70 protein-coding genes, 3 pseudogenes and 1 CRISPR repeat array are annotated in these 101,218 nt (G+C 72.0%); of the genes and pseudogenes, 32 read left to right on the forward strand and 41 right to left on the reverse strand.

The window, feature by feature from the left end; genetic code table 11:
• The first annotated feature begins 129 nt into the window (after positions 1-129).
• On the forward strand, positions 130-663 hold the full coding sequence (locus AB0L33_RS14850) for a DUF6328 family protein (RefSeq protein WP_365681278.1): 534 nt from the start codon (positions 130-132) through the stop codon (positions 661-663).
• A 12-nt stretch (positions 664-675) separates the two neighbouring features.
• Here the strand turns inward: AB0L33_RS14850 and AB0L33_RS14855 are convergent, their stop codons facing one another.
• On the reverse strand, positions 676-1,641 hold the full coding sequence (locus tag AB0L33_RS14855) for an LLM class F420-dependent oxidoreductase (protein WP_365681280.1): 966 nt from the start codon (positions 1,639-1,641) through the stop codon (positions 676-678).
• A 136-nt stretch (positions 1,642-1,777) separates the two neighbouring features.
• Between AB0L33_RS14855 and AB0L33_RS14860 the strand changes: the two genes are divergently transcribed.
• Positions 1,778-2,152, forward strand: coding sequence for a VOC family protein (locus AB0L33_RS14860; RefSeq protein ID WP_365681282.1), 375 nt, complete (start codon positions 1,778-1,780; stop codon positions 2,150-2,152).
• A gap of 3 nt (positions 2,153-2,155) precedes the next feature.
• On the opposite strand, the gene AB0L33_RS14865 is transcribed toward AB0L33_RS14860, so the two are convergent.
• The 6 genes from AB0L33_RS14865 to AB0L33_RS14890 all read right to left on the reverse strand — a co-directional run bounded on the left by AB0L33_RS14865 (position 2,156) and on the right by AB0L33_RS14890 (position 6,617).
• Complete coding sequence (locus AB0L33_RS14865; protein ID WP_365681284.1) at positions 2,156-2,824, reverse strand: HAD family hydrolase; 669 nt, start codon at positions 2,822-2,824, stop codon at positions 2,156-2,158.
• 34 nt (positions 2,825-2,858) lie between these two features.
• Positions 2,859-3,395, reverse strand: coding sequence for an isochorismatase family cysteine hydrolase (locus AB0L33_RS14870; protein ID WP_365681428.1), 537 nt, complete (start codon positions 3,393-3,395; stop codon positions 2,859-2,861).
• A 67-nt stretch (positions 3,396-3,462) separates the two neighbouring features.
• Positions 3,463-4,143, reverse strand: coding sequence for a UdgX family uracil-DNA binding protein (locus AB0L33_RS14875; RefSeq protein ID WP_365681286.1), 681 nt, complete (start codon positions 4,141-4,143; stop codon positions 3,463-3,465).
• The gene (locus tag AB0L33_RS14880; RefSeq protein ID WP_365681288.1) at positions 4,143-5,180 is read right to left on the reverse strand and encodes an NAD-dependent epimerase/dehydratase family protein; all 1,038 of its coding nucleotides are present in this window, start codon (positions 5,178-5,180) and stop codon (positions 4,143-4,145) included. Before AB0L33_RS14880 ends, AB0L33_RS14875 begins: the two co-directional genes overlap by 1 nt.
• 22 nt (positions 5,181-5,202) lie before the next feature.
• The gene (locus tag AB0L33_RS14885; RefSeq protein WP_365681290.1) at positions 5,203-6,393 is read right to left on the reverse strand and encodes an alcohol dehydrogenase catalytic domain-containing protein; all 1,191 of its coding nucleotides are present in this window, start codon (positions 6,391-6,393) and stop codon (positions 5,203-5,205) included.
• Positions 6,394-6,437: 44 nt separating this feature from the next.
• Positions 6,438-6,617: a hypothetical protein gene (locus AB0L33_RS14890; RefSeq protein ID WP_361035927.1), complete on the reverse strand. Its 180-nt coding sequence runs from the start codon at positions 6,615-6,617 to the stop codon at positions 6,438-6,440.
• Between the two features lie 358 nt (positions 6,618-6,975).
• Between AB0L33_RS14890 and AB0L33_RS14895 the strand changes: the two genes are divergently transcribed.
• Genes AB0L33_RS14895 through AB0L33_RS14905 form a run of 3 tightly spaced genes read left to right on the forward strand, consistent with a single transcriptional unit; the run spans position 6,976 to position 10,652 of the window.
• The gene (locus tag AB0L33_RS14895) at positions 6,976-8,205 is read left to right on the forward strand and encodes a cytochrome P450 (protein ID WP_365681293.1); all 1,230 of its coding nucleotides are present in this window, start codon (positions 6,976-6,978) and stop codon (positions 8,203-8,205) included.
• Between the two features lie 34 nt (positions 8,206-8,239).
• On the forward strand, positions 8,240-9,121 hold the full coding sequence (locus AB0L33_RS14900; RefSeq protein WP_365681295.1) for an SDR family oxidoreductase: 882 nt from the start codon (positions 8,240-8,242) through the stop codon (positions 9,119-9,121).
• A gap of 49 nt (positions 9,122-9,170) precedes the next feature.
• Entirely contained in the window at positions 9,171-10,652 is a 1,482-nt protein-coding gene (locus AB0L33_RS14905) for an aminotransferase class I/II-fold pyridoxal phosphate-dependent enzyme (protein ID WP_365681297.1), read from the forward strand.
• Between the two features lie 22 nt (positions 10,653-10,674).
• Here the strand turns inward: AB0L33_RS14905 and AB0L33_RS14910 are convergent, their stop codons facing one another.
• Positions 10,675-11,766 carry a glutamate--cysteine ligase gene (locus tag AB0L33_RS14910; protein ID WP_365681430.1) on the reverse strand — a complete coding sequence of 364 codons (1,092 nt, stop codon included), beginning with the start codon at positions 11,764-11,766 and terminating at the stop codon, positions 10,675-10,677.
• A gap of 148 nt (positions 11,767-11,914) precedes the next feature.
• Positions 11,915-13,033: a PAS domain-containing protein gene (locus AB0L33_RS14915; protein ID WP_365681299.1), complete on the reverse strand. Its 1,119-nt coding sequence runs from the start codon at positions 13,031-13,033 to the stop codon at positions 11,915-11,917.
• Between the two features lie 101 nt (positions 13,034-13,134).
• Here AB0L33_RS14915 and AB0L33_RS14920 point away from each other — a divergent pair, with 101 nt between their 5' ends.
• On the forward strand, positions 13,135-13,851 hold the full coding sequence (locus tag AB0L33_RS14920) for a GAF and ANTAR domain-containing protein (RefSeq protein ID WP_365681301.1): 717 nt from the start codon (positions 13,135-13,137) through the stop codon (positions 13,849-13,851).
• 115 nt (positions 13,852-13,966) lie between these two features.
• Here the strand turns inward: AB0L33_RS14920 and AB0L33_RS14925 are convergent, their stop codons facing one another.
• Positions 13,967-14,938: an iron-containing redox enzyme family protein gene (locus AB0L33_RS14925; protein WP_365681304.1), complete on the reverse strand. Its 972-nt coding sequence runs from the start codon at positions 14,936-14,938 to the stop codon at positions 13,967-13,969.
• A gap of 160 nt (positions 14,939-15,098) precedes the next feature.
• On the opposite strand from AB0L33_RS14925, the gene AB0L33_RS14930 reads away from it, so the two are divergent.
• Positions 15,099-15,656, forward strand: coding sequence for a type 1 glutamine amidotransferase domain-containing protein (locus tag AB0L33_RS14930; protein ID WP_365681306.1), 558 nt, complete (start codon positions 15,099-15,101; stop codon positions 15,654-15,656).
• A gap of 46 nt (positions 15,657-15,702) precedes the next feature.
• On the opposite strand, the gene AB0L33_RS14935 is transcribed toward AB0L33_RS14930, so the two are convergent.
• The 3 genes from AB0L33_RS14935 to AB0L33_RS14945 form a co-directional block, all read right to left on the reverse strand.
• On the reverse strand, positions 15,703-16,536 hold the full coding sequence (locus AB0L33_RS14935; RefSeq protein WP_365681308.1) for a class II glutamine amidotransferase: 834 nt from the start codon (positions 16,534-16,536) through the stop codon (positions 15,703-15,705).
• A gap of 177 nt (positions 16,537-16,713) precedes the next feature.
• Positions 16,714-17,076 (reverse strand): YrdB family protein, encoded by a 363-nt coding sequence (locus tag AB0L33_RS14940; RefSeq protein WP_365681432.1) that lies wholly within the window; start codon positions 17,074-17,076, stop codon positions 16,714-16,716.
• Positions 17,077-17,167: 91 nt separating this feature from the next.
• Entirely contained in the window at positions 17,168-18,493 is a 1,326-nt protein-coding gene (locus AB0L33_RS14945; RefSeq protein ID WP_365681310.1) for an APC family permease, read from the reverse strand.
• 212 nt (positions 18,494-18,705) lie between these two features.
• Here AB0L33_RS14945 and AB0L33_RS14950 point away from each other — a divergent pair, with 212 nt between their 5' ends.
• The 8 genes and pseudogenes from AB0L33_RS14950 (at position 18,706) to AB0L33_RS14985 (ending at position 27,847) form a co-directional block, all read left to right on the forward strand.
• Positions 18,706-20,982, forward strand: coding sequence for a catalase (locus tag AB0L33_RS14950; protein ID WP_365681312.1), 2,277 nt, complete (start codon positions 18,706-18,708; stop codon positions 20,980-20,982).
• A gap of 85 nt (positions 20,983-21,067) precedes the next feature.
• Positions 21,068-21,256, forward strand: coding sequence for a hypothetical protein (locus tag AB0L33_RS14955; RefSeq protein ID WP_365681315.1), 189 nt, complete (start codon positions 21,068-21,070; stop codon positions 21,254-21,256).
• A gap of 111 nt (positions 21,257-21,367) precedes the next feature.
• Positions 21,368-21,838 (forward strand): DUF5709 domain-containing protein, encoded by a 471-nt coding sequence (locus AB0L33_RS14960; RefSeq protein WP_365681317.1) that lies wholly within the window; start codon positions 21,368-21,370, stop codon positions 21,836-21,838.
• Between the two features lie 42 nt (positions 21,839-21,880).
• Complete coding sequence (locus AB0L33_RS14965) at positions 21,881-23,053, forward strand: aromatic acid exporter family protein (protein ID WP_365681319.1); 1,173 nt, start codon at positions 21,881-21,883, stop codon at positions 23,051-23,053.
• Positions 23,054-23,062: 9 nt separating this feature from the next.
• Positions 23,063-25,530, forward strand: a pseudogene (locus AB0L33_RS14970) (nitrate reductase).
• Positions 25,527-26,009 carry a hypothetical protein gene (locus AB0L33_RS14975; protein ID WP_365681321.1) on the forward strand — a complete coding sequence of 161 codons (483 nt, stop codon included), beginning with the start codon at positions 25,527-25,529 and terminating at the stop codon, positions 26,007-26,009. The pseudogene AB0L33_RS14970 and the gene AB0L33_RS14975 overlap by 4 nt, the downstream one beginning before the upstream one ends.
• Before the next feature lie 116 nt (positions 26,010-26,125).
• Complete coding sequence (locus tag AB0L33_RS14980) at positions 26,126-26,887, forward strand: VOC family protein (protein ID WP_365681323.1); 762 nt, start codon at positions 26,126-26,128, stop codon at positions 26,885-26,887.
• A 156-nt stretch (positions 26,888-27,043) separates the two neighbouring features.
• Positions 27,044-27,847 carry a SigB/SigF/SigG family RNA polymerase sigma factor gene (locus AB0L33_RS14985; RefSeq protein ID WP_365681325.1) on the forward strand — a complete coding sequence of 268 codons (804 nt, stop codon included), beginning with the start codon at positions 27,044-27,046 and terminating at the stop codon, positions 27,845-27,847.
• Between the two features lie 24 nt (positions 27,848-27,871).
• On the opposite strand, the gene AB0L33_RS14990 is transcribed toward AB0L33_RS14985, so the two are convergent.
• The 10 genes from AB0L33_RS14990 to AB0L33_RS15035 all read right to left on the reverse strand — a co-directional run bounded on the left by AB0L33_RS14990 (position 27,872) and on the right by AB0L33_RS15035 (position 60,217).
• Entirely contained in the window at positions 27,872-29,125 is a 1,254-nt protein-coding gene (locus AB0L33_RS14990; RefSeq protein WP_365681327.1) for a glycosyltransferase, read from the reverse strand.
• Positions 29,126-29,216: 91 nt separating this feature from the next.
• Positions 29,217-29,954 carry an SDR family oxidoreductase gene (locus AB0L33_RS14995; RefSeq protein WP_365681329.1) on the reverse strand — a complete coding sequence of 246 codons (738 nt, stop codon included), beginning with the start codon at positions 29,952-29,954 and terminating at the stop codon, positions 29,217-29,219.
• Between the two features lie 108 nt (positions 29,955-30,062).
• Positions 30,063-30,797, reverse strand: coding sequence for a glycoside hydrolase family 16 protein (locus AB0L33_RS15000; RefSeq protein WP_365681331.1), 735 nt, complete (start codon positions 30,795-30,797; stop codon positions 30,063-30,065).
• A 166-nt stretch (positions 30,798-30,963) separates the two neighbouring features.
• Positions 30,964-31,164 carry a hypothetical protein gene (locus tag AB0L33_RS15005; RefSeq protein WP_365681333.1) on the reverse strand — a complete coding sequence of 67 codons (201 nt, stop codon included), beginning with the start codon at positions 31,162-31,164 and terminating at the stop codon, positions 30,964-30,966.
• A complete protein-coding gene (locus AB0L33_RS15010; RefSeq protein WP_365681335.1) occupies positions 31,164-31,937 on the reverse strand; it encodes an SRPBCC domain-containing protein in 774 nt (257 codons plus the stop codon). The genes AB0L33_RS15005 and AB0L33_RS15010 overlap by 1 nt, the downstream gene beginning before the upstream one ends.
• Before the next feature lie 2 nt (positions 31,938-31,939).
• Positions 31,940-33,187: a cytochrome P450 gene (locus tag AB0L33_RS15015; RefSeq protein ID WP_365681337.1), complete on the reverse strand. Its 1,248-nt coding sequence runs from the start codon at positions 33,185-33,187 to the stop codon at positions 31,940-31,942.
• A 10-nt stretch (positions 33,188-33,197) separates the two neighbouring features.
• Positions 33,198-33,413 carry an MbtH family protein gene (locus AB0L33_RS15020; RefSeq protein ID WP_365681339.1) on the reverse strand — a complete coding sequence of 72 codons (216 nt, stop codon included), beginning with the start codon at positions 33,411-33,413 and terminating at the stop codon, positions 33,198-33,200.
• A 3-nt stretch (positions 33,414-33,416) separates the two neighbouring features.
• Complete coding sequence (locus tag AB0L33_RS15025; RefSeq protein WP_365681341.1) at positions 33,417-57,320, reverse strand: non-ribosomal peptide synthase/polyketide synthase; 23,904 nt, start codon at positions 57,318-57,320, stop codon at positions 33,417-33,419.
• Between the two features lie 93 nt (positions 57,321-57,413).
• Complete coding sequence (locus AB0L33_RS15030; protein ID WP_365681344.1) at positions 57,414-59,693, reverse strand: ATP-binding cassette domain-containing protein; 2,280 nt, start codon at positions 59,691-59,693, stop codon at positions 57,414-57,416.
• A 203-nt stretch (positions 59,694-59,896) separates the two neighbouring features.
• On the reverse strand, positions 59,897-60,217 hold the full coding sequence (locus AB0L33_RS15035; RefSeq protein ID WP_365681346.1) for a DUF5132 domain-containing protein: 321 nt from the start codon (positions 60,215-60,217) through the stop codon (positions 59,897-59,899).
• A gap of 510 nt (positions 60,218-60,727) precedes the next feature.
• Here AB0L33_RS15035 and AB0L33_RS15040 point away from each other — a divergent pair.
• The 6 genes from AB0L33_RS15040 (at position 60,728) to AB0L33_RS15065 (ending at position 68,601) form a co-directional block, all read left to right on the forward strand.
• Positions 60,728-62,311 carry an ABC transporter substrate-binding protein gene (locus AB0L33_RS15040; protein ID WP_365681348.1) on the forward strand — a complete coding sequence of 528 codons (1,584 nt, stop codon included), beginning with the start codon at positions 60,728-60,730 and terminating at the stop codon, positions 62,309-62,311.
• Between the two features lie 13 nt (positions 62,312-62,324).
• Entirely contained in the window at positions 62,325-63,293 is a 969-nt protein-coding gene (locus AB0L33_RS15045; protein WP_365681350.1) for an ABC transporter permease, read from the forward strand.
• A 2-nt stretch (positions 63,294-63,295) separates the two neighbouring features.
• Positions 63,296-65,161: a dipeptide/oligopeptide/nickel ABC transporter permease/ATP-binding protein gene (locus AB0L33_RS15050; RefSeq protein WP_365681352.1), complete on the forward strand. Its 1,866-nt coding sequence runs from the start codon at positions 63,296-63,298 to the stop codon at positions 65,159-65,161.
• On the forward strand, positions 65,158-65,949 hold the full coding sequence (locus AB0L33_RS15055) for an ABC transporter ATP-binding protein (RefSeq protein WP_365681354.1): 792 nt from the start codon (positions 65,158-65,160) through the stop codon (positions 65,947-65,949). The genes AB0L33_RS15050 and AB0L33_RS15055 overlap by 4 nt, the downstream gene beginning before the upstream one ends.
• A 161-nt stretch (positions 65,950-66,110) precedes the next feature.
• Positions 66,111-67,148 carry a beta-ketoacyl-ACP synthase 3 gene (locus AB0L33_RS15060; protein ID WP_365681356.1) on the forward strand — a complete coding sequence of 346 codons (1,038 nt, stop codon included), beginning with the start codon at positions 66,111-66,113 and terminating at the stop codon, positions 67,146-67,148.
• Positions 67,149-67,260: 112 nt separating this feature from the next.
• Complete coding sequence (locus tag AB0L33_RS15065; protein ID WP_365681358.1) at positions 67,261-68,601, forward strand: glutamine synthetase family protein; 1,341 nt, start codon at positions 67,261-67,263, stop codon at positions 68,599-68,601.
• A gap of 7 nt (positions 68,602-68,608) precedes the next feature.
• On the opposite strand, the gene AB0L33_RS15070 is transcribed toward AB0L33_RS15065, so the two are convergent.
• The 3 genes from AB0L33_RS15070 to AB0L33_RS15080 all read right to left on the reverse strand — a co-directional run bounded on the left by AB0L33_RS15070 (position 68,609) and on the right by AB0L33_RS15080 (position 72,867).
• Positions 68,609-69,106, reverse strand: a complete 498-nt coding sequence (locus tag AB0L33_RS15070) for a GNAT family N-acetyltransferase (protein WP_365681360.1) — start codon at positions 69,104-69,106, stop codon at positions 68,609-68,611.
• 8 nt (positions 69,107-69,114) lie between these two features.
• Positions 69,115-70,284 (reverse strand): type III PLP-dependent enzyme, encoded by a 1,170-nt coding sequence (locus AB0L33_RS15075; RefSeq protein WP_365681434.1) that lies wholly within the window; start codon positions 70,282-70,284, stop codon positions 69,115-69,117.
• A gap of 432 nt (positions 70,285-70,716) precedes the next feature.
• Entirely contained in the window at positions 70,717-72,867 is a 2,151-nt protein-coding gene (locus tag AB0L33_RS15080; protein ID WP_365681362.1) for a M4 family metallopeptidase, read from the reverse strand.
• 179 nt (positions 72,868-73,046) lie between these two features.
• Between AB0L33_RS15080 and AB0L33_RS15085 the strand changes: the two genes are divergently transcribed.
• The 3 genes from AB0L33_RS15085 to AB0L33_RS15095 all read left to right on the forward strand — a co-directional run bounded on the left by AB0L33_RS15085 (position 73,047) and on the right by AB0L33_RS15095 (position 77,761).
• Positions 73,047-75,782 carry a LuxR C-terminal-related transcriptional regulator gene (locus AB0L33_RS15085; RefSeq protein ID WP_365681364.1) on the forward strand — a complete coding sequence of 912 codons (2,736 nt, stop codon included), beginning with the start codon at positions 73,047-73,049 and terminating at the stop codon, positions 75,780-75,782.
• A 387-nt stretch (positions 75,783-76,169) separates the two neighbouring features.
• Positions 76,170-77,174 carry a sporulation protein gene (locus AB0L33_RS15090; protein WP_365681366.1) on the forward strand — a complete coding sequence of 335 codons (1,005 nt, stop codon included), beginning with the start codon at positions 76,170-76,172 and terminating at the stop codon, positions 77,172-77,174.
• Positions 77,175-77,305: 131 nt separating this feature from the next.
• Positions 77,306-77,761: a tellurite resistance TerB family protein gene (locus tag AB0L33_RS15095; protein ID WP_365681368.1), complete on the forward strand. Its 456-nt coding sequence runs from the start codon at positions 77,306-77,308 to the stop codon at positions 77,759-77,761.
• A gap of 122 nt (positions 77,762-77,883) precedes the next feature.
• Here AB0L33_RS15095 and AB0L33_RS15100 read toward each other — a convergent pair whose 3' ends face one another.
• Positions 77,884-78,816, reverse strand: a complete 933-nt coding sequence (locus tag AB0L33_RS15100; RefSeq protein WP_365681370.1) for a M56 family metallopeptidase — start codon at positions 78,814-78,816, stop codon at positions 77,884-77,886.
• 6 nt (positions 78,817-78,822) lie between these two features.
• Positions 78,823-79,209, reverse strand: coding sequence for a BlaI/MecI/CopY family transcriptional regulator (locus tag AB0L33_RS15105; protein WP_365681372.1), 387 nt, complete (start codon positions 79,207-79,209; stop codon positions 78,823-78,825).
• Positions 79,210-79,341: 132 nt separating this feature from the next.
• On the opposite strand from AB0L33_RS15105, the gene AB0L33_RS15110 reads away from it, so the two are divergent.
• Together AB0L33_RS15110 and tatA are read left to right on the forward strand one after the other, a co-directional pair.
• On the forward strand, positions 79,342-79,575 hold the full coding sequence (locus AB0L33_RS15110) for a hypothetical protein (protein ID WP_365681374.1): 234 nt from the start codon (positions 79,342-79,344) through the stop codon (positions 79,573-79,575).
• A gap of 153 nt (positions 79,576-79,728) precedes the next feature.
• Complete coding sequence (gene tatA / locus AB0L33_RS15115; protein ID WP_365681376.1) at positions 79,729-80,001, forward strand: Sec-independent protein translocase subunit TatA; 273 nt, start codon at positions 79,729-79,731, stop codon at positions 79,999-80,001.
• On the opposite strand, the gene mgtA is transcribed toward tatA, so the two are convergent.
• The 3 genes and pseudogenes from mgtA to AB0L33_RS15130 form a co-directional block, all read right to left on the reverse strand.
• Positions 79,972-82,545, reverse strand: a complete 2,574-nt coding sequence (mgtA, locus tag AB0L33_RS15120) for a magnesium-translocating P-type ATPase (protein ID WP_365681378.1) — start codon at positions 82,543-82,545, stop codon at positions 79,972-79,974. The two genes, tatA and mgtA, sit on opposite strands and share 30 nt — an antisense overlap.
• A 9-nt stretch (positions 82,546-82,554) precedes the next feature.
• Complete coding sequence (locus AB0L33_RS15125; RefSeq protein ID WP_365681380.1) at positions 82,555-82,926, reverse strand: metalloregulator ArsR/SmtB family transcription factor; 372 nt, start codon at positions 82,924-82,926, stop codon at positions 82,555-82,557.
• A 220-nt stretch (positions 82,927-83,146) separates the two neighbouring features.
• Positions 83,147-83,311 (reverse strand): annotated as a pseudogene (locus AB0L33_RS15130) (pirin); the annotation flags it as partial.
• A 91-nt stretch (positions 83,312-83,402) separates the two neighbouring features.
• Here AB0L33_RS15130 and AB0L33_RS15135 point away from each other — a divergent pair.
• Positions 83,403-84,560: a tyrosine-type recombinase/integrase gene (locus tag AB0L33_RS15135; protein ID WP_365681382.1), complete on the forward strand. Its 1,158-nt coding sequence runs from the start codon at positions 83,403-83,405 to the stop codon at positions 84,558-84,560.
• 70 nt (positions 84,561-84,630) lie between these two features.
• On the opposite strand, the gene AB0L33_RS15140 is transcribed toward AB0L33_RS15135, so the two are convergent.
• The 9 genes from AB0L33_RS15140 to AB0L33_RS15180 all read right to left on the reverse strand — a co-directional run bounded on the left by AB0L33_RS15140 (position 84,631) and on the right by AB0L33_RS15180 (position 94,262).
• Positions 84,631-84,813 carry a helix-turn-helix domain-containing protein gene (locus AB0L33_RS15140; RefSeq protein WP_361021116.1) on the reverse strand — a complete coding sequence of 61 codons (183 nt, stop codon included), beginning with the start codon at positions 84,811-84,813 and terminating at the stop codon, positions 84,631-84,633.
• 255 nt (positions 84,814-85,068) lie between these two features.
• A CRISPR array of direct repeats spans positions 85,069-86,273; the repeat unit is 37 nt; unit sequence GTTGCGATCCTCGGCCGCCCCGGAGGGCGACCGCCAC.
• 132 nt (positions 86,274-86,405) lie between these two features.
• A complete protein-coding gene (gene cas2 / locus AB0L33_RS15145; RefSeq protein ID WP_365681385.1) occupies positions 86,406-86,699 on the reverse strand; it encodes a CRISPR-associated endonuclease Cas2 in 294 nt (97 codons plus the stop codon).
• Positions 86,696-87,730 (reverse strand): type I-C CRISPR-associated endonuclease Cas1c, encoded by a 1,035-nt coding sequence (gene cas1c / locus AB0L33_RS15150; protein WP_365681387.1) that lies wholly within the window; start codon positions 87,728-87,730, stop codon positions 86,696-86,698. Before cas1c ends, cas2 begins: the two co-directional genes overlap by 4 nt.
• On the reverse strand, positions 87,727-88,389 hold the full coding sequence (gene cas4, locus AB0L33_RS15155; RefSeq protein ID WP_365681389.1) for a CRISPR-associated protein Cas4: 663 nt from the start codon (positions 88,387-88,389) through the stop codon (positions 87,727-87,729). Before cas4 ends, cas1c begins: the two co-directional genes overlap by 4 nt.
• A complete protein-coding gene (cas7c, locus tag AB0L33_RS15160; protein ID WP_365681391.1) occupies positions 88,386-89,294 on the reverse strand; it encodes a type I-C CRISPR-associated protein Cas7/Csd2 in 909 nt (302 codons plus the stop codon). Before cas7c ends, cas4 begins: the two co-directional genes overlap by 4 nt.
• A 64-nt stretch (positions 89,295-89,358) precedes the next feature.
• Positions 89,359-91,116 (reverse strand): type I-C CRISPR-associated protein Cas8c/Csd1, encoded by a 1,758-nt coding sequence (gene cas8c / locus AB0L33_RS15165; RefSeq protein ID WP_365681393.1) that lies wholly within the window; start codon positions 91,114-91,116, stop codon positions 89,359-89,361.
• Positions 91,117-91,118: 2 nt separating this feature from the next.
• On the reverse strand, positions 91,119-91,880 hold the full coding sequence (cas5c, locus tag AB0L33_RS15170) for a type I-C CRISPR-associated protein Cas5c (RefSeq protein ID WP_365681436.1): 762 nt from the start codon (positions 91,878-91,880) through the stop codon (positions 91,119-91,121).
• A 164-nt stretch (positions 91,881-92,044) separates the two neighbouring features.
• Positions 92,045-93,808, reverse strand: coding sequence for a CRISPR-associated helicase Cas3' (gene cas3 / locus AB0L33_RS15175; RefSeq protein WP_365681395.1), 1,764 nt, complete (start codon positions 93,806-93,808; stop codon positions 92,045-92,047).
• A gap of 1 nt (position 93,809) precedes the next feature.
• Positions 93,810-94,262 (reverse strand): CRISPR-associated endonuclease Cas3'', encoded by a 453-nt coding sequence (locus AB0L33_RS15180; protein WP_365681397.1) that lies wholly within the window; start codon positions 94,260-94,262, stop codon positions 93,810-93,812.
• Positions 94,263-95,095: 833 nt separating this feature from the next.
• Between AB0L33_RS15180 and AB0L33_RS15185 the strand changes: the two genes are divergently transcribed.
• Positions 95,096-96,025, forward strand: a complete 930-nt coding sequence (locus tag AB0L33_RS15185) for a DUF5655 domain-containing protein (protein WP_365681399.1) — start codon at positions 95,096-95,098, stop codon at positions 96,023-96,025.
• A 94-nt stretch (positions 96,026-96,119) separates the two neighbouring features.
• On the opposite strand, the gene AB0L33_RS15190 is transcribed toward AB0L33_RS15185, so the two are convergent.
• A complete protein-coding gene (locus AB0L33_RS15190) occupies positions 96,120-96,866 on the reverse strand; it encodes a site-specific DNA-methyltransferase (RefSeq protein ID WP_365681401.1) in 747 nt (248 codons plus the stop codon).
• A 575-nt stretch (positions 96,867-97,441) separates the two neighbouring features.
• Here AB0L33_RS15190 and AB0L33_RS15195 point away from each other — a divergent pair.
• The 4 genes and pseudogenes from AB0L33_RS15195 to AB0L33_RS15210 all read left to right on the forward strand — a co-directional run bounded on the left by AB0L33_RS15195 (position 97,442) and on the right by AB0L33_RS15210 (position 101,082).
• Positions 97,442-98,587: a C40 family peptidase gene (locus tag AB0L33_RS15195; protein WP_365681403.1), complete on the forward strand. Its 1,146-nt coding sequence runs from the start codon at positions 97,442-97,444 to the stop codon at positions 98,585-98,587.
• 81 nt (positions 98,588-98,668) lie between these two features.
• Entirely contained in the window at positions 98,669-98,977 is a 309-nt protein-coding gene (locus tag AB0L33_RS15200) for a DUF6112 family protein (protein WP_365681438.1), read from the forward strand.
• Positions 98,977-99,672: a hypothetical protein gene (locus tag AB0L33_RS15205; protein WP_365681405.1), complete on the forward strand. Its 696-nt coding sequence runs from the start codon at positions 98,977-98,979 to the stop codon at positions 99,670-99,672. Before AB0L33_RS15200 ends, AB0L33_RS15205 begins: the two co-directional genes overlap by 1 nt.
• A gap of 28 nt (positions 99,673-99,700) precedes the next feature.
• Positions 99,701-101,082, forward strand: a pseudogene (locus AB0L33_RS15210) (ATP-binding protein).
• Positions 101,083-101,218: the final 136 nt, after the last annotated feature.

A 101,218-nucleotide genomic window follows, 5' to 3' on the forward strand; every position in this document is an offset into this window, starting at 1 on the left:
CCCACTTTCAACCTGGTGCTTTTTGTTTTGGCGGTGGGGCGGTGAGTCCCGGGGGTGGGGCCGTTACTTTGGTGCGGGGGCCCGACGGCCCGCGCACAAAGGTTCCGGCACGAGGGAGGGACACCACACATGGACAACGGACGAGCGGACCGGGACGGCCGCGACGACGCCCACCGGGGGCGGGACGAGACGACCGAGGAGCGGGCGGACCGCCGGTGGACGGAACTGCTCCAGGAACTGCGGGTGGCACAGACCGGGGTGCAGATCCTCTTCGGCTTCCTGCTCGCGGTCGTCTTCCAGCCGCGCTTCACCACCCTCTCGGACACCGACAGGACGATCTACGTCGTCACGGTGCTCCTGGGTTCCGCCACGGCGGCCGCGCTGATCGGGCCGGTCAGCTACCACCGGCTGCTGACCGGTCGCCATCTGAAGCCGGAGACGGTGGTGTGGGCCTCACGGCTCACCCTCCTCGGGCTCGTGCTGCTGTTCTGCACGATGTGTTCGGCGCTGCTGCTCATCATGCGGGTGGCGCTGCACAACACGCTCGCCCTGTGGCTGGTGGGCGGGATGGCGCTGTGGTCCTTCGTCTGCTGGTTCGTCTTCCCGGCCTGGGCGATGGCGCGCTCGCCGAACGGGCGCGACCGCGCCGGGCGCGGGGCGTGATCCGTACGCACGTCACATGGCGCGCAGCGCGGGAAGCAGCTTCTCCTGGGCCCAGTCGATGAACGGCTTCTGGTGGTCTCCGCCGATCTGTACGAGGGCGACCTCGGTGAACCCCGCCTCGGTGAAGGGGCGGACCGCTTCCACGAACTGCCCGACGTCGTCGCCGCAGGGCACCGCCTCGGCGATGTCTTCGGGCCGGACGTACTGCGTGGCCTGGTCGAAGGCGGAGGGGCCCGGCAGTTCCGAGTTGACCTTCCAGCCGCCGACGGACCAGCGGAACTGGTCGTGGGCGCGCTTCACCGCCGCGTCGCGGTCGGGGTCGTAGCAGACGGGCAGCTGGCCGACCCGGGGCTTTCCGCCACCGCCGTGCCGGTCGAAGTCGGTGAGCAGCTCTTCCTTGGGCTCGGTGGCGATCACGAGGTCCGCGAGCCGGCCCGCGATCTCGCACGACCGGTCGCCGGAGACGGCGACGCCGAGGGGCACGGCCACGTCGGGCACGTCCCACAGCTTGGCGTTCTCCACGTCGAAGTGGGGGCCGTGGTGGTTGACGTAGCCTCCGGCGAGGAGCGCCTTGATGATCTCCACGGCCTCCTCGAGCTTGTCGAGCCGCACCCGGGCGTCCGGCCAGCCGCCGCCCACCACGTGTTCGTTCAGGCTCTCGCCGGAGCCGAGCCCGAGCCGGAACCGCCCCTCGGAGAGCAGTTGCAGCGTGGCGGCCTTCTGCGCCACGACGGCCGGGTGGTAGCGGGTGGTCGGGCAGGTCACGTACGTCATCAGCGGGATGCGGGTGGTGGCCTGCGCGGCGGCGCCCAGCACGCTCCAGGCGTACGGGGCGTGGCCCTGGGACTTCAGCCAGGGGAAGTAGTGGTCGGAGGTCACGGAGAAGTCGAAGCCGGCCTGCTCGGCCGCCACCACGTCCGCCACGAGGGCTCGCGGTCCCGACTGCTCGGTCATCATCGTGTATCCGAATTGCACCATATCTCCCGGGTTACCGATCTCCGGCGGTCGAAACGTACCGGCGGCAAGACTTCCGGATCGTGTTTCCCCCGTGCCGGACGCGGAACCCGTAGGAGCGACGCCCGCACATCCGCGTACACCGAGAGCGAGGAACGACATGGCTGTCGCGACCTACTGCCTGGTTGCCGTCGACTGCCCGGACCCGGCGGCGCTCGCCGGTTTCTACCAGAAGGTGCTGGGCGGGGAGGTGACGCACGACAACGACCGCTGGTACGAGCTCCGCGTGCCCGGCGGCGCGCGGCTGGCCTTCCAGCTGGCCCCGGATCACCAGCCGCCGGAGTGGCCGCGCGCGGACCGCAACTCCCAGCAGGAGCACCTGGACTTCGAGGTGGAGGACATGGAGGCCGCCCAGCGCGAGGTGCTCGCCCTGGGGGCCACGCCGCTCGACGTGGACGACGACGGCGGCAAGCGCGACTTCCGGGTCTTCGCGGACCCGGCCGGGCACCCGTTCTGCCTGTGCAACGGCGGGTAGGGCCTACGGGGTCATCCGGCCGATGACGCCGGAGTCGAGGCGGCCCAGGAGCGCGGCCGGGGAGGCGTGGACCTCCACGGCCCCGGCCGCCTCCAGGTCCGCCCGGGGGATGCCGCCCGACAGCAGACCCACGGCGGGAACCGACGCCTTGGTCGCCGCCGCCATGTCCCAGACCGAGTCGCCGATGTACACGGCCTCCTCGCTGGTGGCGCCGGCGATGTCCAGCGCGTGGCGGATCGGGTCCGGTGCGGGCTTCCCCTCGTCCACGTCGTCGGAGCTGGCGGTGCCGGAGATGACGTCGTCGGCGTCGAGCGCCCGCCGCAGAGCCTGCAGCTCGGGCCCGGAGGCGGAGGTGGCGAGGACGATCGTCCAGCCCCGGCCGGCCAGCGCGCGCAGCAGGTCCGCCGCGCCCTCCAGCGGGGGCAGGCGTTCGAAGGAGGTCGCGTACAGCGCGGAGTGCGTCGCGGTGATGCCGTCGTCCTGTCGCCCGTCCCGGTCGGGGCCGAGCAGATGGGCGACGAGGTCGTCGGAGCCGAGGCCGACCGCGCGGTGGATCGCGCGCATCGGCACGGTGTGCCCGGCCTGGTGGAACGCCTCCCACCACGCGGTGACGTGCAGGTAGTTGGTGTCGACCAGGGTGCCGTCCACGTCGAACAGTGCGGCGCGCGTCATGGTGGTCCTTTCGTGGCGGCGTGGCCCGCCGGTGTCACAGGTCGATCTCGCCGGCGGCGCACACCCGGGCGCCCATGTTCCGTTCGGTCATCCGCAGCGCGGCGTCGGCCAGGTCGGCGTGGATGTGGGCCACCCCGTCGCGCGGGATGGTCAGGTCCAGGTGGCGGATGTGCGCGTCGAGCGCGGAGTAGAGGATGCACTGCTCGGTCACCTGACCGGTCAGGACGAGATGGCCGACGTCCAACTGGTGGAGCAGGTACGGCAGGGGCGTCTCGTAGAAGATCGAGTGCCGGGCCTTGACCACGAAGAGCGAGTTCTCGTCGGGCTTCAGCGGTTCCACGAGGTCGGGGCGGGCCCCCGCCATGGCCGCCTCGACGATCTCCCCGTGGTGGGAGCGCCAGTCCCCGAAGTTGTCGTTGGCGTAGATCACGAGGGAACCGCTTCCCCGGGCCGCCTTCAGCAGGTCCGCGATGACGGGCACGGCCCGCTCGGCCGAGGGGAGGAGCTGGTCGGCGTCCTCGTGGTCGTACGGGTTGATCATGTCGATGACGATCAGCGCCTTGCGGGACATGGGTGTCATGGTGGCATCCGTGGGGCCTTGCGGCGAGCCGGAACCGTGGGCCATGTCGCTCGTCCGCTCACCGCAGGAACCGCGCCGCCACGCGCAGGTCGGCGACGAGCCCACGGTACGCCTCCGCCCTGTCCGGCGCTCTCAGCACGGCGGAGGGGTGCACGGTGGCGACCAGTCCCCGCGCGGGGCCGTCCCCGTCCCGCCCGGCCCGGGCGGGCGTGGGGAGTGCGGCGACGGGCAGGTACAGCAGGGTGCCGCGGCTCTCGGTGACCTTGAAGGAGTTGCCCAGGACGGACTTGCCCGCGGTGGCTCCGAGGACGACCACCAGCTCGGGGTCGACCCGCTGCAGTTCCTCGGAGAGCCAGGGGCGGCAGGCCGTCATCTCGCGCAGGCTGGGCGCCTTGTGAATGCGGCGTCTGCCCTCGCCGGCCGTGGTGAACTTGAAGTGCTTGACGGCATTCGTGAAGTACACGTCGCCCTCGGCCATCTCCGCGTCGGCCAGCGCCTTGCGCAGGAGGTGCCCGGCCGGGCCCACGAAGGGCTCGCCCGCCCGGTCCTCCTGGTCGCCGGGCTGCTCGCCGACGACGACCGCACGGGCATGGGCGGGCCCGTCCCCGAAGACGGTCTGCGTCGCGTTCTCGTACAAGGGGCAGCCGCGGCAGTCCACCGCTGCCCGGCGGAGCGCGGCGACGCCGCCCCGCGCCGGCACGAAGGGCTGGGCGCCGCCCGCCGCCCCGTCGGCACCCATCAGCTCCACCGGCTGCCCGCCAGCGGGGCGGTCGCCTCGCCTGTGCCGCGCACGACGCCGCGCAGGAACGCCGTCAGCGCCTCGGACGCCGAGTAGCGGGGCCGCCAGTCCAGCTCCTCGTGGGCCCGGGCGCAGTCCATGACGGGCAGGCGGAGCACCGCGTCGAAGAGGTGGGGCGATGCCGGGACCGCCCGGGCGTGCCAGGCGGTCGCCAGCGCTCCGCGTACGAGCGGTACGGGCGCGCGTACCACCCGGGCGTCGAGGAGGGCGCCCAGGGACCGGGCGTCGGTGACGGTGTCGGCGGCCAGGTTGAAGGGGCCGCGCACGTCGCCGAGCACGGCGAGCCGGTACGCCTCGGCCGCGTCGTCCGTGTGCAGCACCTGGAACCTCAGCCCCTCCAGGTCGGGTACGAAGGGCAGCAGGTCGGGGCGGAGGAGTACGCCGGGAAGGTATTTCCCGCCGAAGATGCGCCGCTGCTCGGGAGCGGCCGTCTCCTTGAAGAGGAACCCGGGCCGCATCCGTACCACCCGGATCTGCGGGTGGCGCAGCTCGAAGGTGTCCAGGACCCGTTCCAGGTACGCCTTCTCCCGGCAGTAAGCCGCGTCCGGCCAGCCGTGGGTCGGCCACTGTTCGTCCACACCGGGCTCGCGCTTGGGCCCGGGCGAGTAGGCGCCCACGGACGAGGCGTGGACCAGTGCCGGGACCCCGGCCGTGCGCACCGCGTCGAAGACGCGCAGGGAGCCCTCGACGTTGCTGCGCCAGGTGACGACGGGGTCGTGGGTGGGCTGGAAGCGCCAGGCCAGATGGACGACGGCGTCCGCGCCCGTCAGCAGGGAGCCGAGTGTCCGGGCGCTGTCCGGGCGGGAGAGGTCCACCCTCCCCCACTCGACGCCGGGCAGGGTGAGGCCGGGCAGCCGCCGGGCCAGGCCGAGGACCGACCCGACGTCCGGGTCCCGCGCCAGGGACCTGACGAGGCTCGTGCCGACGTTGCCGGTGGCGCCCGTGACGACGACGCGCAGCCCTTGCGATGCGTTCACGGTGACTCCTTGCGTCGCGGTGTCAGGGCCGCAGCAGCGTCTTGACCATGCCGTCGGCCTTCGCCTGGAAGGTCTCGTACGCCTTCGGGCCGTCCTCCAGCGGCAGGTGGTGCGTGGCGAAGCCGTCCACGCCCAGCGGGTCCTCGTCCACGAGCAGCGGCAGGATGTCGGGCACCCAGTGCTTGACGTTCGCCTGGCCCATCCGGAGCTGGATCTGCTTGTCGAACATGGTGAGCAGGGGCAGCGGGTCCACGGCGCCGCCGTAGACACCGGAGATGGAGAGGGTGCCGCCCCGGCGCACCACGTCGATGGCGGTGAGGAGGGCGCTGAGCCGGTCGATGCCGGCGCGTTCCATGAGCGGGCGGGCCGCCGCGTCCGGCAGCAGGCCGACCGCCCACTGACCGGCCTTGCCGATCGGTGCCCCGGTGGCGTGGGCCTCCATGCCGACGGCGTCGATGACCGCGTCGGTGCCCCGGCCGCCGGTGAGGTCCCGGACCGCGTCCGGCAGGTCCTTGCCGTAGCGGCTCAGGTCGAGGGTCTGGACGCCCCGCGCGGCCGAGCGGGCGAGGCGTTCGGGGACCAGGTCCACGCCGATGACCAGGCCGGCGCCCCGGTGCAGGGCGATGCGGGCGGCCATGTCGCCGATCGGGCCGAGCCCGAGGACGGTGACGCTGCCGCCGGGCGGGATCGCGGCGTACTCGACGGCCTGCCAGGCGGTGGGCAGCACGTCGGAGAGGTAGACGAACCGGTCGTCCGGCGGGCCCTCGGGGACCTTGATGGGCAGGGTGTTGCCGAAGGGCACCCTCAGCAGCTCGGCCTGCCCGCCGGGCACCTGCCCGTACAGCTTGGTGTACCCGAAGAGCGAGGCGCCGGTGCCGTACTCCCGGACCTGGGTGGTCTCGCACTGCGAGTGCAGGCCCGCGCCGCACATGAAGCAGGTGCCGCAGGAGACGTTGAACGGGACGACGACCCGGTCCCCGCGCGACACGGCGGTCACCTCGGGGCCGGTCACCTCCACGACGCCCATCGGCTCGTGGCCCAGGATGTCGCCGGGATCGAGGTAGGGGCCGAGTACTTCGTACAGATGGAGGTCCGATCCGCAGATGCCCGTCGAGGTGACCCGGATGATGATGTCGGTCGGGTCCTGGATGACCGGGTCGGGCACGGTCTCGACACGGACGTCGCGCTTTCCTTGCCAGGTCAGTGCACGCATGGGTGGTCTCCTCGCTGTCGGGTGACGGCCGCGCCGCCGGTCGGTCAGTGGCGGGCCTCGCGCCGGGCCGCCTTCGCCTCCGCCTGGGCGATCCGTCCGGCGGTCTCCCGTCGGCGCCCCTCCGCCTTCAGGCTTTCGTCGCCCAGCGCGGCGCCGTCCGACTTGAGCTTCGCCGCCTTCGCCCTCATGGCCAGGGCGCGAACGATTTCGGCATGCCTTCCCATAACTCCTCGGTACCTCCCGGGTCGTCCCGCGGGGCGTGCCCGCACGGCCGTTCGGTGCGACGGGTTCCCCCGGAACGCGGGTTCAACCGGAATGCCCGATTCAAACGGGACGCAGGCCGGTCGAGGCATACGAGATCGCCGCCGTCGGTCCCGCATGTCCCCGGACGGTACGGGTACCCGCCTGGCCAGGCTCCCGGCGTACGCGGGAGCAGGCGCTGCCGGTTGGGACCACAGCCGCAGCGCCGTCCAGCGGACTCCGAGTCGCGCGCCGGTCCCGGTGCGCCCAGGATCGACGGCGGGGCACCGACGGACCCCGCCCACCGCCGCCCGCATACCCGTTCCGTTCCACGGAGAGCTCATGGCCGACAGCACCCTGTCCCTCCTGCTCCAGGGTTACGCCTGGCTGCCCGACCGCCGGCGGCGCAGTGGCGGGGCACCGGTCCGCACCCGGCTGCTGGGCAAGCGGGTCGTCGCGCTGCACGGACCGGCAGCGGTCCGCTTCTTCTACGACGAAAAGCACATCCGCCGCCACGGGGCGCTGCCGGAACCGGTCATCGACACGCTGTTCGGCCGGGGCGCGGTCCACACCCTGGACGGTGAGCCGCACCGGGTGCGCAAGGGGATGTTCCTCCACCTGTTGAAGGACCCCGAAGGCGTACGGGCTCTCGCGGACCGGGTCGCCCTGGAGTGGAAGGACACCGTGCCCCGGTGGGCCGGCCGGGGCCCGGTCGTGCTGTTCGACGAGGTGGCCGGGGTGCTCACGCGCGCCGTCCACGCGTGGGCCGGGGTACCGCTGCCGGAGGACGAGGCGGACGGTGTGGCGCGCGACCTGGTCGCCATGGTGGACGGTTTCGCGTCGGCCGGGCCCCGGCAGCTGCGCGCTCGTGCCGCCCGGCGCCGGCAGGAACGGCGTGTGGCGCGCCTGGTGGAGCGGGAACGCGACAGCGGCGACACGGGGGCCGGCGACGGGCTGCGGCCCGCCCCGTTCCGTACCGTGGTCCACCATCGCGATGCCGACGGTTCGCTGCTGGAGCCCCGCACGGCGGCCGTCGAGGTGCTCAACATCCTGCGCCCGACCGTCGCGGTCAGCTGGTTCGCGGCGTTCGCGGCGCACGCCCTGCACCGGTGGCCGGAGCACCGGTCGGCGCTCCGCGAAGGCGATCCGGCCCACGCCCTCGCCTTCGCGCAGGAGGTCCGGCGCTTCTACCCGTTCGCCCCGTTCATCGGCGGGCTGGCGGCGGACCGGCTCGACTGGGAGGGCCAGGCCATCCGCCCCGGGACGATGGTGCTCCTCGACCTGTACGGGCAGAACCACGACGCGGACCTGTGGCCCCGGCCCTACGTCTTCGACCCCGCGCGCTTCCACGGCACTCCGGTCCGGCCCGACGAACTGGTCCCGCAGGGCGGCGGCGACCCGGCCAGGGGACACCGTTGCCCTGGCGAGGACATCACCCTCGCCCTGCTGTCCGCCCTCGCGGTGCTGCTGTCCGGCCTCTCGTACCGGGTGCCGGAGCAGGACCTCGCCATTCCGCTCCACCGGATCCCCACCGCGCCCCGGAGCGGTTTCGTCATCGACGACGTCCGATAACCCCTGTCCCCACGACCGCGAGGAAGACGAACCCATGAGCACACCCGGCCAGGACCCCACCGAGCGCTTCCCCAGGCCCGACTTTCCGCAACAGGGGCAGGAGCACCCCGGCTGGACGGGGCCCATGGACCCGCCGCCCGACCACGGCGAGGACTCCTACCGGGGCCACGGACTCCTGAAGGACCGCAAGGCCGTCGTGACCGGGGGCGACTCCGGCATCGGCCGGGCCGTCGCGCTGGCCTTCGCCCGGGAGGGGGCGGACGTGCTGATCACCCACCTCGACACCGAGGAGGACGAGGCGCGGGAGACCGCCCGGCTGGTCGAGGAGGCGGGGCGCGAGGCGCTCACGGAGGCGTGCGACATCCGGGACGAGAAGCAGTGCCGTGCGCTGATCGGCAGCGCGGTGCAGGAGTTCGGCCGCATCGACGTACTCGTCAACAACGCCGCGTACCAGATGGCACAGCCCGACGGGATCTCCGCGATCTCCACGGAGCAGTTCGACCGGGTGCTGCGCACCAACCTGTACGGGATGTTCTGGCTGTGCAAGATGGCCCTGCCGCACATCCCGGCCGGCGGGTCGATCATCAACACCACGTCGGTGCAGGCCTACAAGCCGAGTCCGCATCTGCTGGACTACGCCATGACCAAGGGCGCCATCGTCACGTTCACCCAGGGCCTCGCGCAGATGCTGGCGTCCGACGGCATCCGCGTCAACGCCGTGGCGCCCGGCCCGGTGTGGACGCCGCTGATCCCGGCGACGCTGCCGGACACCCGGGAGTTCGGGAAGCAGAGCCCGCTGGGGCGGCCCGCGCAGCCCGCCGAGATGGCTCCGGCCTACGTGTTCCTCGCCTCGGGCAACGCGAGTTACATCACCGGGGAGGTCGTCAACGCGACCGGCGGCACCCCGCTCCCCTAGGACCTGCGGCGTACGGATTGACGGGGCGGACCACGGGAAGGCGGCGGACATGCCGAAGAATCATCACGAAGCACCCGTTCTCGATGCCCTGGCCGCGTACCGGCAGCGGGGCGAGCTGGGATTCACGCCTCCCGGCCACAAGCAGGCCCGGGGCGCGGCTCCGGAGGTCAGGGCCGTGCTGGGCGACGCCGTGTTCCTCGGCGACGTGCTGGCCAGCGGCGGTCTCGACGACCGGCGGATGAAGTCCGGGGTGCTGCAGCGCGCGGAGGTCCTGATGGCCGACGCCGTACACGCGGAGCACGCGTTCTTCTCGACGTGCGGCAGCTCCCTGTCGGTCAAGGCGGCGATGCTGAGCGTCGCCGCGCACGGCCAGAAGCTGCTGGTCGGACGGGACGCGCACAAGGCGGTGATCTCCGGGCTCATCCTCTCGGGCATCCGGCCGGTGTGGGTCGAACCGCAGTGGGACACCGAACGCCATCTCGCGCACCCGCCGTCCCCGGAGGCGTACGAGCGGGCCTTCGAGGAGCACCCGGACGCGAAGGGCGCCCTGGTCACCAGCCCCACGCCGTACGGGGTGGCGGCGGATCTGCGGGCCATCGCCGACGTGTGTCACCGGCGCTCCCGGCCGCTCGTCGTGGACGAGGCGTGGGGCGCGCACCTGCCGTTCCATCCGGACCTGCCGACGTGGGCGATGGACGCCGGTGCCGATGTCTGTGTGACCAGCATCCACAAAATGGGCAGCGGTCTGGAGCAAGGGTCGGTGTTCCATTTGCAGGGCGACCTCATCGACCACGACACGCTGGCGTCCCGGGCCGATCTGCTGGGCACGACGAGCCCTTCCGTGCTGCTGTACGCGGGCATGGACGGCTGGCGGCGCCAGATGGTGCTGGAGGGGCACACGCTGATGTCGCGCGCCCTCGGCCTCGCCGCTTCGGTCCGCGAGGAGATCGAGTCGATCGACGGGATGCACGTCAACGACGCCGACGACTTCTGCGGTCCGGGTGCCGGCTCCGAGTTCGACCCGCTGCCGGTGGTCATCGACATCGCGGACCTCGGGGTCTCCGGCTATCTGGCGGCGGACTGGCTCCGCGAACACCACCACATGGACGCGCATCTGATGGACCACCGGCGCGTCAGCGCCCAGCTGACCCACGCCGACGACGCGGAGACGACGGGGCGGTTGCTGACGGCGCTGCGCGACTTCGCCCGGCACGCCCCCTCACTGCCCCGGGGGCCGGAGGTGGCGGTCCCGGCCCCGGCGGAGCTGCGGATGGAGCAGGCGAGGCTGCCGCGCGACGCCTACTTCCACGCGACCGAGGACGTAGCGGTCGAGCAGGCCGTGGGGCGCGTCGCCGCCGAGATGATCACGCCGTATCCCCCGGGCATCCCGGTGGTGCTGCCCGGCGAGCGGCTGACGGAGCCGGTGCTGCGCTACCTCCTGACGGGCCTGGAGGCGGGAATGAACCTGCCGGACCCGGCGGACCCGGGGCTGCGCACCGTACGGGTCTGCGCCGACGACGCGGACGACTGAGCGCGCGGCGGCGGCGCGCGCCTCACCCGCGCGTGCGGGCGACGCATTCCGCGACCGCGTCGCGGAGACTGCCCGTGCGGGCGAGCGCGTCGCGCTGGATACGCGCCCCGGTGCCCCGCTCGAGCACCTGCTCGATTCCCGCCTCCGCCGCCGCCAGGTCCCCGTCGTCCGCCAGTGCGTCGCGCACATGGGTGAGCAGTGCGTGCACCACGGCGGGAGCCGGGGCGGGGCGCATGGTGGCGGGGTGCAGCAGTTCGCCCTCCAGGCCGGAGCGGCCGGCCTGCCAGGCGGCCATGCGCAACAGGCCCACCCCGTACGGCTCCGGCGGGTCGCCCGCCCGCCAGGCCCGGGACGCCGTCTCGACCAGGCCGCGCACGAGCGTGGCGAGCAGCACGGCGTCGGCGGGGTCGAGACAGACGTCGGCGACCCTGACCTCGACGGTGGGATAGCGGTGCGAGAGCCGGGCGTCGAAGTAGATCATGCCCTTGTCGCGCAGGACGCCCGTGCCGACGAGGGCTGCGACCTCGTCGTGGTAACGGCGCGCGGAGCCGAACAGTTCCATCGGTCCGGCCGAGGGCCAGCGGCCCCAGACCCGGCTGCGGTAGCTGCTGTACGCGGTGTCCTGGCCCTGCCAGAAAGGCGAGTTGGTGCTCAGCGCGAGCAGCACCGCGAGCCAGGGGCGCATGCGGTCCAGCACCGCGACGCCCTCCTCGTCCGAATCCACGGAGACGTGCACATGGCACCCGCAGGTCAGCTGCTCCTGTGTGGTCAGCCCGAACTTGTCGGCCAGCCAGCGGTACCGCTCGCCCTCGCCGATGGACGGGCTGACGGGCAGCGGGGAGGTGGCGAGCGCGGCGACCGCTCCCCCGGCCTCGGCGGCGCTGCGGGCTGCCTCCGCCCGCCAGCGCAGGATCTCGTCCGCGAGTTCCCGCATGTCCGCGCGGGGCTCGGTGGCGAACTCCAGCTGCTGGCGGTGCAGCTCCGCCTCGAAGGCCGAGTCGCCCTCGGCGCGCCGTTCGGCCAGGGCCAGGACGGCCGTCGACAGCGCCCTGGGCTCGCCGCTCCGCTCGTCGACGAGCAGCAGCTCCTCCTCGACACCCACCGTGCGCACCATCATGTCCTCCATGCTCGATCGGCCGGGGGCGGCCCCTCTCACGCCGAGGCGCTTTCCACCCTCCCCCACTTCGCCGTATGCCACCTCATGGCGCGGGCACCCGTGACCGGCAGGTCTTTCTCCGCGCCGCGCGGCCCCGCCGCTCGGCTCAGCGCACGCCGCCCCGCCGCGCCACCACGGCCATCTGTCCCGCCGCGATCTCCGCGGCACCGGCCTCCAGCAGCGAGAACGGCGGCCCGGCCCCGCCCCGGAGCAGCGTCAGCGCCCCCAGCACCGTCGTGCCGTCGGGCGTGGCCAGCGCCACGGAGAGCAGGGCGGTGACGTCGGCCCGGGCCATCAGCGGGGCGCCGTCCTCGTCCGTGCCCAGCCGGTCCAGGTCGTCCGTCAGGTGTTCCACCGCCGCCGCGCCGGAGGCCATGACCTCGGCGGACACGGGGCAGGCGCGCGGGTCCTGCCGGAAGAACGCCTTCTCCAGCCCCGCGTCGTCCGGTGCCGGAGGGCCGTGGACCGCGGTCCGGACCGGCTCGTCCGGGGGCCCCAGGTCGAGCAGCGCCCAGTCCGCGAGTCCGTCGCGCAGGAGCCCCGCTACGGCGCCGAGGGCGGCCGCGGAGGGCTCGCGGCCCAGGAGCGCGCGGGCCGTGCGGTCCAGAAGCGCGGTGAGCTCGGCCTGGCGTACGACCGCCGAGGGTGCGGCCCGCTCGGCGGCGCGGCCGGCGGTGCGGGGGCCCGGTGCCGGGGCGAGCACCACGAGCACGTCCCGCTCCCGTCCGTCCGGCGCGTCGATGCCGGTGAACGTGGCGTACAGCGGTCCGTCCGGCAGTCCGGGGAGGCTGACCGGGAGGCTGCGGCCGCCCTCGCCTCCGGCCACGGCCGCCGTGTGGGCGCGGAAGGCGGCCCGGTCGGCGGGGCGCAGGAGGGCGGCGAGGGGGCGGCCCGCGGCGTACCCCGGATGGAGCCCGGTCAGTTCGGCGGCCGCCCGGTTGAGGCGGCGCACCACGGTCTGCCCGTCGGTCAGGACGACGGGCCACGGCAGGTGGTCGAAGATGGCCTTGAACGGGCGCGGCGCCGCCTTCGCGCCCGGTGTCCGGGGCGGCCCCGGTGGGTCCTGCGCCAGGCGCACGGCGTCGATGGCGTGATCCAGCTCCGCGAGGGCCGCGTCGAGCAGAACCGGGTATTCGGCGGGAGGATGGTCCCGGGCCGCGCGCAGTTCCCGTGCGCGGGCGACGAGGTCAGGAAGTCCGCTCTCACCCGCCGGTGGCCCGTTCATACGACGAAGCTAGCCGATCACCGGTGCCCCGGCGCCGAGCGGCGCGGCGGCGCCCTTTCCGTTTGCGGAGGGGCCGGTAGTTTCCAGGGAGGCTGAGGGTGATGCGGCCGATGGATGCGGTGACCAATGACGCGGCCGTGGCGCCGTGGCTCGTCGGGATCGGTGCGCGGGCCATGCGCTGCTCGGCCGGGTGCCGGGGCGCGACGGTGTTCCTGCGATGCCCCGGCGGGGAGAGCCGCGGCTCTTCCACCCACCCGGATCTCGCGGTCCTGGCCGCGCTGCAGGAGGACACCGGCGAGGGCCCGTGCGTCGAGGCCGCCCGCTCCCTGGGACCCGTCGCGGCCGTCGATCTGGTCGCCGACGCGCGGTGGCCGCGATTCCGGGCGGCGGCGCTGGAACGGGGTCTGCGCGCCTGTACGGCGGTGCCGGCCGCGGCGGAGGGGGTCACGGCGACGGTCACCCTGTACGCGTTCCGCCCGTGGCGGCTGACGGCGGGGGCCCGGGAGGCGGTCGGGATGCTGGCCGAGGAGGCGGTCGGCGGGCTTCTCCGCGAGCACGCCCGCAAGGGAGCGGAGGCGGAGGCGGAGCAGCTGCGGACGGCGATGGCGTCGCGGGCCGTGATCGACCAGGCCATCGGCATCGTGACGCACCTGCTGGACTGCGCCCCGGACCGGGCGTTCGACGTCCTGCGCGCACTCTCCCAGCGTACGAACCGCAAGCTGAACGCCGTCGCGGCGCAGATCGTACGGGCGAGGGGCCGGGGCAGCACGCGTGAGCTGCGCCGGCTGCTGGGCGAAGTGCGGACGGACGGAGCCTGAGGGCTGTCCCGCTAGGTGACGGAGCACGCACGTAGCGGGCTGGACGAGTCGGCACCGTGGGCCGCCGACGGCGGCCCACCCCACCCAGTTCACGTATGTCCGCCACGAGGTGGAATCACCCCGCAGCGGCGCCCCAGTCCCTCAGGAGCCGGTCGCCGAGGCGGTCCTCCAGGAAGCCGGTGGCCTCGATTCCGAGGACGATGTCCGCCTCGAGGCCGGGTTCGTCGTCCCGCAGCCCCCGTACGACGTCGTGCCGCACCACCTGTTCGTGGACGGCGTCCGCCTCCACGTGTTCGGTGTAGAAGAACTCGGCGGCGGGCCCGGCGCCCGCCCGCTTCATGGCGAGGGCGAGGCGGCGCGAGGCGGGCGACGAGGTGATCTCGACGGCGGCGAAGTGACCGACCAGGGCTCCCCGCAGCCGCCGGTGCAGGCCGAACAGGGACATGAGGTTGACGAGCGCCAGCATCTCGGCGTGCCCGTCGTCCAGATAGTGGCCGTACGCCGTCTCCAGACCCAGGTCCGCCATGAGGTCGGCGAACAGCCGGGCGTGGACGCGGTCGGCGCGGCCGGCGCCGAATTCGTCGTACTCGATCGCGGCCATCCCCGCCTTGGCGCGCCCGCTGAGCCGGGGCAGCACCCAGGCGTGCGGGTCGGCCTCCTTCAGGTGGTACAGGGAGCGCTGGACGGCGTAGGCCCGCAGCCGCTCCGGTGTGGCGTGTTCCTGGAGGAAGTGCGACACGCCCGTGCCGTCGACCGGTTCGACGAGCAGCGCGTCCAGGGTGTCGTCCAGACCGGCCCCGGGCGGAACGTCCCGGCGCAGCGCGGTTTCGAAGCGGCGTTCCAGGGCCGCCCTGACCGTGAGCAGTGCGGGGTCCCATTCCAGGGCCGGGTCCACCGCGTCGAAGCCCCGGTAGTGGAGCTCGTAGCAGACGTACAGGGCGAGCTGGAGGTCGTCGCCGTAGGGCTCGGCCGCGTCCGCCAGGGACGGGGCGGGCAGGGGACCGTTCCCGCGGAGATGGGCGACGACCGCTGCGGAGAGCTCGCCGCGGGCCCGGGGAAGTGCGGGTCCACCCGTCCGACCGGCCATGATGTCTCTCCTCGTCCGTCTGCCCGGGCCCTCTCCCACCATGTGGGCCCGCCGCCGATGGCGCTACATGAATGAGCGCGTCCGTGCGGGGAACCCAGAGGCTGCGACCCGGAAGCCACCTCCCGGGCGTGTTCCCCGTAGGACGGAAGGACGGCAGAAGATGAGCGACAACGGCAGCAAGGGCAAGGTGCTGGCCATCGTCACCAACTACGGCGTGGAGCAGGACGAACTCGTCGTGCCGCTCGGCCATCTGCGCGAGCGCGGTGTGCGGGTCGATGTCGCGGCTCTGAAGAAGGACGACATCGAGACGCTGGTCGGCGACAAGGACCCCGGCAAGTCCGTGAGCCCCGATCTGACGCTGGAGGAGGTCGACCCGGCGGGCTACGACCTGCTGCTCGTGCCGGGCGGCACGCTGAACGCGGACACGCTGCGGCTGCAGGGCCCGGCCTGTGACATCGTGCGGTCGTTCACCGGCTCCGGGCGCCCCGTCGCGGCCATCTGCCACGGACCGTGGGTGCTGGTGGAGACCGGCAGCGTCAAGGGCAAGCGGCTCACCTCGTACGCCTCGTTGCGGACCGACGTGCGCAACGCGGGCGGTGACTGGGTGGACGAGCCGGTCGTGACGGACGAGTCCGGCGGCTGGAAGCTCATCACCTCGCGCAACCCGGGCGACCTGGACCCGTTCCTGAAGGAGGTCGACGCCGCGCTCGGAGGCTGAGGAGCCCCGGTACACAGGCCGCCCGGCGATCCGTCCGGGCGGCCTTTCACACGGGTTCGGGCGCGAACGGCCGGAACTCGTCCTCGCCCGGCTGCACGACCCCGTAACTGCTCTCCGGCACCTCTTTCCACACGCCGGGCAGCCCGCCCAGCGGTTCCGACACCACCAGGCGGGTGCTGTCGGAGACGCCGCCCAGGAAGTCCGAATCGGGGTGGAGGGCGCGCACGGTCTCGGCCTTGCTGCTGTAGAACAGCGAGCGCGACTTGCCGAGACTCGAATAGCGGAACGACCAGAGCCGCTCGCCGTCGGACACCGCGACGGTCATCTGGAGGGGGTTCTCCACCCCTTCGTCGCGGCCCACGCGCTCGATCAGCCCGGCCATCCTGGCCACGGCTCCCGGCACGTCCTGGTCGAGTCCGAAGGTGAGCGCGAGGTAGAACATCACCTCGGAGTCCGTGGACCCTTCCAGGGCCGAGAACAGAGCCGGGTCGAGCGCCAGGGACAGATCGCGCCGCAGCCGGTGGAAGTCCGCGATCGCGCCGTTGTGCATCCACATCCAGCGGCCGTGCCGGAAGGGGTGGCAGTTGGTCTCCTGGATGGCCGTCCCCGTGGACGCCCGCACATGCGCGAAGAACAGCGGCGAGCGGATGTGGCTCGCGATCTCCCGCAGATTGCGGTTGTTCCAGGCAGGTCCGGTGTCGCGGATGACCGCGGGCATCTCCTGCTCGGGCCCGTACCAGCCGACCCCGAATCCGTCTCCGTTGGTCGTCTCCACGCCCATGGTGGAGTGCAGGCTCTGGTCGATGAGCGAGTGCTCCGGTTTGTAGAGGAGATCGCTGAGTACGACACTCGTGCCGGAATAGGCCAGCCATCGGCACATGTGCGGCCGTCCCTTCGCGGGCGGCGGGCAGGGGCCGGCGCGGACGCGCTGGTGGTGCTTCCGCGTGCCTCGGTCCCTGGGGCGCCCGGTCGTCGTCGTTATGTCCACGCTACCGACTTCACGGGTCGCCTGCCCGGTCGCGCCCGCCGGAAACCGCCCGGTACGCCGGACCCTCGGTCAGGCGGTGGGGCCCGGCCGGTGCCTGAAGGACTCCGCCAGAGCCGTGTTGATCACGACGACGACCCCCAGCGTCAGCGCGACGGCCGGGTGCCCGACCCCGTACAGCGCGAGGGCTCCCCCGCCGAGCACCAGGGCCTTCACCGCCAGGACGCCGGCGAGCGGCGGGCGGAACCGGGCGCGCGGTGCGGCGAACAGCGACCACAGCACGACGGCCACGACGACGACGGCGGAGCCGATGAGCACGCGGACCGCCAGGTTGTCGGCCAGGGTGAACCCCCACCAGAAGAGGCAGGCCAGCGCCGCCACCTCGAGCAGGAACGCGAGCAGTTCGTTGGCCGCCCACCAGGGCCGCCCGGCCACCGAAGGAATGACCTGGCCGTTCGTGGCTCTGTCGTGCACCCTGTCCCCCGCATCGCTCACGTGTACGAAGTCACCCTACTCGCAGCCCGGTTCAGCGGGCGCGGCGCAACCGCAGGGCAGCCGCGGCACCGAGGACGACGCCCACGGCGAGGACCAGGAGTCCCCGCAGCCACACCTCGCCTTCGATCTGAGTCGCCAGCCCGACGCAGGAGGCGGCGCCGAGGACGGGCACCGCCGTGGGCGCCTTGAAGTGGCCGGGGCGGCCCCGGTCCCGGCGCAGCACGAGCAGGGACGTGTTGACGAGGAAGAAGACGACGAGGAGCAGGAGGACCAGGGTCGAGGCGAGCGTGGAGACGTCGCCGGTCAGCGCGAGCAGCAGCGAGAGCGCCGTCGTCGCGGCGATCGCGGCCCATGGGGTGCGCCGGCCCGGGAGCACGGCCGTCAGGAAGCGCGGCAGCAGCCCGTCGCGGGCCATCCCGTACGCGAGCCGCGAGGACATGATGCCGGTCAGGAGCGCCCCGTTGGCCACGGCCACCAGCGCGACGGCGCTGAACAGCCAGGTCGGCACACCTCCCGCCGTGCGGACGACTTCGAGCAGCGGCCCGCTGGACTCGGCGAGCTTCCGCGTCGGCACGGCGGCCGCCGCGGCGGCGCCGACCAGGGCGTAGACGGCACCCGCGGTGATCAGCGCGCCGAAGAGTGCCCTGGGGTAGGAGCGGCGGGGATCGCGCGTCTCCTCGGCCACGTTGACGGAGGTCTCGAAGCCGACGAACGAGTAGTACGCGAGGACCGCGCCGCTGAGCACGGCCAGGACGGGCCCCTCGCTCTCCGTGCCGAGGTCGGTGAGCCGGCCCAGGTCCCCGTCGCCGCGCAGTACGACCCAGCAGCCGAGTCCGGTCACCAGCAGCAGGCCGCCCACCTCGACGCAGGTGGCGACGGCGTTGGCCCGGGTCGACTCGCTGATGCCCCGGGCGTTGAGCAGGGCGAGGGCCACCAGGAAGACGACGGTCACCAGGACCAGCGGGAGCGTGATGAACTCCGCGAGGTAATCACCGGCGAACCCCCGGGCCAGGGCCGCCACCGACACCACCCCGGCCGCGAGCATGCAGAAGCCAGCCACGAACCCGGTGAACGGCCCGTAGGCCAGCGTGGCGTAGTGCGACGCTCCGCCCGCGCGCGGGTATTTGGTGGCCAGTTCGGCGTATGAGGCGGCCGTCAGCAGCGCCAGGCACAGGGCCACCAGGAGCGGCACCCAGACCGCGCCGCCGGCATCGGCCGCGACCTCGCCGACCAGGACGTAGACCCCGGCGCCGAGCACGTCTCCGAGGATGAAGAAGTAGAGCAGTGGGGTGGTGAGCTCCTTCTTCAAGCTCGTCGGGGCATCCGGGCTCTCGGGGGTGTTTCGGGGAGCTGTCACGGGGCCCGTATACCCGGTGCGTCCTCCGGCAGACGGCAGGAACGGCCGGACGGCGGCGTGTCGCCCGTTGGAACGGGACACCGGGGCGGATGGCTCAACCGATGTGTCCGGTCGCGGAGCGGGGGGTACGCGTGGTCGGGCGATGCCGTCCCCAGCGCGTGCCGAACACTCCGCGCACGGCACTGCCCTTCCCCCCGCGAGATTGGAATCCAGTGAGCGAGAAGAAGAACCCGGTGTCGGCTGCCGCGGAGAAGATCGCCGGAAAGGTCCAGGACGCCGTCAGCCCCGGCAACGAGATCCCCGGCGCGCCCGCTCCCGAGCCCGCCCAGGTGGACGAGCCCACGAAGCCGCGCGGCCCGCTGCCGCCCAAGCACGACCAGAGCGGTCCCGAGACCGTGAGCCCCACCGGGCAGCCGACCGGTGCGGGTCAGGACAAGGTGGCCCAGGGCGGTGCCTATCTCACCACCGCGCAGGGTGCGCGGCTGTACGACACCGACCACTCGCTGAAGGCGGGGCCCCGGGGGCCGGTGCTGCTTCAGGACCACCATCTGCGGGAGAAGATCACCCACTTCGACCACGAGCGCATCCCGGAGCGGGTGGTGCACGCCCGCGGTGCCGCCGCCCACGGCGTCTTCCGCGCGTACGGCACGGCGGCGGGCATCACGAAGGCCGCGTTCCTCGCCGAGGGCGCCGAGACGCCGGTCTTCGTGCGCTTCTCGACGGTGCTCGGCTCGCGCGGTTCCGCCGACACGGTGCGCGACACCCGGGGCTTCGCGACGAAGTTCTACACCGACGAGGGGGTCTTCGACCTGGTCGGCAACAACATCCCGGTCTTCTTCATCCAGGACGCGATCAAGTTCCCCGACATCATCCACGCGGGCAAGCCGCACCCGGACCGGGAGATCCCGCAGGCGCAGAGCGCCCACGACACGTTCTGGGACTTCGTCACCCTGCACACCGAGGCGACGCACCACACCCTGTGGAACATGTCGGACCGGGGCATCCCGCGTTCGTACCGGATGATGGAGGGCTTCGGCGTCCACACCTTCCGGCTGGTCAACGCCGAGGGCGCGACCACGCTGGTGAAGTTCCACTGGAAGCCGAAGCTGGGCGTGCACTCGCAGGTGTGGGAGGAGGCCCAGATCACCGCGGGCATGGACCCGGACTTCCACCGCCGGGACCTGGCCGACGCGATCGAGGCGGGCGCCTTCCCCCAGTGGGAGCTGGGGGTGCAGACGTTCCCGGACACCGAGGACCAGATGTTCGAGGGCATCGACCTGCTCGACCCGACGAAGATCGTGCCGGAGGAGCTGGCGCCGGTCCGCGCGATCGGGCTGATGACGCTGAACGCCAACCCGTCGAACTACTTCGCCGAGACGGAGCAGGTCGCCTTCCACGTCGGCCACCTGGTGCCCGGCATCGACGTCACCAACGACGCGCTGATGCAGGGGCGCCTCTTCTCGTACGTCGACACGCAGATCACCCGGCTCGGCGGCCCGAACTTCGCGCAGCTGCCGATCAACCGGACGCACGCGCCCGTCAACGACATGCTGCGTGACGGGATGCACCAGACGGCCGTGCACCGGGGCGTCGCGCCGTACCGGCCCAACTCCCTGGACGGCGGCTGCCCGTTCACCGCCGGCGCGGACACGGGCGCCTACATCGAGGTGCCCGTCGAGGTCCCGGCGGCCCGGAAGGTGCGGGACGCGGCGGCCTCGTTCGACGACCACTTCAGCCAGGCCCGGCTGTTCTGGCTGAGCATGACGCCCACGGAGCGGGAGCACATCACGGCCGCGTACACCTTCGAGCTCGGCAAGTGCTGGGACCAGGCGGTCAAGGAGCGGGGCCTCAAGGTGCTGGCCAACATCGACCCCGAGCTGTGCGCGCACGTCGCCGAAGGGCTGGGGCTGCCGGCGCCCGGGGCGACCGAGACCCTGGCCTCGCCCGAGCCCAGTCCCGCCCTGTCCCAGCTCGGCCGGACCTGGCCGGTCGACGGCCGCGTCGTCGGCATCGTCACCGACGGGGAGACCGGCCTGGACGCCGTGCGCGAGGCGCGCGGCGCCGTCCTCGACGCCGGGATGGTCCCGTTGGTGATCGCGCCCTCCGGCGGAAAGCTGGGGTCCGGCAGCGACCCGGTCACCGTGCAGCGCACCTTCACCACGGCCCGGTCGATCGAGTTCGACGCCATCGTGCTGGCGGGGGCGCCCGCCCCGGCCCCGGACGCCTACGGCGCGCGGGACGCGAAGACCGATGACGCGGCCACGGCCACCGGGGTGGACCCGCGCGTCCTGCTGCTGGTCACCGAGGCGTTCCGGCACGGCAAGGCCGTCGGGGCCTGCGGCGACGGAACGACGGTGCTGGAGAAGGCCGGCCTGGCCTCGGACGCCCCGGGCGTGGTGGCGGGCGGGGCGGCGACCACGGTGCTGGACGGCGTCACGGAACTCCTGGCGAGCCACCGCGCCTGGGACCGCTTCACGCCCGCGCTCTGACACCGCCCCGGGCCGGCGCGCGTAGCCGGCCCGGTCCCGGGCACGCGCGGAGTACGCCGCGGACGGCATCCGAACGAGGAGAAGCATGAACCACAAGGACCGAGAGCACGAGCAGCCGCCCAGGACCGCCGCCGACGAGGTCGTCAGGGAGGCGGAGGAGGCCGGGACCGACGTGGCGGACACCCGTGAGCGGCACGGCGGCGACAGCGAGGCCGGCGATGCGCTGACCCCGAATGAAGAGGCCCAGGAGGACGCGGACCGACCGCGCCCATAGGGTGACAAAAGGTGTGTTTTCCCCGTGCCCGGCAGGGCACGCGCAGGATGCGCCGGGTGGCCGCCTCGCGGCCGCCCGGCATCCGTGACGCCTCCGACGGAAGGACCGATCATGCCGACAGAGGCACGTGGCGACGACGTCTACCAGCCGCAGGACGACGGACAGGATCCGCCGAACGACGATCTCGACCTGGAGAACGCGCTCGGCGAGCGCGGTCTGGACGACCAGATGGAAGAGGGCTATTCGCCGCCCGAGCGCCCCCTCGCCGTCGACAAGTACGGCACGACGGGCGAGGAGGAACGCCGCGGCGAATCCCTCGACCAGCGCCTGGCGCAGGAGGTGGCGGACGTCGAGCCTCCGGACGGCGACGGCATCGGGGACCTGGACGACGGCGAGGGCGAGCCGCTGGAGCCGGAGGAGGGCGGGACCCGCTCGGGCCGGCTGAGCGCGGCGGCCGACGTGCCGGGCCGCCGGACCGATGTCTACGCCGACGACGTGGGCATCGACGGCGGCGCGGCCTCGGCCGAGGAGGCCGCCGTGCACACCACGGACAAGGAGGAGGACCAGGGGCGGGAGGGGTGACCTCGCGGCCACCCGTCGGGCCCCGCGGAGGGAGGGTTGCCGGTGCTGGGATCCGGGAAGACCGCCGGCCGGCGGGTGCCGGCCGTACGGGAGTGGCTGGGGGCACTGGTCTCCGGCGCGCACTTCCCCGACCGGTATCAGCTGGTGCAGTCGCTGAAGGCCGCCGCCGCTGCCGCCCTCGCCTGGGCGCTCACGGGGTGGTGGCTGGAGGCTCCCATGGCGCTGATGGCGCCGTGGGCCGCCGTCGCGCTCGTGCAGGGAACGGTCTACCGGTCGCTGCGCTCGGCGGTCGAACTGCTCGCGATGATGGCCTCCGGCACCTTGCTCGCCGCGGGCGCCGCGGCGGTCACCGGGAACACCATGGCGGCCATGCTCATCGCCCTGCCGCTCGCCGTGCTCCTCGGCAACTGGCTGCCGGTCGGCGAGCAGGGCCTGTACGCGCCCACCACCGCCCTGTTCGTCCTGGCCTACGGCACCTACTCGCTGCCCGCCGTGGGGCACCGGCTGCTGGAAACGGTGGTGGGCGCCGTCGTCGGGGTCGCGGTCAACGCGGTCGTCCTGCCGCCGGTGCACTCGCTGCACGTGAGGACCCTGGCCTGCGCGCTGCCCCGCGCGTGCTCCCGGCTGCTGCGCGACCTGGGAGAGGGCATGGCCGAGGAGTACGACGAGGAGCGGGCGGAACGCTGGCACCGGACCGCCGGCGAACTGCCCGGCGCGCTCTCGGACCTGCGCGCGGCGCGCGGATGGGCGACGGAGAGCTTCCGCTTCAACCCCGGGCACCGGATGCGCCGCAGCACGCCGTCGCCCTCCGAGCGGTGGGACGTGGTCTGGGCGCAGGTGGTGAACCGGCTGCTGACCCTCACGCTCACGCTCTGGGAGACCGCATCGGAGCGGCGCGGACTGCCCCGCCCCCCGGGCCCCTCCCTGAAGGCCCTGAGCCCCGTCGTGTGCGCGGCGTCGGAGGTCTGCGCGGCCGACGCCACGGTTATGGAACAGGGGCCGGACGACGACTGCCTGGAACAGCGCGCGATCCGTCTCGCCGAGGCGCGGCGTGCCCTGGCCGAGGCCAAGCGGCATCTGCGTGGGCCCGGCCCGGACGCCGGGGCCTCGCTCGGCAGCCTGGTGGCCGGCTGCCAGGCGCTGCTGGACGATCTGACACCCGGCGAGGACGGCTCGGCGCTTTCCGCCGGCGGCGCCCGCACCGGCCGGACCTGAGGAGTACGCATGACGCGCACGGACCGCATCGCTCAGCCCTGGGGCACCCGCACCCCGTACGGTCCCGGCGAGCCCTGGCCCGTACGGGTGGACACCCGGCTCGCCGAGGGGGTGACGCCGGACCAGGTCGAGCGGTGGGTGCAGTCGGCGGCCGTCCTGCACTCCAATGGGGACGGGCTCGACATCGCGGTGAAGGACGGCCGGATCGTCGGAGTGCGCGGCCGGGCCCAGGACCGGGTGAACCACGGGCGGCTCGGCCCGAAGGACCTGTTCGGCTGGCAGGCCAACGCCTCCCCCGACCGGCTGACCCGCCCGCTGGTGCGCGACGGGGGCGGCCGGCTCGTGGAGAGCGACTGGGACACCGCGATGGACAGGGTGGTGCGGCGCACGAAGGAACTCCTGGATGAGCAGGGCCCGTCGGCGGTGGGGTTCTACACCTCCGGCCAGCTCTTCGCGGAGGAGTACTACACACTGACGCTGATCGCCCGGGGCGGCATCGGCACCAACCACCTGGACGGCAACACCCGGCTGTGCACCTCGACGGCGGCCGAGGCGCTGAAGGAGTCGTTCGGCAGCGACGGGCAGCCCGGTTCGTACACCGACATCGACCACGCGGACACGATCGCGCTGTTCGGGCACAACATGGCGGAGACGCAGACCGTGCTGTGGACGCGCGTGCTGGACCGGCTGGCCGGGCCGAACCCGCCCGCCCTGGTCTGCGTCGACCCGCGCCCCACCCCGGTGGCGCGGGCGGCGACCGTGCACCTGGCGCCCCGGCCGGGGACCAACGTGGCGCTGATGAACGGCCTGTTGCGGGAGATCGTGGAGAACGGCTGGACGGACCCGGACTACCTGGACCGCCATGTCGTCGGCTTCGACGAGCTGAAGCGCGGCTGGACGCCTGCACACCCGAACACGTGGCGGGCATCTGCGGGGTCCCGGCCGAGCGCATCCGGGAGGCGGCCCGTCTGCTGGGCACGGCCGAGCGGCTGCTCTCGACGGTCCTGCAGGGCTTCTACCAGTCCCACCAGGCCACCGCGGCCTCCGTCCAGGTCAACAACCTGCATCTGGTGCGCGGGATGCTCGGCAAACCGGGCTGCGGAATCCTCCAGATGAACGGCCAGCCCACCGCGCAGAACACCCGGGAGTGCGGGGCCAACGGCGACATGCCGGGCTTCCGCAACTGGGAGAACGACGCGCACATGGCGGAGCTGGCCCGCCTGTGGAACCTGGACCCGCTCCAGGTGCCGCACTACGGCCCGCCCACGCACGCGATGCAGATGTTCCGGTACGTGGAGGAGGGGTCCATCCGGATGCTGTGGGTCAGCGGCACCAACCCGGCGGTGTCGCTGCCGGAGCTGCGGCGCATCCGCTCGGTCCTCGCGCAGGAGCGGCTGTTCCTCGTCGTACAGGACGCCTTCCTGACCGAGACGGCGCAGCTCGCCGACGTGGTACTGCCGGCGGCCGTCTGGGGCGAGAAGACGGGCACCTTCACCAATGCGGACCGCACGGTGCACCTGTCGGAGAAGGCGGTCGAGCCGCCGGGCGAGGCCCGGCCGGACCTGGACATCTTCTGCGACTTCGCGCGCCGGATGGACCTGCGGGACAAGGACGGCGGTCCGCTGGTGCCGTGGAGCGGCCCGGAGGCCGCGTTCGAGGGCTGGAAGGAGTGCAGCCGGGGGCGTCCGTGCGACTACACGGGCATCACGTACGCGAAGCTGCGCGGCGGGAGCGGCATCCAGTGGCCGTGCAACGAACGGCACCCCTACGGTACGGAGCGGCTGTACGAGGACGGCGGGTTCTGGAGCGCGCCTGATCACTGCGAGAGCTACGGGCGCGATCTGGTGACCGGGGCACCACTGGAGGAGACCGAGTACCGGGCGATGAACCCCTCGGGGAAGGCGGTCATCAAGGCGGCCGAGTATCTGCCGCCGCACGAGCCGCCGGGCAAGGAGTATCCGTTCTCGCTGATCACCGGCCGGACGCTCTACCACTTCCACACCCGGACCAAGACCGCGCGGGCGCCCCAGCTCCAGGCCGCCGCGCCCCAGTTGTGGGTGGAGGTCTCCGCCGGCGACGCGGCCGCGTACGGCGTCGCGGAGGGCGACCTGGTGGAGGTCGCGACCCCCCGAGGCACGGTCCGCGCGGCGGCGCGCGTCAGCGGTATCCGGGACGGCGTGCTCTTCCTGCCGTTCCACTACGGCTACTGGGACACCGAGGGCGGGTTCGAACCGAAGGGCGACGGGCGTGCCGGCAACGAGCTGACGCCCACCGAGTGGGACCCGGTCTCCAAGCAGCCGCTGTTCAAGACGGCCGCCGCCCGGCTGCGCCGCCTCGGGCCCACCGGCTCCCCCGCCCCCGCGCCCACCACCACGGCGTCCGCCCCGGTCGCCGGCGCGGCCGTCCCCGCGACCACGGGCGGCGACGCGGGCGGGGCGGACGAGGAGCCGCAGACGTACCCGAAGGAGATCCGATGAAACTGCACCTGGTCCTCGAAGAGGTGCACCACGGGGAGAACGCGCTCGCGGTGCGGCTGACGCGGCTCTCCAGCACGCATGCGACCGACCACGAGGTGCACCACGTCGCCCGCGACCTGGCCGCCTGGTCGCGGCAGCACGTACGGGAGCTGGCGGAGGCGGCCGCCGGTCGCGGGCTCGACCTCTCCCCGGAGCCCAAGGAGGAGTCCCCCGCCGCGGCCTGGCTGCGGGAGAAGGGCGGTGAACTCGTCGGGCGGCGTCCCGAGACCGGGCTGCTGCTCCTGCGGGACCTGCGCGACACGTATCTGAAGGCGGCGGCCGTGTCCGTGGACTGGGAGTTGCTGGCCCAGACCGCCCAGGCCGCCCGCGACCAGGAACTCCTCGGTCTGGCCCAGCGCTGCCACCCGCAGACCCTGCGCCAGCAGCGCTGGACGAACGCGATGATCAAAGTCGTCTCGCCGCAGATCCTGACGAGCTGACCGGCTCCCCGGGCCGCCGGCCGATGCGGAATCGGGTGCGGGCGGCCGGGTGAGCGCGTGCGCGGGCCGGGGCGCGGACGCATCGTTCTAGAGGGCCCCCGGCGAAGGAGCGCCGCATGCCGAGTCTGGACTGGAACACCCCCGTCGCGGGTGCACCCTGCTGGGTGAGCCTCGCGACCCACGACCTGGGGGCCGCACGGGCCTTCTACAGCCTGGTGATGGGCTGGGAATTCCACGACAGCAGCCTCGGCGACGGCTTCGCACTGGCGCGTGCGCACGGCAGGGCGGTCGCCGGCATCGGGGTCTGCCCGGGCGGCGGTCCGCCTCCGGCCTGGATTCCGTACTTCGCCGTACCGGACGCCGACGTCACCGCGGACCGCATCCGGGAGCGCGGTGCCACGCTCGCCGTCGGTCCGCTGCCGCTGGGCGAGGGCCGGGCGGCGATCGCCGCCGACCGGGAGGGGGCCGTGTTCGGCTTCTGGGAGGGCCCGGCGCCCGTCTGGGCCGACGGGCCGCGCGCCCCGGCCAGGGTGGATCTCCAGGCGCGCCACGTCTTCGAGGCGGCCATCTTCTACGCCGAGGTCTTCGGCTGGGCGAAGCCGCACGGCCGGTGCACCGTCGATTACGCGGACGACCGCGTAGTGGTGCGGGCGGGCGGGCACACCGTGGTGACCCTCCGTGGCGGCGGGGTGGAGAACGCCGCGGACCCCCGGGTGCGGGCGCGCTGGATCGTGGACCACCTGGTGCCCGACAGCCGGCGGACGGCGGAGGCCGCGGTGGCAGCCGGGGGTGAGGCGACGCCGGTGGAGGGCGTGCCGGGGACCGCGTTCGTGCTCCTTGATACGGAGGGCGCGCTCTTCACGGTCTCGGACCGCTGACGGTGGATCGCGGCATGTTTGAGGTGGATTTGGACGGGAATAGGCCAGGGGTGCTTCGGACAAGAGGCGCGCCCGTGGGAGCTCCGCTCCGGGTGCCGCCTGTCCGGCGGAGGCTCCTACGGCGGAACTCACAGGCGACGCCAAGGAGTGAACACCATGGCCGGTGCCCGACAGACAGCGCCCGCTCCGGACCGGGACAGGCCGGTGGGAGCGGCGGCCTTCCACCGCCTGCGGGCCTTGCCCGACGGATCCGAGAAGGATGAACTGCGCCGCGCGACCGTCTGCGCCTGGCTCCCCATGGCCCACCGGCTGGCCTCGCGCTTCCGCGATCGCGGTGAGCCGCTGGACGATCTGCGCCAAGTGGCGGCGATGGGCCTCGTCAAGGCCGTGGACCGGTACGACCCCGGTCGCGGCAAGGCGTTCGAGACGTACGCCATCCCCACCGTGGTGGGTGAGTTGAAGCGCCACTTCCGCGACCACACGTGGGACGTCCACGTGCCGCGCCGGGTCCAGGACCTGCGCAACCAGGTCCGGGTGGCCCGCCGCGACCTCGCCCAGACGCTGGGCGGACGCCAGCCGACCGAGGCGGAGATCGCGGCCGTGACGGGGCTCTGCGCCGAGGACGTACGGGCCGGCCTGGAGGCCCTGGACAGCTACCGCACGCTGTCGCTGGACGCCGAGATGCCCAGGGCCGATGACGGGTCGTGCCTCGCCGACACGCTGGGGCTGTGCGACCACGCCCTGGACGTGGCGGTCGACCGCGAGGCCGTGAAACCGGGGCTGCGCAGCCTGCCGGAGCGCGAGCGCACCATCCTCTACCTGCGGTTCTTCCGCGACATGACGCAGGACCGGATCGCCGAGACGCTCGGCATCTCGCAGATGCACGTCTCCCGGCTGATCGCCCAGTGCTGCGAGGAGGTGCGCAGACAGGCACTCCAGGAGGCCGGTCAGCCGACGTAGGTGCCCCTCTCCGGTGCCCCGGGATCAGGCCGGGCTCAGCGGGCCCCTCCCGCGGACCAAGGTGGGGCGGGCGATGTCCGCATAGGCGCGGCAGACGCCGTCCGTCACCTTGTCCCACGCGAACCGGGCGAGCGCGTGGTCGCGGGCGGCGGCCCCGTAACGAGCGAGCCGGGCCGGGTCCCCGAGCAGGCTCCGGACCGTCGCGGCGAGGTCTTGCGCCTCGTCCTCGCCCGACGGCACGAGGGTGCCGGTGACACCGTCGACGACCGCGTCCAACTGCCCGCCGACGGCCGTGGCCACGACCGGCGTACCGCAGGCCATCGCCTCGACGGGGACGAGGGCGGACGACGCGTGGCGGACAAGCGAGACGACCAGGTCCGCGCTGGACATGAGATGCGGCATCAGGGCCCGCGGCACATGGCCCAGCAGCCGCACCCGCTCGGCCACCCCGCACCGGACGGCGGCCCTGCGCAGGCGCTCGGCCTCCGGGTCCGCGAACAGGAGTCGTGCGTCCGGCCCTCCCGCGACGAGCAGTTCGGCACCGGGGATGCCGGCCAGCGCCTCGACGGCCCGGTCGAATCCCTGCCCCGGGTCGAGCCGGCCGACGGACAGCAGCCGGAAAGCGGCACCGGGCGGCCGGTCGCCGAGAGGCACCGGCGCGTAGTGGCCGGTGTCGACGCCCCAGGGCACGACGCTGATCCGGGCCCGGGGGATGCCGAGGGCCACCAGCTCGTTCACCTCGTCCGCGCAGGTCGCGAGGGTGCGGTGGACCTCACGGCCGATCCGCGTCTCGATGTCGACGCGTTCGGGCGGGCCGGCGTCCGCGCCGCCCCGGAGGCGTCGTTCGGTCGTTCCGAGCGTGTGGAAGGTCTGGACGACGGGAATGCCCGCGCCACGGGCCCCGGCCAGGGCGGCCATGCCGGACGTCCAGAAGTGCGCGTGGACGACATCGGGCCGGTTGAGCCGAAAGATCCTGGCCAGATACGCGCCGAACTCCGGCATCCACGTGAGCAGTTCGTCCCTCGGCACTGACACGGGCGGCCCGGCGGGGACATGGACGACCTTCACGCCCGACGCGGTGCGCACCAGGGTCGGGCGGTCCAGCCGGTCACGGCGGGTGTAGACGGTGACGTCGTGTCCGCGCCCCGCCAGACAGGCGGCGAGCTGCGCCACGTGGACGTGCTGTCCGCCGAGACCGGGTCCGTCCGGTTGCGCGAGCGGCCCCGTGTGCGCGGACACCAGGGCGATCCGGGCGAATCGCGGAGTGGGCTCCGGCATCGCGTGACCTCCTTCGTGAGTCGGTCTCCGGTCGATCCTGCAGCAGCGGGCCGCGGGCGCACCCCCGTAACTGCCGTTGGAATGAATCCGCTCAGTTGGACTGCCCGATCGGCCGGACCACCAGCGTGTTCACGTCCACGCCGCGCGGCTGCGAGATCGCCCAGACGAGGGTGTCCACCAGCTGCTCGGCGGTGATCATCGGACCGGCCGCCGCCGCACCGCCGGGGCGGTCGTCCCAGAACGGCGTGAGCACCCGTCCCGGTGCGATCAGGGTCGTGCCGACGCCGTACCCGGTGGTCAGCATGCGTACGTTCTCCGCGAGACCGGTCACCGCCCACTTGGTCATCGAGTAGAGGTTGCCGGGGGTGTTCTTGTACCCGGCGACGCTGCCGACGAGCACGATCCGGCCCCGGGACTCCTTGAGCGCCGGGAGGGCCGCCTTGACGAGCAGCGCGGGGCCCAGCACGTTCGTGAGGACCATGCCGCGCCACTTCTCGGGGTCGCCGGTCTCGACGTGGGCGTCCGCCGAGTACCCGGCGTTGGCGATGGCGTGGTCGAGCCGGCCGAAGGTGCGCACGGTCTCCTCGACGGCCGCCGACACGTGCTCCCAGTCCCCGGCGTCCCCCTCGAAGGTCAGCAGCCGCTCGCCCGCGTCCAGCTCCTCGGCCAGCACGGCCAGCTTCTTCGCGCTGCGCCCGGTCGCGGCGACCCGGTGCCCGAGGCCGAGGAGCCTGCGTACGCTCGCCGCGCCGATCCCGCTGGACCCGCCGGTGATGAAGGTGACGGGCGCCGGGGCGCCGTCGGTGGAGGTGTGGTCGGCGTTGGTCATGATCTCCCCGTGCTCCGGTGCCGTGCTGTGGTTGCCGCCCCCGACGCTAGATCGTCGGGAGCGGCGCGTCCACGGATCGCGGGACCGGGCGAGCGGCCGTCGCGCCTGTCAGGGGTAGTACGGGGTGTGGGTGACGGAGGAGAGCTTGAGGTAGCGGGCGCCGTCGGCGGTGGCCCAGGTGGAGGCGTCCGGGTTGCCCGGCCAGTCGCCGCCGACGGCGATGTTGGCGATGAAGTGCATGCCGGTCCCGGGCGGTGAGGTGTACCAGGTGGTGCCGGTGATGACGCCGTCCACGGCGTAGTCGATGTGGTCGGGGAACCAGCTGAACGAGTAGGTGTGGAAGGCGTTGGTCCAGCCCGCGGGGTTGGTCCGGGAGAACTGCTGCTGGGCGTTGTTGACGTCGTGGTTGGTCTGGTAGACGACGTTCGGGTTCTGCCCCACGATCTCGGCCGCGTCGAACTCCGGCAGCCAGGGGTTGAGGTACGCGGCCCACACGGCGGGCAGCAGCCCCCGGCCGTTGGGCATGCTCGCGGTGAACCTGTAGGTGCCGTACCCGTACAGCGCCGTCGACTCGACGCGGCCCGAGTAGTAGACGCCGCCTCCGGCGTTGTACGCCTTGATGATCAGCGTGTCGCCCTCGTACCAGACGCAGTTCGGCGTGTACGTCTCCAGCTCGTTGTTGGCGGTCCACCTTGCGTTGATCTTGTTCCAGGCGTTGACGGTGACGGGTGCGCCCCAGGACGCGGCCCGTGCGGTCGGTGCGCCCAGCATCAGCGCCGGCGGGACGGCGAGTGCGGCGCCGAGTATGCGCCTGCGGCTCGGCTGGTGCGGCGTGTCGGTCATCACAACTCCATTGCTTGGACGAATGGATGGGGGGATGGGAGTGATGGGAGCGATCCCACGCGGTGCTTGACGCGGGACCCTAGGAGACCGTTCGCCGGTTGACAAGAGAGTGCGCATGACTCGGAACGTGGCTTCTGAAGTTGAATACAAGGGGCACCGGGCCGGGTCACCACCCGCGACGCGGCCTCGGCGGGCCGAGTTTCGCGGTGAGTGCGGCGAGGTAGACCGGGAGTTTGTCTACCATCGCCTTGGGGACCGGGGTGGACTGGACGGTGCCCTTGTTCACGTCCTCCACGACGAGGGTGTAGGTGCCGTTCTCCTCGATGAGTTCGGCGGCGAACAGGAGGGTCTGCGTCGAGGTTTCCATCAGCGCTCCCGGGAGGGTTCGTTGAGCCAGGCGGACCATGTCTCGGTGGCCCGCCGTTCGTCGGCGTCCTCGGCGAACAGGTGGTGGCCGAGCCAGATCGGTACGTTCCACGTGCTGCCGTTGAAGAACCGGTAGAGGGCGTCCGGGCCGCGCAGGCCGACGAAGTCGGTGCTGAGCCAGTCGACGGTGACCTCCACCGGCTCCGGAGACAGGAGGGTGAACCGGTCGCCCACCGCCGCGTCGTCGGCGAGGCCGAGGCGGCGGCGCAGGGCGGCGAAGTCGGCCGGGTCGGCGGTCGGTCCGGGGCGGTGGGCGCGCACGTACACGGCGGGGCGCCCGGCGAAGTGCCGGAGGTATTCCGCCAGGGCGTGCTGATGGAAGTCGACGTACTTCTCGGCCACGTCCGTCTTGGCGTCCCAGTTCCAGGCGTCGTCCACCACGCCGGTGTGCACCCAGTGGATTCCCATGCTCAGGTGGCTCGTGCCGCCGTCGGCCGGCTCGACGCGGTAGCTGAGCGTGTTGGAGAACCCGCCGTCCTGGGTGGCCCGCAGCGCGAGGTGGCGCGGCGGCTCCCAGGCCATGACGGTGGCGTCGCCCCGGGTGGCCCTTCCGCCGACGCGGGGTTCGATCTCCATCGGGTAGAGCCAGCCGAGGTTCCCGGCTGCGGTGGCGACCGCGTCCCAGACCTGCTGGGGTGCGACGGGCAGGTCCTGCTGCCTGCGGACTCGGAATTCCCGGGCCATGGTCGGTGCTGCTCCTTCGTCGTCGTTCATGGTCAGTAGGTGAGGCGGAGGGCGCTGAGCCGTCGTTGCAGCGGGTTGGGCCGCCAGGACGGCTCCGCCCCTTCGGCGGGCCGCAGCCCCGGCAGCCGGCGCACCAGCGTGCCGACGGCCACCTCCGTCTGGAGCCGGGCGAGCGGGCCGCCGAGGCAGAAGTGGGGCCCGTGGCCGAAGCTGAGGTGCCGGTTTCCCGGGCGGGTCAGGTCGAGCCGGTCGGGGTCGTCGAAACGTTCGGGGTCGCGGTTGGTGGCGCCGAGGAAGAGGTACACCAACTCGCCCTCGCGCAGGGTCCGTCCGCCGATCTCCAGGTCCTGCGCGACGACCCTCACGATGGCCTGGGTCACCGTGTCGTAGCGGGCCAGCTCCTCGACGGCGCCGCGCATGAGCCCGGGGTCCTCGCGCAGTCGGGCCAGCTGGTCCGGGTGGCGCAGCAGGGCGTGGACGGCGTTGGTGATGAGGTGCGTGGTGGTCTCGTCGCCCGCGGTGATGAGGACGAAGCAGGTGGAGAGCAGTTCGGAGTCGGTGAGCCGGTCGTCGTGGGCCTGGGTGGCGACCAGGGCGCTGATCAGGTCGTCGCCGGGTCGGCGGCGGCGCTCCTGGATGAGCCCGGACAGGTAGTCCTCGTACTGGTCGATCGCCTTCTCGGACTCGGCGATGTCCTCGCTGAGCCGGCCGAAGCGGCTGAACCAGCCCTTGACCCGCGGCAGGTCGTCCTCGGGGATGCCGAAGAGCTCGCAGACGACGGCCATGGGCAGCGGGGAGGCGACCGCTTCGATCAGCTCCATCTCCGGCCCGGCGGCGACCGCCTCGTCGATGAGCCGGTCCACGAGGTACTGGACGCGGTCGCGCAGGGCCTCGACGCGGCGGGCGGTGAACGCCCGGTTGGCGAGCTTGCGCAGCCGCGCGTGGTCCGGCGGGTCGGTGTTGCTCATCACCCGGCCGAGCCGGTCGGTGAGCCGGCTGAACTCCTTGAGGTCGCCACCGAGCGCGGTGTAGGCCCGGGTCATCCTGTCCCGGTCGTTGGACAGCCGCAGGTCGCCCAGCGCCGCCTCGACGTCGGCGTACCGGGTGAGGTACCAGACGCCCTGGGGGCTTCGGTGGACCGGGTCCTCGCGTCGCATGCGGGCGTAGAGCGGGTAGGGGTCGCGCCGGGCCTCGGGGGCGAGCAGGGCGGCGCCGAGGTCACGGACCGGGGCGGGGCCCGCGGTGTCGCGGGCCCCGGCCAGGGTGTCGGTGGAGGTCATGTCGGCCGCGTTATCCCTGGGCGTCCATGGCTTCGGCGAGGCTCTTGGGCCGCATGTCGGTCCAGTTCCGTTCGATGTGCTCCAGGCAGGCGGCGTGGGTGTCGGGGCCGTGGGCGACGGTCCAGCCGGCGGGGACGTCGGCGAACTGCGGCCAGAGCGAGTGCTGGTTCTCGTCGTTGACGAGGACGAGGAAGGTGCCGTCCTGGTCGTCGAAGGGGTTGGTCATAGGTCAGTCCTCCTGAGGGGAAAGGGTGATGTCACCGGCGTCGCCGGTGGCCTCGGCGATCCTGGCGGCCAGGACCGGTCCGATCTGGGCCAGCGAACCGGCCCGGGTCATCTGGTCGTGCCGGGTGGTGATCTCGTGGGATTCGATCCGGCCCGTGACGTACGGGCGCCAGACGTCCGGTCCGGCGTCGTCCTGGGCCCGGTCGATCGTGGAGTTGAAGAGCAGCAGGTCGCCGTCGTGGCGGCCGGGGACGAAGTCGACCGCCAGCTTCGCGTTGTTGATCATGATGTCGACGATGACCTCGACCTGCCGCTCGTTGAGCCCGGCGAGGGCGCTGCCGCGCCGGTTCAGCACCTCGGCGACCTCCGCGTAGGTGATCTCGCGGTCGCCCAGCTCGGCCGGGTCGACGTCGAGCACGCCGACGAGCACGTCCCGCACGGTGGGCACGGGCTCGTCCTCGAACCGGACGTCCTTGACCGGGTAGGCGTCGAGGACGGCCAGGAGGGCGGTCCGTTCGCCGCGCGCCCGCAGCTCGCAGGCGAGTGCGTGGGCGATCAGCCCGCCCGCGGACCAGCCGAGCAGCAGGTACGGTCCCTGCGGCTGGATCTTCTGGACGTGGTCCGCGTAGTCGGCCGCCATCTCCTCGTACGACTCCGGCAGCGGCTCGGGGCGTCCGAGGCCGCGCGCCTGGATGGCGTAGACCGGGTGCTGCGGGCCGATGTGGCCCAGCAGACCGCTGTAGGACCAGCTGATGCCGCCGCCGGGGTGGACGCAGAACAGCGGGGTCTCCGTCCCGGTCGAACGCAGCGGGAGGATCACGTCGAGCGCGTCGTCCGGGTTGTTCATGGCGAGGCGTTCGGTGAGCCCGGCGACCGTCGGCGCCTCGAACAGCATCCGCAGCCCCAGCTCCAGGCCCAGGGTCTCCCGGACGCGAGCGGCCAGCCGGGCGGCCAGCAGCGAGTGTCCGCCCAGGTCGAAGAAGCCGTCGTCGATGCCCACGTGTTCGCGTCCCAGCACTTCGGCGAAGAGCCCGCACAGCAGTTGCTCCTGCGGGGTCCGGGGCCCGCGCCCCGCGCCCGACACGCCGTAGTCCGGGGCGGGCAGGGCGGCCCGGTCCAGCTTGCCGTTGGCGGTGAGCGGCAGGGCGGACACGGTGACGAAGGCCGCCGGGACCATGAAGTCCGGCAGTTCGCGGCGCAGCCGGCCGGACAGCTCGGCGGTCTCCGGCACGGCGTCGGGCGCGGGCACCAGGTAGGCGACGAGGCGCTTGTCCCCGGGCCGGTCCTCGCGGGCGACGACGGCCGCCTGGGCGACACCGGGGCAGCCCGCGAGGACGGCTTCGACCTCGCCGGGCTCGATGCGCTGGCCGCGCAGCTTGACCTGGTGGTCGACGCGCCCGGCGAAGTCGAGCGTGCCGTCGGGGCGCCACGACGCGAGGTCTCCGGTGCGGTACATGCGGCTTCCGGCGGGCCCGTACGGGTCGGCGGTGAAGCGCTCCGCGGTGAGGCCGGGACGGCCGAGGTAGCCGCGCGCCACCCCCGTACCCGCGAGGTACAGCTCGCCGACCAGGCCGGCGGGCAGCGGGCGGAGCAGGTCGTCCAGCACATAGGCGCGCATGTTCGCCATCGGGCCGCCGATCGGCACCGTCGCGGCGTTCTCCGGGAGGCCGCGCACCTGGTGGCGGGTGGCGAGGGTGGTGGCTTCGGTGGGTCCGTAGCCGTTGACAACCTCGATGCCGGGGCAGGCGGCGAGCACCCGGGCGACGGCGGCCGGCGAGACCACGTCACCGCCGGTCCACACCTCGCGCACTCCGGCGAGCAGCGCGGGGCGTTCCTCGGCGACGAGCCGGAACAGCCCGGCGGTCAGCCAGAGCCCCGTCACGCCGTGCGCGGCGACGGTGTGCTGGAGCAGGTCGAGGTCGAGCTGTCCGGGGGGTGCGACGACGATCCGGCCGCCGCTGAGCAGCGGCACCCACAGTTCGTAGGTGGAGAGGTCGAAGGCGGTCGGGGAGTGCATCAGCACCCGCTCGTGGCCGCCGCCGCGCCACTCGGGGGTCAACGCGAGGCCCACCACGTCCCGGTGGGTGACGGCCACGCCCTTCGGCAGCCCGGTCGAGCCGGAGGTGTACATGACGTACGCCAACTGCCCGGGTTCGCACGGAACTTCCACGGCGCCCGGCTCGTGGTGTCCGGACTGTTCCAGCGCTGCCAACACCTCCCGGGTGAGGACGAGCACGGCGCCGCTCTCCCGCAGGATCAGGTCGATGCGGGAGGCCGGGAAGCGCGGGTCGAGGGGGACGTAGGCGCCGCCCGCCTTGATGACGGCCAGGAGCGCCACGACGAGGTCGGCCGAGCGGTCGAGCATGACGGCGACCGGGGTCTCGGGCCGGACGCCCTGGCGGATCAGGGCCCGGGCCAGCGTGTCCGCCCGCCGGTCGAGTTCCGCGTAGGTCAGCTCGGTGCCGCCCGCCACGACGGCGACGGCGTCCGGGGTGGCGCGCACCTGACGGGCGAACAGCGCCGGCAACGCGTCCGGGGGGAGCTCCGCGGCGGTGTCGTTGAACGTGTGGAGCAGCCGCTGGCGTTCGGCGTCGGACATGACGTCGATGCGGCTGAGCGGCCGGTCCGGTTCGGCGACCGCCGCCCGCAACAACCGGGCCCAGCGCTCGAACAGCAGCTCCACGGTGCCGGCGTCGAACAGGTCGGTGGCGAATTCCACCGCGCCGACGAGTCCGTCGGCGCCGCCGTCCGGCCGGAACTGCTCGGCCAGGCTGAAGGTGAGGTCGACGCGGGAGGTCCCGGTCGGTGCCTCCAGGTGGCCCGTTTCGAGGCCGGGCAGGGCGAAGTCGCCCAGCGGCGCGTTCTGGAGGGCCAGCATGACCTGGAAGAGCGGGTGGTGGGCCAGTGACCGCACCGGGTTGGCCACCTCCACCAGGTATTCGAAGGGCACGTCCTGGTGGTCGTACGCGGTGAGCGCCTTCTGCCGGACCCGGCCGAGGAGTTCCGCGAAGCCGGGGTCGCCACTGGTGTCGGTGCGCAGGACGAGCGTGTTGACGAAGAAGCCGACGAGCTCGTCCAGCGCCTGGTCGGTGCGGCCGGCGATCGGGCTGCCGATGGGGATGTCCGTTCCGGCGCCGAGCCGGGTGAGCAGGGCGGCGAGTCCGGCCTGGAGCACCATGAACATGCTGGCGCCGCGTTCGGCGGCCAGGTCGCGCAGGGCCTGGTGCAGTTCGGGGTCGAGCCGGACGACCACCCGGTCGCCGCGCTGCGAGGCGACGGGCGGCCGGGGCCGGTCGGCGGGGAGCTGGAGCTGCTGCGGGATGCCCGCGAGCTCGTCCTTCCAGTAGCCGAGCTGCCGGGCGAAGAGGCTGTCCGGGTCGCCCGCGTCGCCGAGCAGGTCCCGCTGCCAGCGGGTGTAGTCGGCGTACTGCACGGGCAGCGGGGACCAGCCCGGCTCCTCGTGGCGGCAGCGGGCGGCGTACGCGGTCGCGAGGTCGGCGGAGAGCGGGCCCATGGACCAGCCGTCGGCGGCGATGTGGTGCACGACGACGAGCAGCACGTGCCGGTCGGGGGCGAGCGCGAACAGCTCGGCCCGGACCGGGGGCTCCGTCGCCAGGTCGAAACCGCGCCGGGCGGCTTCGGCCAGGCGTCCGGGCAGCGCGCCTTCGTCCAGTTCCGTGACGGGCAGCTCGGGGCGCGCCCGCTCCGGGTCCAGTACGACCTGGTGCGGGGTGCCGTCGGTCTCGCGGAACACCGTGCGCAGGCTCTCGTGCCGGGCGATGACGTCCGCGAGCGCGGCGTGCAGGGCGGCCCGGTCGAGGCCGCCGGTCAGGCTCAGCGCGAGCGGCATGTTGTACGTGGCGCCCGGCCCCTCCATCCGGTGCAGGAACCACAGGCGGCGCTGGGCGAAGGACAGCTCCACGCGTTCCGGGCGGGGCAGGGCGGTCAGCGCGGGGCGCGCCGCTCCGGACCCGTCGAGGCGGGCCGCCAGACCGGCCGGGGTGGGGGTCTCGAAGAGGGTGCGGACCTCCAGCTCCGCGCCGAGGGTCGCCCGGACCCGGGAGGCCAGGCGGGTGGCGAGCAGCGAGTGCCCGCCGAGGTCGAAGAAGCTGTCGTCCACGCCGACCTGGGCGAGCCCGAGCACCTCGGCGTACAGCTCCGTGAGCAGTTGCTCCTGCGGGGTGCGGGGTGCCCGTCCGCCCACGGCGGGGCCGAGGCCGGGTGCGGGCAGTGCGCGCCGGTCGAGCTTCCCGCTGGCGGTCAGCGGCAGGGCGTCCAGCGCCACGAACGCCGAGGGGACCAGGTAGTCGGGGAGCCGTTCGCGCAGCCAGTCGCGGAGTTCGCCGAGGAGGGCGCCGGTGCTCCGGCTGCCGGTCGGGCGGTTGGTCAGCGAGGACAGCGGGCGGCCGACGGGCCCGGCCGGGCGGTGATCGACCGGGGAGCCCTGGGATGTGCCCGGCGCCGCGAACACCACGTCCATGGTGTCGTCCGAGGTGGCCGACCAGGTGACGGACACCGCGCGGCCGGCCTCCTGTCCGACGGCGTGGAAGTCCTCGGGGTCGGGGAGGCCGTTCTCCTCCTCCGGGGCGTGCAGGCGCGCCAGCAGCTCCGCGATCGGTTCGTCCCCCTCGTGCAGGGCGCGGGCCAGGGCGGCTTCCCGCGCGACGCGGCGGTTGGGGACCCCGGTGATCCGCAGGATGCCGGCGGGCGGTTCGGCGAGCAGGTCGCGCAGGGCGTCGGGGCCGGCGATGTCCCGCCCCCAGGCCAACTCGGCCGTCCTGGGCGCGGGTTCCGGGGTCGCCGGTGCCTTGTGCAGGGTGACGTCGTAGCGGTAGCGGCTCAGTTCGTTGTGGTGGCGGCCGCGTTTGATCTCGACGGCCACCGCGCCGATGTCCGCGCCGTGCTCGCGCAGGGCGGTGAAGAAGTCGGGGTCCACCAATAGCTCCTTCTCCACCCTGACGGCCTGCTCCACCGCACGGCGTACGGCGGCCGGGTCGGCGTCGTCACCCGTGCGGTGCAGCTGGACGGCGGTCGCGAAGGGACGCAGCAGGCGCAGGTTGCGTACGTCTCCGACGAACAGCGTGCCGCCGGGGGCGAGCAGCGCCATGAGCTTGCCGATGACGTCGGCGAGATAGTCCGCCGAGGGGAAGTACTGCACCACCGAGTTGATGACGATGGTGTCGAACGCCCCGGCGGGCAGCCCGTCGGTCTCGTGTGCCGGACGGGTCTGGAGCACCACCCGCCCGGTGAGCCGTTCCTCGCGGGCGACCTGGGCGGTCAGGGCGTCGATGGCGGTGGCGGAGAAGTCGGTCGCCCAGTAGCTGTCGCAGTGGGGCGCGATCCGGGAGAGCAACAGGCCGGTGCCGACACCGACTTCGAGCACCCGGCGGGGGCCGAGGCCGAGGATGCGGGCCACGGTGGCGTCCCGCCATTCCCGCATCTGCTCCTCGGGGATGGGACGCGTGTCGTAACTGCTGTTCCAGCCGACGAAGTTGTCCCCGAAGGGCGCCGTGTCGGGGGCGATGGGCAGGGCGTCGTAGATGTCCTGCCACTCCCCCACCTGATCCGCCTCGAGGCCGCTGTCCCGGGCCGTGTCCTGGTGCGGGACGACGTAGCCGACGAGCCGGTCGTCCTGGGCGACGACGGCGGCCTGGGCGACGGCGGGGTGCGCGGCGAGCGCGGTCTCGATCTCGCCGGGCTCGACGCGGAAGCCGCGGACCTTCACCTGGTCGTCGGCGCGGCCGGCGTACTCCAGCTGGCCGTCGGCGCGGCGCCGGACCAGGTCTCCGGTGCGGTACATGCGCTCGCCGGGGACGAAGGGGCAGGCGACGAACCTGCCCGCCGTCAGCCCGGGCCGGTCGAGGTATCCCCGGGCGAGGCCCGCGCCCGCCACGTACAGCTCCCCGGTGACGCCGGGCGGCACCGGTTGCAGGCGGCCGTCCAGCACGTACGCCCGGGCGTTGGCGATGGGCCGGCCGATCGGGGGCGCACCCGTGCCGGGGGTCAGCGGCTCGCTCATGGTCGCGCAGACGGTGGTCTCGGTCGGGCCGTACGCGTTGATCATGCGGCGTCCGGGCGCCCACCGCGCCACCAGCTCCGGCGAGCACGCCTCACCGGCCACGACGAGCGTCGACGCGGTCACGGTGCCGTCCGGCACGGCGGCGAGGACGGACGGCGGCACCGTGACATGGGTGATGCCGAGGTCCGGGTCGGTGAGTGCGGCGAGGGGCCCGGCCGCCGGGGGCAGCACGAGGGTGGCGCCGCCGAGCAGGGCCGTGCAGATTTCCGACACGGAGGCGTCGAAGCTGGGCGAGGCGAACTGGAGGACCCGGCTGTCGGGCCGGACCGCGAAGCGGTCGATCTGTCCGGCGACCAGGCTGGCCACACCACCGTGTCCGACGACGACCCCCTTGGGGCGGCCGGTCGAGCCGGAGGTGTAGATGACGTACGCCGGGTGGCGCACATCGACCACGACCCGCGGGTCGGTCTCCGGCCAGTCACCCTCCGACACCATCGCCGGGTCATCGACCACCAGCACCGGACGCGCGTCGTCCAGCATGTACGCGATCCGGGCCTCCGGGTACGCCGGGTCCACCGGCAGATACGCCGCACCCGCCTTCAGCACACCCAGAACCGCGACCACCGACTCCACCGACCTCGGCAGAGCCACCGCCACCACCCGCTCCGGACCCACCCCACGCGCGATCAACGCATGAGCGAAACGGTTCGCACGGGCATTGAGCTGACGATACGTCAGGCGTTCGTCGCCGCAGACGAGCGCGAGCGCGTCCGGTGCCGCCGCCACCTGGGCCTCGAAGGCCCGGGGCAACGGGACCGCGCCGACGTCACGGGTGGTCGCGTTGTCGCGTTCCAGCAGCAGGTGCCGTTCGTCGGCGTCGAGAAGGTCGATGTCGCCGATCGGCTGTTCCGGGTCGGCGGTGACGGCCTTCAGCAGAAGCGTCCAGCGCCGGACCAGCGCCTCGACCGTGGTGCGGTCGAACAGGTCGGTGGCGTACTCGACGGCGCCGACGATCCCGGCCGGGGTTCCGTCCGGGCGGAACTGCTCGACCATGCTCACGCCGAGGTCGAACTTGGCGGTGCCGGTCGCCACCGCGTAGGTCGTGACGTCCAGGCCGGGCAGCGAGAAGCTGCCGGTGGGGGCGTTCTGGACGGCCAGGATGGTCTGGAAGAGGGGGTGGTGGGACAGCGACCGGGCCGGGTTCAGCGCCTCGACCAGGTGCTCGAACGGCACGTCCTGATGCGCGTACGCCGACAACGCCGTCTCCCGCACCCGCCCCAACAGCTCACCGAAACCCGGATCACCACTCGTGTCCGTCCGCAACACCAACGTGTTCACGAAGAACCCGACCAGATCGTCCAACGCTTCATCGGTACGCCCCGCGATCGGACTCCCGATCGCGATGTCCGTCCCCGCACCCAACCGCGTGTACAACGCCGCCAACCCCGCCTGCAACACCATGAACAGGCTGGTTCCGGTTCGCCTGGCCAGTTCCACCAGCGCCTGGTGCAGTCCGGCGTCGAGTTCCAGGCCGATGTGGTCGCCCTGCCATCCGGCGACGGCCGGCCGCGGCCGGTCGGTGGGCAGCGGAAGCAGTTCCGGCAGGTCGGCCAGTTGCCGCTTCCAGTAGTCGAGTTGTTCGGCGAACCGGCTCTCCGGGTCGTCCGCGTCGCCGAGCAGGTCGCGCTGCCAGAGCGTGTAGTCGGCGTACTGGACCGGCAGTTCCGGCCGGTCCGCCGTCCCGCCTTCGCAGCGTGCCGCGTATGCCTCGGCGAGGTCGCGGGCGAGCGGCCCGGTGGACCAGCCGTCGGCGGCGATGTGGTGCATGACGAGGAGCAGCACGTGCTCGTCCGGCGCGACCGCGAACAGCTCGGCCCGCAGGGGCGGTTCGGCCGACAGGTCGAAGGGCCGGCGGGCGGACTCGGCGAGCAGCCGCGGCAGTTCGTCCGCCGGCACCCCGGCCGGGCGCACCCGGAGCCGGACACCGTCCGCTTCCAGCAGGCGCTGGCAGGGTACGCCGTCGACCTCCTGGAACACCGTGCGCAGGCTCTCGTGCCGGGTCACCACATCCTCCAGCGCCCGCTCGAGGGCGCCCCGGTCGAGCGTTCCGGTCAGCTGGAGCGCCAGCGGGATGTGGTACGTGGCCGCGGTGGCGTCCATGCGGTGCAGGAACCACAGGCGGCGCTGGGCGAAGGACAGCGGCACCGCGTCGGGCCGCTCGTAGCGGGTGAGCGCGGGGCGCACCCCGTCGGCCGCCGCCAGCGCCCCGGCCAGGCCCGCCACGGTGGGCGTCTGGAAGAGGGCGCGCAGCCCGAGCTCCGCCCCGAGCACCGAGCGCACCCGGGCGACCAGCCTCGTGGCGAGCAGGGAGTGTCCGCCCAGCTCGAAGAAGTCGTCGTCCACGGAGACCCGCGGCACGTCGAGGACCTCGGCGAACAGTTCGGCGAGGATCTGCTCCTGCGGGGTGCGCGGCGCCCGGCCGCCCCCCGTGGACGCGACGTCCGGAGCGGGCAGCGCCGCCCGGTCCAGCTTCCCGTTCGGCGTCAGCGGAAGCCCGTCCAGCAGCACGAACGCGGACGGCACCAGGTAGTCCGGCAGCCGCTCGCGCAGGTGGGCGGCCAGTTCCTCCGGGCGTACGGCCGCGGTGGGCAGCGGGACCACGTAGCCGACGAGCCGGTCGTCCCGGGCCACGACGGCGGCCTGGGCGACGCCGGGGTGTGCGGCGAGCGCGGCCTCGACCTCGCCGGGCTCGACGCGGTAGCCGCGGACCTTGACCTGCTGGTCGGCGCGGCCTGCGTACTCCAGCTCGCCGTCGGCGCGGCGCCGGACCAGGTCGCCGGTGCGGTACATCCGTGCGCCCGCCGGACCGAACGGGCAGGCGGTGAAGCGTCCCGCCGTCAGGCTGGGGCGGCCCAGGTAGCCGCGCGCCAGGCCGGGCCCGGCCACGTACAGCTCACCGGTCACGCCCGGCGGCACGGCGCGCAGCCGTTCGTCGAGCACATAGGTCCGGAAGTCCGCGACGGGGCGGCCGATCGGGGGCACACCGGTGCCGGGGGGCAGCGGGTCGCTCATGGTCGCGCAGACGGTGGTCTCCGTCGGGCCGTACGCGTTGATCATGCGGCGTCCGGGCGCCCACCGCGCCACCAGCTCCGGCGAGCACGCCTCCCCCGCCACCACCAGGGTGGAGGCCGTGAGTTCGGCGTCGCCGAGCGCGGCGAGGGCCGAGGGCGGCAGGGTCACATGGGTGACGGCGAGCCCGGGGTCGGTCAGGGCGTCCAGTGGGGCGTCGGCGGGGGCGAGGACGAGCGCGGCGCCGGTGAGCAGCGCACTGGAGAGGTCCCAGAACGACGCGTCGAAGCTGGGCGAGGCGAACTGGAGCACCCGGCTCCCCGCCGCCACACCGAGCCGGTCGGCCTGCACCACCGCGAGCCGCGACACTCCGGCATGGCTGACGACGACCCCCTTGGGGCGGCCGGTCGAGCCGGAGGTGTAGATGACGTACGCCGGGTGGCGCACATCGACCACGACCCGCGGGTCGGTCTCCGGCCAGTCACCCTCCGACACCATCGCCGGGTCATCGACCACCAGCACCGGACGCGCGTCATCAAGCATGTACGCGATCCGGGCCTCCGGGTACGCCGGGTCCACCGGCAGATACGCCGCACCCGCCTTCAGCACACCCAGAACCGCGACCACCGACTCCACCGACCTCGGCAGAGCCACCGCCACCACCCGCTCCGGACCCACCCCACGCGCGATCAACGCATGAGCGAAACGGTTCGCACAGGCATCGAGTTGACGATACGTCAGCCCGGCACTGCCGCAGACGAGCGCGAGCGCGTCCGGTGTCGCCGCCACCCGGACCGCGAACAGCTCCGGCAGGCTCGCCCCGGCCGCCTCGTCCGCCACGGCGGGCAGCAGTTCGCCGCGCTCCTCGGCGGACAGCAGGTCGATGGCACCGATCGGGCGCTCCGGCGCGGCGACCGCCTCGGCCAGCAGCCTGAACCACCTGGCGGCCAGCGCCTCGACCGTGGCGCGGTCGAACAGGTCGGTGCTGTACTCGACGGCGCCGCTGAGGCCGGCCGGCTCGCCGTCGGGGCCGTACTCCTCCGCGAACCCGAAGGTCAGGTCGAGCCGCGCGGTGCCGGTGAGCACGGGCATCGCGGAGACCCGGAGGCCGGGGAGGTCGAAGGCGCCGCCCGGCGCGTTCTGCACGACGAGACCGGTCTGGAAGAGGGGGTGGTGGGACAGCGACCGGGCCGGGTTCAGCGCCTCTACCAGGTGCTCGAACGGCACGTCCTGATGCGCGTACGCCGACAACGCCGTCTCCCGCACCCTCCCCAGCAGCTCACCGAAACCCGGATCACCACTCGTGTCCGTCCGCAACACCAACGTGTTCACGAAGAACCCGACCAGATCGTCCAACGCCTCATCGGTACGCCCCGCGATCGGACTCCCGATCGCGATGTCCGTCCCCGCACCCAACCGCGTGTACAACGCCGCCAACCCCGCCTGCAACACCATGAAGAGGGTCGCTCCGGACCGCCGCGCCAACTCCGCCAGGGATGCGTGGAGTTCTGCGTCCATGCGGATTTCCAGCACATCACCGGCGTACGACATGACGGCCGGACGCGGCCGGTCGGCCGGGAGGTGCAGCTGTTCCGGCAGTCCCGCCAGCTCCCGCTGCCAGTAGGCGACCTGGCGGGAGAACAGGCTGTCGGCGTCGTCCTCGTCGCCGAGGATCTCGTGCTGCCACAGGGTGTAGTCGGCGTAGGTGACCGGCAGGGGCGGCCACTCCGGGGCCGCGCCGCTCAGTCGGGTCGTGTAGGCGGTGGCCAGGTCGCGGGCCAGCGGGCCCATGGACCAGCCGTCCCCGACGATGTGGTGCATGACGAGGAGCAGCACGTGCTCGTCCGGCGCGACCGCGAACAGCTCGGCCCGCAGCGGGATTTCGGTGGTCAGGTCGAAGCCTCGCACCGCGGCGTCCCGCAGCAGTGCGGGCACCTCGGACTCGCCGGCCGGGCGCACCGTCAGCGGGATGCCTGCCTCGGTGGTGTCCAGCACGCGCTGGTGCGGGATGCCACCGGTGTGCGGGAACACCGTGCGCAGGGTCTCGTGCCGGGTCATCACGTCGGCCAGGGCGGCGCCGAGCGCGTCCCGGTCCAGGTCTCCGGAGAGCCGCAGGGCCAGCGGCATGTGGTAGGTGGCGCTCGGCGCCCCGAACTGCTGGAGGAACCAGAGACGGCGCTGGGCGAACGACAGCGGCAGCATCTCGCGCCGGGGCCGGGGCACGAGCGCGCGGCGCGCGGTGCCGGCGTCGTGCAGCCCGGCCGCCAGGCCCGCCGGTGTCGGGGTGCGGAACAGGGCGCGCAGCTCCAGCTCGATCCCGAGGGCCGCCCGGACCCGCGAGACGAGCCGGGTGGCCAGCAGGGAGTGCCCGCCCAGCGCGAAGAAGTCGTCGTCGGCCCCGACCCGGGCGAGGCCCAGGACGTCGGCGAACAGCTCGCACAGGATCTGCTCCTGCGGGGTGCGCGGCGCCCGGCCGCCCCCCGTGGACGCGGCGTCCGGAGCGGGCAGCGCCTTCCGGTCCAGCTTCCCGTTCGGCGTCAGCGGAAGCCCGTCCAGCAGCACGAACGCGGACGGCACCAAGTGGTCCGGCACCCGGTCGCCCAGATGGGCGGCGAGCGCGGCGGGGGTCGTCGCGGCGGGGTCGGCCGGGACGACGTAGGCGACGAGCCGGTCCTCCCGGGCGAGCACCGCGACCTGGGAGACGCCCGGGTGTGCGGTGAGCTCGGCCTCGATCTCGCCGGGCTCGATGCGGAAGCCGCGCACCTTCACCTGGTGGTCGGCCCGGCCCGCGAACTCCAGCTCGCCGTGGGCTCCCCAGCGCACCAGGTCGCCGGTGCGGTACATGCGCGTGCCGGCGGGCCCGTACGGGTCGGCGACGAAGCGTCCGGCGCTCAGGCCCGGCCGGTCGAGGTAGCCCCGGGCTAGCCCGGCACCGGCGAGGTACAGCTCGCCGAGGACGCCGGGGGCGACCGGGCTCAGGGCCTCGTCCAGGACGTACACCCGGCAGTTGTCGACCGGGCGGCCGATCGGCACGGGCTGGGGGCAGTCGGTGGGGTCGGCCGGGAGCGCGTAGGCGGTGATGACGTGGGTCTCGGCGGGCCCGTAGTGGTTGTGCAGCACCCGGCCGGGCCCGGCGGCGAAGCGGCGTACGGCACCGTTCAGCCGCATCGCCTCCCCGGCCTGGGCGACGAGCCGCAGGTGCGGCAGGTCGTGACCGGCCTCCTCGGCGGCCTCGGCCAGCGCCTCGATGACCAGGTTCGGCGCGAACAGTTCCTCGACGCGGTGGCGGTCCAGCCAGTGGGCGAACAGTTCGGCGCTACGGCGCTGCTCGTCGGTGGGCACCACCAGGGTCTTGCCGTACAGCAGCGCGGACAGCACTTCCTGCACGGAGACGTCGAAACTGGTCGCGGTGAACTGCGCGGTGCGCGTGCCCGGTTCGCCGCCGACGGTCCGGTGGTGCCAGGCCAGCAGGTTGAGCAGTGCGGCGGCGGGCATGACGACGGCCTTGGGCCGGCCGGTGGAGCCGGAGGTGTAGATGACGTACGCGGGGTGGCGCGGGTCCGCGCACACCTCAGGGTCGTGCTCCGGCAGCGTGCCGGACGGGGTCACGGCGGCGAGGTCGTCGAGCACCACGGCCGGGCGCGCGTCCTCCACCATGTACGCGATGCGGGCGGCCGGGTAGTCCGGGTCGACCGGCAGGTAGGCGGCGCCGGTCTTGAGCACGGCGAGGATCGCGACCACCAGGTCGGCGGAGCGCGGCAGTTGGAGTGCGACGACCTGCTCGGGGCCCACCCCGCGCGCGATCAGGGCGTGGGCGAGGCGGTTGGCCCGGCGGTTCAGCTCGCCGTACGAGAGCACGGTGTCCTCGAAGACCACGGCCGGGGCGTCCGGGGTGGCCCGGACCCGCTCCTCGAAGAGTGCCGGCAGGGTGGCGTCGGCGGCGGGGCGGGCCGTGTCGTTGCGGGCGGCCAGCAGCTCGTGCCGTTCACCGGCGGTGAGGACGTCGATCCGGCTCAGCGGGAGCCCGGGCTCGGCGACGACCGCCGCGAGCAGCCGCAGCCAGCGGGCCACCAGCGCTTCCACGGTGGCGGGGTCGAAGAGGTCGGTGCTGTACTCGACGCGCCCGGCGATGCCCTCGGACGCACCGGGGCCGCCGCGCTCCAACAGGTGGAAGCCGAGGTCGAACATCGTGGTCGGCGTCCCGACCAGCACGGGTTCGGTGGCCAGACCGCTCAGCGCGAAGTCGGTGCGGGGCACGTTCTGGAGGGCCAGCAGCACCTGGAACAGCGGCTGGCGGGTGAGGGAGCGGGCCGGGTTCAGCGCCTCCACGACCTGTTCGAACGGCAGGTCCTGGTGGGCGTAGGCGCCGAGCGCGCTCTCCCGGACGCGGCCCAGGAGTTCGGCGAATGTGGGGTCGCCCGAGGTGTCGGTGCGCAGGACCAGTGTGTTGACGAAGAACCCGATGAGGTCGTCGAGGGCCTGGTCGGTGCGGCCTGCGATGAGGCTGCCGACCGGGATGTCCTTGCCCGCCCCGAGTTTGTCCAGCAGGGACGCCAGGGCGGCCTGGAGCACCATGTAGACGCTGGCGCCGTGCTCACGCCCCAGCCGGACCAGTCCGGCGTGGAGCTCCGCGTCCAGCTCGATCGCGAGCCGGCCGCCGGCGCTGGACGGGGTGGCGGGGTGCCGGCGGTCGGCGGGGAGCCGGATCTGTTCCGGCAGGCCCGCGAGCGTCCGGGTCCAGTAGTCGGTCTGGCGGGCAAGCAGGCTGTCCTCGTCGGACGCGTCGCCGAGCAGTTCGCGCTGCCAGAGGGTGTAGTCGGCGTACTGGACGGGAAGCGGCGCCCACTCCGGGGCCTCGCCGCGGACGCGGGCCGCGTACGCGGTGGCCAGGTCGGCGGCCAGCGGACCGAGCGACCAGCCGTCACCGGCGATGTGGTGCATGACGAGGAGCAGCACGTGCTCGTCCGCGGCGATCTCGAACACCTGGGCGCGCAGGGGCGGTTCGGTGGCGAGGTCGAAGCCGCGCGCGGCGGCCCCGGTCAGCTGTTCCGGCAGGGTCCGCGCGTCGGCCGGTGCCACCCGCAGGGCCGGGTGTGCCTCTCCGGCGGCCAGCACGTGCTGGCAGGGCACCCCGTCCTGGGCGGGGAAGACCGTACGCAGGGTTTCGTGCCGGTCCACAAGGTCGCCCAGCGCCGCTTCGAGGGCCACGGGGTCCAGCCGGCCGGTGAGCCGCCAGGCGAGGGGCATGTTGTAGACGGATTCGGCGCCCTCCAGCTGGCGCAGGAACCAGAGGCGGTGCTGGGCGGCGGAGAGCGGCACCCGTTCGGGCCGGTCCACCCGCTCCAGTGCGGGACGGGCCCGGCCGGCGGCGCCCAGCCCGGCGGCCAGTCCGGCGACGGTCGGCGTGCGGAACAGGGCGGGCAGGGCCAGCTCCACGCCCAGCGTCGCGCGGACGCGGGCGACGAGCCGGGTGGCGAGCAGGGAGTGTCCGCCGAGGTCGAAGAAGTCGTCGTCGGCGCCGACCCGTGGCACCCCCAGCACTTCGGCGAACAGCCCTGCCAGCACGTGTTCCTCGGGCGTACGCGGCGCCCGCCCGGCCGTGGTGGCGGCGTCGGGCTCGGGCAGCGCGCGCCGGTCCAGCTTGCCGTTCGGCGTCAGCGGCAGCGCGTCGAGCAGCACGAAGACGGACGGCACCATGTATTCGGGCAGCCGCTCGCGCAGATGCGCCCGCAGCTCCTCGGTCCGCGGCACGGCCCCGGTGGCGGGTTCCACGTACGCGACGAGCTGCGCGCCGCCCTTGCGGACCACCACGGCGGTACGTGCGAGGGCGTCGTGCTCGGCGAGGACGGCCTCGATCTCGCCGAGCTCGATGCGGAATCCGCGCACCTTCACCTGGTCGTCCGTACGGCCCAGGAACTCAAGGCTGCCCTCCTGGTTCCAGCGCACCAGGTCGCCGGTGCGGTACATGCGCGTACCCTCCGGGCCGTACGGGTCCGCCACGAACCGTCCAGCGGTGAGACCCGGACGGTCGAGGTAGCCGCGCGCCAGACCCTGACCCGCGATGTACAGCTCACCCGGCACACCACCCGGCACCGGCCGCAGCGCAGCGTCCAGCACATACAGCCGGGCGCCGCCCATCGGGCGGCCGATCACGGGGCGCGGGCTGGACGCCAGGGGCGCGACGACCGAGTCGACCGTGCACTCGGACGGTCCGTAGTAGTTGAGGGCACGCACCCCGTCGGCGGCACTCAGCCGCTCCCACAGCGGTCCGGGCACGGCCTCACCGCCCAGCGCGACGAGGGCGGGGCTCCAGCCGGGATGGTCGAGCAGTCCGTGTTCGACCAGGACGTGCAGGTAGGACGGGGTGCCGCCGATGGTGTGCAGCCCGGCCCGCGCGGCGTACGCGAGGTAGGCCGCCGGGTCGGTCCAGGTCGCCTCGTCCAGAACGTGCAGCTCGTGCCCGGCGAACACGGCGAACAACTGGTCGCAGGAGGCGTCGAACGACACGGACGTGGTGAGCCCGACGCGCAGCCGCTCCCCGGTCGGTGAGACCAGCGGGCCCTGGTTGGCGTACAGGTTGACCACGCCGGTGTGCGTCACGACGACGCCCTTGGGGCGGCCGGTGGACCCGGAGGTGTAGATGACGTAGGCGGGGTGAGCCGGATCGACCGCCGCCATGGGGTCGGTGCCGGGACGGCTTCCGAGCTCCGCGACCGCCTCCGGGGCGTCGATCACCCACCGGTTTCCGGTCTCCTCCGGAAGCCTCTCCGCGGTGCGGGCGTCGGTCACCGTGAGGACCGGCCGGGCGTCGTCCAGGAGGTACGCGATCCGCGCGGCCGGATACTCCGGATCCACCGGCACATACGCCGCACCCGACTTCAGCACCGCCAGGATCGCCACCACCAGCTCGGCCGACCTCGGCAACGCCACCGCGACCAACCGCTCCGGGCCCGCCCCGCGCGCCACCAGCGCATGGGCCAGACGATTCGCGCGCGCGTCCAACTCCGCGTAGGAGAACGACACATCGCCGCACACGAGCGCCGTCAGATCCGGAGTGCTCCGCACCTGCTCCCGGAACAGCTCCGACAGCGTCTCGGTGCGGGCCGGCGCGGCGGCGCCCGTGCCCAGCGCCGCGAGCGCGTCGTGCTCGTCGGCCGTGAGCAGGTCGAGGCGGCTGAGCGGTTGCCGGGGGTCGGCGACCGCGATGCGGAGCAGCCGCTCCCAGCGGGCGATCATCGTCTCGACCGTGGCCGGGTCGTAGAGGTCGTCGGCGTACTCGACGGCCCCGTCGAGCCCGTCCGGGGAGCCGTCCGCCGCGTGCCGCTCGGCGAAGGTGAAGATCAGGTCCAGCTTGGCCGTGGCCGAAGCCGACGGCATGTCCTCCACGTGCAGCCCGGGCGGCGCGAAGTCGGCCCGGGGCGCGTTCTGGAGGACCAGCATGACCTGGAACAGCGGGTGGTGCGCGAGGGACCGGGACGGGTTGAGCGTCTCGACCAGGTATTCGAACGGCACGTCCTGGTGGGCGTATCCGGCGAGCGCGGTGTCCCGGACCCGGTCCAGCAGCTCGGCGAAGGTCGGGTCGCCCGAGGTGTCGGTGCGGAAGACGAGGGTGTTGACGAAGTAGCCGATCAGCTCGTCCTGCGCCTGGTCGGTCCGGCCTGCCACGGGGCTGCCGACGGGAATGTCGTCGCCCGCCCCCAGCTTGGTCAGCAGCGCCGCCAGGCCCGCCTGGAGCACCATGAACAGGCTCGTCCCGTGGGCGCGCGCGAGCTCGCTGAGTCGCCGGTGCAGCTCGGCGTCGAGGCCGGCGCGCACGGAGCCGCCCCGGTGCGAGGCGACCGCCGGGCGGGGCCGGTCCGCGGGCAGCTCGATCAGCTCCGGGAGACCGGTGAGCTGCCGCCTCCAGTAGTCGGCCTGTCCGGCGAGCAGGCTGTCCCGGTCGGCGGAGTCGCCGAGCAGTTCGTGCTGCCACAGGGTGTAGTCGGCGTACTGGACGGGAAGCGGCGCCCACTGAGGGGCCTCGCCGCGGACGCGTGCCGCGTAGGCGTCGGTCAGGTTCTGCGCGAGGGGGCTCAGCGACCAGCCGTCGCCCGCGATGTGGTGGAGCACGAGGTGGAGGACGTGCTCGTCCGGCGCCAGTGCGAAGAGGTCGGCGCGCAGCGGCATGTCGACGGCCAGGTCGAACCGCCGGTCCCTCGCCGCCGCCATCAGGGCCGGGAGTTCGGCCTCGGTGGTCCGGCGCGGGGGCAGGCACGGGCGGGCGTCGGCCACGTCGAGGACGCGCTGGTGCGGGACGCCGTCCACCGCGGGGAACACGGTGCGCAGGCTCTCGTGCCGGGCGACGAGGTCCGCCACGGCGGCCTCCAGGGCCCGCCGGTCCAGGTCGCCGGAGAGCCGCCAGGCCAGGGAGATGTGGTAGTTCGCGCCCTCGCCTTCCAGCTGGTGCAGGAACCACAGGCGGCGCTGCGCGAACGACAGTGGGACGGTCGCGGGGCGCTCACGGCGCGCCAGGGCGGTCTGGGCCGGGCCGGCGGCGCGCAGGGCGGCGGCCAGTGCCGCCGGGGTCGGGGCCTCGAAGAGCGTGCGGAGCGGCATCTCGACGCCGAGCGTGGCGCGGATGCGGGCGGCGAGGCGGGTCGCCAGCAGGGAGTGCCCGCCCAGGTCGAAGAAGCCGTCGTCCACACCGGCCGACGGGGCGCCCAGGACCTCCGCGAACAGCTCGCACAGGATGCGCTCCTGGGCGGTGCGCGGTGCGCGGGACGTGGTCGCCGGGGCGAAGTCGGGGGCGGGCAGGGCGCGGTGGTCCAGCTTGCCGTTGACGGTCAGCGGCAGGGCGTCCAGCGCGACGAACGCCGAGGGGACCATGTGCTCCGGCAGCCGCTCCCGCAGGTACGCGCGCAGACCGGCCGGGTCCGGTGCCGCATCGGCGGCGGGTACGAGGTAGGCGGCGAGCCGGGTGTCGTCGGCCCGGTCCTGCCGGGCGAGGACGGCGACCTGCGCGACGTCCGGGTGTGTGGCCAGGGCCGCTTCGATCTCGCCGAGCTCGATGCGGAAACCGCGCACCTTCACCTGGTGGTCGGCGCGGCCGACGTAGCGCAGGGTGCCGTCCGCCGCCCTGCGCACCACGTCACCGCTGCGGTACATGCGTGAGCCCGCGGGTCCGTACGGGTCGGCCACGAAGCGCCCGGCGGTGAGTCCTGGCCGGTTCAGGTAGCCGCGTGCCACGCCGGCGCCCGCGACGTACAGCTCGCCGGGGACGCCCGGGGCGACCGGGCGCAGGCCGGCGTCGAGGACGTACGCGCAAAGATCGGGGAGGGGGGTGCCGATGTCGCCGGGGGTGGTGGCGGACCGGCCGAGGTCCGCGTGGGTGACGTGCACCGTGGTCTCGGTGATGCCGTACATGTTGACCAGGCGCGGCGCGTCCTCCGGGTGGCGCTCGTACCAGCTGGCGAGCCGGGCGTGCTCCAGGGCCTCGCCGCCGAAGACCACCGTGCGCAGGGCGAGGCGGCGCCCGGTCTCCGGGTCCTCGGCGTCGGCCTGCATCAGCTGGTAGAAGGCGGACGGCGTCTGGTTGAGCACCGTCACCCGCTCGCGGGCGAGCAGGTCCAGGAACCTGCCGGGCGAACGGCTGGTCTCGTGGTCCACGACCACCAGGCGGCCGCCGTGCAGCAGGGGTCCCCACAGCTCCCAGACCGAGAAGTCGAAGGCGTAGGAGTGGAACAGCGTCCACACGTCGTCGGCGCCGAAGGCAAACCGCTCGCGCGTGGTGTCGAAGAGACGCACCACGTTGTGGTGCGGGATCACGACGCCCTTGGGGTTGCCGGTGGAGCCGGAGGTGTGGATGACGTAGGCGGCGTGGGCCGGGTCGACGGCGACCCCGGGGTCGGTGTCGGGCAGCCCGTCCAGGTCGGCGGTGTCCAGGAGCAGCCGCTCCGCGTCGCCCGCCTCGAACTGACTGGTGGTCAGGACCAGTGCGGGCCGGGTGTCCTGGAGCAGGTAGGAGATCCGCGCGGCGGGGTATTCCGGGTCGACCGGCACATACGCCGCTCCCGCCTTGAGCACCGCGAGCACCGCCACGACCAGCTCCGCCGAGCGCGGGAGCGCCAGCGCCACCAACTGCTCGGCGCCGACGCCCCGTTCGATCAGGGCGTGCGCCAGCCGGTTGGCGCGGGCGTTCAGTCCGCCGTACGTGAGGGTCGTTGCGCCGTCCGTGAGGGCGACGGCGTCGGGATCGGCGCGCACCTGCCGTTCGAACAGCGCGGGCAGGCTGTGCCGCCCCGGCTCCGCGGACCGGCCGGCCGGCAGCAGCACCCGGAGTTCGTCGTCGGACAGCACGTCCACCCGGCCGATGCGGCGGCCCGGGTCGGCGGCGACGGCGCGCAGCAGCCGCAGCCAGCGCTCGACGATGCCGGTGACGGTGGCGGCGTCGAACAGGTCCGTGCTGTACTCCACCACACCCGTCAGACCGCCCCCGCCGGGCTGTTCGGCCAGCACGAAGGTCAGGTCGCACTTGGCCGTTCCGGTGGGGACCAGTTCGGAGGTGACGCGCAGCCGCGGCAGGTCGAAGGTGCCGGACGGTGTGTTCTGAAGGGTGAGCATGGTCTGGAACAGGGGGTGGTGCGCAAGGGTCCGGGACGGGTTCAGCGCCTCCACCAGGTGCTCGAACGGCATCTCCTGGTGGGCGTAGGCGGCCAGTGCCTCGGAGCGCACCCGGGCGAGGAGTTCGGTGAACGTCGGGTCGCCGGACAGATCGGTGCGCAGCACCAGTGTGTTGACGAAGAAACCCACGAGGTCGTCCAGGGCGTCGTCGGTGCGTCCCGCGACGGGTGTGCCGATCGGCACGTCAGTGCCCGCGCCCAGCTTGCCGAGCAGCGCGGCCAGTCCGGCCTGGAGGACCATGAAGAGGCTGGCCCCGCCGTCACGGGCGAGGGCGCGCAGGCTGTCGGACAGCTCCGCGTCGACGCACACCGGCAGTTGCGCGCCGCGGTAGGACATCGCCTCGGGCCTGGGCCGGTCGAAGGGGAGCTCGATCTGGTCGGGCAGGCCCACCAGCCGCCGGCGCCAGTGGGTGAGCTGGGTGTTGAGCAGGCTGTCGGGGTCGCCGCCGTCGCCCAGCAGTTCGCGCTGCCACAGGGTGTAGTCGGCGTACTGGACCGGCAGCGGCGTCCACTGCGGCTTCGCGCCCTCGCTGCGGGCCGCGTAGGCGGTCGCCAGGTCCCGCGCGAGCGGGCCTGTCGACCAGCCGTCCCCGGCGATGTGGTGGACGACGAGCAGGAGTACGTGCTCGTCCTCTCCGGTCCGGAACAGCTCGGCGCGCAGGGGCGGTTCGTGTGAGAGTTCGAAGCCCTGCCGCGCCGCCTCGGCCAGCCGGGCGGGCAGCTCGTCCGCCCCGGTCTCGGTCATCCGGAGCCGGGGGCGGGCCGTGTCGGGGTCCAGTACCCGCTGGCACGGCACACCGGCGACGGCCGGGAAGACCGTGCGCAGGGTCTCGTGGCGCTCGACCACGTCCGCCAGGGCGGCTTCCAGGGCTCGCTCGTCCAGGCTCCCGGTCATCCGCAGCGCCAGCGGGATGTTGTACGTGGCGCTGGGGCCCTCCATCCGGTGCAGGAACCACAGCCGGCGCTGCGCGAAGGACAGCGGTACGGTCTCGGGCCGCTCGCGCCGGGCCGGGGCCGGGCGCGCCTGGCCGGCCGCGTCCACCCTGGCCGCCAGCCGGGCCACCGTCGGCGCGTCGAACAGGTCGCTGAGGCGCAGTTCCACGCCGAGCACGGACCGGGTCCGGGCGATGAGCCGGGTGCCGAGCAGGGAGTGCCCGCCGAGGTCGAAGAAGTTCTCGTCGAGACCGACTTGGTCGATGCCCAGCACCTCGGCGAACAGCCCGGCGAGCAGGTGCTCGACCGCGCTGCGCGGGGCGCGGCCCGGCGCGGTGGGCCGGTGCCCCGGGGCCGGGAGGGCGCGCCGGTCCAGCTTGCCGTTCGGGGTCAGCGGCAGGGCGTCCAGCACGACGAACGCCGACGGGATCATGTGCGCGGGCAGCCGGTCGCGGAGCCGGGCACGCAGTGCGTCCGGCTGGACGTCCTGTCCGGCGGCGGGCACGACGTAGGCGACGAGTCGGGGCTCGTCCTCGGTACGCACGATGACGGCGGTACGTGCGAGGGCGTCGTGCTCGGCGAGGACGGCCTCGATCTCGCCGAGCTCGATGCGGAATCCGCGCACCTTCACCTGGTCGTCCGTACGGCCCAGGAACTCAAGGCTGCCCTCCGGGTTCCAGCGCACCAGGTCACCCGTGCGGTACATGCGCGTACCTTCCGGGCCGTACGGGTCCGCCACGAACCGTCCAGCGGTGAGACCCGGACGGTCGAGGTAGCCGCGCGCCAGACCCTGACCCGCGATGTACAGCTCACCCGGCACACCACCCGGCACCGGCCGCAGCGCAGCGTCCAGCACATACAGCCGGGCGTTGGTGACGGGCCGGCCGATGACGGGGTGCGGGCTCGACGCCACTGCTGCCGTCACCGAGTTGACCGTGCACTCGGAGGGTCCGTACAGATTGACGCCGTGTGTGTCCTCGGCTTCCCGCAACCGCTCCCACAGCTGCGGCGGCACGGCCTCGCCACCGGCCGCGACCAGCGCCGGGCGGCGGCGCGCGTCGGACAACAGCCCCTGGAAGACGAGGTCCTGGAGGTACGAGGGGGTGGCCTCGATGTAGTCCAGTCCGCGGTCTGCCGCGTAGGCGACGAATGCCTCCGGGTCGGTCCAGGTCGCGTGGTCCAGGACGTGCAGCTCGTGGCCCGCGAAGGGGGCCATCAACTGGTTCCAGGAGGCGTCGAAGGACACCGAGGTGGTGAGCGCCACGCGCAGCCGCTGCCGGCTCTTCAAGAGAGGCGCGAACAGGGCGTGCTGGTGGTCGGTGAGCAGATCGGCCAGGCCGCCGTGTGTGGCGACGACGCCCTTGGGGCGGCCGGTGGAGCCCGAGGTGTAGATGACGTAGGCGGCGTGACCGGCGTCGACCGACACCGCCGGGTCGGTGTCGGGGCACCTCTCGATCAGTTCGGATGTCCCGGGGTCATCGAGCACCAACGGGTCGCCCGAGTTCTCCGGGAGCTTCCGTCCGGTACGCGCATCAGTCACCGTCAGCACGGGCCGGGCGTCGTCCAGGAGGTACGCGATCCGCGCGGCCGGATACTCCGGATCCACCGGCACGTACGCCGCACCCGACTTCAGCACCGCCAGGATCGCCACCACCAGCTCGGCCGACCTCGGCAACGCCACCGCGACCAACCGCTCCGGGCCCGCCCCGCGCGCCACCAGCGCATGGGCCAGACGATTCGCGCGCGCGTCCAACTCCGCGTAGGAGAACGACACATCGCCGCACACGAGCGCCGTCAGATCCGGAGTGCTCCGCACCTGCTCCCGGAACAGCTCCGGCAGCGTCTCGGTGCGGGCCGGCGCGGCGGCGCCCGTGCCCAGCGCCGCGAGCGCGTCGTGCTCATCCGCGGTGAGCAGGCCGACCCCGCCGATTGCTGCGGCCGGGTCGAGGTCCGCGACCGCGTCGAGCAGGGCGAGCAGCCGTTCCTGGTGTGCGGCGAGATCGTCGTCGCCGTACGCCTCCGGCGCGCCGTGCAGCCTGAGCAGGGGCGGGTTGCCGTCCCGGTAGTCGAACAGCCAGACGGCCAGGTCGGTGGTCGAGCCGGAGACGAAGTGGTGCACCGAAGCGGGGTGCCCGGCGAAGGTGGGCCTGGCGTTGAAGGCCATGATGTTGACGATCAGCGGGAACGCCGTGCCGATGCCGCCTGCTGCGCCGAGGTCGCGCAGCAGGTCCTCGCTGCGGTACCGCTCGTGTGCGACGGCCGCCTCGACCTCGTGCGCCGCCTGGGCCACGAGCTCGCCCCACGGCATGTCCGGCCGCACGGTCAGTCGCAGCGGCACCACGTTGGACATCGTGCCGGGCACGGACATCAGGTCGCGGCCGGAACCCCGGCGGGCGGTGACGGGCAGGGCGAGGACCACGTCCCGGGCGCCGCTCAGCCGGTGGGCGTAGAGCGCGGTCGCCGCGATCACCAGCCGGGACCACCTGACCCCGGCCCGGTCAGCGGCCGCCCGAAGCGCCTCCGGGTCCCTCAGCTCCCGCTCCCCGGCCACGCGCAGGACCTGATGCGGGTCGGTCGCGGAGGTGTGGGTGAGCCGGGTCGGCGCAGGCAGGTCGGAGAACCGTTCGTTCCAGTAGGCGCGGTCGGCCGTGAAGGCGTCGGAGGCGCGGTAGTCGGCGTCGCTGTCGACCAGGTCCCGCAGCGCGCCGAAGGGGCTGGGCGGGACGGCGTCGGCGTCGGCCAGCGCCGAGTACACCTCGCCGACGCGCTGTCGGACCATGGAGGCACTGATCGCGTCCAGGACCACGTGGTGGTAGTTCAGGTACCAGAAGTATTCCGTGGGCGACAGCCGGATCAGCGCGTGGCCGAACAGCGGATCGCGGGACAGGTCGAGCGGGCGGGCGAGGTCCCTCTCCATCCAGGCACGGGCTGCCGCCCGGGGGTCCGGCTCCGCCCCGAAGTCGAGGTGCGCCGGCGCCCAGTCCCAGGTCGTGCGGAGGATCTGGTGCGGGCCGTCGCCCTCGTCGGCGAAGGTGACGTGGAGGGCGTCGACCTCGTCCACCACCCGGCGCAGTGCGGTTTCGAACAGCTCCGGGTCGACCGGCCCGTGGATCTCCAGGCACTCGCCGACGCGGTAGCCGGGGATCGGGGTCGGCGAGCTCTGCTCGGCGAGCCAGATCTCCCGTTGGGCCGCGGTCAGGGGAAGGACGTCGCCGTCACGACGGGACATGGGGGTACCTCCAGAGGTATGTGAGGGCATGCGCGCAGGGCGCACCGGCCGCGGTGGCGTCACGCGGCCGGGCGGTGGGCCGGATTCCTGCGGTCAGGCGGCGAGTTCGCCGGCCTGGAGCTGCCAGAGAGATGCGTAGAGCCCGTGCTGGGCGAGGAGTTCGTCGTGGGTGCCCTGCTCGGCGACGATGCCGCCCTTGTCCAGGACGAGGATGCGGTCGGCGTGGCGGACCGTGGAGAGGCGGTGGGCGATGACGATCATGGTCCGGTCGGCCGCGAAGCTGTGCAGCGTGCGCTGGATGGCGGCCTCCGTCTCGTTGTCCACGGCGGAGGTGGCCTCGTCCAGGATGACGACGGGCGAGTCCTTGAGGATCGCGCGGGCCAGGGCGATGCGCTGCCGCTGGCCGCCGGAGAGCGCGGCGCCGCGTTCGCCGATGAGGGTGTCGTAGCCGTTCGGCAGCGTCGTGACGAAGGTGTGCGCCTCGGCCATGACGGCGGCGCGGACGACGGCCTCGTCGGAGGCGTCGAAGCTGCCGTAACGGATGTTGTCGGCGATGCTGCCGTCGAACAGGAACGGGTCCTGGGCGACGAAGCCGATGGCGTGGCGCAGGTCGTGGCGCCGCAGCTCCCGCACGTCCTGGCCGTCGAGCAGGACGCGGCCGGACTCGGCGTCCTGGAAGCGCATGAGCAGCTTGGCGATCGTCGTCTTGCCCGAGCCGGTGGCACCGACCAGGGCGGTGACCCGTCCGGCGGGGATGGTCAGCGACAGGCTGTCCAGGGTCGCCGGGCGGCCGGGGTAGGCGAAGGTGACCTCGTCCAGGACGATCTCGCCTCGCACGGCGGGGAGTTCCAACGCGCCTTCGCCGCTGTCGGCCTCGACGGGCAGCTCGCGCAGGCGCTGGACCCGGTCGTAGGAGGCGAGGGTGCGCTGGTACTGGTCGGCGATGCCGCCGAGCCGGCTCATGCGCATGAGCAGCATCTGGGGGAGCCCGATCAGCGGGCTGAACACCTCGAAGCGAAGGGTGCCGTCGAGGACCGCGCGGCCGCCCACGAGCAGGGTGCCGGCCATCGAGGCGGTGGTGCAGGCCCGGACGGTCTCGCCGTGGCGGAGGGTGCCGCGGTCGGTGCGGTGGCTGCTCTCCTGGACCGCGTCGCTCAACCGGTCGACGCGTTCCGCCTCGTACGCCTCGGTGCAGAAGCTCTTGACGGTCGCGCCGGCCTCCAGCGAGTTGATCACCTGGCTGCCCAGCCGGGCCCGGTGTTCGCCGGTGGTGGCGTAGTCCCCGGCGGCCTTCTCCTGGTGGCGCAGCGACAGCCACGCGATGACCGGGATCGGGAGGAAGGCGATCCAGGCGATCTGGGGAGCCAGCAGGAGGAACGCCGGGACGAGAAGGGCCAGGCTGGTGCCCAGTTGCAGGACGTCGTTGGCCGGACCCGCGAAGAAGGCGCCGAGCTGGCCGACGTCGTTGGTGAGGGTGCCGGCGATCCGGCTGGTCCGCTCGCCTTCCAGATGGCCCAGTTCCAGGTGCTGGACGTGCCGGTAGGTGCGGCCCCGCCAGTCGTGCTCGATGTCCTGGCCGAGTCGGCGCCATTGGAGGTTGGAGGCGTACGAGAGCCCGGCGACGGCGGCGCAGGCCGCGGCCACCAGGCCGGCCAGGCCCAGGAGTTGGGCGGACGCCGTGGTCAGGCCGAGGCGGGCCAGTGGTGCCGCCTCGCCCTTGATGAGGACCAGGCCGGTCCAGCCGAGGAAGGTGCCGAGCGCCATCTCCGCTGCCTGGCAGGCCACGGACAGGGCTGCGGCGCGGTAGAGGCGGGGGCGGTGCGGTCCGACGATCTCCAGCAGGGGGTGCCCCTCGGCTTCGGGCCCGGCCGCCTCGGCCGTTCCGCGCCACGCCTTCCGCAGGACGACCGCGGTCGCCGCGGCCACGCCGCCGACGGCCACCAGCTGCCGCGTCAGGGGCGACCCCTTGACCAGTGCGGTGCCGGCCGCGACTCCGCCGCCGACGGCGAGCACCGGCCGTACGACCAGGCCGCGGTCCACCCCGGGGGCCCGCGCGGACCGGTCCGTCGCCGCGCGCCCCGTGCCGCCCGCTTCGCGCGCGAGCCGGGCGGCGGTGCGGCTGATGATCCGGCCGACGTCCGTGGCGCGCAGCCGCCCGTCGTGGCGGACGAGCACCCTGCCGGTGACCGGGCTGGCCTGGGCCTCGGTGATCCCGGGGATGTGGCGCAGCGCGGCGGCGAGGATCTCGGCCGTCCGGGGGCGTCCGACGACGAGCCCGACGTCCCAGCGCTGGCGGCCCGGTGTGACCGAGCGAGGGCTCGCGGCCGGTTCCACGGAGCGGAATCCGGACGCGGCTCCCAGTAGCGATGGCATGTGTACGTTCACCTGTTTTACGGAGGTCGCGGAAGGCCGTCACGGAGTCGACGGACCAGGGCGACGGAGCGGGGAATGGGGTACGTGGCGGGGCCGGAGGAGGTGCGCGGGCGGGGCGGCCCGCGAACGGCCGCCACCCTGGCGCGTTCCGCCGCAGTCGGTCGGCGGGCGCGCCCGGTGGCGGCCGCGGGTCGCACAGGCCGTCAGTGCGTCTTTCCGGCGGCGCTCTCGGCGGTCGCGCGGATCTTCGGGGCCCTCCGGTCCCCCTTGGCCCCGGTCGCGTGCTGGCCGGGCACGGAGTGGCCCTCGGTCTCGCCGGCGGCGATCTGGGCGGCGACCACGTCGGCGGCGACCTCGGCCGCGAGGTCATGGATGTTCTCCCCGGCCTCGTGGGCCGCCTTCTTCACCTCCATCGCGATTCCGACGGAAGCTTTGACGACTCCACCCACCAGCGGCTTCAGCAGACGCTTGGCCAGCGGCGCGACGATGAGTCCGACGAGAAACGGCGGTACTACAGGCGGCATGACGCTCCATCCTCTCCACGCATTTGAATGACAGGGAACCCGGGCACGACGAGAAATGGGAGCGGCGCACGGCCGGGCGGAAATGGGCATTCCGTCTCGAAATCCGGTACGGGCCCGGGAAATCCGGTACCGAGCCGGGAATATCGATTTCCCGGACGCGGGAACACGCCGTCCGATCCCTTGATCACGGTAGTCGAACGACGGCTGCCTGGGCCAAATGGATTCACCCGGGTTCACTCATGTGAGTGTCCGTGGCCATTTCTCGTGTCCGAAAGTGAGCGCACCACCGGAACACTCCAGAATGATTGTCAGATTAATTCTCCCGAAGCGTTCGGTTCGACTTCTGCGCGACGTCGCCGCCCCGACTCGTACGGGTGAATCAGGATCGGCCGCCCCGGTCCTCCCCGGCCGCGCCCGGCCCGGCGGCCGGGCACTTGCGGGCGCTCGAACAGGCTTTCCGCATAAGGAAGTTGGATCATCGAGCCCATTCCCCGGTGGCACCATGGCGCCATGCTCCGACGCACCCCGCCGGCCGCACTGACGGCCGCGCTCACCGCCTCGGCCCTCGCGCTGAGCGGCTGCGGCGGCGTCGCCCGCTCCTCGACGACCACCCCTCCGGTGGACCGCGGCACCGTCCGGATCGCCGAGGCCAGCGAGACGCCGAGCTTCGACCCGTACTCCACCTTCGGCGCCTCCCAGGCCCGTTACGCCTACGACTCCCTCGTGAACACCGACCCCGACGGAGGTCTGGTCACCGGCCTGGCGACCGACTGGCGGGCCACCGCGACCGAGGCGGTGTTCACGCTCCGCTCAGGCGTCACCTGTTCCGACGGCACTCCGCTCACCGCTTCGGCGGTCGCCCGTTCGCTGACCTACGCGGCGGACCCGGACAACCAGCTCGCCGGGGCCCGTACGGTCCTGCCGAACGTCCCGTTCACGGCACACGCGGACGACCGGGCGCGCACGGTCTCGGTGTCCGCCGCCGCCCCGTTCCCCTTTCTGCTCCGCACCGTCGGGCTGCTGCCGATCGTCTGCCCCACCGGCCTGGACCGGCCCGGTTCACTCGACCGCGCCACGCAGGGCACCGGCCCCTATGTGCTGACCAGCTACTCCCCCGGCGGCCCGTACGAGTTCACCGTCCGCGACGGCTACACCTGGGGGCCCGCCGGTGCGACGACCGCCGAGCGCGGCCTGCCCGAGCGCATCGAGCTCTCCGTGGTCCCCCAGACGTCCACGGCGGCGAACCTCCTGCTGACCGGGGGGACCGACATCGCGCGGGTGAGCGGACCCGACCGGGCCCGGCTCACCGGCCACGGGCTGGCCGCGACCGAGGTGGCCACCGTCATCGGGATGACCTTCTTCAACCAGCGCCCCGGCCGGGTCCTCGCCGACCGGGCGGTGCGCCGGGCCCTCGTCGCCGCCCTCGACCGCCGGGGCCTCGCCAACGTCGCCGTGGGCGGCACCGGCAGCCCCGCCCGGGACTTCGGCGCCGAGGGGTCCCTCTGCCACGCGGACCTCGCCGACGCCAACCTGCCCGGCCGGGACGCCACCGCCGCCCTGCGGGACGCGGGCTGGACCCGGCCCCCCGGCCGTCCGCTCACCAAGGACGGCCGGGCGCTCCGGCTCCGCCTGATCACCAGTCCCGATCTCGGCCCGACCCTGGCATCGGTCGCCGAGCTGATGGCCCGGCAGTGGACGGCGCTCGGCGTGGAGGTCGACCTGGTGTCCGAGAGCCTGCCCGCCCTGGTCAACGCGATGTACACGACCTCGGACTTCGATGTGGTGGTCGGCAGCACCCCGGGCTTCGCCCTGCCCGCGGGTTTCATTCCCTTCTTCTCCGGCCCCGCCCCCGCAGGTGGCCTCAACTTCGCGAGGGTGGCCAATCCGGAGTACGACGCCCTGGTCTCCCGGGCCCTCCGGGAGCCGGACACGACGGGCTGCGCCACCTGGAACAGGGCCGCCGCCGCGCTTTTCCGTTCGGCCGACGCGCTGCCGATCGCCGAGGGCCGCAGCGGCGTGTACGGGCACCGCACCACGTTCACCACCACGTTCGGCGGTCAGCTCGTCCCCACGAGCATCCGCCTCCACCAGTGATCCCGGAACCCACATGACCGTTCCCGCACTGCTGCGGCACCCCTGGACGGTGTTCCTGGGCCGCCGCGGCCTCCGGCTCCTCGTCTCGCTCGGCATCGTCCTCACCGCGTCATTCGCGATGATCCGCCTCATCCCCGGCGACCCGGTGCGGGCCGCGCTCGGGGTCGACGCCGCCCCCGACCTGGTCGCCGCCCGGCGGCACGCGCTCGGGCTCGACATGCCGTTCCTGGCCCAGTACCGGCACTACCTCGGCGGCCTCCTGCACGGCGACCTCGGGACCTCGCTGGTCACCGGGGCGCCGGTCGCGGAGCTGGTCCGCACCCGGCTGCCGGCCACGCTGGAGATCGCCGGCCTCGCCTTCCTCACCGCGCTCGCCGTCGCCCTGCCCGGCGGCCTGCTGGCCGCCGTCCGCACCCGCGACGGCCGCCGCCCGCGCACCGAGCTGGCGTTCACCACGGTCACCGCCGGTCTGACCGGGGTGCCCGACTTCGTGCTCGCCGCGGGGCTCACCGCCCTGCTCGCCGTCGGCCTCCAGGTGTTCCCGGTGGCCGGCACGGCGGGCGTCGCCTCCCTCGTCCTCCCCGTCATCGCGCTCTCCCTCACGCCCACCGCGGTGCTCCTGCGCATCGTCAGGGTGGAGGCGCTGAAGGTGCTGAGCGAGGACTATCTGCGTACCGCCCGGAGCAAGCGGCTGTCCGCCGCACGCCGCTATCTGCGGCACGCGGCACCGAACATGGCGTCCGCCGCGCTCACCGTCGCGGGAAGCCTGCTGCCCGCCCTGATCGCGGGCACGGTCCTGGTCGAGAAGGTGTTCGCCTGGCCGGGCATCGGGTCCGCGATGGCCCAGTCCGTCGTCGCGCAGGACTATCCGGTGGTCCAGGCCATGGTGCTGGTGCTCGGCACCACCGTGCTGCTCGCCGGGCTCCTGGTCGATGTGCTGCTCGCGCTGCTCGACCGCCGCTCGGCGATCCGGGAGATGTGATCATGAGCCTTCCCGCCGGTCTGCGGCGCTCCCCCATGGCCTGGGTCACCGGGCTCATGCTGGCGTCGCTCGTCGTCCTCGCCGTCGTCGGCCCGCTGTTCTGGGGCGCGGCGGCCGACCGCCCGGACCCCTCGGCGGTGCTCCAGGGGCCTTCGGCGGCGCACCCGGCCGGTACGGACGGCCTCGGGCGGGACCTGCTGGCCCGCATCCTGACGGCCGCCCGGCCCTCGCTGCTGCTCGCGCTGGCGTCGGTCCTGCTCGGTGCGACCGCGGGCGTGCTCCTCGGGGCCTGCACCGCCGTCGTCGGCCGGCGCGCCGGCCGGCTGGCCGCCGGACTGATCAGCCTGCTGCTCGCGTTCCCGGCGTTGCTGGTCGCGATGTTCCTCGCGGTGGTGTTCGGCGCGGGCACGAGCGGGGCGGTCCTTGCCCTCGCCGCCGCGAGTGTGCCCGGGTTCGCGCGACTGGCCCAGACCCTCGCGGCGGGCGTGGCGGGCACCGACCACCTGGCCGCCGCGCGGGTCCTCGGTCTGGGGCGGCTCCGGCTGCTGTGGCGCCATGTCCTGCCGAACATCGCCGAGCCGCTGCTCCTGAGTGTCACCACGGCGGCGGGCACCGCCCTGGTCGCGCTCTCCGGGCTGAGCTTCCTCGGTCTGGGCGTCCAGCCCCCGGGCTACGACTGGGGGCAGCTGCTCAGCCAGGGGCTCGACCGGATCTACGCCGAGCCGCTGCCCGCGCTCGCCCCGGGACTGGCCCTGCTGTACGCGGCGCTGACGTTCCAGCTGCTGGGCGAGGTCCTGGCCGGGGGCGCGGCCAGGCGCGTCCCGGCAGTGCGCATCCCGGCGCAGCGGTCCGCGCCGAGCGGCCCCGCCGAGGACGGGCAGGTCCTGCAGGTCGACGGTCTCACCGTCGAGCTGCCGACCCCGGCCGGCCCGGTCCGCCCGGTGCGCGGGGTGAGCCTGTCGCTGGGGCGGGGCGAGATCGTCGGGCTCGTCGGCGAGTCGGGGTCGGGCAAGTCGCTGACGGCACTCGCCGTCGCGGACCTGCTCCCGTACGGCGCCCGGGTGTCCCGGCGTACGCTGCGGCTGCTCGGGACCGACCTCGGCGCGCTGACGCGGAAGGAGCGGGACCGGCATCTCGCGACGGGCCTGTCGGTGATCTTCCAGAACCCGGCATCGGCGCTCAACCCCTCCCTGCGGATCGGCACCCAGCTCACCGAGGCGGTCCGGGCCCATCGCGGGGCGAGCCGCGCCGAGGCCGAAGCACGGGCCACCGAGGCGCTGCACCGCGTCGGGCTGTCCCCGTCGCTGCTGCGCTCACGTCCGTACGAGCTCTCCGGTGGGCAGCGCCAGCGGGTGATGATCGCCGCCGCGCTGATGGTGCGGCCGGGGCTGATCATCGCGGACGAGCCGACGACCGCGCTCGATGTCACCGTGCAGCGGCAGATCACGCGGCTGCTCGTGGACATCCGGCGGGACACCTCCGCCGCGATCCTGTTCATCAGCCACGATGTCGCGCTGGTCTCCGAGTTCTGCGAACGGGTGCTGGTCATGTACGCGGGGACGCTGGTCGAGGCCCTGCCCGTCGGCCGGCTCGCCGCGGGCGCCCGGCACCCCTACACCCGGGCGCTCGTCGCGTCCGTCCCGGACCTCACCGCCGACCGCGACCGCCCGCTGCCGACGGTCGGGGGCGCTCCGCCCGATCCGCACGCGCCCTCCCCCGGCTGCGCGTTCGAGGCCCGCTGCCCGCGCCGCCGGGACCGCTGCGCCGAGCAGGCTCCGCCGCTGGACGACCTGGGCTCCGGCCACCGGGTCGCCTGCTGGTACCCGTTGCCGGTGACGGCGGCCCCCGAGGCGGTGACCGCGTCGTGACGGCCCTCCGGGTGGACGGGCTCACCGTCCGGCGCACCGGCCCCCGCGGCTCGTTCGCCGCCGTGGAGGGGGTCTCGCTGGAGATCGCGCCGGGCACGACGCTGGGCCTCGTCGGGGAGTCGGGCTCCGGGAAGTCCACGCTGGCGGGGGCGATCGTGGGTCTGGTGCCGGTGCGGTCCGGCCGGATCCTGGTCGACGGGGAGGAGGTCCGCACCCGTACCGTCCGGGACCGGCGCAGGCTGGGCCGCCGGGTGCAGGTGGTCCTCCAGGACCCGGACACCGCGCTCGATCCCCGTATGACCGTCCGTCAGGCACTGGCCGAGGCGGCCACCGTGTACGGGCGGCTCGCCCGGGCCGCCCGGGCGGCGCGCGTCGCCGAACTGCTGGACCTCGTCGGCCTGGACGACCGGCTCGCCGACCGGCTGCCCCGGCAGCTGTCCGGGGGGCAGCGTCAGCGGGTCGCCCTGGCCCGCGCGCTGGCCGTCCGGCCGGGTCTGCTGATCGCCGACGAGATCACCTCGGCGCTGGACGTCTCGGTGCAGGCTTCCGTCCTGAACACGGTCCGCGGGCTTCAGCGGGAGCTCGGCCTGTCCATGCTGTTCATCGGCCACAACCTGCCGGCGGTCTGCCACGTCTCCGACGCGGTGGCGGTCATGCGGCACGGACGGATCGTGGAGACCGCACCCACCGGGACGCTGCTGCGTGCACCGGCCCATCCGTACACCCGGGAGCTGCTCGACTCCGTGCCGTCCCTCCGTACCGGCCCCGGAATGACGGAAAACACGTGACCGCCGGGGGTGCATTTCCGCCATTCCGAAGTCAAGCCGTCGGGTAATTACTCACGCTCACGGATTACCGCACAGGATTCCCGCTGGTTTTCCGTGAGACGATGCGGCGGCTTCGGAATGCGACGGGGCCTTTCTCGAACCGCTTTCGAAAGGTACGGAATATGGGAGTTCTCGCGCCCGACCACCCCCTGTCCCATCAGACCGGCGCCGGGCTTTCCGTGCCGTTCGCCGTCGCCGGGACCGGGATGCATCTGCCGCCGGAGGTCGTCACCAACCAGGAGCTCACACGCACCCTGGACACGAGCGACGCGTGGATCACGAGCCGCACCGGAATCCGCGAACGCCGTTGCCTGGCACCGCACTTGGCGACATCCGACATGTGCGTCGCGGCTGCGCGTCCGGCGCTGGAGGCAGCCGGGGTGGACGCGGCCGGGCTGGACGCGGTCATCGTCGCCAGCTACACCGGCGACCAGCCGCTCGTATCGACCGCACTGATCGTCAAGGACGTCCTCGGTGCCCACCGCGCCCTGTCGCTGGACGTCACCCAGGCCGCCTGCGCCTCGGGCATCCAGGCCGTGCTCATCGCCGCGCACCTCCTCCAGAACCCCTCCATCGGCACGATCCTGGTCCTCGCGGCCGACTGCGCGTCCAGGATCACCGACCCCGCCGACCGCACGACGCGCGTCTTCTTCGGGGACGCGGCCGCGGCCGTCGTCCTCACCCGCAGCGAGACGCCAGGAGCCGGTCTGCTCTCGTACGACCTGGGCTCCCGGCTCTCGTACGACGTCCAGATCCCCGCCGGCGGCTCCCGGCTGCCCGCGAGCAGCGCCACGGTCGCCGCCGGGGAGCACTACCTGCGGATGGACGGGCGTGCCGTGTGGAACACCGCGACGACGCGGCTCCCCGAGAGCATCCGCAGTGCCGCGCACCGGGCCGGTGTGCCGGTCGACCAGGTCCGCCACTTCTTCCTGCACCAGGCCAACCTGAACATCCTCGACGAGACCCTGAGGGCCCTCGACGTCCCCCGCGAGCGCGCCGCCGTCACCATCGACCGGCTGGGCAACACCGGTTCGGCCGGGGTGTTCACCGCGCTGCACACCACGGTGGCCGCGGGTGCCCTGCTCCCCGGTGACGTCTATGTGCTGTCCGGCATCGGCGCGGGCTTCCAGTGGGGCAGCCTCTGCCTCCGTCACGCCTGACCGGGGCCCCTCGCCGAGGCCGAAGTCACCTTGCCGCAGCAGCCGTTCACGGATGGGTGAACTCCCGCCGGACGCATGGCGCGTCCTCCGCCGGGACCACCAGCATGGACACATGATCACCATGCGCTCCGGGGCCGAACGGGCGGCCCAGGCCCGGGCGGCCGAAGCCCAGCTCGCCACCGAAGGAATCGACGGGGTGGTGTTCGGCTGGGTCGACAACGCCGGGCTGACCCGGGTGAAATCGATTCCCCTCGGACAGCTCGCCCATGCCGCCGAGTTCGGCGTCGGCGCTCCGCCCTGTTTCGATTTCGCCCTGGTGGACGACTCCTTCACCTCCGCACCCTCCAGCACGGGCGCGGTGGGTGACCTGCGCCTCGTCCCCGATCTCGACCGGCTGACCCGCCTCGCGGCCCAGCCCGGCTGGGCCTGGGCTCCGGCCGACCGCCGCGCCCAGGACGGCTCCCCGCACCCCGGCTGCCAGCGCGGCTTCGCACGCCGGGCGGCGGAGGCCATCGAGGGGCGCGGCCTGACGGTGCGCGCCGGGATCGAGGTCGAGTGGTCGGTGGCCGACGCCACCGGCGAACCGGCGGCGACCGGGCCCGGCTACGGCATGACCCGCTTCGTCGAGCACTCCGACTACCTCCGCGACGTGCTGCGCGCCCTCACCTCGCAGGGGCTCACGGTCTCGCAGCTCCATCCCGAGTACGCCGCCGGGCAGTTCGAGGTCTCGGTGGCCGCCGAGGGCCCGGTGGAGGCGGCCGACACGACGATGCTGGTGCGCCACACCATCCGCGCCGTCTCCGCCCGGCACGGCCTGCGTGTGTCGTACGCCCCCGTCTTCACCGAGGGCGCGCTCGGCAATGGCGGCCACCTCCACATCAGCCTCTGGCGGGAGGGCCGCAATCTCGGCCATGGCGGCCCGGGCCCCCACGGGCTGCACCCCGAGGCGGAGCACTTCCTGGCGGGTGCGCTGGCCGAGCTGCCCGCGCTGCTCGCCCTCGGCGCACCGGGCGTCGCCTCCTATCTGCGGCTGGTCCCGGCCCACTTCGCGGGGGCATACCGGTGCTGGGGTCTGGAGAACCGTGAGGCGGCGCTGCGCCTGATCACGGGCTCCGCCGCCGGACAGGCGAACGCCGAGTTCAAGTGCTTCGACGCCGCCGCCAACCCGTACCTGGCGGTGGGCGGCGTCCTGGCGGCCGGGCTCGCCGGTCTCGACGCCGGTCTGCCCCTCCCTCCCGAGACCAGGGGTGACCCGGCCGCCCTGGCCCCCGCCGAACGCCTCCCGGTCAGCCTGTCCGAGGCGGCCGACGCGTTCGAGAAGTCCGCGCTGCTGCGCCGCGCGCTCGGCCGCGAGCTGTACGAGGCGGTGCTGGCGGTGCGGCGGGCGGAGGCGGACCTGTTCGCGGGCCGCCCGGACGCGGAGGTCATCGGGGCGACCCGCTGGCGGTACTGACGGCAGGTCAGTGCGGGGCGTCCAGCTCCTGCGCCATGTAGACCGCGTGGGGCCCGTAGCTCGCGGGCAGCGGGGTTCCGGGCCGGGGCCGGTACCCCAGCGCGGACCACGCTCCCGGCGCGCCGTGGACATCGACCAGTGAGAGGGTCCGGTGTCCGGCCGTCCGCCCGGCTTCCTCCAAGTGCCGCAGCATCCGGGAGGCCAGGCCGCGTCCGCGCAGTCGCTCGGCGATCACCAGGTCGTGTGCGTGCAGATTGGTCCCGGGGGCGGCCGGTCCTTGTTCGAGCGAGCTCAGGTCCGGACAGCGGCCGAGCGGGTACGGCAGGGCGAGCAGGTAGCCGCCGAAGGCGCCCTCGTACTCCAGCACGAAGCAGGTCGACGGCGATGCGCGGTGCCGGGACCGCAGCGCTTCCTCTCCCTCCGAGAAGCCGCTCGCCGCGTAGGCACGTCGCTCCAGTGCGACCACCTCTTCCCAGTCCTCTTCCCGGAGCGGGCGAATCGTCACGGTGTCCGTCATGAGCCACCGACGCAGGTGTACGGCAGGGGCGCGAAGCCGTTGAAGCCCCGGGTGGTGTAGGCGGTGGCGTACGCGCCGCAGGAGTGGATCCAGACCGGGTCGCCCGAGGCGACGGCGTGCGGAACGCGGACCGGGCCGCCCTCCCGCGCGTAGGCGTCGTCGCTGTCGCAGGTCGGCCCGGCCACCAGGGCCTCGACGAACCGTCCGCCGGGATGGGACGGGAACTCCAGCCGGTACCGCAACTGGTCCATCTCGTAGAGTCCGTTGAACTTTCCGCAGCTGAGGTAGAGCCAGTCCTCGCGAGTGCCGTCGAGCCGTCGGCGGGAGGTCAGCCGCGCGACGTGGGCCCGGATGGCACCGTGGTCGGCGACCAGGTGCCGGCCGGGTTCCAGCAGGAACCGCAGGGGTCCCGCGCTGACGGCGCCCAGCCGTTCCATGCCGTCGCGGATCACCCGGAACATCTTGTCCATCGGCGGTTCCAGCGGTCGCCCGCAGCGGTCGAGGACGCCCAGCGCCGGGAGCCCTCCGCCGAGGTTGACCCGGTCCGGGATGATGCCCTGGCGGTTGAGCGCGTTCAGCAGGGCGGCCAGTGCCTCCATCGCCTCGCCCCACGCCTCGGCCGTCATCTGCTGGGAGCCGACGTGCACCGAGAGCCCGGACGGCACGAGGCCGGCGGCCCGGGCGGCTCCGAGCACGCGCAGGGCGTCGTCCGGCGAGCAGCCGAACTTGTGGCTGAGCCCCCACAGCGCGCCGTTCCCGGTGGTGGAGATCCGGCAGAACACCCTTGACCGGGGGGCGTGCCGGGCGATCGCGGCGACGTCCTCGCGGCTGTCGGTGGCGAAGTCGCGTACGCCGAGCCGGTACGCCTCGGCGATGTTGCGGTCGGACTTGACGGTGTTGCCGTAGTGGACGAGCCCCGGCGCCACCCCCGCGCGCAGCGCCTGCGCGATCTCCTGCGGCCCGGCGGCGTCGAAGCCCGAGCCGAGCCGGGCGAGGTGACCGAGGACCTCGTCCACCGGGCACGCCTTCATCGCGAACCGGATCTCCACGCCCGGGAGTTCGGCGCGCAGGGCGGCGTACTGGCGTCCGATGCCGTCCAGGTCGTACACCAGGGTGTCCTCGGACGCGGCGGCGAGCGCGGCGCGCAGCGCTGACTGCCCGTTCAGGAGGTGTCTGCCGGTTCTGCCCCGGTCGTCCGCCCGGCGCTGCGCGGCGATCTGACGCGTGTCGGAGCAGTAAAGCGTCACGTACGAACTCCCAATCCGGTGGACGGCAGGCGCCAAGGTCCTTCTGGCGGCCACGAGATGAAGGAGGGAGCACCGGGTCCGGCCGAGGCATCCGCCCCGTATTCCCTCCTCACCACACTCTATGGAGATTTGGGGGCTCGCCCGACGGCTGTCGAAGGGCGGTGTGAGGGGCGTTGCCGGTCGTTCGGGCGCCCGGACACGGCGCGGCGGGCCGAGTCCGGGGGCGGTGGACCACCCGAACGGCGCCGGGACGCGCGTCCTCGATCTTGACGTTCCGCGCGCGTGTGCGGCTCGCGCGGCCGGAGCCCCGAGAAGGACTCCGGCCGCGCGAGCAGAGGCGTGCGGACTGCGTCAGCCGATGGCGATGTCGTCGACCAGGAAGATGGTCGACAGGTAGGTGTCCTCGGTGCCGGCGAATTCAAGCTTCACCGACTGGCCCTTGTAGGCGGACAGGTCGACGGTCTTCTGAACGTATCCGGAACTCGCGTTGGCGTTGGAGTAGGTGGCCAGGGTGGTTCCGTTGATCTTGACCTTGAGGGTGTCGTAGGCGATGGCGCCGGACTCCTGGGTGGAGACCTTCAGCCAGAACGTGAGCTTGGGGGTGCCGGTGGCGGGCACGGCGATGTTCGACTGGGACACGGACTCGACGGCGTCAGCACCGTAGCCCATCATCCAGGCGTACCAGGACCCGTCACGGGCCGGCTGCAGGGACGAGTTGGTGATGATGTTGTCGCTCTGGGTCCAGCCGCTGGTGCCCTGCTCGAAGCTGCCGTTGGTCAGCGCGTTTCCGGTGGGGGGATCGGTCGGGTCGGGGGTGGGGTTGCCGTTGCCGGGGTCGGGCAGGGCGGTGCCGACGCTGACGGCGGCCCACGCCTTGGAGACGAGGTAGCGCTCCTGGGAGTTGGTGCCGTACAGGTCCGCGGCGGCCTGCAGGGTGGCCGTGCGGGCGCCGGCGTAGTTGGTGGTGGAGGTCATGTAGGCGGACAGGGCGCGGTACCAGACGGCGGCGGCCTTGTCCTTGCCGATGCCGCTGAAGGTGTCGTTGTTGCAGGTGGTTCCGTTGTGCGAGCGGCCGCCGATGGTCTTCGCGCCGGTGCCTTCGGCGGCGAGGTAGAAGAAGTGGTTGGCGATGCCGGAGGAGTAGTGGACGTCCACCGAGCCGGCGCCCGAGGTCCAGCAGGAGAGCGAGTTCCCGTCGGCGGCGGGGTTGTCCATGCGGCGCATGTAGCCGCCGGACATGTTGAGCCTTTCGCCGATGTAGTAGTCGCCGGGATCTGCGGTGTTGTTGGCGTAGAACTCGACCATGGTGCCGAAGATGTCGCTGGTGGCCTCGTTGAGGCCGCCGGACTCGCCGGAGTAGTTGAGGTCGGCGGTGGCCGCGGTGACGCCGTGGCTCATCTCGTGGCCGGCCACGTCGAGCGCGGTCACGGGTGTGTTGCTGTTCTGCGAGGAGCCGTCACCGAAGGACATGCAGAAGCAACTGTCGTCGTAGAAGGCGTTCAGCAGGCCGCTGTCGACGTGTACGTAGGCGGGGGCGCCGCGGCCGTCGTTGCGTATGCCGCTGCGGTTGAAGGCGCTCTTGTAGTAGTCCCAGGTCTTCGCCAGGCCGTAGGAGGCGTCCACCGCGGCGCTCTCGCGGCTGGAGTTGGTGCCGTTGCCCCAGGTGTTGGAGGTCTTGGAGAAGGCCCTGGCGTTCTGCCTCGGGTTCGTCTGCGGGCTGTTGTAGGAGTCGTAGACGATGGTGCCGCCGTGTGCCGCGTCGGTGAGGGTGTAGCCGCTGCCGGACTGCGTCGTCTCGATGGAGACCTGACCGACGGTGACGCCGTTCCCGGTGCCCGTGACGCTCTGGTGCAGCTCGTACTGGTCCAGTGCCGCGCCGCTGGTCGCGTCGACGATCACCGCCTCCCGCGAGGCCGGGCCGGTCTCGCCCTCACCGGTGACGGTCGAACGGTAGGCGAGGACGGGCACCTTGCCGACCGCGTACACCACCAGGGTGCTGTCCTTGCTGTCGGCCTTCGCCTTCCTCACGTGCCTGGCGTGCTTCACGGCCTTGGCCGAGGCGTCGGCCGCCGACAGCTTCGGCGTGGTGCGGGCGACCTCGATCGCGCCCTGGTGCGCCAGGTCCGAGCCGGTGATCTCACCGCTCTTGGCCAGGTGGACGACGAGGTCGCCGCCGATCACGGCCATGCCTCTGTAGGTGCGGTCGTAGCGCACGTGCCGGGTGCCGTCGGCGTCGAGCAGGACGTCCTTGGCCACCAGGCGCTCGTGCGGGCCGAGGCCGAGCTCGCGGGCGGTGGCGGGGGCGTTCCTCCCGGCCGTGCGTATCGCCTCGTCGCGTGCGTCTGCGGTCATCGACCGGAAGCCGGCTCCGGGTCGTGCGGCGGACTCGCCGACGGCCGGGGTGGTGTGGGTGGCGGCGTTGGACTGGGTGGACACCAGGGCCAGGGAGCCCAGGGCGAGGGTGGCCGCGACAGCGGCCGCCAGGGCGTTCTTGGGGTTCATCGGACATCCTTCCACCGGGCCTTGTCGGGGAAATGCCGCAGAACGCCATCTGGGGTGCGGGGGGTGTTCGGCAGCGGTTGGCCCGGCTGTGGCCATGAGGCTAGGGATGCGGGGGGCGGCCGACATCGGGGTAACCCCTTGATCTGGACGAGAGGGCCCGGCGGGCGCACCATGGCCCGATGCCAGACTCTCCGCTGCGGATGAACACGTTCCACGAGGCCGGCCCCGCGCTGCCGGTGGTCCCCGAAGACGTGCAGCACATCCGCCGGACGGTCCTGTTCGGGCCGCCCGGAAGCGGCAAGACCCACGCCGCCGAAGTCCTGGGACGACGCCTGGGCCTGCCCGTCGTGCGGCTTGCCCCGCGACCGCAGGACGCGCGAGTTCCGTACGCCGGGCTGCTCGAACTCGCCCTGGCACTCCACGTACTTCCCGTCGCCCGGGAGCTGGCGGCCGATCTCGACGTCGCCGCTGATCAGCCGGGCCCTCCGGACGACGCCGGTTCGGCCCTGCGGCTGAGACGGCGGACCGCCGGCCTGCTGCGGGACGTTCCCCCCATGACGCTGGTGGTGGACAACGCCCAGTGGCTGGACGCGGCGAGCGCGGCGGTCCTGGGCTGGGCGCTGCGCCTCACTCCGGACCTGGCCGTCATCGCTGCCGAGCGAACCTGGCGCCCGGGGGGCGCGGAACACTGGTGCGGGGAAGACGCGTACGCGGTGCGCATCCCGCCCTTGACCGGCCCTCAGGTCGCGACTCTGCTGGTCCCGTACCGGCTTGCCCCTCGCGAGGTGACGCGCATCCACACCCACAGCGGCGGGAACCCTGCGCTGGCCCTTGCGCTCGCCCAGGGCCACGGTCGCACCTCCGCGACGCCGTTCGCCCCGGACAGCGAGGCCGGCCACCCCCTCCCTGCCGCGGCCCGCCAGTTGGTGGGCGAATGGCTGGGCACTGTGCCGGGAGAGGTCCAGGAGCTGCTGACGTTCGCCGCGCTCGACGACCGGCCGGACCTCGACCTGCTCGGCGGCATCGCCGGCCCGGCGGCCGAAAGCCTCCTCGCGGAGGCCGAGGCGGCCGGGCTCATCGACCTCGCACGGCCCGGCGACCCCCTGCGGTTCACCGCCTCCGCGGTCGGCACCGAGCTCGTGGCCCGGCTCCCCGGCCACGCGCGCAGGCTGCTGCACGCCCGTCTGGCCCAGGTGTCCCGCGACGGCGTCCGGCGCGACCGGCACACCGTGCTCGCGACCGATCCGGCCGACCCGCGCGCGGCCCGGCCCGCCGCCCGTGCGGCCGCCCGCGCCCGGCTTCGCGGCGAACACGCGCTCGCCGCGGAGCTGTCCCTCGTCGCCGCCCAGCGCACCCCGCAGGACGACAGCGACCTGTTCACCGACCGCGCCCTGATTGCCGTACGCGACGCCGGCCACTATGGCGACGTCTCCCGCGCCCGGACCGCCGCCGCCCTCGTCCTGGGACACGACACCACGCCCGCGCAACGCGTCGACGCCCTCATCGCGCTGATCGACGCGAGCGGGCAGCACCTGAACAGCGTGGACGAACTGTTCGCCGGTGCGCTCCACGCGGCAGCCGGACATTCCGGCCTCGTCGCCCAGGTCCTCATCCGCCAGTCCCTCTGGGCCAACGTCAACGAAGGCGATCCGCACCGGGCTTGTGCCCTCGCCGGTCGGGCCGCCGTCCTCGCCGAGTCCGCGGGCGACGCCGCCGCCCTCGTCATGGCGCGCACGATGGAGGCCCGCTTCCAGCGCATCCTCGGCCACCCGGACGCCGACGCCTCGCTCAGCCGCGCCCTGGCCCTGCCGCGCACGGACGCCGTCCCCCTCAACGGCACACCTCAGCATCTCGCCGCCCGGCACATCCTCTTCGACGACCGTCCGGACGAGGCGCGCACCGCGCTGCTGCCCCTGCTCGTCGAGGCCGAGCGGTCCGGGGACGCCGAGGCGACCGTGGACATCCTGCGCAGCCTCGCCGAGGCGGAACTGCGCGCCGGGCGGTGCGCCAGGGCGCTCCACCATGCCCATCGCGCCCAGGCGCTGACCGACAGGACCGCGCTGTCGTCCGCTCCCGCGCTCTACACGTCCGCCCTCGTCGAGGGCGCCGCCCGGGACACCGACGTCGCGCTCGTCCACGCCCGCCGCGGCGCCGACACCGCGCGGCAGGAGGACAACAAGGTCTTCCTCTCCCGCAACCTCTTCGTCCTCGGTCATCTGCTCCTGACCACGGGCCGCCCGAAGGAAGCCCTGGAGGCGCTGGAGGAGGTGAGCGAGCTGGAGAAACTCCAGCAGGTGCGCGACCCGTCCGTCCTCCGCTGGCATCCCGAACTCGCCGAGACCCTCATCGCCCTCGGCCGCCACGATCAGGCGCAGGGCCTGCTGGACGACACCCGCCGCACCGCGACCGGCCTCGGCAGGAGCGCGGCCCTCCCTTCGCTCGACCGCGCCCAGGCGCTCCTGGACGCCGCCCGCGGTGACTACGACAGCGCCGCCCGGCGCCTCGGCGAGGCGGCCGATCGCCTCCGTCACCTGCCCGTCGAGCGCGGCAGGACCCTGCTGGCGCTGAGTCACACCGAACGCCGCGGACGGCGACGCGCGAGCGCCCGCGCGGCAGCACAGAGCGCGGTCGACCTCTTCACCCGCCACGAAGCACACCCCTGGGCCCGGACCGCCGCCCACACCCTCGACCGGCTGGAAGCCGTCCCCACGGACAACGGCGCGCGCCCCCGCCTGACCCGGGCCGAACGACGCTGCGCCGAACTCGCCGCCGCCGGTGCGAGCAACCGCGACATAGCCACCACCCTCACCGTCAGCGTGAAGACGGTCGAGGCGACTCTCACCCGCGTCTACCGGAAACTCGGTCTGCGCTCCAGGGTGCAACTCGCGCGCGTTCAGGCTCCCGCGGGCGACTAGGACTCTTCGTCTGGATCATGCCGGGCTCGCCGGGCCTTGCTCGCGCATGCACCACTTCGCCAGCGGCCTGCGGGTGGTACTCAACGTGCCTCCATGGCCAGGTCAGCAGCGTATTTCGGCCTTTCTGCCGGCGGGTGGCCGAAGCGTGCGTCCTGCCCGGCAGAGCAACTCTATGCTTCTACTTGTTTGTAGAAACAGGACCGGGGGCGACCCTGGCCGCGTGCCCGTGGAGAGGACACATGGCTTCGATGGGGCCCAGGCGCCGGCCGCTCTCGAAGCAGCCGAGCAGCACCCGGCCACTGAGGCTCGGTGCCGCCGGCACACACTCTTCCGGCCGGACGGCGCCGCCTCATGGAACACATGAACGCATAAGGAGTGAACGCCGGAATGGTGTTCAAGCGACTTCTCGGCTCGCTGGGCGTAGGTGCCCCCGCGGTCGACACGATTCTCGATCCGGCTCCGGCCTTGCCCGGCGGCACTCTCACCGGCCAGGTTCACCTCAAGGGCGGGCAGGCCGACTTCGAGATCGAGGACATCACACTTGAGCTCGTGGCCCGGGTCGAGGTGGAGCACGAGGACGGGGAGGGCGAGGGCGTCGTCGTCTTCGACCGGTTCGTCGTCGGTGGCGGCTTCCGGCTCGGGGCGGAGGAAACGCGCAGCGTGCCCTTCCAGGTCGCGTTGCCCTGGGAGACACCGGTGACCGAGTTGCACGGCCGGCCACTGGGCATCGTGCTCGGGGTGCGCACCGGGCTCGGGGTCGCCGGCGCGAAGGACAAGGGCGACCTGGACGCGCTGAGCGTCACGGCCCTGCCGGTGCAGGAGGCCGTCCTGGAAGCCTTCGGGCAGCTCGGTTTCGGCTTCAGGTCGGCCGACCTGGAGTACGGGCACATCGGCGGGACGGGTCAGCAACTGCCCTTCTACCAGGAGATCGAACTCCTGCCGGCTCCCCAGTACGCCCACCAGCTCAATGAGGTCGAGCTGACCTTCCTGGCCGGGCCTGGTGGGCTCGAAGTGGTCCTGGAGGCCGACAAACGCGGTGGGCTCTTCTCCTCGGGCCACGACGCGGTCACCCGCTTCACCGTCGGCCATCACGACGTCCGCGACTGGACGGCCGAGGTGGACGGCTGGGTGCGGCAGCTCGTCGAGCACCACGCGACGTACGGGGCGCACAGCACGTACGGACACAGCGATGCGTACGCCGGCCACGGACATCACGACCTACCGAGCCATGGGGGCCATCAACACGACGACCACCATCGCTCGGGCGCAGGCGTGGGGACCGCCGTCGCGGCCGGAGCGGCCGGACTCGCGGTCGGCGTGGTCGGTGGCGTGGTCGCCGCGGAAGCGGTCGACGAGGTCGGCGATTTCTTCGAGGGTGACGACGAGGGCTGAGAGCCCGCGTCCGTTCGAGGGGGCAGGGCCCCTGGGCCCGCTCACCCTCCCCGCACCCTCCGCACATGCGTAGAAGCATTCGATGCTCCGCCCCTGAGGCCGGGGCACGCCTTTCACCGTTTGGAGTAGTCATGGCCCTGTGGGATCGCTTCAAGGAGTCCGCGTCACAGATGCAGACGCAGCTCATGGCGAAGAAGAACGACCTCAAAAGCGGTGCCTTCCGCGACGCGAGCATGGCGATGTGCGCCTTGGTCGCCGCGGCCGACGGCACCGTCGACTTCTCGGAGCGGCAGCGCGTCGCTCAGCTGATCTCGACGAACGAAGTGCTGCAGAACTTCCCCGCCGAGGACCTGCACCGCCGCTTCGAGGACAACCTCGACAAGCTCACCGCCGACTTCGCCTTCGGCAAGGTCACCGTTCTCCAGGAGATCGCCAAGGCCAGGAAGAAGCCCGCCGAGGCCCGTGCCGTGGTGCAGATCGGCATCGTGATCGGCGGCGCCGACGGCGACTTCGACAAGGACGAGCAGGCGGTCGTCCGCGAGGCCTGCTTCGCCCTGGACCTGCCGCCGCACGAGTTCGACCTCTGACCCCTGGGCGACTGCCGGCGTCGGGGCGGTCCAGCGATGCGCCGCCCCGGCGTTCCGCCTGCCGGTCCGGGCCAGGCGGGTGTCGTACGACCGCCGCGACGTCGGCCCGCGACGCTCGCTGATCAGAGCGGCGCCTCGGTGTACAGGATGAAGTACATCGTCAGGGCCGAATTCACTGAGGCCATCGCCGATGCGGCGGTTCCCGCCGCCGCCGTCCACGCCGCCCAGCCGACCGAGCCGGACACCGAGGACCAACTGCGCGCCACCGGGGCGGGGCCGAGCAGAGCGGCCACCCTGCGCGGAACCGGCCCCGGTGTGGCCATGCCGGCCAGAGTCGGCACCGGAACACCTCGTGAGACCAGAGCGGCCTTCCCGATCGCCCGGGCCACGACTCGCCGGTCCCCCACCGCCGCGGCCGCTTCCTCGTCCGCCCACCGCTCGGTGGCGTACGTCACGGTGGTGCGCAGCGGTCGCAGGAACGGATTGGCGTGCGAGGCGAGTTGCACGGCCAGCAGGAACCGGTGATGACGTCCGGCGAGGTGGGCGCGCTCGTGCGCGAAGAGGGCCCGGCGCTCCGCCGACTCCAGGCAGCGCAACAACGCGGTGGTCACCACGACCCGGTCCCGTCGCCTTCCGGGCAGTGCGTACGCGTAGGGCGCCCCGTCCGGCAGCACAGCCACTGCCGTGGCGGGGAGCCCGGCCAGCGCACGGTGGGCGCTGCGACGAACCCGTCCGTGACGCCACAACACCCGGCCGCAGGCCAGCAGCGCCACACCCAGCGCCGGAATCGCCGCCTTGCCGACCACCTCGTCGAACGGGACCGCCGCGCGCACGTGCGGATCGGACCATCCGTCGGGCAACGGGTTGCCCGGAAGCTGGGCGGTGCCGACCACCATCACCAACGCCAGGCACACCGTGCTGCACAAGGCCATCGCCACGGCCAGAGCCGTGAGCATCCTCGTCGTGGTCCGCGGATGCAGATGCTGTTCGGCGAGGCGGGCGATCGGCCATGCCGACAGGGGCAGGATCAAGGGGAGGAAGACGAAGACACCCATGCGGCGTCAGTCTCCCCCTTCGCTTCGGGGGTGAGCCAGCAGCTCGCGCAGAAGGACTTCGTCCGCCGGGTCGAGAGCGGTGAGGAAGCTGGCCAACACGGCCTCTCTGTCGTTCTCGGCGTCCAGGACCTTCCGCATCCTGCGTGCCGCCAGTCCCGCCTGATCGGCGACCGGCTCCCAAGTGAAGGAACGGCCCACCCGCTCACGCGTGACCACACCCTTGCCCAGCAGCCGAGTCAGGATCGTGATGACCGTCGTGTAGGCGAGGTCCGCATCGAGACGTTCGTGCACCTGGCCGACCGTCGCCGGTGCGCCGGCCTCTCGCAACGCGGACAACACCAGCGCTTCGAGTTCGCCCTGCCCCCGCCGCCTGGGGCGCCGGCCGTCCACCACGTCCGGTCTCCCCTCCACCCGCTGCCGTTTCCCGGGGCGACATCGTACAGATCCCCAGGCGGCACTTCATTCACCTCGACGATTGCGCAATAATTGAAGTGATTGACTGTCGCGAGGAGGAGAGGTCGGGGGATGCCCGGATCGAACGGCTCGGTGCCCGCGGACCACGAGGTGCGTACGACGTATCGGCGCGCCCTTGTTCACGACGAGGGGACGAGCTGGCCGCAGCCGGGCGCCGTCCTGGGATGGTGGACGCGCCCGGACGGGATCGAGATGTGCCGCCTCCGGACCTTCGGGACGAAGGCGGCACGGTGGACCGTGTTCGACCCCGATCGAATCCACCTTCTGGTGGAGGGTGGCACCTGATCCGAGCCGCATGACCGGCTCGCAGGCCCCTCCGATTAGTACTACAGTTGCGCAATGCAGCAACCATGACGGGCGTCACGACGCGAACGTCCTCAGCACGTCCGAAGTGCCCGTCATTTCAAACCGCTGGGAATTCGAGAGAGGGGTGGGCGCATGCTCCGCAATGGACTGGAACCGTGGCACCTGCTGGTCGTCGCCATCGTGGTCATCCTGGTGTTCGGCTCGAAGAAGCTGCCGGACATGGCGCGCTCGCTGGGTAAGTCGGCCCGCATCCTGAAGAGCGAGGCGAAGGCAATGAAGAGTGACGCGACGCCTGCGGCGAGCACGTCACCCACGAGCACCGCCGCCCCCGCACAGCCCACGATGCAGCGTGCGACTGCCGGCTCCCGGCCTGCTTCATCGCGTCCGGCGGTGCAGGACGAGTAGCGCCGCCGCGTACAGCACCAGCAGCGCCCCCAACACCGGGTAGTAGACGGCGGGCAGTGGCATCAGGTCCAGCCACGGCCCCATGGGGGAGAGCGGCAGAACCACACCGGTCACCGCGAGCCCCGTCGCCGCCCAGCGGACGGCCCCCGGAGCCCGTCCCCCGGCGGCACGGCGCCCGGTCCGCAGCAGAAGCATGACGAGTGCCTGCGTCAGCAGGTTCTCGGTGAACCATCCGGCGTGAAAGCCGGCTTGGTCCTCCGGTCCGAGAGCGCCCGGCAGACATGCGGCCAGTACGGCGAACGTGGCGAGGTCGGCGAGCGCCCCCAGGACACCGAACCCGGTGAGGGAGCGCAGGAAGACGCTGCGACTCAGCTTCGTGGGGCGTCTCAACTCGGCCGCGTCCGGCCGGTCGTGGGCCAGGGCCAGTTGGGCGGCGTCGAAGCAGAGGTTCTGCACAAGGACCTGGGCCGGAAGCATCGGCAGGAACGGCACCAGCAGTCCCGCCACGAGCATCGCGATCACGTTTCCCATGTTCGAGGACAGCGTGATGCGCAGATACGAGGCGATGTTGGCGCTGGAATGCCGGCCCGCGAGGACAGCGTGCCCAATGGCGGTCAGGTCCTTGCGCGCCAGTACGACGTCGGCGCTCTCGCGGACCGTGTCGGCACCGTCACGCGGGCACACGCCGACATCCGCGGCGCGCAGGGCCGGCAGGTCGTTGACGCCGTCGCCCAGGAAGCCTGTCGTGTGCCCGTGGGTGCGCAGGGCCGTGACCACCCGGGCCTTGTCGGCCGGGGTGCAGCGTGCGAACACCGTGGTGCCGGCGGCCAGCCGGGCCAGCTCCTCACCGCTGAGACCGGCCAGCCGATCTCCCGTGATCACGGACCCGGGGTCGATCCCGAGGTCGCGGCAGGCACGGGCGGCGGTCTCCGGGTGATCGCCGGTGAGGACCTTGATGGTCACTTCCTGCTCGGCCAGGCTGCGCACGGCGTCGTGCGCGGTCTCCGCCAGAGGGTCGTGGAATGCCACGAAGCCGCGAAATTCCAGGCCGCGTTCGTCGGCCGGTGTGTAACCGCGTGTGCGCGCGGTGCGCTGTCCGGTGGCCACTGCCAGCAGCCGCACTCCCTCGGCGGCGAGTGCGTCCGCCCGCCGGAAAAGTCCTTCTCGTTCGTCCTCGCTGATCGCGCAGCGCTCCAGGACCTCCTGGACCGCGCCCTTGACCGCGAGGGTGTGCGCGCCGAGACGGCCGGGGCTCCGTAGGACCGCGGTGGCGAGACGGCGTACCGGGTCGAAGGGCAGGACGTCGACGCCGTCGTACCTCTCCCAGTCCTCGGGTCCGGTGGCCGTGAGCACGGCCTCGTCCAGCGGGTCGGGGTCCGTGAGGTCGGCGGCCTGCAGCGTCCACCAGGCGGCGGCACCTGCCCAGCGGAGAGCGTCCGGATCCGTGCGGTCGCGATCAACGACCGGACGCCCCTGGGTGAGTGTGCCGGTCTTGTCGACGCACAGGACGTCGACGGCCCCGAGGTCGTGCAGGGCCGGCAGGCGGCGCACGATGACGCCGTGCGTGCGGGCGAGAGAGGAGGCGCCCCGGGCCAGACAGATGGTGACGATGACCGGGAGCATCTCCGGGGTCAGACCCACCGCGACCGCGACCGCGAACGGCAGGGTCTCCAGACCCCGGCCGCGCAGGGCCGCGTTCGCCATGAGCACGAGCGGCGGGGTGATGAGCATGAACCGGATCAGCAGCCAGGAAATGCCCTGCACCGAGCGGTCGAAGGAACTCTCCGCCCGCCCGTGGCGGGGTCCGCGCACCGCGGCGAACCGGGTGTCCGCCCCGGTCGCGACCACGACCCCGGTCCCGCTGCCGGCGGCGACGCTGCTCCCCTGGAAGCACAGATGCGCGGTGTCCGAGGCTCCCGGCGCGTCCAGGGGCAGCTTGGCCACGGGCTCCGACTCCCCGGACAGGGCCGCCTGCTGGACCATCAAGCCGCGCGCCCGCAGCAACCGCAGGTCCGCGGGGACGAGGTCGCCCGGCGCGAGGTGCACCACATCGCCGGGCACCAGGTCGTCGACGGGAACCTCACGCATGCGCGGTTCGGCGCCCTCATGACGTCTGCGCTTGACGCTCGCGGTTCCGGAGACGAGGTCCCGGAGCCCGGCCCCGGCCCGGTCGGCACGGAACTCTCCGTGCGCACGCAGGGCACAGCTGACCAGGACCAACGCGAGGATGACGCACGAGGTGCCCCATGCGGCGACGAGCGCGGAGACCAGCCCCAGGCAGAACAGCACGGCGGTGAAGGGATCGCGCAGACTGCGGCAGAACCTCGCCGGCCAGGAGACCCGCCGCGCGGCAGGCGGGACGTTCGGACCCCAGCGCGCCAGCCGGTCCTCGGCGTCGGCGTCGGTCAGCCCGCGGGGGCCCACGTCAAGGGCACGCAGTATTTGCAGGGCGGTCAGGTCACCGAGAACGGGGCGGACGGCAGTCGCCGTCCGGATTGCCGGTCCGGGGACCGCGACGGACTCGCCCGGGCCGGGCATGGTCATCTCGCAACCTCAGGCACCGCTGCCACGCAGTCGGCGGACCGGAGCCCGGTTCTGCTCGGCGCGCTCGGCGAGCCCGCCGACCATCGACCGCACGACGGCCACCACGTCCGGATCGTCGACGAAGTACACCTGCCGACGCCCTTCACGGCGCGAGCGGACCAATCCGGCCAGCTTCAGCTTGGTCAGATGCTGACTGACCGCGGGCAGCGCTCCGCTGACCCGCTCCGCAAGTCCGCTCACATCGCTCTCACCCTGGGCCAGCGCCCACACCATGTGCAGCCGAGTCGGCGAAGCCAGCAGAGCGAACGTCTCGGCCGCCTGTCCCAGCACGTCGGCGGACGGATCCTCGCCCCGTCCCGAACCGCCAGCCCCTGCCACCACAGCCCACTCCCGTCCCGCACCACACTCACGAACGGCGACGCATCACTGCTGCCACCGGTGCAAGCTTATGTGCGCGGCACGGTCCGGACGCCACGCGCTCGACGCACACGTGGTGGGCCTCGGGCCTCTCCCCCTCAGTGCCGCTGGGAGGACTCGACGCCCAGTCCGAAAAGGGCTTCGCTACAGACGAAAAGACGCCAGCAGGTGGAAAATGCCCACCTCAACGCACCCGCCCCCGCGGCTTCAGCGCCACGTCGGGCAGTGCCGGAGCCGGGATCGGCGGCCCGTCGTAGCCGTGCACGGTGCCGAACCGGTGACCGCTCATCCACTCGTCCCGGGCCCGGGCGATCTCGTCCTGGGTCCTGCCCACGAAGTTCCACCACATATCACGCCCTCAGCGTTTCATCCCAGCTCAGAGGCGTGACGCACCATCCGTGGTCAGCAAAGTGTCAGCAAGCGACCCCGGAGACGGAACGATGGCGAGCAAAACCCTGGCCCGCGGTATGGGCACCTTCTTCAAGGACTGCGAGCACAGCGACAGCAGGTGGTCGAAGTGCCCCCACGATTACAAGATCAGGTACCGCAACGCGGCAGGCAAACAGACCGAGGAATCTGGCTTTGCCAACCAGGACCAGGCCATCGAGCGGCTGACGGCCATCTACACCGCGAAGAAGGCAGCTCCGCAGAGTCAGACCAGGGCAGCCCGGATTCAGAAGTACGGGCAGATGCGCTTCGAGGAGTACGCCGCGGATTGGAAGTCGAGCCAACGCGACCTGTCCGCGAGCTCGTTGCGCCACCTCGAGTCCTTGATGAGGCACCACCTGATCCCCGCTCTTGGCAGCCGTCGCATGAGCAGCTTCGACCACAAGGTGGTGGATGGCTTCATCCAAACGATGGAACGGCAGGGGGCCGAGCTGGCAACCCAATCCAATGCCTTCGACAAGTTGAAGGCCATCCTCCTCGATGCCCACCGCCTCGGCCTGTACGACGACAACCCGCTGGAGGGAATCAAGCCACCGCAGTACGATCCGAAGCGCGCGGTAATTCCCTCTCCTGAACAGCTCAAGAAGCTCCGGATTGCCGGCGATGACGATTTCCTCCTGATCACCGACTTGATGAGCGGTTGCGGAATGCGCAACGGAGAAGCTGCAGCGGTCAATATCAACAACATCGTCGCCGACGACATCTACCGAATAACCGAGCAAGTGAACCAAACGACGAAGCTGTATGACCGCCTCAAGCACCGAAAATTGGGCGAGTACCGCGACACACCGCTCCCCGCCCATACGAGGCAGACGATCCTCTGGTACGCCGATAAGCACGGGACGAGCCCCGAGGGGTACTTGATGCGTCATCCTCGGGATTCCAGCCAGACGTACCCGGCCTACAGCCTCTCCAATCAATGGAAGCGAATCAAAGCCTCCGACAACGTGGACATCCCAGAGGGGCTAGTGATCTATAGCTTCCGGCACTACTTCGCCTCGAACTGCTTGAGTCACGGAATTCCGATCACCGACGTAGCAGAATGGATGGGCCACAAGAGCCTGGATATCACGTTCAAGATCTATCGTCACCTAATGCCGGGTTCAATCGGAAGGGCCGCGAAGATGCTCAATATGGGATTGGCTGCATAGAACGCAGGTGGGGCCCCTGTCGATACATGCACAGGGGCCCCACGGGGCCGCTTCCTTAGAGTGACGACGTTCAGAGCTGCCGCATCCGAACCCAAGCCTGAACTTCCGAAGACTTGAATTGAATCTTGGCATTACTTCCATTGCCGAACTTGTAAGCCTTCAGCCCCACAGCTGCCGCCTCCCTGTACACCCAAGGCACGGACATGTTGAGGTATTCAGCTACCTGCCTTACATCCATGAACTGCACAGCCATCACTGTCCGCCCTTCCAGTGGAACGTCTAGGTCTCCGAGACGTTCATATACTCCACGGGGCCTGCGCTTTGGATTGGCCGGGAAATTCCGCTAAGGTGTCATCTCGTATGTTCGGACGGGCGGACGCCAGATTCATTCACCTACACAACGACGCTCGCGGCTCGGATGCGTCGGTCGAGGTTCGGCGTGCCCACCGTTGCGTTCCTCGGTCGCCTTTGGGGCCAACGCCGCCGGGACCACGGTTCTGCCATATCCGTTGCGATCCTCGGTCACTCCAGAGGGCGACCGCCAACCCCGTTGTTGCAGGTGTCGTACGAGGTGCTGGAGGAGTTGCGATCCTCGGCCGCCCCGGAGGGCGACCGCCACCGGGATGGTGCGATGCTCGCGGCGGGACGCTCGGTGTTGCGATCCTTGGCCGCCCCGGAGGGCGACCGCCACCGCCTGGGTGCTGGCACGGCACGCGATGGTGCCGCTGTTGCGATCCTCGGCTGCCCCGGAGGGCGACCGCCACAGCGACTTCCGGTACTTCCCGGCAGCGGGGGACTGGTTGCGATCCTCGGCCGCCCCGGAGGGCGACCGCCACCGCCGGTCCAGGCGGCTCGCTCGCCGAGGTCCAGGAGTTGCGATCCTCGGCCGCCCCGGAGGGCGACCGCCACGAGGGCGCCGTGGTGGAGCTCCCCGTCTACAACAAGTTGCGATTCTCGGCCGCCCCGGAGGGCGACCGCCACCTCATGTTTCGTGAGCTGGGGACATACGCACCCGCGGTTGCGATCCTCGGCCGCCCCGGAGGGCGACCGCCACCACCACCCCGGTACGCCACCAGCTGGCTGCCTGACTGTTGCGATCCTCGGCCGCCCCGGAGGGCGACCGCCACTGCCGTCCAGGCCCGACCCGGCCCGGATCACATGCCGTTGCGATCCTCGGCCGCCCCGGAGGGCGACCGCCACCTGATGCCGGCTGTCGTAGAGGCGCTGCGGTGTCGCGTTGCGATCCTCGGCCGCCCCGGAGGGCGACCGCCACCCTCGGCCGCCTCCTGCGCCGTCTCGGCCGAGTGCTGGTTGCGATCCTCGGCCGCCCCGGAGGGCGACCGCCACCTCGGACTCGGCACGCTGGGGGTCGCGTGCGGGCATGTTGCGATCCTCGGCCGCCCCGGAGGGCGACCGCCACGTCGATCTCCGCGCCCGGGTCGGCCGGGATGCGCACGTTGCGATCCTCGGCCGCCCCGGAGGGCGACCGCCACCGGCGACGCCTGCGGTGACGCAGAGGACCATTCCGGCGTTGCGATCCTCGGCCGCCCCGGAGGGCGACCGCCACTGCGCGACGAAGGGCCCGACACCGTCCGGATCGGGAAGTTGCGATCCTCGGCCGCCCCGGAGGGCGACCGCCACCGGGCCCCACGCCCCGTGGCCCGCCCTGTTGTGCTGTTGCGATCCTCGGCCGCCCCGGAGGGCGACCGCCACGCCATTTGATCAGCGATAACAGCGTACTGGCGCCTGGAACCAGCATCACGAGCGGCCGACCAAAGCACCAAAAGGGACACTTTGCTTCGGTGCGATCTGCGTGTCGTGTGTGTGCTTGAGGTTCCGAAGCAGTCAGAGCACCAAGTCTTCACGGTGTGCTTCGACCTGGGCCGTGCCCAGGGTGTACACGTCGGCGAGGCCGGCGGCGGGGAGTCGGTAAAGACGCACACTGTCAGTGTCTGCGTCGATGATGTCGTTCACCGCCGCGGTAAGTCTGAGCAGGTCGGTTTCGCTGGCGATGATCTCGAAGACAGATTTCTGGACACGAAGCCCGTGGCCCTCGCAGAGTTTCGCGACACGGCGGAGCCTGCGGCGTCCTTCAGGGGTGGTGGTGTCGACATCATAGGTCAGGAGCAGGTCCATCATGGTGCCGTCCAGGGGAGGTACTGGGGTAGGTCGCCGCGGAGGTGCCGGGCGAGGATACGGGCTTGAACCACGGGGAGGAGTCCGGCCGGGACGTCTCGGCCGGCGATGGTGTGTTCCCAGGGTTGGGCTTTCCATTCCTGCCAGGCGCCGAGGACTGTGGTGCGGCCGTCGTCGGTGAGTCGTACCGCTCCTCCGCTCAGAACCTCGAAGTGCTCGCTGCGGATCTGGCGGCGGTTGAGCAGAGTGAGGAGGAACCGGTCCGCCAGGACCGGGCGGAACTCCTCCATGAGGTCCAGGGCGAGTGCGGGCTTTCCGGGGCGCAGGCCGTGCAGGTAGCCGATGTGTGGGTCGAGGCCGACTTGTTCGGCGGCCCCGTGAACGAGGCTCCTGAGTAGTCCGTATGTGAAGGAGAGCAGCGCGTTGACGGGGTCTGTGGGGGGTCGACGGTTGCGGTGAGTAAAGGACGGGATGCTGTCTGAGGGGCGGAAGGCGCAGGCAAGGGCAGTGAAGTAGGCCCGTGCGGCGTTGCCTTCGATGCCCATGGTGATGTCGAGTGATCCGGCCTCGCGGGTTGCGATGAGGGCTGCGGCGAGCTCGTCTGCTTGTGTTCTGATCCTCTGCCGAGCGGATGGTTCGGCGTCTCGGGCAGCGCGCAGGAGAATCCAGCGACTATTACGGATCTTCCCGGCGACCATATTTTTCGCGATGTCGAGACGGGCGACGGGATCGTCGTGGAGTTGGTGCTGGGCGTGGCGTAAAAGCACGTTGCCCTGCACGGCTCCGTCGAGGCGGGCGAGGTAGCGGCCGCCTCGGGTCATCCAGGTGACGGGACGCCGGTCCTGAGCGCAGCGTGTGATGAGTTCCGTGGAGAGGTTGACGTGTCCGTACAGGACGATGGAGTCGATGCGGCGCAGGGGAAGGATCTTTCGGCCGGGGGTTTCGGGGAGGTGTACTCGGAGGCTGTCCTGTTCGAGACGGAGGTCAGCTCCTTGCGTTTGCACGTAAAGGGTGTTGAGGAGTTCGGTGGTCACGCGTTGTCCTGGTCGTCGGCGCAGTAGAGGCGGGCGAGGGCGTCCTGGTAGCGGCCGGTTCCGGTGAGCAGCTTGGGCATGCAGTCGGTGGCCAGTGAGCAGCGTTTGCAGCGGCTGTCTGCGGGTGGGTGTGGTAGTTGGCCGCGGTCGAGCAGGTTGCGGACTTGCTGGGCGGTGTGCAGGACGCGGGAGCGCAGGGTCTCGTCGATGGTGATGGTGTGGCGACGGCGGTCGGTGCCTGAGTAGATGACGGCCTGAGGGACGAGGCGGCTGAACATCTCTTCGAGGCACATGGCCTGTGCTGCGGCTTGGAGATCCGCTGGCCCTTCTGGCACGTAGCGGCCGGATTTGTGTTCGATGGGTAGGATGCGGCCGTCCGCGTGGAGTTCGACGGTGTCGCATACGCCGGTGAGCCCGTGTTGGTCATTCCAAACGGGGAGTGCGTGCAGGGTGCGTATGGTGCCCCGCCCGTGGTTTCCGGGTGTATCGACGCGCTGGTGGAGGAGGGTGCCGCGGACGGTTGCGGCGTCGTCTGTCCACGTTTGTTCGAGGAGGATGAGTCCTGCCTGGCGAGGGCAGTAGGCGTAGTGCTCCAGGGAGGAGAGGGAAACCTGGGTCAGGTCACCCTCTCCAGCCGTGGGCGGGTGCGTCGTGGTCACCCCACGAGCCTTGTGATGGTGACGCCGTTGGGCAGGTCGGCGTCGCGTACGTCGATGTGCCCGTAGTCGGTGAAGGTGCGGGCGGTGGCCTCGCCCAGGGGCTTCACCGTGATGCGGTCGATGAGCTCGTGGGAAGGGGCGCTGCCGAAGGCGTCGGCGTGGGTGAAGACGTAGAGGCCTCGCAGGGCAAGGCCGGCGCGGGCTGCAGCGCGGTCGTGCTCGAGCATGTTGGTGAAGGCGCGCCAGAGGACGGTGAGGTCGTCCGAGGTTACTCCGGTGCGCGCGGCGAGGGGGGCGCTGAAGTGGCCGGCGCCTTTATAGAGGCCGTAGGGGACGATGTGCTTGGAGCCCATTTCGGTCTCTTTGCCCTTGCTTTTGCCCTGCTCCGGGTTGTTCCAGGCGTCGACGTCTTCCTGCCGGGTCGGCGTTACGCGGGTGATGCCGATATCGAAGGGGGTGACGGGGTCGATGGAGCGGGCGAACCCGATCTGGACCGGTCCTTGGACCCGGCCGGCCTTGCGGTCAGCCTTGCCGGTTGACATGACGGCGCCGAACATTCGGACGTCGAAGAAGTTCTGGCACATCCACTGTTGTGCGGTTGCCTGGTTGGTGGCGTTGCCGCCCTTCTCTCCGCTGGCGTAGGCACGTTCGTGCTGGGCGTTGAGTGCGACTCCGGCCTCGACGTAAATGTCGTAGCCGGGCTTGTTGTCGATCTCGGTGATCAGCGAGACCGTGTTGCGGATCTTTCGCTTGATCGCGACGTCGGTGATCAGGCCCTGGCCGGTCACGGGGTCGGTGCGGGGCAGGCCGCCGTTGTCCGGGTCGCCGTTCGGGTTGGAGTCGGTGGCTTCAATCAGGAAGACGAAGTCGTGCTTGCGGGCGGGGTCCAGGTGCGGTGCGGTCATGTTCTCGCTACTCCTTGAGGTAAGGGGTTCAGTGACGTGTTGTGGGCCGGTGGCGGGCGGGGGCCTACGCCTGCGAGTTGTCCTCGCTGTTTTCCTTCGCCCGCCGGATGCGGTCCCACTTGGCGGCTCGTTCGTGCTCGTATCCCATGACGAAACGGCCCTGCTGGAGCGGACTGAGATGGCGGGGCATGTCCTCGCTGAACAGGGCGAAGAGTTCGCTGATCCTTCGTTCCAGCGCGGCAGCAGCTCCCTTTTTGTCCCGGCGCAGGCGCTTGAGGTGGGCGTTGGCGTCGACTCGGAGGTTGGTGAGCGTGGCCCCCGGGGCGGTGGCCGCGGTGCGGAAGTACCTGTCGCGCAGGGTGGTGTTGAGGTCGGGCAAGGCGGTGGTCTGGATGTCCTCGAGGACGGCGAAGAGACGTCCGCACAAGTAGGAGGCATCGCGGCAGTCGGCGTCCAGGGTGGTCATAACGTGGTCCTTGGGGTCGCTGGAGCGGTTGAGGATGAGTCGCAGCAGCGCGATCCGGGCGGTGTCGAGATGTTGGTCGGCATGGATGCGCTGCAGGAGCAGCGGCAGTGTCCGGGCGGGTGGGGGTGTGCGGCGCAGGGCGCTGTGAACGAGTTCGGCTTCCAGTCCGTGGGGTTCACTGCCCTTCGCGTAGCGGCCGTCCTGGGCACGTCCGCAGCAAAGGGCTAGGAGCCAGATGGGGACGTAGCGGGTGGTGCCGTTCCATCCGTCGTAGACGCCGTGGTCCTTGTACCAGGCGGCGACGGTGTGCTTGAGGTCGGTGAGAGGGATGTCGATCCAGTCTCGGACCACTAGGCGGGCGTTGTTGAGGCCGAGGGTCAGTGCGTGGAACTCGTCGTCGTCGACCCGTTGTGTGGTGTGAGGGGTGGGGCGGTTGTCGAGGGAGTCGATGAGGTGGGCGATGTCGGCCGGGTCAGGAGCGTTGCCGAAAAGGAGGGCCATTGCGGAGTCGTCGCTGGCTTGGCGGGTCCACCACACCATGACGCCGTCGTCACGGAAGGGCCGCTTGTGCTCCTCCGAGGCGAGAAGGTGATTGAGGACGGCCATGGCTCGGCCGCCGCAGCGGTGGCAGATGGGCGTGTTCACCAGCTGGGTTTTGCCGTTGCGGCCCTGGGCGGCTTTGTTGATGCTGACGAGCTGGCCCTCGTTGCTGCCGCCGCTGGTGGGGACTGCGCCCTTCTTCACCGGCTCCGGAATGGTGGCCAGCAAGGGGGCGACGGTGCCGCAGACCAGGCATAGGCCGGGCTTGTCGTCGTCGCCGCCCTTGCGTTCCCGTACGACGGACGCCCACGTGGTCTTGACGCTGGGTTCCTCATGCAACCAGCGTGTTTCGACCATCACCGCGACAGTGTCCTTGGCCTGGACGTCATTGGGGATGTTCAGGCCGGCGGGTCCTCCGCCTGCAAAGTACGAGCGCAGAGCTGTGGCGCGGGGGTCGTCCTTCCTCTCTCCGGCCCAGCGAAGGGCCAGGTCGCGGTAGGTGGCGTGGCGGCGGGCCGCTTCGTCACGCGCCTTGTCCGTGGGCCGGTTCTTCCTGTCCTTGGGCACGCCCAGGACGAACTCGGCGGTGTCGACGAGCATGTAAGGGGGCACTTTGGTACCCGACCGCTGTACGTAGGGCACCGGCATTGTGCGGGCCTGGTCGCGATTTTTCGCTGAGACTCGCAGGTCCCTGAGCGTGGCGGTGCCCTCGTTGTTGAGGTCGAGGACCCAGTGGATCTGTTTGGTGCGGTAGTACTCGGCCGGCAGGACGTCGCCGAGCCGGTCGGCGTACTCGGTGAGCCGTTGCAGGAGCACGGTCAGCTCTCCTTCGCGTCCGCGCGCCACGGCCCGTGGAGCATGTCGACGGACTCTTCGCCCAAGGGCTGCAGGGGCACGTTCAGGACGCCGTCGAGGAGGCTGGCTCTAAACCACCGGTAGCGTTCGCCGGCATTGGTGTACGCGATGGAATGGAGCATCACGCCGAGCTCTTCGGTGTGGTCGAGCCGTAGGTGATCGTGGTCGGGGTTGGAGGGGCCGAAGAAGGCGGTGAACTCCCGGCACCCGAAGAACGGCTGGGAGAAGGAGGCACCCCGCTCCACTCGTCGGCGCAGCTGCTCGCGGTACTTCTCCTCGGAGGCCGGTGGGTGGTCCCCGGACCCCTTGAGTGCGTGGGCCGCGACCACGATCTGGGCGTGGATGCGGTAGCGGACGTCACGCAGGCACATGGTGTTGCGCTGGTCCCGGTCCTCTTCAACGTCGTAGCGGCGGCCCCTTCCTTCGCGGAGACTGCGGTAGTCCGGACCCGTGATCACGGAGCTGACCTCGTTTCGTCGGAGCCGTGTCCAACGGATCGGTGCCAGAACCTCGATGCGGCGGATCACATACTGGAATTCCGGCTTCCAGAAGATGGCCTGGAGCAGCCCGTTCGCCGCAGACGGTGTCATCACCTGATAGCTGACTCGTTCCGCTTTCAGCTCGGGGCGGGTGAAGCAGGCGAGATCGCCCCAGGTCTCAACGACGAGGTCGGGAAAGGTCCAGCCGTCGTTCCGGCGGGCTTGTCGGCGTGGGCTGGTGGTCATACTGCTCAAGGGGTAGCTCCTTCAGTACGCTGTCGGCTCCGGGCCGAGGACAACGAGGGCCGGCACCGTTCGGGAATCAGGTATCGGCGACAGCAAAGCCGCCGTCCATCGGTGAGCCAGTCCCGTTGGTGCCGTAGGGATGGAGTGCAGGGCGGGCAGTGGTGTCAGATGAGGAAGGCGGAGCTGTCTTCACGGTCCTCGGGGTCGAGGCCTCGGATGTCGTCGTAGTGGCCGCGCCATACGACGAGATCTCCCGCAACGGGCTCCGCCAGGCCCGTACGCAGCGCCTCGGAGACCTCGTGGCGTGGCAAGGTCGCGGTATGCGGCTGCAGGCGGCGTAGACACTCGGGACCGCTGGGGTAGGGAGCGCGCATCCGGTGGATGTCCGCCCAGATCGCGTCCTGCTCCTCAGTCGTCTTCTGGGGTCTGACCACCACGACGGACTGGCCGTAGGCGTCGTCGATCATGCGAAACTCTCGGGCGACCTGGGGAAAGTCCCAGGCCCTGCGCAGTTCCTCGATGCGCTCCCCCATCGGGTGGTCTTCGCCCTGGAGCGCGTAACGCTTGGCGTAGTAGAGGGCCAACGCTTCCAGGTCGTCGGGATCGGCCAGCGGATACGGGCCGAAGTACTCGGCCGTGGCTTCGAGCGCGGCAAGGTAGGACAGGTCCTTGGGCGTGCCGCCCTCTGCGGGCCGGAACACGACCACAGTGCCGGGTTCGCCCATCCGGTCGTCACGGTTGCACCGCCCTGCAGCCTGCTGTAGCGACTCGGCTGGCGCCCAGGCGCGATACACCCAGGGGAAGTCGACATCGACGCCGGCCTCGATCAAGGAGGTCGACACGACCCACAGGGGAAGGCCCTTCTGCAAGCGGGTGCGGATCTGTCCGATCACCTCCTGGCGGTGCTCCGCGGTCATGCGTGTCGACAGGTGCAGAACGGAGTCAGGGGCAGAGGCATGCTCGGTGAGGAGGCGGTGCAAGTGCGCCGAGTCACGGGTGGTGTTGACCACTGCAAGAACTTGCTGGCCGGCTCGCTCCTCGATGTCCTCCGCCACGGTCTGCCAGGTGACGTCATCACCAAGCTGCCACTCGTACTTCACACGCCTGAGCTGGTCGAACAGGCCGGGGACGTCCTCCACCATGCCGTTGCGCGGCACCCCGTCCAGCTTCGACAGTGACCAGAAGTCCGGCTGCGTCGCCGAGGCCAGGACGACCGTTGCCCCGTACCGCTCGACCAGACCTCTCAACACACTGAGGATCGGATTCAGCAACCGATCGGGCAGCGCCTGTACCTCGTCCAACACGATGACCGATCCCGCCACCCGGTGCAGCTTGCGCATGGACGAGGGCTTCGCGGAGAACAACGACTGGAAGAGCTGAACCATCGTCGTTACGACGATCGGTGCGTCCCAGTTCTCGGCAGCCAGACGCGCCCACGTACCTCCACCGCTGTCTTCATCCAGTCCGACGGAACTGTGGTGCTCCAAAACCACCGGCTCGCTGTCTGCGTCCTCCTCCATCGGATCGAGGAGCGACCGGTACACCGCAGCGTTCTGCTGCGTGATGCTGATGAAGGGGACGGCGAAGATGACACGCCGCATTCCGTGTCTGGCAGCATGGCGGAGAGCGAAGCCCCCCGCGGCGATCGTCTTTGCGCCTCCGGTCGGCGCGTGCAGGACGTACAGCCCGGGCTCGCGCGCGGCAGCCGCTACCGCCTCTGCGAACACCCGGCCACGGATCGCGTCCACGGGGGACGTTGGCCGGTTCGCCAGGAAGGCGGCGCGCCGCTCCTCAAACCTCTCAGCCAGGAGCACCATGTCCCTCACCGGGGCAAGCCGCGGCGCCGATCGACCGGCAAAGTGCGCGCTGGTATCAAGAAAGTCGGCGTCCACCAGGCAGCTGAAGACCATGCGCACCAGCAGGTCCAACTCAATCTGGGCAGCTGCCCCCCCGCAGAAGTGATACCCACGGCGGCAACGTCACCCGTCCCGCGCGGATGATCTCCGGAACCAGCTTGGCGACCCGCCGTGTCGCCTCACGCGCGGCCTCGGCGTCCGGCTCACCGCCTTGGAGCGCAGTCAGCACGTCCTTGATCTTTTGCTGGTCCGGAAGACCACCATGATGCCCTTGCACCGCTGAGGCGAACGGGAGGCCCGCGTACTCGGCGGCCAGGCGGGTGCCGGCCTCCTTGTGCGGGATCCCGACCGGCTTACCTTGCGGCTCGGCCCGTTGCAGCAGACCGTCCTGCCAGGCGCAACATCCCTTACCGACGTCGTGCACAAGAGCCAGGTACTCCGCGAGGTCGCCAGCCCCGAAGACCTCACCGAACCTACGCGCCAGAGCCGCCGATCCACGAAGGTGATCCGTCAGTTCGTGCCGCACACCCGAGACTGGACTGCGACTATGCGCATATAACCGCATTGAAGATGCTGAAGACATAGAAACCCCCTTGCCAGCACGAACCTCCCCGATTCGCCTGGTAGGCAGAAGCTACACGAGCCCACTGACAGTCAGAGGTAAAACTGGGCTTACGGGAAAATGGACCCGCCGCTACTGCATCCTCGAACTCACCCACTGCTCTGGGAGCCACCTGGAAGCCGTTGGCGGTTCGGAACCCCAAGCACACAAGTGACACGCGGGTCGCACCCAAGGAGAATGTCCGAGACTCCGGACCTGCAGAGGAGTTCGTGGAAGGGACCCAGGCGGATTCGGGGTAAGAGCCCTGGTCAGCCAGGTGGCGGTCGCCCTCCGGGACGGCCGAGGATCGCAACACCGCGAAGGTGATGCACGGTGTCAACGGCGGCCGTGGCCGTCGCCCTCCGGGGCGGCCGAGGATCGCAACGACCTGACCGGCCAGGCGCGCGCGAGCGTGCCCCTGGTGGCGGTCGCCCTCCGGGGCGGCCGAGGATCGCAACGCCCGCCGCTGCCCCCACATCGACCCCGACCACGGCGTGGCGGTCGCCCTCCGGGGCGGCCGAGGATCACAACAGCTTGTACAAGCGGAATGGCCACCGCTGAGGCGCGGGTGGCGGTCGCACTCCAGGGCGGCCCAAGGATCTCAACACCTTTGCGCGGCGCGCGGGTACTTGGCATCGTGATCTGTGAGCATCGCCCGGTGCAGTCATGCAGGCGAAACAGCAACCCGCTCGCCTTCTGGAATATCCCTCCGCACCTCGCGCTTCCTCTTCGCGTATCGACTGCGAAGGGGACCGAGGATGGCCGAGATGATGTTGTTCCGGAGGGACGCAGACGGGCATGACGTCGAGCTGTCGGCTTCGACGGTGGCGTTGGAGGTGGTGCTGCAGCGGCGGGTCGAGGCCGGGCTGGAGCGGATGCTGGGCATCCGGTTTCTGGCATCGGAGTACCCGACTGGTCCGTGGCACCGGGGGCGGATCGATACATTGGGGCTGGACGAGAACAATTCTCCCGTGGTGATCGAGTTCAAGCGGGGCTCGGACAGCGGGGTGCTGTCGCAGGCCGTCTCCTACCTGACCTGGCTGGAGTCGGCGCACCATGAGTTCGAGGCGCTCGTGCGCAGCGTGCTGGGTGCGGAGGCTGCTGAGTCCGTCGACTGGCGTCGTCCCCGGATGGTCTGCATTGCCGCCGGCTTTTCACACCATGACCGGGTGGCGGTGCAGCGGTTGCCGGAGCGGATAGATCTGGTGCGGTACCGGGTTTTCGAAGGGGACTTGTTGGGCCTGTTGCTCGTCGACTCCTCACCCGGTTTGTCGACCACTGCTTCGCCGCGGCGAAGCCGCGTGACCGCAGTTGGTTCCGTGGCTGCAGAGCCGGAGACCGCTCCGGCGGCGGGCTCCGGCCTGGTGCCCGGGTGTCTGCAGGACCTGTACGCGGAGCTGGATGAGGCGCTCACGGCGTGGGGTGAGGTGGAGGTGGCGCAGCTGCGGCATTACATCGCGTACCGGCGGTTGGTGAACGTGGCGTCGGTGATCTTCCGTCCGAAGCACGAGGTGATCCTGGTCTATCTCAGACTCGATCCGGACTCGGTCGAGCTGGAGGAGGGCTTTACTCGGGACATGCGCGGTATCGGGCACCTTGGGACCGGGGACCTGGAGGTGCGCGTCGGCTCGGCCGCTGGCCTGGAGAAGGCGGCGCCGCTCATCCGGCGGGCGTTCGAGGCGGCCTGAACAACGGCAAGGGCGGCTGGGGCATCGTTATTCGATGCGCCAACCGCCCTTCGGCGTCTGAGGGCCAGCGGCCCTGGGCTCTGCGCTCTCATGCTCATGCTTCCGGTCCGGCCAGCTCGACATCGTCCTGCGTCAGTTCAGCGCGCAGCCGCTCCTCGGCGACATCGGCGTAGTGCGCGGACAGCTCGACGCCCACGAAGCGGCGTCCCTCTCGCAGGGCCGCGACCCCTGTGGAGCCGCTGCCGGTGAACGGGTCGAGGACGGTGCCGCCCTCGGGGCAGACCTGGACGAGCTGCTGCATGACCTCGACCGGCTTCTGGGTGATGTGAACCCGGCCCTTGCGGGGCTGGGAGGCGATGTAGTGGCCCGGCAGGTAGAGGTCGCGGGTGTTGTCGAGGGAGCCCTTGACGCCCCAGATGATGAACTCCGAGTCCTGCTTCGGTCCGCCCTTGCGGGGCCGGCTGGCGGGCTTGATCCACGGGATGGTGCCGCTCCAGGTCCACCCCGCCATCTGCAGGGCGTCGGAGGTGGTCGGCTCCTGTCGCCAGTCGGTGAAGACCATCGCGACCGCGTGCTCGGTCGAGGCCCGGTACGCCTCGGTGAGCAGCTCGGTGAGCCAGGAGCGGTAGGAGCGCTGGTCACGGTTCTCGCCGGGGAAGTTGGCGAGGTCGTGGGCGCTGTTGCTGGTGACGTACTTGGCACGGGCGGTGCGTCCGGTGCGGTCGGCGCTGGTCCGGCCACCCGAGTTGTACGGGGGGTCGGTGACGACGGCGTTGACGCTCTCGTCCGGGAGGGTCTTGAGCACGGTGAGGGCGTCGCCTCGGTGCAGCGTGTAGCTCATGCGCAGGGGCCTCTTTCGATGGCACGGCGGAAGGGAAGCCTGCTCCGGCCGGACGGCGCTGGGCCGGGCGGTCCGGTGAGCAGGGTGCGCAGGACGTTAGCTGCGAACTCCGGCCGCGCCCAACGACGTACGAGTCCGGCTGAGCACCGTTTGGTGCGGCCGGATTCGCGACCTACTGTCTCGCCTCGTCAGCACCGGTGAGGTCTCGCTTCACCTGCGTTGACCTGTGCCTTTTCGTGTTGCCTCGTCCAATGAGGCATGCCGGGGGCCCGTTGACGACCAGCTTGCGGACGACCGAAGGAGACCGGGGTGTACTTCCTGAGATTACGAGCGCGGCCGGCTGCCGCGCGCTTCGAGACCGCCGCCCGGGTGCTACCAACTCCCGCGCGCCGGGTCCGCCCTGAGCGGCGGATTCACATCGGCGCGGTGCCGATGGCTTTGCACGGGAATCGGCACCGCGCCTCCTACGAACCTCCACAAGGAGCCTCCGCAATGACGGGCATCCTGCCCCCTCCGTACCCGACTCGATCTCAGCCGCTCGGCCGGCCGCGTCACAGCGGCGAACCACAGCTCCGATGAAGACGACGGCCAAGGCGCTCGTCGGCCTGGCCGCGACCGGCCCGCTGCTCCTGGCCGTGCCGGTCCTCGCCATGGGTGCGGGACTGACATCGCCCCCCTCCTCATGCGCCACCACCGATGCGCAGGGTATGGATACCGCCGCTGTCGCCTCCCAGGTGAAGTCGATCCTGGACGGCGGGAACGACAAGAAGAAGGTCTCCGTTCCGGGACTGCCCGCTCCGGCCGAGCAGGTGCCCAACGCCAAGACGATCCAGGCGACGGGCGTCGCGCTGCACATCTCGGCACGGGGGCAGGTCGTTGCCCTGGCAACGGCTCTGCAGGAGAGCGGCCTGCGGAACCTTGAGTACGGCGACCGTGATTCGTTGGGTCTCTTCCAGCAGCGCCCATCCCAGGGCTGGGGCACCGCCGAGCAGATCCTTGACCCGGTGCATGCCTCGACGAAGTTCTACGAGGGGCTCAAGAAGGTCTCGGGCTGGGAGTCGCTGTCCGTGGCTCAGGCCGCCCAGGCGGTGCAGCACTCGGGTTTCCCGGACGCGTACGCGAAGTGGGAACCGCTGGCGACGGCCCTGCAGGAGGCGATCGAGCCCTTGCCGGCCGCGTCCGGTGACGGATCGCGGGACTTCGGCTCGTACGCCACCGTCTCCACGACGGACGGCTGCCCGGTTGCCGGGGACGAGGACGGGGTCAGGTACGACTTCGGTGGCCTCCCACCCGGACGAGTCCCCGACGGCTACTCGGTCCCGGCCGATGCTCCGACCAAGGTGCGGAAGGCGATCCGCTGGGCGCTCGCCCAGCTCGGCACCCCGTACCAGTGGGGCGGCAGTTGCACCGCCGCCCACGGCCTGGAGCTGATGGGCCGGTGTGACTGCTCCTCCCTGATGCAGCAGGCGTACAAGGCCGGCGGCGTCACGCTGGCGCGGACGACGTACGGGCAGGTCAAGGCCGGCAAGCCGGTCTCGGTCGGTTCTCTGCGGCCCGGTGACCTGGTCTTCACCGAGGGGACGGCGAAGGCTCCCGAGCATGTCGGCATGGCCATCGGCCATAGCTTGATCATCCATGCCCCGCATACCGGCGACGTGGTCCGCATCGTCACGCTCGCGTCGTGGAAGTCGCAGATCCTCGCGGCCCGCCGCCTCGTCTGACCACCCCCTTCCCCTTCTTGCATCCCGCGCCGTTCCGCCCTCACGGGCTTCGGCATGCTCTTTCTCGAACTGGAGTTCTTCATGTTTCTCTCCGACACGGTCGTCCAGCTCGCCTACGACCCCGGGATCACGCCCTCCGAGGGCGGGCTTCCGGGGCTGTCCGTCCTCAAGCAGGTGATGGGCTCGCTCAACCTCTTCGGTCTCGTGGCCGTGGTCGGCGCGCTCGCCGTCAGCGCGGGCGTGTGGGCCTGGGGGCATCACTCGGGCGGCCACCAGGCCGAGGCCAACGGGAAGAAGGGCGTCATGGTGAGCGCGGGCGCGGCTCTCCTGCTCGGAGCGGCGAACGGGCTGATCACGTTCTTCAGCACGCTCGGATCGCAGGTCCACTGATGCCCGCCGCCTCCTCCAACCCCAGCGGCACCTCCAGCGTGCGCCGCCGAACCCTGCTCGGCACCGTAATCCTGCTCGCGCTCGTCGCCCTCGCCGGCCTGACCGCCTATCTCACCCGCGACAGCCGCGCCCCCGCCCCACACGCGGCACCCCACACCAGCCGGGGCACCGATACCCCGTCCCCTGCTGCCAATTCACCTTTGGGCTCGCCACCGCCGGCCAGGGGAGGGCACGGTCTCCCGACGCCGCCGGCGACGCATGATCCGGTCGCGTTCGGGAAGGCCGCCGCCGCAGCACTGTGGTCGTACGACACCCGCGCCTACTCCCAGCCGGAGCTGGTGACGGCGCTGCGCGGATGGCTGACCAGCGAGACCAAGTACGCGGATCCCGACTCGCTCGACGCGGTTGTGCCCTCGCCCGCGCTGTGGAAGGAGATGGCCGCCAACGGCCAGTTCGCCACCGCCAAGGTCAACGAGGGCCACTTCCCGAACGCCTTCGTTCAGGCGCTGCAGGCCGATCCGGGGGCGATCACGCAGGCGTACGTCTACGCCGTGACGGTCTCCGGCAAGCAGTCGATCGCGTGGAAGGGCTCCCGGGCCGGGGGTGCCGAGAGCCGTGTCACCACGCTGGCGGTGCAGTGCCCGCCGTCCCAGTCCTGCGCGCTGGTCGGCGTGATGCCGTCCGTCGCCCCCTGACCCCCGATCTTAGAAAGGAGGCACCTCCATGGGAGTCTGCGACATCCCCGTGATGGACAAAATCTGCGGCACGGTCGAGTTCGCCACCAACCCCGGCGGCGCCGTGACCGACGGCCTCGGCGCGTGGATCGCGAAGTCGATGGGTGAACTAGCTGCCAGCGCAGCCGATCTCGCCGCGCGCGCCGTCAACACCACCACCGCAATCGATCTGAACGCCGGCTGGTTCAGGGAGAACTACGAACTCCTGCTGCCGATCGGCCTCGCTCTGACCGTGGGCACCTTCTGCCTCCAGCTGATGTCCGCGGCCTGGCGACGCGACGAACGCGCCCTGGCCCAGGCCGCCATCGGCACCATGACCGGCGTGCTGTTCAGCTTCTGCGCCATCGCCTTCACCTCCGTCGCCATCACCGTCGTCGACGCCCTGTCCGACGGCCTGTTCCAAGCCGCCAACAGCTCCGTGGACGACGCCGTACGCCGCGTGATCAAGATCAGTGAGCTCGGGGCGAGTACGGCCTGGGATGGGGTGTTCCGTCCCTGGTCGCGCTGGGGTGCGCGATCGGCGCGTTCATGTACTGGGGCGTGATGGTCGCCCGGAAGATCGGGATCCTGGTCCTGGTCACGCTCGCGGTGTTCGCCGGGGCCGGCGGCGGCTGGGAGGTCGCCAAGCGGTGGCGGCGCGGCTGGATCGAGGCGACCGCCACCCTGATCGTGTCGAAGCTGCTGATGACGGTCGTCTTCCTGATCGGCGTCTCGGCGATCGGGAAGTCGGACGCGCACGATGGCATGACCGCGCTCTCGGACGCGATGGCCGGCATCGTCGTGATGGTCCTGGTGCTGCTGTGCCCGTACGCCACGTACAAGTTCGTGCACTGGGCGAGCGACGGCGGGGGCCACGACGATCTGCACCGCACCGGTGTGGCCGGTATGGCGGTCGCCGCCGGAGCGGTGAAGACCGCGGGCAGCCTCGCGATGCGGGCCGGCACCGGCTCGGCCGCGCCACAGGGGCCCGGCCAGGTGCCCGGCGCGGACAGCGACGGTGTCGTCTCCACCATCAACCCCGTCGGCGGCAACCTCAGCAAGGAAGGCATCGACGCCGGTCCGCCCAAGGCGCAGACCACCTTCCGCTACGGCGAGGACCCCAACGCCCCCGGTGACAAGGGCCGGGCCCTGATCCAGCGCCCCGGGATCCCGCCGCTGATCACCCGCCCCGATGGGGGCGGACAGGAAGGCGGCCCGGATGAATCTCCCGGCGGCCAGTTCACCGCACCCTCGGTTCCGGGCAGCACGTCCAGTGCCGGCAGCAGGGCGCCCGACTCCACCGGGCCGTCAGCTTCGACCGATCCTTCGGCAGCCGGTTCCCCAGAGCCGTCGAATTGGATGGGCTCCGGCCGGCCGCCCTCGGGCTCCTGACCGATCACTGCTCGGGGCGGGCCGCACCCGCGGCCCCCCCCCCCCCCCCCCCCGATCAGGGAGCGGGAGACAGTCGTGTCATTCAGTAGAGGCCAGCGAATAGCCGATTTCGCAGAAACGAACATAACACAAAAAG

It is taken from the genome of Streptomyces sp. NPDC052299, assembly GCF_040679335.1.
Taxonomy (GTDB): Bacteria; Actinomycetota; Actinomycetes; order Streptomycetales; family Streptomycetaceae; genus Streptomyces.

What these genes read in the sequence shown, in the direction of transcription:
- AB0L33_RS14855 (WP_365681280.1), bottom strand. Translation starts at nt 1,641, where the DNA reads ATGGTGCAATTCGGATACACGATGATGACCGAGCAGTCGGGACCGCGA.
- AB0L33_RS15030 (WP_365681344.1), bottom strand. Translation starts at nt 59,693, where the DNA reads ATGCCATCGCTACTGGGAGCCGCGTCCGGATTCCGCTCCGTGGAACCG.
- AB0L33_RS14995 (WP_365681329.1), bottom strand. Translation starts at nt 29,954, where the DNA reads ATGACCAACGCCGACCACACCTCCACCGACGGCGCCCCGGCGCCCGTC.
- AB0L33_RS15025 (WP_365681341.1), bottom strand. Translation starts at nt 57,320, where the DNA reads ATGTCCCGTCGTGACGGCGACGTCCTTCCCCTGACCGCGGCCCAACGG.
- AB0L33_RS14900 (WP_365681295.1), top strand. Translation starts at nt 8,240, where the DNA reads ATGAGCACACCCGGCCAGGACCCCACCGAGCGCTTCCCCAGGCCCGAC.
- AB0L33_RS15095 (WP_365681368.1), top strand. Translation starts at nt 77,306, where the DNA reads ATGGCCCTGTGGGATCGCTTCAAGGAGTCCGCGTCACAGATGCAGACG.
- AB0L33_RS15005 (WP_365681333.1), bottom strand. Translation starts at nt 31,164, where the DNA reads ATGGAAACCTCGACGCAGACCCTCCTGTTCGCCGCCGAACTCATCGAG.
- AB0L33_RS14890 (WP_361035927.1), bottom strand. Translation starts at nt 6,617, where the DNA reads ATGGGAAGGCATGCCGAAATCGTTCGCGCCCTGGCCATGAGGGCGAAG.
- AB0L33_RS14975 (WP_365681321.1), top strand. Translation starts at nt 25,527, where the DNA reads ATGAAACTGCACCTGGTCCTCGAAGAGGTGCACCACGGGGAGAACGCG.
- AB0L33_RS15110 (WP_365681374.1), top strand. Translation starts at nt 79,342, where the DNA reads ATGCCCGGATCGAACGGCTCGGTGCCCGCGGACCACGAGGTGCGTACG.
- AB0L33_RS15205 (WP_365681405.1), top strand. Translation starts at nt 98,977, where the DNA reads ATGCCCGCCGCCTCCTCCAACCCCAGCGGCACCTCCAGCGTGCGCCGC.
- AB0L33_RS14925 (WP_365681304.1), bottom strand. Translation starts at nt 14,938, where the DNA reads ATGGCCGGTCGGACGGGTGGACCCGCACTTCCCCGGGCCCGCGGCGAG.
- AB0L33_RS15015 (WP_365681337.1), bottom strand. Translation starts at nt 33,187, where the DNA reads ATGACCTCCACCGACACCCTGGCCGGGGCCCGCGACACCGCGGGCCCC.
- AB0L33_RS15100 (WP_365681370.1), bottom strand. Translation starts at nt 78,816, where the DNA reads ATGGGTGTCTTCGTCTTCCTCCCCTTGATCCTGCCCCTGTCGGCATGG.
- AB0L33_RS15085 (WP_365681364.1), top strand. Translation starts at nt 73,047, where the DNA reads ATGCCAGACTCTCCGCTGCGGATGAACACGTTCCACGAGGCCGGCCCC.
- AB0L33_RS14860 (WP_365681282.1), top strand. Translation starts at nt 1,778, where the DNA reads ATGGCTGTCGCGACCTACTGCCTGGTTGCCGTCGACTGCCCGGACCCG.
- AB0L33_RS14985 (WP_365681325.1), top strand. Translation starts at nt 27,044, where the DNA reads ATGGCCGGTGCCCGACAGACAGCGCCCGCTCCGGACCGGGACAGGCCG.
- AB0L33_RS14955 (WP_365681315.1), top strand. Translation starts at nt 21,068, where the DNA reads ATGAACCACAAGGACCGAGAGCACGAGCAGCCGCCCAGGACCGCCGCC.
- AB0L33_RS15195 (WP_365681403.1), top strand. Translation starts at nt 97,442, where the DNA reads ATGAAGACGACGGCCAAGGCGCTCGTCGGCCTGGCCGCGACCGGCCCG.
- AB0L33_RS15200 (WP_365681438.1), top strand. Translation starts at nt 98,669, where the DNA reads ATGTTTCTCTCCGACACGGTCGTCCAGCTCGCCTACGACCCCGGGATC.
- AB0L33_RS14915 (WP_365681299.1), bottom strand. Translation starts at nt 13,033, where the DNA reads ATGAACGGGCCACCGGCGGGTGAGAGCGGACTTCCTGACCTCGTCGCC.
- AB0L33_RS14980 (WP_365681323.1), top strand. Translation starts at nt 26,126, where the DNA reads ATGCCGAGTCTGGACTGGAACACCCCCGTCGCGGGTGCACCCTGCTGG.
- cas7c (WP_365681391.1), bottom strand. Translation starts at nt 89,294, where the DNA reads ATGACCGCACCGCACCTGGACCCCGCCCGCAAGCACGACTTCGTCTTC.
- AB0L33_RS15035 (WP_365681346.1), bottom strand. Translation starts at nt 60,217, where the DNA reads ATGCCGCCTGTAGTACCGCCGTTTCTCGTCGGACTCATCGTCGCGCCG.
- AB0L33_RS15045 (WP_365681350.1), top strand. Translation starts at nt 62,325, where the DNA reads ATGACCGTTCCCGCACTGCTGCGGCACCCCTGGACGGTGTTCCTGGGC.
- AB0L33_RS14960 (WP_365681317.1), top strand. Translation starts at nt 21,368, where the DNA reads ATGCCGACAGAGGCACGTGGCGACGACGTCTACCAGCCGCAGGACGAC.
- AB0L33_RS14850 (WP_365681278.1), top strand. Translation starts at nt 130, where the DNA reads ATGGACAACGGACGAGCGGACCGGGACGGCCGCGACGACGCCCACCGG.
- AB0L33_RS15010 (WP_365681335.1), bottom strand. Translation starts at nt 31,937, where the DNA reads ATGAACGACGACGAAGGAGCAGCACCGACCATGGCCCGGGAATTCCGA.
- tatA (WP_365681376.1), top strand. Translation starts at nt 79,729, where the DNA reads ATGCTCCGCAATGGACTGGAACCGTGGCACCTGCTGGTCGTCGCCATC.
- AB0L33_RS15090 (WP_365681366.1), top strand. Translation starts at nt 76,170, where the DNA reads ATGGTGTTCAAGCGACTTCTCGGCTCGCTGGGCGTAGGTGCCCCCGCG.
- AB0L33_RS15000 (WP_365681331.1), bottom strand. Translation starts at nt 30,797, where the DNA reads ATGACCGACACGCCGCACCAGCCGAGCCGCAGGCGCATACTCGGCGCC.
- AB0L33_RS14875 (WP_365681286.1), bottom strand. Translation starts at nt 4,143, where the DNA reads ATGGGTGCCGACGGGGCGGCGGGCGGCGCCCAGCCCTTCGTGCCGGCG.
- mgtA (WP_365681378.1), bottom strand. Translation starts at nt 82,545, where the DNA reads ATGACCATGCCCGGCCCGGGCGAGTCCGTCGCGGTCCCCGGACCGGCA.
- AB0L33_RS15080 (WP_365681362.1), bottom strand. Translation starts at nt 72,867, where the DNA reads ATGAACCCCAAGAACGCCCTGGCGGCCGCTGTCGCGGCCACCCTCGCC.
- AB0L33_RS14910 (WP_365681430.1), bottom strand. Translation starts at nt 11,766, where the DNA reads ATGGTGCGCACGGTGGGTGTCGAGGAGGAGCTGCTGCTCGTCGACGAG.
- AB0L33_RS15185 (WP_365681399.1), top strand. Translation starts at nt 95,096, where the DNA reads ATGGCCGAGATGATGTTGTTCCGGAGGGACGCAGACGGGCATGACGTC.
- AB0L33_RS14990 (WP_365681327.1), bottom strand. Translation starts at nt 29,125, where the DNA reads ATGCCGGAGCCCACTCCGCGATTCGCCCGGATCGCCCTGGTGTCCGCG.
- AB0L33_RS15140 (WP_361021116.1), bottom strand. Translation starts at nt 84,813, where the DNA reads ATGGCTGTGCAGTTCATGGATGTAAGGCAGGTAGCTGAATACCTCAAC.
- AB0L33_RS15190 (WP_365681401.1), bottom strand. Translation starts at nt 96,866, where the DNA reads ATGAGCTACACGCTGCACCGAGGCGACGCCCTCACCGTGCTCAAGACC.
- cas2 (WP_365681385.1), bottom strand. Translation starts at nt 86,699, where the DNA reads ATGATGGACCTGCTCCTGACCTATGATGTCGACACCACCACCCCTGAA.
- AB0L33_RS15065 (WP_365681358.1), top strand. Translation starts at nt 67,261, where the DNA reads ATGATCACCATGCGCTCCGGGGCCGAACGGGCGGCCCAGGCCCGGGCG.
- cas5c (WP_365681436.1), bottom strand. Translation starts at nt 91,880, where the DNA reads ATGACCACCAGCCCACGCCGACAAGCCCGCCGGAACGACGGCTGGACC.
- AB0L33_RS14935 (WP_365681308.1), bottom strand. Translation starts at nt 16,536, where the DNA reads ATGTGCCGATGGCTGGCCTATTCCGGCACGAGTGTCGTACTCAGCGAT.
- AB0L33_RS14865 (WP_365681284.1), bottom strand. Translation starts at nt 2,824, where the DNA reads ATGACGCGCGCCGCACTGTTCGACGTGGACGGCACCCTGGTCGACACC.
- AB0L33_RS15135 (WP_365681382.1), top strand. Translation starts at nt 83,403, where the DNA reads ATGGCGAGCAAAACCCTGGCCCGCGGTATGGGCACCTTCTTCAAGGAC.
- AB0L33_RS15050 (WP_365681352.1), top strand. Translation starts at nt 63,296, where the DNA reads ATGAGCCTTCCCGCCGGTCTGCGGCGCTCCCCCATGGCCTGGGTCACC.
- AB0L33_RS14905 (WP_365681297.1), top strand. Translation starts at nt 9,171, where the DNA reads ATGCCGAAGAATCATCACGAAGCACCCGTTCTCGATGCCCTGGCCGCG.
- AB0L33_RS14895 (WP_365681293.1), top strand. Translation starts at nt 6,976, where the DNA reads ATGGCCGACAGCACCCTGTCCCTCCTGCTCCAGGGTTACGCCTGGCTG.
- AB0L33_RS15020 (WP_365681339.1), bottom strand. Translation starts at nt 33,413, where the DNA reads ATGACCAACCCCTTCGACGACCAGGACGGCACCTTCCTCGTCCTCGTC.
- AB0L33_RS15040 (WP_365681348.1), top strand. Translation starts at nt 60,728, where the DNA reads ATGCTCCGACGCACCCCGCCGGCCGCACTGACGGCCGCGCTCACCGCC.
- AB0L33_RS14870 (WP_365681428.1), bottom strand. Translation starts at nt 3,395, where the DNA reads ATGTCCCGCAAGGCGCTGATCGTCATCGACATGATCAACCCGTACGAC.
- AB0L33_RS14930 (WP_365681306.1), top strand. Translation starts at nt 15,099, where the DNA reads ATGAGCGACAACGGCAGCAAGGGCAAGGTGCTGGCCATCGTCACCAAC.
- AB0L33_RS14885 (WP_365681290.1), bottom strand. Translation starts at nt 6,393, where the DNA reads ATGCGTGCACTGACCTGGCAAGGAAAGCGCGACGTCCGTGTCGAGACC.
- AB0L33_RS14920 (WP_365681301.1), top strand. Translation starts at nt 13,135, where the DNA reads ATGCGGCCGATGGATGCGGTGACCAATGACGCGGCCGTGGCGCCGTGG.
- AB0L33_RS15060 (WP_365681356.1), top strand. Translation starts at nt 66,111, where the DNA reads ATGGGAGTTCTCGCGCCCGACCACCCCCTGTCCCATCAGACCGGCGCC.